The sequence below is a fragment of the Massilia sp. GER05 genome (genome assembly GCF_052056005.1).
Lineage (GTDB): Bacteria > Pseudomonadota > Gammaproteobacteria > Burkholderiales > Burkholderiaceae_D > Telluria > Telluria orientalis.
Window position 1 is genome coordinate 1,089,111 of sequence record NZ_CP178858.1, and the last position, 112,837, is coordinate 1,201,947.

At 65.4% G+C, this 112,837-nt stretch carries 107 protein-coding genes, 1 tRNA gene and 1 pseudogene (2 of these 109 only partly in view); 53 read left to right on the forward strand and 56 right to left on the reverse strand.

Annotated features, from left to right (window positions below):
• Together modB and modC are read left to right on the forward strand one after the other, a co-directional pair.
• Positions 1-267, forward strand: the end of a protein-coding gene (gene modB, locus ACL58G_RS04815; RefSeq protein ID WP_440965475.1) for a molybdate ABC transporter permease subunit. 420 nt of this gene lie to the left of the window's left edge; only the last 267 of its 687 coding nucleotides appear in the window; its start codon lies beyond the left edge, outside the window; its stop codon occupies positions 265-267.
• Positions 264-1,343: a molybdenum ABC transporter ATP-binding protein gene (gene modC / locus ACL58G_RS04820; RefSeq protein ID WP_440965477.1), complete on the forward strand. Its 1,080-nt coding sequence runs from the start codon at positions 264-266 to the stop codon at positions 1,341-1,343. Before modB ends, modC begins: the two co-directional genes overlap by 4 nt.
• 69 nt (positions 1,344-1,412) lie before the next feature.
• Here modC and ACL58G_RS04825 read toward each other — a convergent pair whose 3' ends face one another.
• From ACL58G_RS04825 to ACL58G_RS04835, 3 genes are all read right to left on the reverse strand, one after another.
• Entirely contained in the window at positions 1,413-2,042 is a 630-nt protein-coding gene (locus ACL58G_RS04825) for a beta/gamma crystallin-related protein (RefSeq protein WP_440965479.1), read from the reverse strand.
• Between the two features lie 91 nt (positions 2,043-2,133).
• Positions 2,134-2,547 (reverse strand): hypothetical protein, encoded by a 414-nt coding sequence (locus ACL58G_RS04830; RefSeq protein ID WP_440965481.1) that lies wholly within the window; start codon positions 2,545-2,547, stop codon positions 2,134-2,136.
• Positions 2,548-2,557: 10 nt separating this feature from the next.
• Positions 2,558-2,932: a MerR family transcriptional regulator gene (locus ACL58G_RS04835; protein ID WP_440965483.1), complete on the reverse strand. Its 375-nt coding sequence runs from the start codon at positions 2,930-2,932 to the stop codon at positions 2,558-2,560.
• Positions 2,933-3,011: 79 nt separating this feature from the next.
• Here ACL58G_RS04835 and ACL58G_RS04840 point away from each other — a divergent pair, with 79 nt between their 5' ends.
• Positions 3,012-3,476, forward strand: coding sequence for a hypothetical protein (locus ACL58G_RS04840; protein WP_440965485.1), 465 nt, complete (start codon positions 3,012-3,014; stop codon positions 3,474-3,476).
• Here the strand turns inward: ACL58G_RS04840 and ACL58G_RS04845 are convergent.
• On the reverse strand, positions 3,401-4,294 hold the full coding sequence (locus ACL58G_RS04845) for a LysR family transcriptional regulator ArgP (protein WP_440965487.1): 894 nt from the start codon (positions 4,292-4,294) through the stop codon (positions 3,401-3,403). The genes ACL58G_RS04840 and ACL58G_RS04845 overlap by 76 nt on opposite strands.
• A gap of 98 nt (positions 4,295-4,392) precedes the next feature.
• On the opposite strand from ACL58G_RS04845, the gene ACL58G_RS04850 reads away from it, so the two are divergent.
• Complete coding sequence (locus tag ACL58G_RS04850; protein ID WP_440965489.1) at positions 4,393-5,010, forward strand: LysE/ArgO family amino acid transporter; 618 nt, start codon at positions 4,393-4,395, stop codon at positions 5,008-5,010.
• Here ACL58G_RS04850 and ACL58G_RS04855 read toward each other — a convergent pair.
• Positions 5,007-5,996, reverse strand: a complete 990-nt coding sequence (locus ACL58G_RS04855; RefSeq protein WP_413380935.1) for an XdhC family protein — start codon at positions 5,994-5,996, stop codon at positions 5,007-5,009. The two genes, ACL58G_RS04850 and ACL58G_RS04855, sit on opposite strands and share 4 nt — an antisense overlap.
• 182 nt (positions 5,997-6,178) lie before the next feature.
• Here ACL58G_RS04855 and ACL58G_RS04860 point away from each other — a divergent pair, with 182 nt between their 5' ends.
• A complete protein-coding gene (locus ACL58G_RS04860; RefSeq protein ID WP_413380937.1) occupies positions 6,179-7,243 on the forward strand; it encodes an NAD(P)H-dependent flavin oxidoreductase in 1,065 nt (354 codons plus the stop codon).
• On the opposite strand, the gene ACL58G_RS04865 is transcribed toward ACL58G_RS04860, so the two are convergent.
• The gene (locus ACL58G_RS04865) at positions 7,228-7,659 is read right to left on the reverse strand and encodes a DUF7684 family protein (protein WP_413341001.1); all 432 of its coding nucleotides are present in this window, start codon (positions 7,657-7,659) and stop codon (positions 7,228-7,230) included. The genes ACL58G_RS04860 and ACL58G_RS04865 overlap by 16 nt on opposite strands.
• A 71-nt stretch (positions 7,660-7,730) precedes the next feature.
• Between ACL58G_RS04865 and ACL58G_RS04870 the strand changes: the two genes are divergently transcribed.
• A complete protein-coding gene (locus ACL58G_RS04870) occupies positions 7,731-8,501 on the forward strand; it encodes a glutaminyl-peptide cyclotransferase (RefSeq protein ID WP_440965492.1) in 771 nt (256 codons plus the stop codon).
• A gap of 223 nt (positions 8,502-8,724) precedes the next feature.
• Here the strand turns inward: ACL58G_RS04870 and ACL58G_RS04875 are convergent, their stop codons facing one another.
• From ACL58G_RS04875 to ACL58G_RS04890, 4 genes are all read right to left on the reverse strand, one after another.
• Complete coding sequence (locus ACL58G_RS04875) at positions 8,725-9,741, reverse strand: zinc-dependent alcohol dehydrogenase family protein (RefSeq protein ID WP_413380943.1); 1,017 nt, start codon at positions 9,739-9,741, stop codon at positions 8,725-8,727.
• A gap of 104 nt (positions 9,742-9,845) precedes the next feature.
• Entirely contained in the window at positions 9,846-11,600 is a 1,755-nt protein-coding gene (locus ACL58G_RS04880) for a DUF885 domain-containing protein (RefSeq protein ID WP_440965494.1), read from the reverse strand.
• A 37-nt stretch (positions 11,601-11,637) separates the two neighbouring features.
• The gene (locus tag ACL58G_RS04885; RefSeq protein WP_413385936.1) at positions 11,638-12,102 is read right to left on the reverse strand and encodes a DUF2269 family protein; all 465 of its coding nucleotides are present in this window, start codon (positions 12,100-12,102) and stop codon (positions 11,638-11,640) included.
• The gene (locus ACL58G_RS04890; protein WP_440965496.1) at positions 12,102-13,403 is read right to left on the reverse strand and encodes an SDR family oxidoreductase; all 1,302 of its coding nucleotides are present in this window, start codon (positions 13,401-13,403) and stop codon (positions 12,102-12,104) included. Before ACL58G_RS04890 ends, ACL58G_RS04885 begins: the two co-directional genes overlap by 1 nt.
• 33 nt (positions 13,404-13,436) lie before the next feature.
• On the opposite strand from ACL58G_RS04890, the gene ACL58G_RS04895 reads away from it, so the two are divergent.
• Positions 13,437-13,904, forward strand: coding sequence for a hypothetical protein (locus ACL58G_RS04895; RefSeq protein ID WP_440965498.1), 468 nt, complete (start codon positions 13,437-13,439; stop codon positions 13,902-13,904).
• Positions 13,905-13,942: 38 nt separating this feature from the next.
• On the opposite strand, the gene ACL58G_RS04900 is transcribed toward ACL58G_RS04895, so the two are convergent.
• The 3 genes from ACL58G_RS04900 to ACL58G_RS04910 all read right to left on the reverse strand — a co-directional run bounded on the left by ACL58G_RS04900 (position 13,943) and on the right by ACL58G_RS04910 (position 18,302).
• Positions 13,943-14,581 (reverse strand): glutathione S-transferase family protein, encoded by a 639-nt coding sequence (locus tag ACL58G_RS04900; RefSeq protein ID WP_413673183.1) that lies wholly within the window; start codon positions 14,579-14,581, stop codon positions 13,943-13,945.
• 96 nt (positions 14,582-14,677) lie between these two features.
• A complete protein-coding gene (locus tag ACL58G_RS04905) occupies positions 14,678-17,158 on the reverse strand; it encodes a TonB-dependent receptor plug domain-containing protein (RefSeq protein ID WP_440965500.1) in 2,481 nt (826 codons plus the stop codon).
• Between the two features lie 214 nt (positions 17,159-17,372).
• A complete protein-coding gene (locus tag ACL58G_RS04910; protein ID WP_440965502.1) occupies positions 17,373-18,302 on the reverse strand; it encodes a DUF808 domain-containing protein in 930 nt (309 codons plus the stop codon).
• Between the two features lie 200 nt (positions 18,303-18,502).
• On the opposite strand from ACL58G_RS04910, the gene ACL58G_RS04915 reads away from it, so the two are divergent.
• The 8 genes from ACL58G_RS04915 to ACL58G_RS04950 all read left to right on the forward strand — a co-directional run bounded on the left by ACL58G_RS04915 (position 18,503) and on the right by ACL58G_RS04950 (position 26,275).
• A complete protein-coding gene (locus ACL58G_RS04915; protein WP_036239616.1) occupies positions 18,503-18,712 on the forward strand; it encodes a BrnA antitoxin family protein in 210 nt (69 codons plus the stop codon).
• Between the two features lie 107 nt (positions 18,713-18,819).
• Positions 18,820-19,104, forward strand: coding sequence for an HU family DNA-binding protein (locus tag ACL58G_RS04920; RefSeq protein WP_036239618.1), 285 nt, complete (start codon positions 18,820-18,822; stop codon positions 19,102-19,104).
• Between the two features lie 93 nt (positions 19,105-19,197).
• A complete protein-coding gene (locus ACL58G_RS04925) occupies positions 19,198-19,833 on the forward strand; it encodes a LysE family transporter (protein ID WP_440965504.1) in 636 nt (211 codons plus the stop codon).
• A gap of 130 nt (positions 19,834-19,963) precedes the next feature.
• Positions 19,964-21,991, forward strand: coding sequence for a DUF6600 domain-containing protein (locus tag ACL58G_RS04930; protein WP_440965505.1), 2,028 nt, complete (start codon positions 19,964-19,966; stop codon positions 21,989-21,991).
• Between the two features lie 55 nt (positions 21,992-22,046).
• Positions 22,047-22,313: a DUF493 family protein gene (locus ACL58G_RS04935; RefSeq protein ID WP_056125976.1), complete on the forward strand. Its 267-nt coding sequence runs from the start codon at positions 22,047-22,049 to the stop codon at positions 22,311-22,313.
• 100 nt (positions 22,314-22,413) lie between these two features.
• The gene (lipB, locus tag ACL58G_RS04940) at positions 22,414-23,109 is read left to right on the forward strand and encodes a lipoyl(octanoyl) transferase LipB (RefSeq protein ID WP_413341350.1); all 696 of its coding nucleotides are present in this window, start codon (positions 22,414-22,416) and stop codon (positions 23,107-23,109) included.
• An 8-nt stretch (positions 23,110-23,117) separates the two neighbouring features.
• Positions 23,118-24,122: a lipoyl synthase gene (gene lipA / locus ACL58G_RS04945; protein WP_036239623.1), complete on the forward strand. Its 1,005-nt coding sequence runs from the start codon at positions 23,118-23,120 to the stop codon at positions 24,120-24,122.
• Positions 24,123-24,286: 164 nt separating this feature from the next.
• Positions 24,287-26,275, forward strand: coding sequence for a helicase-related protein (locus ACL58G_RS04950; protein ID WP_440965507.1), 1,989 nt, complete (start codon positions 24,287-24,289; stop codon positions 26,273-26,275).
• Between the two features lie 9 nt (positions 26,276-26,284).
• Here the strand turns inward: ACL58G_RS04950 and ACL58G_RS04955 are convergent, their stop codons facing one another.
• The 10 genes from ACL58G_RS04955 to ACL58G_RS05000 all read right to left on the reverse strand — a co-directional run bounded on the left by ACL58G_RS04955 (position 26,285) and on the right by ACL58G_RS05000 (position 33,140).
• On the reverse strand, positions 26,285-26,491 hold the full coding sequence (locus ACL58G_RS04955) for a hypothetical protein (RefSeq protein WP_413341355.1): 207 nt from the start codon (positions 26,489-26,491) through the stop codon (positions 26,285-26,287).
• A 9-nt stretch (positions 26,492-26,500) separates the two neighbouring features.
• Entirely contained in the window at positions 26,501-27,853 is a 1,353-nt protein-coding gene (locus ACL58G_RS04960) for an RNA-guided endonuclease InsQ/TnpB family protein (RefSeq protein WP_413380964.1), read from the reverse strand.
• Positions 27,825-28,064, reverse strand: coding sequence for a hypothetical protein (locus ACL58G_RS04965; RefSeq protein ID WP_440965509.1), 240 nt, complete (start codon positions 28,062-28,064; stop codon positions 27,825-27,827). The genes ACL58G_RS04960 and ACL58G_RS04965 overlap by 29 nt, the downstream gene beginning before the upstream one ends.
• A gap of 63 nt (positions 28,065-28,127) precedes the next feature.
• Positions 28,128-28,829, reverse strand: a complete 702-nt coding sequence (locus ACL58G_RS04970) for an MgtC/SapB family protein (RefSeq protein ID WP_413385937.1) — start codon at positions 28,827-28,829, stop codon at positions 28,128-28,130.
• A 66-nt stretch (positions 28,830-28,895) separates the two neighbouring features.
• Entirely contained in the window at positions 28,896-29,528 is a 633-nt protein-coding gene (locus tag ACL58G_RS04975; RefSeq protein WP_440965511.1) for a hypothetical protein, read from the reverse strand.
• A gap of 138 nt (positions 29,529-29,666) precedes the next feature.
• The gene (locus tag ACL58G_RS04980) at positions 29,667-30,179 is read right to left on the reverse strand and encodes a peroxiredoxin family protein (protein ID WP_413341360.1); all 513 of its coding nucleotides are present in this window, start codon (positions 30,177-30,179) and stop codon (positions 29,667-29,669) included.
• Between the two features lie 25 nt (positions 30,180-30,204).
• The gene (locus ACL58G_RS04985; RefSeq protein ID WP_413341362.1) at positions 30,205-30,861 is read right to left on the reverse strand and encodes a BON domain-containing protein; all 657 of its coding nucleotides are present in this window, start codon (positions 30,859-30,861) and stop codon (positions 30,205-30,207) included.
• On the reverse strand, positions 30,851-31,447 hold the full coding sequence (locus ACL58G_RS04990; protein WP_056125992.1) for a phosphoheptose isomerase: 597 nt from the start codon (positions 31,445-31,447) through the stop codon (positions 30,851-30,853). Before ACL58G_RS04990 ends, ACL58G_RS04985 begins: the two co-directional genes overlap by 11 nt.
• Positions 31,448-31,549: 102 nt before the next feature.
• A complete protein-coding gene (locus ACL58G_RS04995) occupies positions 31,550-31,915 on the reverse strand; it encodes a YraN family protein (protein WP_413380970.1) in 366 nt (121 codons plus the stop codon).
• Position 31,916: 1 nt separating this feature from the next.
• Complete coding sequence (locus ACL58G_RS05000) at positions 31,917-33,140, reverse strand: penicillin-binding protein activator (RefSeq protein WP_440965514.1); 1,224 nt, start codon at positions 33,138-33,140, stop codon at positions 31,917-31,919.
• Between the two features lie 13 nt (positions 33,141-33,153).
• On the opposite strand from ACL58G_RS05000, the gene rsmI reads away from it, so the two are divergent.
• Positions 33,154-34,056 (forward strand): 16S rRNA (cytidine(1402)-2'-O)-methyltransferase, encoded by a 903-nt coding sequence (gene rsmI, locus ACL58G_RS05005; RefSeq protein WP_440965515.1) that lies wholly within the window; start codon positions 33,154-33,156, stop codon positions 34,054-34,056.
• A gap of 166 nt (positions 34,057-34,222) precedes the next feature.
• On the opposite strand, the gene ACL58G_RS05010 is transcribed toward rsmI, so the two are convergent.
• Entirely contained in the window at positions 34,223-34,855 is a 633-nt protein-coding gene (locus ACL58G_RS05010; protein WP_440965517.1) for a hypothetical protein, read from the reverse strand.
• Positions 34,856-34,935: 80 nt separating this feature from the next.
• Between ACL58G_RS05010 and ACL58G_RS05015 the strand changes: the two genes are divergently transcribed.
• Positions 34,936-35,012, forward strand: a tRNA-Pro gene (locus tag ACL58G_RS05015).
• A 44-nt stretch (positions 35,013-35,056) separates the two neighbouring features.
• Here the strand turns inward: ACL58G_RS05015 and ACL58G_RS05020 are convergent.
• The 10 genes from ACL58G_RS05020 to ACL58G_RS05065 all read right to left on the reverse strand — a co-directional run bounded on the left by ACL58G_RS05020 (position 35,057) and on the right by ACL58G_RS05065 (position 46,509).
• A complete protein-coding gene (locus ACL58G_RS05020; RefSeq protein WP_440965518.1) occupies positions 35,057-35,971 on the reverse strand; it encodes a hydroxymethylglutaryl-CoA lyase in 915 nt (304 codons plus the stop codon).
• Positions 35,972-35,980: 9 nt separating this feature from the next.
• Positions 35,981-36,922: a 2-hydroxyacid dehydrogenase gene (locus ACL58G_RS05025; RefSeq protein ID WP_440965520.1), complete on the reverse strand. Its 942-nt coding sequence runs from the start codon at positions 36,920-36,922 to the stop codon at positions 35,981-35,983.
• A gap of 128 nt (positions 36,923-37,050) precedes the next feature.
• Positions 37,051-39,060 (reverse strand): acetyl-CoA carboxylase biotin carboxylase subunit, encoded by a 2,010-nt coding sequence (locus ACL58G_RS05030; RefSeq protein WP_440965522.1) that lies wholly within the window; start codon positions 39,058-39,060, stop codon positions 37,051-37,053.
• Between the two features lie 165 nt (positions 39,061-39,225).
• Positions 39,226-40,254 (reverse strand): biotin synthase BioB, encoded by a 1,029-nt coding sequence (gene bioB, locus ACL58G_RS05035; RefSeq protein WP_440965524.1) that lies wholly within the window; start codon positions 40,252-40,254, stop codon positions 39,226-39,228.
• A gap of 19 nt (positions 40,255-40,273) precedes the next feature.
• On the reverse strand, positions 40,274-41,068 hold the full coding sequence (gene bioD, locus ACL58G_RS05040; RefSeq protein WP_440965526.1) for a dethiobiotin synthase: 795 nt from the start codon (positions 41,066-41,068) through the stop codon (positions 40,274-40,276).
• Positions 41,065-42,255 (reverse strand): 8-amino-7-oxononanoate synthase, encoded by a 1,191-nt coding sequence (gene bioF / locus ACL58G_RS05045; protein ID WP_440967964.1) that lies wholly within the window; start codon positions 42,253-42,255, stop codon positions 41,065-41,067. The genes bioD and bioF overlap by 4 nt, the downstream gene beginning before the upstream one ends.
• Positions 42,255-43,598, reverse strand: coding sequence for an adenosylmethionine--8-amino-7-oxononanoate transaminase (gene bioA, locus ACL58G_RS05050; protein ID WP_413380984.1), 1,344 nt, complete (start codon positions 43,596-43,598; stop codon positions 42,255-42,257). The genes bioF and bioA overlap by 1 nt, the downstream gene beginning before the upstream one ends.
• Positions 43,599-43,619: 21 nt before the next feature.
• Positions 43,620-44,405: an enoyl-CoA hydratase/isomerase family protein gene (locus ACL58G_RS05055; RefSeq protein WP_413380986.1), complete on the reverse strand. Its 786-nt coding sequence runs from the start codon at positions 44,403-44,405 to the stop codon at positions 43,620-43,622.
• Between the two features lie 11 nt (positions 44,406-44,416).
• Positions 44,417-46,024 carry a carboxyl transferase domain-containing protein gene (locus ACL58G_RS05060; protein WP_440965528.1) on the reverse strand — a complete coding sequence of 536 codons (1,608 nt, stop codon included), beginning with the start codon at positions 46,022-46,024 and terminating at the stop codon, positions 44,417-44,419.
• A 41-nt stretch (positions 46,025-46,065) separates the two neighbouring features.
• Positions 46,066-46,509 (reverse strand): YchJ family protein, encoded by a 444-nt coding sequence (locus tag ACL58G_RS05065; RefSeq protein WP_413380990.1) that lies wholly within the window; start codon positions 46,507-46,509, stop codon positions 46,066-46,068.
• 450 nt (positions 46,510-46,959) lie between these two features.
• Here ACL58G_RS05065 and ACL58G_RS05070 point away from each other — a divergent pair, with 450 nt between their 5' ends.
• From ACL58G_RS05070 to ACL58G_RS05095, 6 genes are all read left to right on the forward strand, one after another.
• Entirely contained in the window at positions 46,960-49,497 is a 2,538-nt protein-coding gene (locus ACL58G_RS05070; RefSeq protein WP_440965530.1) for a type VI secretion system Vgr family protein, read from the forward strand.
• Positions 49,494-50,408 (forward strand): DUF4123 domain-containing protein, encoded by a 915-nt coding sequence (locus tag ACL58G_RS05075; RefSeq protein WP_440965532.1) that lies wholly within the window; start codon positions 49,494-49,496, stop codon positions 50,406-50,408. The genes ACL58G_RS05070 and ACL58G_RS05075 overlap by 4 nt, the downstream gene beginning before the upstream one ends.
• Before the next feature lie 82 nt (positions 50,409-50,490).
• Positions 50,491-50,970, forward strand: a complete 480-nt coding sequence (locus ACL58G_RS05080; protein WP_413380996.1) for a hypothetical protein — start codon at positions 50,491-50,493, stop codon at positions 50,968-50,970.
• A gap of 1 nt (position 50,971) precedes the next feature.
• A complete protein-coding gene (locus ACL58G_RS05085) occupies positions 50,972-53,017 on the forward strand; it encodes a T6SS phospholipase effector Tle1-like catalytic domain-containing protein (protein ID WP_413380998.1) in 2,046 nt (681 codons plus the stop codon).
• Between the two features lies 1 nt (position 53,018).
• Positions 53,019-53,285 carry a PAAR domain-containing protein gene (locus ACL58G_RS05090; RefSeq protein ID WP_413381000.1) on the forward strand — a complete coding sequence of 89 codons (267 nt, stop codon included), beginning with the start codon at positions 53,019-53,021 and terminating at the stop codon, positions 53,283-53,285.
• Between the two features lie 95 nt (positions 53,286-53,380).
• On the forward strand, positions 53,381-53,728 hold the full coding sequence (locus ACL58G_RS05095) for a hypothetical protein (RefSeq protein WP_440965535.1): 348 nt from the start codon (positions 53,381-53,383) through the stop codon (positions 53,726-53,728).
• 19 nt (positions 53,729-53,747) lie between these two features.
• Here the strand turns inward: ACL58G_RS05095 and ACL58G_RS05100 are convergent, their stop codons facing one another.
• Positions 53,748-54,980 (reverse strand): D-amino acid dehydrogenase, encoded by a 1,233-nt coding sequence (locus ACL58G_RS05100; RefSeq protein ID WP_440965537.1) that lies wholly within the window; start codon positions 54,978-54,980, stop codon positions 53,748-53,750.
• 94 nt (positions 54,981-55,074) lie between these two features.
• The gene (locus ACL58G_RS05105) at positions 55,075-56,337 is read right to left on the reverse strand and encodes a serine hydrolase domain-containing protein (protein ID WP_440965539.1); all 1,263 of its coding nucleotides are present in this window, start codon (positions 56,335-56,337) and stop codon (positions 55,075-55,077) included.
• Positions 56,338-56,518: 181 nt separating this feature from the next.
• Between ACL58G_RS05105 and murQ the strand changes: the two genes are divergently transcribed.
• The 9 genes and pseudogenes from murQ (at position 56,519) to ACL58G_RS05150 (ending at position 65,767) form a co-directional block, all read left to right on the forward strand.
• A complete protein-coding gene (murQ, locus tag ACL58G_RS05110) occupies positions 56,519-57,400 on the forward strand; it encodes an N-acetylmuramic acid 6-phosphate etherase (RefSeq protein ID WP_440965541.1) in 882 nt (293 codons plus the stop codon).
• 48 nt (positions 57,401-57,448) lie between these two features.
• Positions 57,449-58,726, forward strand: a complete 1,278-nt coding sequence (locus tag ACL58G_RS05115; protein ID WP_413381010.1) for an MFS transporter — start codon at positions 57,449-57,451, stop codon at positions 58,724-58,726.
• The gene (locus tag ACL58G_RS05120) at positions 58,723-59,859 is read left to right on the forward strand and encodes an acyltransferase family protein (protein WP_440965543.1); all 1,137 of its coding nucleotides are present in this window, start codon (positions 58,723-58,725) and stop codon (positions 59,857-59,859) included. The genes ACL58G_RS05115 and ACL58G_RS05120 overlap by 4 nt, the downstream gene beginning before the upstream one ends.
• Positions 59,860-59,868: 9 nt before the next feature.
• Positions 59,869-61,461 (forward strand): glycoside hydrolase family 10 protein, encoded by a 1,593-nt coding sequence (locus tag ACL58G_RS05125; protein WP_440965545.1) that lies wholly within the window; start codon positions 59,869-59,871, stop codon positions 61,459-61,461.
• A gap of 73 nt (positions 61,462-61,534) precedes the next feature.
• Positions 61,535-62,491, forward strand: a complete 957-nt coding sequence (locus tag ACL58G_RS05130) for an N-acetylglucosamine kinase (RefSeq protein ID WP_440965547.1) — start codon at positions 61,535-61,537, stop codon at positions 62,489-62,491.
• Positions 62,488-63,264: pseudogene (locus tag ACL58G_RS05135) on the forward strand (N-acetylmuramoyl-L-alanine amidase); the annotation flags it as partial. The gene ACL58G_RS05130 and the pseudogene ACL58G_RS05135, both read left to right, overlap by 4 nt.
• A 206-nt stretch (positions 63,265-63,470) precedes the next feature.
• Positions 63,471-64,376: a LysR family transcriptional regulator gene (locus tag ACL58G_RS05140; RefSeq protein ID WP_440965548.1), complete on the forward strand. Its 906-nt coding sequence runs from the start codon at positions 63,471-63,473 to the stop codon at positions 64,374-64,376.
• A complete protein-coding gene (locus ACL58G_RS05145) occupies positions 64,373-64,981 on the forward strand; it encodes a M15 family metallopeptidase (RefSeq protein ID WP_440965549.1) in 609 nt (202 codons plus the stop codon). Before ACL58G_RS05140 ends, ACL58G_RS05145 begins: the two co-directional genes overlap by 4 nt.
• A gap of 126 nt (positions 64,982-65,107) precedes the next feature.
• A complete protein-coding gene (locus tag ACL58G_RS05150) occupies positions 65,108-65,767 on the forward strand; it encodes a hypothetical protein (RefSeq protein WP_413339374.1) in 660 nt (219 codons plus the stop codon).
• A gap of 140 nt (positions 65,768-65,907) precedes the next feature.
• Here ACL58G_RS05150 and dacB read toward each other — a convergent pair whose 3' ends face one another.
• Together dacB and ACL58G_RS05160 are read right to left on the reverse strand one after the other, a co-directional pair.
• Positions 65,908-67,476, reverse strand: a complete 1,569-nt coding sequence (dacB, locus tag ACL58G_RS05155; protein ID WP_440965551.1) for a D-alanyl-D-alanine carboxypeptidase/D-alanyl-D-alanine endopeptidase — start codon at positions 67,474-67,476, stop codon at positions 65,908-65,910.
• Positions 67,477-67,505: 29 nt separating this feature from the next.
• A complete protein-coding gene (locus ACL58G_RS05160) occupies positions 67,506-68,744 on the reverse strand; it encodes a nucleoside recognition domain-containing protein (protein WP_440965553.1) in 1,239 nt (412 codons plus the stop codon).
• Positions 68,745-68,962: 218 nt separating this feature from the next.
• On the opposite strand from ACL58G_RS05160, the gene ACL58G_RS05165 reads away from it, so the two are divergent.
• Positions 68,963-70,768, forward strand: a complete 1,806-nt coding sequence (locus ACL58G_RS05165) for an ABC transporter substrate-binding protein (RefSeq protein ID WP_440965555.1) — start codon at positions 68,963-68,965, stop codon at positions 70,766-70,768.
• 142 nt (positions 70,769-70,910) lie between these two features.
• Positions 70,911-73,673 (forward strand): TonB-dependent receptor, encoded by a 2,763-nt coding sequence (locus ACL58G_RS05170; protein WP_413381030.1) that lies wholly within the window; start codon positions 70,911-70,913, stop codon positions 73,671-73,673.
• Here the strand turns inward: ACL58G_RS05170 and ACL58G_RS05175 are convergent.
• Positions 73,654-73,824, reverse strand: coding sequence for a hypothetical protein (locus tag ACL58G_RS05175; RefSeq protein ID WP_413381032.1), 171 nt, complete (start codon positions 73,822-73,824; stop codon positions 73,654-73,656). The genes ACL58G_RS05170 and ACL58G_RS05175 overlap by 20 nt on opposite strands.
• Positions 73,825-73,861: 37 nt before the next feature.
• On the opposite strand from ACL58G_RS05175, the gene ACL58G_RS05180 reads away from it, so the two are divergent.
• Positions 73,862-74,818, forward strand: a complete 957-nt coding sequence (locus ACL58G_RS05180) for a S66 peptidase family protein (RefSeq protein ID WP_413381034.1) — start codon at positions 73,862-73,864, stop codon at positions 74,816-74,818.
• 110 nt (positions 74,819-74,928) lie between these two features.
• On the opposite strand, the gene ACL58G_RS05185 is transcribed toward ACL58G_RS05180, so the two are convergent.
• Positions 74,929-75,831 carry a LysR family transcriptional regulator gene (locus tag ACL58G_RS05185; protein ID WP_413381036.1) on the reverse strand — a complete coding sequence of 301 codons (903 nt, stop codon included), beginning with the start codon at positions 75,829-75,831 and terminating at the stop codon, positions 74,929-74,931.
• A gap of 32 nt (positions 75,832-75,863) precedes the next feature.
• On the opposite strand from ACL58G_RS05185, the gene ACL58G_RS05190 reads away from it, so the two are divergent.
• Positions 75,864-76,448, forward strand: a complete 585-nt coding sequence (locus tag ACL58G_RS05190) for an ester cyclase (RefSeq protein WP_413385939.1) — start codon at positions 75,864-75,866, stop codon at positions 76,446-76,448.
• A gap of 11 nt (positions 76,449-76,459) precedes the next feature.
• Complete coding sequence (locus tag ACL58G_RS05195) at positions 76,460-77,254, forward strand: SDR family NAD(P)-dependent oxidoreductase (RefSeq protein ID WP_413381038.1); 795 nt, start codon at positions 76,460-76,462, stop codon at positions 77,252-77,254.
• 16 nt (positions 77,255-77,270) lie between these two features.
• Here ACL58G_RS05195 and ACL58G_RS05200 read toward each other — a convergent pair whose 3' ends face one another.
• The gene (locus ACL58G_RS05200) at positions 77,271-77,870 is read right to left on the reverse strand and encodes an FMN-dependent NADH-azoreductase (protein ID WP_440965558.1); all 600 of its coding nucleotides are present in this window, start codon (positions 77,868-77,870) and stop codon (positions 77,271-77,273) included.
• Positions 77,871-77,983: 113 nt separating this feature from the next.
• Between ACL58G_RS05200 and ACL58G_RS05205 the strand changes: the two genes are divergently transcribed.
• Complete coding sequence (locus tag ACL58G_RS05205; RefSeq protein WP_440965560.1) at positions 77,984-78,892, forward strand: LysR substrate-binding domain-containing protein; 909 nt, start codon at positions 77,984-77,986, stop codon at positions 78,890-78,892.
• Positions 78,893-78,940: 48 nt separating this feature from the next.
• Complete coding sequence (locus ACL58G_RS05210) at positions 78,941-79,363, forward strand: MarR family winged helix-turn-helix transcriptional regulator (protein WP_440965562.1); 423 nt, start codon at positions 78,941-78,943, stop codon at positions 79,361-79,363.
• Positions 79,364-79,543: 180 nt separating this feature from the next.
• On the opposite strand, the gene ACL58G_RS05215 is transcribed toward ACL58G_RS05210, so the two are convergent.
• Positions 79,544-80,086, reverse strand: a complete 543-nt coding sequence (locus ACL58G_RS05215) for a PaaI family thioesterase (RefSeq protein ID WP_440965564.1) — start codon at positions 80,084-80,086, stop codon at positions 79,544-79,546.
• A 130-nt stretch (positions 80,087-80,216) separates the two neighbouring features.
• On the opposite strand from ACL58G_RS05215, the gene ACL58G_RS05220 reads away from it, so the two are divergent.
• Both ACL58G_RS05220 and ACL58G_RS05225 read left to right on the forward strand, forming a co-directional pair.
• Positions 80,217-80,660 (forward strand): MarR family winged helix-turn-helix transcriptional regulator, encoded by a 444-nt coding sequence (locus tag ACL58G_RS05220; protein ID WP_036233287.1) that lies wholly within the window; start codon positions 80,217-80,219, stop codon positions 80,658-80,660.
• A gap of 97 nt (positions 80,661-80,757) precedes the next feature.
• Complete coding sequence (locus tag ACL58G_RS05225; RefSeq protein WP_413381048.1) at positions 80,758-81,945, forward strand: thiolase family protein; 1,188 nt, start codon at positions 80,758-80,760, stop codon at positions 81,943-81,945.
• 126 nt (positions 81,946-82,071) lie between these two features.
• Here the strand turns inward: ACL58G_RS05225 and ACL58G_RS05230 are convergent, their stop codons facing one another.
• The gene (locus tag ACL58G_RS05230; RefSeq protein WP_413381050.1) at positions 82,072-82,971 is read right to left on the reverse strand and encodes a LysR family transcriptional regulator; all 900 of its coding nucleotides are present in this window, start codon (positions 82,969-82,971) and stop codon (positions 82,072-82,074) included.
• Positions 82,972-83,068: 97 nt separating this feature from the next.
• Here ACL58G_RS05230 and ACL58G_RS05235 point away from each other — a divergent pair, with 97 nt between their 5' ends.
• The gene (locus ACL58G_RS05235; protein ID WP_440965566.1) at positions 83,069-84,082 is read left to right on the forward strand and encodes a zinc-binding alcohol dehydrogenase family protein; all 1,014 of its coding nucleotides are present in this window, start codon (positions 83,069-83,071) and stop codon (positions 84,080-84,082) included.
• Here the strand turns inward: ACL58G_RS05235 and ACL58G_RS05240 are convergent, their stop codons facing one another.
• The 9 genes from ACL58G_RS05240 to ACL58G_RS05280 form a co-directional block, all read right to left on the reverse strand.
• Complete coding sequence (locus ACL58G_RS05240) at positions 84,083-85,111, reverse strand: hypothetical protein (RefSeq protein ID WP_440965568.1); 1,029 nt, start codon at positions 85,109-85,111, stop codon at positions 84,083-84,085.
• Positions 85,112-85,156: 45 nt separating this feature from the next.
• Positions 85,157-85,729 (reverse strand): GNAT family N-acetyltransferase, encoded by a 573-nt coding sequence (locus ACL58G_RS05245; RefSeq protein WP_413340634.1) that lies wholly within the window; start codon positions 85,727-85,729, stop codon positions 85,157-85,159.
• Positions 85,726-86,853, reverse strand: a complete 1,128-nt coding sequence (locus tag ACL58G_RS05250; RefSeq protein WP_440965570.1) for an acyl-CoA dehydrogenase family protein — start codon at positions 86,851-86,853, stop codon at positions 85,726-85,728. The genes ACL58G_RS05245 and ACL58G_RS05250 overlap by 4 nt, the downstream gene beginning before the upstream one ends.
• A 93-nt stretch (positions 86,854-86,946) precedes the next feature.
• Positions 86,947-87,615, reverse strand: coding sequence for an SDR family oxidoreductase (locus ACL58G_RS05255; protein ID WP_413381058.1), 669 nt, complete (start codon positions 87,613-87,615; stop codon positions 86,947-86,949).
• A gap of 208 nt (positions 87,616-87,823) precedes the next feature.
• Positions 87,824-89,023: an acetyl-CoA C-acyltransferase gene (locus ACL58G_RS05260; RefSeq protein WP_413381060.1), complete on the reverse strand. Its 1,200-nt coding sequence runs from the start codon at positions 89,021-89,023 to the stop codon at positions 87,824-87,826.
• Positions 89,016-90,845, reverse strand: a complete 1,830-nt coding sequence (aceK, locus tag ACL58G_RS05265; protein WP_413381062.1) for a bifunctional isocitrate dehydrogenase kinase/phosphatase — start codon at positions 90,843-90,845, stop codon at positions 89,016-89,018. The genes ACL58G_RS05260 and aceK overlap by 8 nt, the downstream gene beginning before the upstream one ends.
• A 165-nt stretch (positions 90,846-91,010) precedes the next feature.
• Positions 91,011-92,195: an isovaleryl-CoA dehydrogenase gene (locus tag ACL58G_RS05270; protein ID WP_440965572.1), complete on the reverse strand. Its 1,185-nt coding sequence runs from the start codon at positions 92,193-92,195 to the stop codon at positions 91,011-91,013.
• Between the two features lie 96 nt (positions 92,196-92,291).
• Positions 92,292-93,077, reverse strand: a complete 786-nt coding sequence (locus tag ACL58G_RS05275; protein WP_440965574.1) for a DUF4349 domain-containing protein — start codon at positions 93,075-93,077, stop codon at positions 92,292-92,294.
• Positions 93,078-93,154: 77 nt separating this feature from the next.
• On the reverse strand, positions 93,155-93,589 hold the full coding sequence (locus tag ACL58G_RS05280; protein WP_371770724.1) for a MerR family transcriptional regulator: 435 nt from the start codon (positions 93,587-93,589) through the stop codon (positions 93,155-93,157).
• Positions 93,590-93,725: 136 nt separating this feature from the next.
• Between ACL58G_RS05280 and ACL58G_RS05285 the strand changes: the two genes are divergently transcribed.
• The 3 genes from ACL58G_RS05285 to ACL58G_RS05295 all read left to right on the forward strand — a co-directional run bounded on the left by ACL58G_RS05285 (position 93,726) and on the right by ACL58G_RS05295 (position 95,979).
• Positions 93,726-94,778: an MBL fold metallo-hydrolase gene (locus ACL58G_RS05285; RefSeq protein WP_440965576.1), complete on the forward strand. Its 1,053-nt coding sequence runs from the start codon at positions 93,726-93,728 to the stop codon at positions 94,776-94,778.
• Positions 94,779-95,114: 336 nt separating this feature from the next.
• Positions 95,115-95,528 (forward strand): transcriptional regulator, encoded by a 414-nt coding sequence (locus ACL58G_RS05290; protein WP_036233319.1) that lies wholly within the window; start codon positions 95,115-95,117, stop codon positions 95,526-95,528.
• 277 nt (positions 95,529-95,805) lie between these two features.
• A complete protein-coding gene (locus ACL58G_RS05295; protein ID WP_371763166.1) occupies positions 95,806-95,979 on the forward strand; it encodes a hypothetical protein in 174 nt (57 codons plus the stop codon).
• On the opposite strand, the gene ACL58G_RS05300 is transcribed toward ACL58G_RS05295, so the two are convergent.
• The 3 genes from ACL58G_RS05300 to ACL58G_RS05310 all read right to left on the reverse strand — a co-directional run bounded on the left by ACL58G_RS05300 (position 95,980) and on the right by ACL58G_RS05310 (position 99,322).
• The gene (locus ACL58G_RS05300) at positions 95,980-96,573 is read right to left on the reverse strand and encodes a UbiX family flavin prenyltransferase (RefSeq protein ID WP_440965578.1); all 594 of its coding nucleotides are present in this window, start codon (positions 96,571-96,573) and stop codon (positions 95,980-95,982) included.
• Positions 96,566-96,883 carry a Grx4 family monothiol glutaredoxin gene (grxD, locus tag ACL58G_RS05305; RefSeq protein WP_036233322.1) on the reverse strand — a complete coding sequence of 106 codons (318 nt, stop codon included), beginning with the start codon at positions 96,881-96,883 and terminating at the stop codon, positions 96,566-96,568. Before grxD ends, ACL58G_RS05300 begins: the two co-directional genes overlap by 8 nt.
• Before the next feature lie 78 nt (positions 96,884-96,961).
• Complete coding sequence (locus tag ACL58G_RS05310) at positions 96,962-99,322, reverse strand: Tex family protein (protein WP_413339497.1); 2,361 nt, start codon at positions 99,320-99,322, stop codon at positions 96,962-96,964.
• A 138-nt stretch (positions 99,323-99,460) separates the two neighbouring features.
• On the opposite strand from ACL58G_RS05310, the gene ACL58G_RS05315 reads away from it, so the two are divergent.
• A complete protein-coding gene (locus tag ACL58G_RS05315) occupies positions 99,461-99,643 on the forward strand; it encodes a hypothetical protein (protein WP_440965580.1) in 183 nt (60 codons plus the stop codon).
• A gap of 11 nt (positions 99,644-99,654) precedes the next feature.
• Here ACL58G_RS05315 and ACL58G_RS05320 read toward each other — a convergent pair whose 3' ends face one another.
• Entirely contained in the window at positions 99,655-100,410 is a 756-nt protein-coding gene (locus ACL58G_RS05320; protein ID WP_413381078.1) for an SDR family oxidoreductase, read from the reverse strand.
• A 196-nt stretch (positions 100,411-100,606) separates the two neighbouring features.
• Here ACL58G_RS05320 and ACL58G_RS05325 point away from each other — a divergent pair, with 196 nt between their 5' ends.
• From ACL58G_RS05325 to ACL58G_RS05355, 7 genes are all read left to right on the forward strand, one after another.
• Positions 100,607-101,524 (forward strand): LysR family transcriptional regulator, encoded by a 918-nt coding sequence (locus ACL58G_RS05325; RefSeq protein WP_413381080.1) that lies wholly within the window; start codon positions 100,607-100,609, stop codon positions 101,522-101,524.
• A gap of 177 nt (positions 101,525-101,701) precedes the next feature.
• The gene (locus tag ACL58G_RS05330; RefSeq protein ID WP_413381082.1) at positions 101,702-104,812 is read left to right on the forward strand and encodes a DEAD/DEAH box helicase; all 3,111 of its coding nucleotides are present in this window, start codon (positions 101,702-101,704) and stop codon (positions 104,810-104,812) included.
• Between the two features lie 171 nt (positions 104,813-104,983).
• Entirely contained in the window at positions 104,984-106,129 is a 1,146-nt protein-coding gene (locus tag ACL58G_RS05335) for an ATP-binding protein (RefSeq protein WP_440965582.1), read from the forward strand.
• 49 nt (positions 106,130-106,178) lie between these two features.
• On the forward strand, positions 106,179-106,862 hold the full coding sequence (locus tag ACL58G_RS05340) for a response regulator transcription factor (protein WP_036233341.1): 684 nt from the start codon (positions 106,179-106,181) through the stop codon (positions 106,860-106,862).
• Positions 106,863-106,904: 42 nt separating this feature from the next.
• Entirely contained in the window at positions 106,905-107,603 is a 699-nt protein-coding gene (locus ACL58G_RS05345; RefSeq protein ID WP_413340211.1) for a transposase, read from the forward strand.
• 338 nt (positions 107,604-107,941) lie between these two features.
• Positions 107,942-112,657, forward strand: coding sequence for a glutamate synthase-related protein (locus ACL58G_RS05350; RefSeq protein WP_440965585.1), 4,716 nt, complete (start codon positions 107,942-107,944; stop codon positions 112,655-112,657).
• Between the two features lie 70 nt (positions 112,658-112,727).
• Positions 112,728-112,837 carry the start of a glutamate synthase subunit beta gene (locus ACL58G_RS05355; RefSeq protein ID WP_440965587.1) on the forward strand. Its footprint extends 1,354 nt past the window's final position, so only the first 110 of its 1,464 coding nucleotides appear in the window; its start codon is at positions 112,728-112,730; the stop codon falls past the right edge of the window.

Sequence of the window (112,837 nt, forward strand, 5' to 3'; positions counted from 1 at the left end):
GCGGTGCCGCTGGCGCGGCCCGGTTTCCTGTCCGGCGCCGTGCTCGGGTTCGCGCACACGGTAGGCGAATTCGGCGTCGTGCTCATGATCGGCGGGAATATCCCGGACAAGACGCGCGTCGTCTCCGTGCAGATCTACGATCATGTCGAGGCGCTCGAATATGCGCAGGCGCACTGGCTCGCGGGCGGCATGCTGGCATTCAGCTTCATCGTGCTGCTGGCGCTGTACACCTTCTACCCGCAAGCGATGAAAGGACGGCGCCGATGACGGACGGATTGCGCGTACGCCTGCGCATGGACCGCGGCGCGTTCCAGCTGGACGTCGACCTCGACCTGCCGCTGCACGGCATCAGCGCCCTGTTCGGCCATTCCGGCTCGGGCAAGACGACGGTCCTGCGCGCCATCGCCGGCCTGGAACGCGCGCCCGGCGGTGTCGTCGCGCGCGGCGGCGAGGTGTGGCAGGACGATGCGCGCGGCGTGTTCGTCCCCGTGCACCAGCGGGCCGTCGGCTATGTATTCCAGGAAGCGAGCCTGTTCCCGCACCTGTCCGTGCGCGCCAACCTGGAGTTCGGCCGCAAGCGCGTGCCCGTGCACGAGCGCCGCTTCGCGCTGGAGCCCGTGACGGCCCTGCTGGGCATCGAAAACCTGCTCGAGCGCCGGCCGGACGGTCTGTCGGGCGGCGAGCGCCAGCGCGTGGCGATCGCGCGCGCCCTGCTCGCGTCGCCGCGGCTGCTGCTGATGGACGAACCGCTGGCCGCGCTCGACCTGCGCCGCAAGCTGGAAATCCTGCCCTACCTGGAACGGATGCATGGGGAACTGGCGATCCCGATCGTCTATGTGAGCCATGCGCCGGACGAGGTCGCGCGGCTCGCGGACCACCTCGTGCTGCTGGACGCCGGCAAGGCGGTCGCCAGCGGGCCGCTGTCGGAGACGCTGGCGCGCGTGGACCTGCCGCCAAGCTTCGCCGACGATGCCGGCGTCGTGCTGGACTCGATCCTGGCCGGGCACGAGGAAGACGCGTTATCCCGCCTGGAATTCGCGGGCGGCGCGCTGTTCGTCGGGCGCCGCCGCGAAGCCATCGGCACGCACCTGCGCTGCCGCATCCACGCGCGCGACGTCAGCCTGGCGCTGGACCGCCCGCAAGGCACGAGCATCGTCAACCAGCTGCCGGCCGTGGTGACGGCAGTGGCGGCCACGGACACGCCGGGCCACGTGCTCGTGCAATTGCGGATGGGAGAATCGCCGCTGCTGGCCCGCATCACCGAACGCTCGCGCCGCGAGCTGGGCATCGCGCCCGGACTGCCGCTGTGGGTCCAGATCAAAGGCGTGGCATTGTTAAATTGAAATTACCTAGAACCGGGGTCAGAGCCCGGTTTTGGGAAATTTCCAAAATTCGGGCTCTGACCCCGGTGGTCAGCGCACCCGGCGCATCGACGAGATGCGGTTGTTCATGCGGTCGAGCACGTCGTAGCGGCCCGGCCCCAGGACGACGCATTCGCCGCGGAAGTCGGCGTGTTCGCAGAATTCCCAGCGGCCTTCGCGGATGATGAGCGACGTGGCGCGGTCGTTGAAGCCGACGTCGCTCAGCGCGCGCACGTCCTGCGACAGTTCCACTTGCTGGCCTTCGAAGCGCTGGCCGGCGAACATCACGACGTCGGGACCGCCCCGGTCGCCGCGCCAGCCGCCGCGGTCGCCGCGGTCGCCACGATCGTCACCGCGCGAGCCGCCACGGCCGCCGCGGTCGAGCTGGCGTGCGGACGAGATGGCGTCATTGAAACCCGGAAGCTCGCGGTATTCGCCCGGCCCGAATTCCTGGCAGCGGCCGCCGAAATTGGCGTGCTCGCACAGCAGCCACGTGCCCGAGCGGATGACGGCGCTCGAAGCGCGGTCGTTGAAATTGACATCGCCCAGGCTGGCGGCGTCGCGGTCGATGGTCACGCGTTGGCCGCGGAAATTGCTGTCCGAGAACAGCGTCAGTTCTCCGGCAAAGGCGGCGTGGGTGAAGGTGGCCAGCACGGCGGCGGCGGCAAGCAGGCGTTTCATGATTTCTCCATGGGTGTGCGCCATCCGTCGGCGCCTGTGCTGTTAACGCGGGCGCCGTACGGACGGCTGACAGTTTCCTTGTAACAAAATTTTACGCGATCGGCGGCACGTGCATGGCGTCGATGTGTTCGGCCCTCAGCAGGTCGACGATGTGCCGGCCCAGGTTTTCCAGCGCCGTATGGTTCGACAGGTTGTGCAGGCGCTGCTCCAGGCCGCGCTGTTCGCGGATCGACACCGCCCAGCCGATCGGCCGCCCGTCATAGCCCGCGTCGGCCTTGCACAGGCTGGCGCAGGCGATCGTCAGCCGCAGGTCGTCCGTCGGCGCGTAGTCGAAGCACCACCCCCAGTCTTCCGCGCTCGGGTAGCCGGTGACGACGCCCTGGCGGTTCAGCGCCTGCGCCAGCCACAGGGCCAGTTCGAAGCCGTAGACGCCCGGGTTGGCCTGGCAGTCTTCCGGCAAGGTCGGCAGGAATCGGGCGGATGAAAATTCGATACACCAGGCCATCGGGACCTCCTCACGCGGCCGCTTGTTCCTCCAGCACGGGGCAACCGAACCCCGGCCGCGCCAGTTCGCGCGTCAGATCGGCACGCAGGGCGGACAGGCCGGCGATGCGCGCATCGATGTCTTCCAGCTTGCGCATCAACGCGTCGCGCAGCAGGGGCGCGGCGGCGGCCGGATCGTCCAGCAGCGGCAGTCCGGTCTCGATCTCGGCCAGCGTAAAACCGAGCGCCTGGGCGGCGCGCAGGTAGCACAGCCATTGCACGGCTTCGGGCGGATAGTCGCGGTAGCCGTTGGCGAGACGGCGCGACAGCAGCAGCCCGCGTTTCTCGTAGAAGCGCAGGGTGTCCCGGGTGAGGCCGGTGGCGGCAGCGAGTTCTCCGATCTGCATGGCGATAGCGATAAATACCTTGACCTTGGAGTGTACTCCAGGGGGCATGATCCCGGAACCTTCACCCCAGGAGATTTCGATGCGACTCAGCCGATCCGCCTTTCTCACCGTCGTGCGCGCCAGCGCCGTGTACGACCTGCTGCTCACGGCGCCGTTCGCCACGCCGTGGACGTTCGCCCTCGCGCACGCGCAGCTCTCAAGCCTCAACCGCAGCCTGGGCGGCGATGCGTTGCCTGACTTCGGCCCGTTCCACGTGCTGTTCGCCTGCCTGATGGGCAGCATCGTGCTCGTGTGGTCCGTGCTGCGCCTGCGCGCCGCCAGCGTCACCCTGGGCCGCTACGATGGCGTGGGCCGATTCCTGTTCTCGACGTGGATGGCATGGACACTCGCCACCAGCGGCGCGCCCTTGCTGTGGCTGTTCCTGGTGCCGGAATTCTGCTGGGGCGTCGCGCAATGGCTGCCGGTTGCTCAGGGAGACGGCAGCAGCGCCGCCCGCGCACCTTTTACGAGCGCCGCACCCATGCGTTCCAGCCGCGGCGGCTGAATGCGCCAGGCGTGCCAGTACAGCGCCACGTCGACGAACAGATCCGGCGTCAGGTCGACGAGGGCGCCGCTGGCGAGCATGTCCGCGCACTGCTCCAGCGGCAGCAGGCCATAGCCGAGGCCGAGCCGGATCGCCTGCACGTACGGATCGCTGGACGGCACGTAATGAAACGGGTACGCGCCTTCCGGCAGGCCGAAGTGCTGCAGCAGGAACGCGGTCTGCAGGCGGTCGTTGCGGTCGAAGACCATCACCGGCGCCCGCCGCGCGGCCTCTCGCGTGATCCCGCCGGGGAACCAGCGCGCGGCGAAGGCGGGCGCCGCCACCATCCGGTAGCGCATCACGCCGAGCGGACTCACCGTGCAGCCGCGCATCGGCTCCGTTTCGCCCGACACGCAGGCGAGCGCGAGCCCCTGTTCCAGCAGCGCGAACGTGTGTCTCTGGTCGCCCGTGACGAATTCGACGAGCAGCCCTTCCTCGATCAGCACCGGCGCCAGCACGGGCAGCAGCCACGTCGCCAGGGTGTCGTTGTTGACGGCCAGCGCCGCGCGCACCGGACCCGGATCGGCCTGCTGCTCGGCGAAGAATTCGTCTTCGAGCAGCGCGCGGCGACGCAGGAATTGCAGCAACCGCATGCCGGGCGCCGTCGGCCGGCAGGGACGGGCGCGCACGAGCAGGGGCGTGCCCAGGTCGTGTTCCAGCGCGGCGATGCGCTGGGAGATGGCGGACGGCGTCACGTTGAGGAGCGCCGCTGCCTGCTCCAGGCTGCCGCTGTCGACGGCGGCGACGAACGCCTCGCTGCGGCGCGGATCGATGGTCATTGGATTAGCCCAGCTTAATGAACTTTAGAAGTCATTAATATAATTGATGTGCCTGCACATACAAGGCATGCTGCTCCGCAATAACAACAGGAGGGAGCATGTTTTCACAACCGGTTTTCTGGCAAGGCCTCGGCATGGGCGCGAGCCTGATCATGCCGATCGGCGCCCAGAACGCGCATGTGATCCGCACGGGCGTCGCCGGCCGCCACGTCGTGCTGACGGTGCTCACGTGCGTGCTGATCGACGTCACCCTCATCGCGCTGGGCATGTCCGGCTTCGGCGCGCTGATCGAGCATTCCCCGGCGCTGCTGCTGGCGGCCCGCTGGGGCGGCGCCGCGTTCCTGCTGTGGTACGGACTGCGGTGCCTGAGAAGCTGCTGGCAGGGCGCGGCGGCCCCGCATGCGGGTGAAGGGCAGGCGGCGGCGACGGCTTCGCGCGCGCTGGGCATCGTATTGGCGATGTCGCTGCTGAATCCGCACGTGTACCTGGATACCGTCGTGCTGCTGGGCGCCGTCGGCAGCAGCCTCGCGGCGAATCACCGCGTGTCGTTCGCGGCCGGCGCGATGACGGCGTCGCTGCTGTGGTTTTCCGCGCTGGGCCTGGGCGCGCGCCGCTGCGCGTTCGTGCTGGCGCGGCCCGCCGTCTGGCGCAGCATCGAAGGTGTTACGGGGACGACGATGCTCGTGCTGGCCGCCTTGCTGCTGCTCGAGAACTAGGCCGCGAGCGCCTTGCCGTGCTCGACCGACATCTGCGCCGGCAGTGCGACACCGTTCTTCACCGCGGTCAGTTCGGCGAGGATGGAGACGGCGATCTCGTACGGCGTCTTGCTGCCGATGTACAGGCCGATGGGGCCGTGCAGCTTCGCGATCTGGTCCTCGGTGAGGTCGAATTCGCGTAGGCGCTCGCGCCGCCGCGCATTGTTGGCGCGCGAGCCGATGGCGCCGACGTAGAAGGCGTCCGTCCTGAGCGCCTCCATCAGCGCGAGGTCGTCCAGTTTCGGATCGTGGGTGAGGGCGATGACGGCGCTGCGGCTGTCCAGCTTCATCTCCAGCACGAGGTCGTCCGGCATCGCATGCACGACGTCGACGCCCGGCAGGCTCCAGCTGGCGCGGTATTCTTCCCGCGGGTCGCACACGGTCACCTGGTATTCCAGGCCGACGGCGATCTGCGCCAGAAATTGCGACAGCTGGCCGGCGCCGATGATCAGCATGCGCAGGCGCGGACCGTGGATCGTGACGAGCGCCTGGCCGTCCATGCGCAGCTGCTCGTCGGCCTTGCCCTGCGCCAGTTCGACCGCGCCCGTCGTCAGGTCCAGCGTGCGCCGGGTCAGCATGCGGCGCTGGGCCAGCGCGAGCAGTTCGTCCATGCGGCTGTGCGCACCGAGCGGCTCGACGACCAGCTGGATCGTGCCGCCGCAGGGCAAGCCAAAACGGTGCGCCTCGTCGGCCGAGATGCCGTACGTGATGACTTCGGGCGCGGTACGTACGATGCCTTTTTCGCGCACGGCGGCGATCAGGTCGTCCTCGATGCAGCCGCCCGACACCGAGCCGACGACGACGCCGTCGGCGCGGATCGCCATCGTGGCGCCTTCCGGCCGCGGGCTCGATCCCCACGTCCGGACGACGGTCACGTACTCGCAGCGCCAGCCGGCGCGCAGCCACTGGTCGCAGGCGTGCAGCACTTCGAGGTCGATACTGTCCATTGCCTTCCTTTGTTGCCAATCGATAATTCTTAAGCCCACGGGGCAGCGTGAATCGTAACGCAAAAACACGAACCGCGACGGGCTGCAGCACCCGGCAAGAGTACAGGGGAAAAAATGGTATAAATCGTTTTCGCGCCGGCGGCGCTATACTCGTCGGATCGCGACCCGTGTTGGAGACCATCATGAAGCCAGACCTGCTGTCCCTGCTGCGCATCGATCTTCCCATCATCCAGGCCCCGATGGCCGGCGTCTCGACGGCGGCGCTGGCGGCGGCCGTGTCGCAGGCGGGCGCGCTCGGCTCGATCTCCGTCGGCGCCGGCGACGCCGCGCAGGGCCGCGCCGCCATCGCCGACGTGCGCCGCCTGACCGACCGGCCGTTCAACGTCAACGTGTTCTGCCACCGTCCCGCGCAGGCCGACGCCGCGCGCGAAGCGGCCTGGCTCGACTACCTGTCTCCGCATTTCGCCGCCAGCGGCGCGCAGCCGCCGGCGTCCTTACGCGAAATCTACAAAAGCTTCCTCGACGACGATCCGATGCTGGACGTGCTGCTGGAGACGCGTCCCGCCGTCGTCAGTTTCCACTTCGGCCTGCCGGACGCGCGCCGCATCCAGGCGCTGAAGGACGCGGGCATCGTGCTGCTGGCCAGCGCGACGTCGGTCGATGAAGCGCGCCAAGTGGAAGCGGCCGGCATCGACGCCGTCGTCGCCCAGGGCTACGAGGCGGGCGGCCACCGCGGGCTGTTCGATCCGGAGCGGGGCGATCCCGCCATCGGCACGTTCGCGCTCACGCAAGGGGTGGCGCACGCCGTCCGCATTCCGGTGATCGCGGCCGGCGGCATCATGGACGGGAACGGCATCGCCGCCGCGCTGCGTCTCGGCGCCAGTGCCGCCCAGATGGGCACTGCGTTCATCCTGTGCCCGGAGTCGTCCGCGACACCGCACCACCGCGCGCTGATGCAGGCCGGGGAGGGCGTCATCACGGCCGTGACGGACGTCGTCTCCGGCCGGCCCGCGCGCGGACTCGTGAACCGGCTGTTCAGCGAGATCGGCGCGCCCGGCCACCCGCCGCTGCCGGATTATCCGATCGCCTACGATGCCGTGAAGGCGCTGAACGCGGCGGCCACGAAGGCGGGCAACAACGATTTCACGGTCAACTGGGCAGGGCAGGGGTTTGCGCTCGCACGGGCGCTGCCGGCGGGAGAATTGGTGCGCCTGCTCGGCGGGGAACTGGCTCAGGCGTCGGCGTAAGCCGTCTCGATGGCTTCCTTGCGCGGCCTGGACGCGATGTGCACGACCAGCACCGCGTCGAGCGGCAGGGCAGGGTGCGCGGCGCGGTGCTTCGTGAACCAGAACACCTCGTCCACGTCCTCGTCGCCGGCATCGTGCGCGGTCGCGAGCACGTGCTGGTCCTCGGGCGCGTCCTCGTAGTCGACGGCTTCCAGCGCCGCGTCGTCCACGGCTTCGATCCAGGCCTCGGCATCCTTGCCCCAGGCCTGCACATAGCGCGCGCCGGACGCGACGAGCCAGCGCGCGACGTCCCACAGCCACATTTCCGCGACCTCGTCCTCGGCCAGCACGATGGCGAGGAAGGGCGGGCGCGCGCCCAGGTCGGGCAGGTCGGCGTCGGGCGGCAGGTGCAGATATGTAAGAGTCTTTCGTTGCATGGCGCTAGCTTACCATCCTGCGTTACTATCTTGCTCGCGCCGGGACGGTCCGGCCCGATCCGTGGAGTCCCATGAAAATCCTTGCATCCCTCGCGCTCGCCGCCGTTTCAGTCACGTCCGCCCACGCCGCCATTCCCGTGTACGGCTTCTTCGTCAAGAACACCTATCCGCACGACTCGCAGGCGTTCACGCAGGGGCTGTTCTTCAGGGACGGCCAGCTGTACGAATCCACGGGCCAGAAAGGGCACTCGTCGCTGCGCAAGGTCGACCTGAAAACCGGCAAGGTGCTGCAGAAGAAGGACCTGGCGGACGAATACTTCGGCGAAGGCTCCACGGCCGTCGGCGACACCATCGTCGGCCTGACGTGGCAGTCGAACGTGGGCTTCCTGTTCGACGCGAAGACGTTCGCGCTGAAGGGCCGCTTCAACTACAAGGGCGAGGGCTGGGGCCTGGCCAGCGACGCGAAGCACGTCTACATGAGCGACGGCACCAGCGAGATCCGCATCCTCGACCCGAAGACGCTCGACGAGCAGCGCCGCATCCGCGTGACGGCCGAGGGCAAGCCGATCACCCGGCTCAACGAACTCGAAATCGTCGACGGCCAGATCTTCGCCAACGTATGGGGGACCGATGTCATCGCCCGCATCGATCCGGAGACCGGCAACGTCGTCGGCTGGATCGACTGCACGGGCCTGCTGCCGCCGGACCAGCGCGGGACGACGAATCCGGACGCGGTCCTGAACGGCATCGCGTACGAGCCGAAGCAGCACCGCCTGTACGTGACGGGCAAGCTGTGGCCGAAGCTTTTTGAAATCGAACTTGTCCCTATTCGGAAGCCGTAGGGTGGGCTCCCCGAGCCCACGCGTGACGTCTGCGTATCGCCGGCGTTGCGCGTGGGCGGAGGGCCGCCCACCCTACTGCACCGCGATCACGACCTTCCCGAAGTGCGAGCCGGACTCCATGTGCCGGTTTGTCCCTATTCGGAAGCCGTAGGGTGGGCTCCCCGAGCCCACGCGTGACGTCTGCGTATCGCCGGCGTTGCGCGTGGGCGGAGGGCCGCCCACCCTACTGCACCGCGATCACGACCTTGCCGAAGTGCGAGCCGGACTCCATGTGCCGGTACGCTTCGCGCGCCTGGTCGAACGTGAACACGCGGTCGACGACGGGCTGCAGCCCGGTCGCCTCGGCGAAGCGCACGACCTTTTCCAGCATCGCGCGGCTGCCGACGTAGACGCCCACGAGCCGCTTGGCGGTCGCCAGCAGGGTGGCCGGGTTGACTTCGCCGCCGAAGCCGCTGACGCCGCCGATGATGGCGATGCTGCCGCCCATCGCGGTGGACGCGATCGAGCGGTTCACGGTGCCCTGGCCGCCCACTTCCAGCACCACCTGTGCGCCCGCGCCGCCTGTCGCCTGCAGCACCTCTTCCTGCCATTCCGGCGTCGTGCGGTAGTTGATGACGTGGCGCGCGCCGAGCTCTTTCGCCCGCTGCAGCTTGGTGTCGCTGGACGACGTGATGATCGCGTTCAGCCCGGCCGCCCGGGCCAGCTGCAGGCCGAGGATGCTGACGCCGCCCGTCCCCAGCAGCAGGACGGTGTCGCCCGGGCGGACGGCGTTGCTGGATTCGAAGATGGCATTCCACGCCGTCACGCCCGCGCAGGGCAGGGTGGCCGCGTCGACGAAGCTCATCCCGTCCGGGATTTTCACCAGCGCGTCCTCGTCCAGCACCACTTCCTCCGCGAGCATGCCGTCGACGTCGCCGCCGAGCGCGTGACGGACTTTCTCGGGGCTGGTCGGACCGTCCTGCCAGTACGGGAAGAACGAGGCCGCGACGCGGTCGCCGGGCTGCACGCGCGTGACGCCGGGACCGGTGGCGACGACTTCGCCGGCGCCGTCCGAGCAGGGGATGATGGGGTCGTCGACGGTGACGAGGTAGTTGCCGCTGGCGACCATCAGGTCGCGGTAGTTCAGCGAGACGGCGTGCACGCGGATGCGCACTTCGCCATTGCCCAGTTCACGGTGAGGAAAATCCACGCATTGCAGCCCGTCGATGCCATCGCCGGGTAAGATCTGGTAAGCCCGCATCGCTGTCCTCCATCGGTTGGTCGGCCGCCCACACTGGGCGGGACGATATTGTCGCCGCAAGCCCGGCGCTCGTGGCGCACGCTTATTTGGCGCTTATTTGGCGCTTATCTGGCCGCCGCCTTGCCCCGCTGGCTCGGGATGAACTCTTCCAGCACCGCCTGTTTCATCAGCGCCGGCGGCAGGATGCCCTGCGCGATGATGAAGTCATTGAAGGCCTTCAGGCTGAAGCGGTCGCCCAGCGCGATCTCGGCCTGCGTCTTCAGCGCGCGCAGTTTGACGTAGCCGTAGTAGTACGCGGTGGCCTGGCCCGGCATGCGGTACGAATAGCGGTCGACTTCCGACTGCGCGAACGGCTCGGACAGCACGACTTCGCGCATCAGGAACTGCTTCGCCTGTTCCGGCGTCATGCGGCCCAGGTTGATCTGCGGGTCGAGCAGGGCGCGCGCCATGCGCAGCAAACGGGCCTGCAGCGAGACGAGCTGGCCTTCCGGCGGCATGTACGGCAGGATCATCGCTTCCGAATACAGCCCCCAGCCTTCGACGTTCGTGCTGTTGAAGGCGAAGCGGGCGCGCGCCACCGACATGCCTTGCTCCACCATCGACGCGAACTGCAGCTCGTGGCCCGGGCGCGCCTCGTGTGCCGTCAGCGTCCAGGCCATCGCGGTAAAGTCGAAGTCGTTCATCTTCTCCTTCGACTTCGCGTTCGGGTTCGCCAGCGGGATCACGAACTCGCCATACTCTCCCGTGTTGCCGATCATGCGCGGTGGGCTCATGAACGGCGCCGGCGAGCGGGCCGCCTCGGCGGGCGTCGCAGTGCGGATGTTCGCCTCGCGCGACGGCAGGGTCACGAGATCGTGGGCGCGCACCATGCCTTCGATATCTTTTAAACGCTCGCGGTAGTACGGCATCAGCTGGTCGGGGGCGATCGAGGATTTTTTGAGCTCGCGGATCACGTCGCGGTAGTCGGACGACGGCAGCTGGTTGCGCGCGGCGATGATGCCCGCCACGACCTGCATCTCGTCGCGCACTTCCTGGAAGTCGAAGCCGGCGCGCTCGATCATCTGCTCCGGCGCGATGTCGACGCCGACGTTGGCGAGGCGGTTCACGTAGATCGCTTCCGGCAGGCGCACTTCCTTGCGCGTGCGCGGCATCAGGCGATCGCGCACCCAGTCGTCGTAGTCCTTCACCTGGGCCTTCAGCGCCGCGAAGTCGCTTTCCCAGCCGGTGATGTTCGCTTTCTTGAACAACTCCTCGATGCCGTCCATGTAGGTCGCGTTGTTGTTCAGGCCTTCCTCGACCTCGCCCACGTACGGGCCGATCAGCGTCTTGCTGGCAAGGCGTTCCTCGCCGCGGGCGCGCGCCAGCGTGGCGATCGGCGCGTAGCCGGCTTCCTTGCCGGCGTAGCGCTTCAGGCGTACCAGCGCGAGCTTCTGGCGTTCCGGCTTGTTGCGCGGGTCGAGCAGGGCGCGCAGGCCGCCGTACACGACTTCGCCCACGTTGACGTACTCGAGCAGGTATTTGTGCTCCAGCTTCATCGTCGCGATCTTCTTCTCGCGCGAGTCGATCAGGATGTCGAGGTCCTGGCGCACCTTCACGTCCTTTTCCTGGGCGCGCTGGCGGCGCAGTTCCGCGAGGCGTTTTTCGGTGTCGGCCAGTTCGCGCTCGTACACGCGCGGTTTCAGGTCGGCGACCTGGGTGTCGTAGTTTTCGTCGCCCAGTTCCGTGGATTCCTCGGGCACGTATTTACCGGTGTCCTGCAGGACCGGCTGGGTGTAGGCGTCGCTGCGCGCGACCCATGCGGGGGCGGCTGCGCAGGCGGCGCCGGATGCAAACAGGAGGGCGAGGCCGAGACGGATCATGATGCTGCCTTGTCGTGGTAAAGCAGGCATTCTAGAGCTAGATCGGCTTCGCCACCATGAACCAGAAGATGAAGACGAACGCGATGAACGCCGGCACGCCGAGCGCCACCCACGTGCGGAAGTATTTCCAGTACAGGGCGGGAAGCGGCGTGCCGTCACGCGCGGCGTCCGCCGCCATGTCGCGCAGGCGCATCTGCAGCCACACGACGGGCAGCCAGCAGGCGCCCGCCAGCACGTACAGCATCAGCGACCACATGATCCAGCGGCTGCTCATCGGATAGCCGGCCAGGTGCACCATGGCGAACCCCGTGGCCGGCTGGACGACGGCCGTCGTGGCCGTGAACAGCCAGTCCGCGATCACGACGTATTTGCTGACGACGGCGATCGCGCGCACGTCGCGGCTCAAATTCGCGAACAGCATGTACCAGGCCGACCCGATGCCTGTGCCGAACAGGAAGGTCGACGACAGGATGTGCAGCCATTTCACGACGACGTAGTCCATCATGTGTCCTCTTTCTCGAGTTCGTAGAGCAGCCAGATCGCGGCCAGCATCGGCAGGTTCTTCGTCAGCGGGCCGTAGGGGTGGATCAGGAATTCCGGCAGCCGGACCGCGATCACGACCGAATAAAAGCCGATCAGCGCCAGTTGCATGAGCCACAGCCAGCGGCGCCGGCGCAAGAACAGCGTGCCGGCGCCCAGCAGCACGTCGAACACGGACGCGCCGTACAGCATCAGCGGGCGCAGGGGCTCGGGGATGCCCGCGCGTGCCAGCAATTCGTAGCTGGCGGCCGCCGGATACATGAACGCCGAGACGATGGCGGTGGCGATCCAGACGATGGCGATGGCCAGCCGCAGCACGGGCAACAGCCAGTCCAGCTTCGCGCGCGCCCGCTCGGCGCCGGGATCGACGACGAACGACGCGATGTCGCGCGGCGGGCGTCCCAGCAGGCGCAGCGTGGGGCCGGGGTCGGCCGCGTTACCGCGGTCGAGCATGCGCAGCGCGTCCGGGTCGAGCAGCGCGCCGGGCAGCCAGGCGCCCACGCGCGCAAGCAGCCGCGCGACACCCCCCGGCAGCGGCAGCACGCGCAGCCTGCCCATCCCCATCGCGCGGCGCAACGTGGCCAGGTAATCGACGAACGGCAGCGCCCGCGGACCGACGAGGGCGATGCGGCGCACAGGGCCACTCTCGGCCTTGTCCGCATACAGCCGCTGGCGCAGCAGCGTCACGATGGCGGCGACGACGTCGTCCACGTGGATCGGCTGCACGAGTTGCGGGGAATCTCCCAGGCGCACGGCGCACGGCAGCGATGCCATCGCCTTGAAGACGCGCGCGCTGGCACCGTCCGCGCCGTAGACGAGCGACGGCTGCACGATGGCGGCGCGGATCGGGAGCGTGGCGAGATAGTCGTCGGCGGCCTTCTTCGACAGGTGGTACGCGGTGTCGGCCTGCTCGTCGGCCCCCAGCGCGGACAGTTGCACGACCATGTGCACGGCGTCGGACTCCGCGCAGGCGGCGAACAGGGCGCGCGGCGTTGTCGTGTGCAGGTTCGCGAACGTCTGCGTGCCGCGCTCGCGGAAAATGCCGACGGTGTTGATGACGGCTTCCACCCCGGAAAGGCGCGCCAGCCACGTGGATTTGTCGGTATCGTTGGCGAAGTCGGCGCGGATCGCGGACAGGTGCGGGTGGCTCGGCAATGTGCCGGGATGGCGCACCGCGCACACGACGTCATGGCCTTCCGCCAGCAGCGCGCGCAACAGGTGCTGTCCGATGAATCCCGTTGCCCCCGTGAGCAGGATCCGCATGCTTTTCCTTTCTCTACTCTCCAAGAGGACTTCATGGAATCATGGAACACGGCATTCAGGCGCGGCCTCGTCGGCGGCGCCACGTCCAGCCTGCTGTCGACCGCGGCGCTGGCCCTGCTCGGCCGGCGCGAAGCCGGCAGCGCCTACGCACCGACCAATGCGGTCAGCCACTGGATTTATGGCGACGAGGCATTGCATGAACACACGCCCACGCTGCGCCACACCGTCCCCGGCTACCTGATCCACCACGGCAGCGCGATGTTCTGGTCGGTGCTGCTCGAGCGCGTGTGCGGCCGCCTGTTCGACCGCAAGAAGCCCGCCCTGACGCTCGGCGTGGCGGCCGCCGCCTCGGCCGTGGCCTGCTTTGCCGACTACCAGCTGACGCCCAGGCGTTTCCAGCCGGGCTACGAGGCCCATTTGTCGAAGCCGTCGCTGGCCGTCGTCTACGGCGTGTTCGGCGTCGGGCTGGCGCTCGGTGCGATGCTCAGCCGCCGTTCCTGATTTCCTTCGAGTGTAAGCGAGGCGGCGATATCGTGGCGTCAGGGTGCATTGACGGCCAGCTGCGCCGCGAAAGCACGCTGGTACGCGGGCCGCGCTTCGCCGCGCGCGACGTAGGCGGCCAGCACGGGGAATTCGTCGAGGATGCCGGACGGCCGCAGCCGGAGCAGCACCGACACCATCATGAGGTCGCCCGCGCTGAAGTCGCCGTCGAGCCAGTCGGCATCGCCCAGGCGCGCCGACAGCTGCTTCATGCGGTCGCGCACACGCTCCTCGACGAGCGGGATGCGTTCCTTGCTCCAGGGCTTGTCGCCTTCGAAGATGCGGGCCGTGACCAGTTCCAGGATGGGCGGTTCCACGGTGTTGAGCGCGGCAAACAGCCACGTGATGGCGCGGGCCCGCGCATGGTCGCCGGCCGGCAGCAGGGCGCCGTGGTGCGTGGCGATATGAAAGACGATGGCGCCCGTCTCGAACAGCACGAGGCCGTCTTCTTCATACGTCGGGATCTGGCCGAACGGGTGCAGGGCCAGGTGCGCCGGTTCCTTCATGGCGCGGAACGACACGAGGCGGACGTCGTACGGCAGGCCCGCTTCTTCCAGCGCCCAGCGCACGCGCGTGTCGCGCGCGAGGCCCTTGCCGCCGTCGGGCGAACGTTCGAAAGCGGTGATCGTGATCGTCATGGCGCGGCTCCTGGCAGGGTGGGCACCCCCGTGCCCACGCGTAACGCCAACATACCACGAACGTCACGCGTGGGCACAGGGTGCCCACCCGACGCATCAGAAGCTGTAGTTCGCGCGCGCATACACGTAGCGGCCATTGTTGCCGAACGGCGTGTAGTTCGAGAACGGCGTGTTGCTGGTCGTGTTGAGCGCCGGCGGCAGGGTTTCCGAGTACTGGTCGAACAGGTTGTCCGCGCCGACCGCCAGGCTGAACTGGCGAGTGAAGGCGTAGCGGGCTTCCAGGTCGACGATCGTCTTCGCCTTCAGCGTGAAGTCGAACGCTTCCGTCGTGCCCGGCGACAGCACTTCGCCGTAGCGCGTGGCGCGGGCCGTCATGCCCCACTGGTTCAGCTTCCAGTTGGCGCTCGCCGTGATCTTGTTCTTCGGCTGGCCCTTTTCCAGCGTCAGCACGTTCACGCGGTCGAACAGCACCGGCGCCGGATCCAGCGCGGCCAGCTGGGCGGTGGTCGGGACCTTGGTCACGTCCGTGTGGTTGAAGTTGCCGGCCAGCGTGAAGTCGAAGTGGCCGGCGGCGCCCGCGTTCCACGGCATGCTCGCGACGATGTCGACGCCTTCCGTCTTCGTGTCGACGCCGTTGATGAAGAAGCGGCCGCCGCCGACGCCGATGAAGCCTTGCGACACGATGTAGTTGCGCACGGCCGTGGACAGCAGGTTCTCCGACAGCACGATGCGGTCGCGCACGTTGATGCGGTAGGCGTCCACCGTCAGGCTGACGGGGGCGAAGCGCATGACGGCGCCCAGCGAAAAGTTGGTCGACTTCTCGGCCTTCAGCGGCTTGGCGCCCAGCGCGACGGCGACCGGATCGTTCGGCGTGAACGTCGTGATCTCGTACGGGATGCCGTTGACGAAGTTGGTCGACGTCGACGTGAAGCTCTGCTGCTGCAGCGACGGCGCGCGGAAGCCGTTCTGCACGGCGCCGCGCAGCGCGAAGTTCTTCGTGAAGTCGTAGCGGCCCGCCAGCTTGCCGGACAGGTTGTTGCCGAAGTCGTTGTAGTGCTCTTCGCGGATGGCGGCGGACGCGAGCAGCTTGTCGGTGACGTTCGCTTCGACGTCGACGAACACGCCGATCGCGGTGCGCGACTTGTGCGACGCATTGGCCGGACGGAAGCCCGGGAATACCTGCGCGCCCGATGCGGCCGGGATGCCGCTCGGCAGGATCACGCCGCCGTTGCGCCAGGAATCCGGCTCGCCCGCGTGCAGCTCGTAGCCTTCGCGGCGCGCCTCGGTGCCGACCGCCACGTTCAGCGGCGACGCGAGACCGCCCACGTCGAACTTGCGCACGCCGGTGAGGTTGTACACGAGCTGGTTGTACGAGAAGCCGCCCGCATCGAAGTTCGTCTTGCTGGTCGGGCCGATCGACGCGTTCAGCGTGTTCTGCACGTCGTAGTTCATGCCGTTCTGGCCGTACACGAGCGACGTGTCCAGGTCCCAGTCACCGAGGGCCCAGGTCATGCCGGCGGCGGCGCTGAAGTCTTCGACGGTCGGGGCGATGATCGGCAGGAAGCCGTCCGGGTAGATCGATTGCACGTTGCGGCTGTCCTGCGGCATGCGGAAGTAGCCGGCCGAGCGCGCGTCGCGCAGCTGGTAGCTGCTCCAGCCGTAGACCTTCACGTCCGGGGACAGGTTGTTGCCCACGTTGACGAACACGGTCTTCTGCTGCATCTCCGGGTCGCCGTACCAGGCGTCGAAGCGGTTGATGGTCAGCTCGCGCGGATCGTAGGCGCCGTTCACTTTCGCGTACAGCTGGCGCATGTCGTAGCCGCTGCGCTCCGTGTGGTTCTGGTCCTTGTATTCGGCCGCGATGGTGATGTAGCCCGTCTCGCCCAGCGGCAGGCCTTTCCAGGCGCTGACGGTCGTGGTCTGGCCGTCCGTGCGCTTGCGCGAATTGGGTCCGGTCCACGTGGCGCCGGCCGGCGCCGCGGCGTTCAGCAGGTCGTATTCCGAGATGTGCGCGCCGTACGTGATCGTGCCTTCGCCGCCCGTGCGGTCCGTGCGCAGGCGGACGTTGACGACGCCCGAGATTGCGTCGGAACCGTATTGCGCGGCCGCGCCGTCGCGCAGCACCTCGATGCTTTTCACGATGGCGGACGGCACCGTGTTCAGGTCGACGGCGGCCGAGCCGCGGCCGATGGAACCGTTCAGGTTCACGAGCGACGACGTGTGGCGGCGCTTGGAGTTCACCAGCACGAGGCTCTGGTCCGGCGCCATGCCGCGCAGGGTGGCGGGGCGGACGGTGTCCGTGCCGTCCGTCAGCGTGGGACGCGGGAAGTTCAGCGACGGCAGCGCCACCGACAGGGCCTGGTTCAGTTCGGTCGAACCCGTCGTCTTGAGGGTGTCGGCCGAGATGATGTCGACGGGAGAGGCCGTGTCGAGCGCCGTGCGGTTGGCGACGCGGGTACCGGTCACGACGACGGTGGCGGTGCTGTCCTGGGACTGGGCCAGCAGCGGCGTGCCGGCGAACAGCGTTGCGATGGAGAGGGCGAGTACGGATTTTTGCGGCACAAATCGTTGTTGCATTCTCTTGTCCTTATTCTTGATCTACGTGGATACAACGGCAAGCTCGACTTGATAGTGGAGCTTGATTGTTATCGTTGTCAATTGTGCTAACCCGCAATAGATGTAAGGACGCAACAGATGTGCATGCACGGTGCATGGATGCACCGTGCTGGACCGGGTTTGCTTCGGGGAGGGGCGATTCGTCGCCCCCGTGGAGGCGGGGACGACGGTAGATTTATTTCCCGCGGATCTTCTGCACCAGCGTCACCACCGCCAGCACGACCGCGCCGACGACGACACCCGCCGCGGCATCGACGACGGCCGGTGCCACGGCCGCCAGCAGCCTGCCCACGGCCGGGACGCCGGCCACCGCCGCGGCGGCGCTCTCGGCCAGATGGTGCAGCGGCTCGAACGCGTGGCCGATGATGCCGCCGCCGACCATGAACATGGCCACCGTGCCGATCACGGACAGCGACTTCATCAGGCGCGGCGCGGCCGCCAGCAGCAGGTTGCCGATGGCGCGCGCGGCGCTGCTGGCGCGCCGGCTCAGGTACAACCCGAGGTCGTCGATCTTGACGATGCCCGCGACGATGCCGTAGACGCCGATCGTCATCGCGACCGCCACCGCGACGAGGGCCGCCACCTGCGCGCCGAACGACGCGCCCTGTTCGTTGACGACGCCCAGCGAGATCACGATGATTTCCGCCGACAAAATAAAATCGGTGCGGATCGCGCCCTTGATCTTGTCCTTCTCGACCGCGCGCAGGTCGGCATTGGCCGCCAGCGCCGTCGCCAGTTCTTCTTCGTGCGCCGCATCCTCGGCGGCGCTGTGCAGCAGTTTATGGGCGACTTTTTCGAAGCCCTCGAAGCACAGGTAGGCGCCGCCCACCATCAGCATCGGCGTGATCGCCTGCGGCAGGAAGGCGGAGATGGCGAGCGCGGCCGGAACGAGGATCGCCTTGTTGCGCAGCGAGCCCATCGCCACCGCCCACACGACGGGCAGCTCGCGGTCGGCGGTCACGCCCGTCACCTGCTGGGCGTTGAGGGCGAGATCGTCGCCCAGCACGCCCGCCGTCTTCTTGGCGGCGACCTTGCTCATCAGGGCCACGTCGTCGAGCACGGTGGCAATGTCGTCGATAAGTGCCAATAAACTTCCTGCAGCCATGTACCGCTCCCCAATATCAATATGCTCACATCTTAACCGACGCAGCCAGTCGGTCCGGTACACGGTTCAGGCGCGTTTTCTGCGTTTCAAACCCGAAAATCTGCATCTCGTCGCTTTCCCGTGCAGCTCATCGCGGGCGATACGTATAGTGACAACATTGGCTGCGGTGCAGCAGCCTTTCCGACCTGAAGGAGATGTCCATGAACCAGAACCTCGACCTGCCGTCCGTTCCGCGCCGCCGTGCCCGTCCTCCGAAGCGCAAGACCCGTATCACCATCTACCTCGACGACGAGGTCCTGGACGAATTCCGCTCGCGCGCCGAGCGCACCGGCACCGGTTACCAGACGCTGATCAACGCGGCGCTGCGCCTGCGCCTGGCCAGCGGCGACGCGAATCCGGCCGCGGCCTGAGCAAAAAATCGCAGAAACCCCGCCAATACAGGGTGTATGACGTGTAAGAAGATTACGCGTAGCAATTAATTATGCTAATCTTCCGGCTCTTTCAACCCGGAGGATTTATGAAAAAAGGCGAACTGATCGCTGAATTTGCGAAGCGTACCGAGATGTCGGGCGCCGCTGCGAACGACGCAGTGAACACCATCATCGACATCATCACCGAGCGTCTGAAAAAAGGCGACACGGTGGGTATCACCGGCTTCGGCACGTTCTCGGTCACCAAGCGCGCTGCCCGCAAGGGCCGCAACCCGGCAACCGGCGAAGTGATCAAGATCGCTGCGTCGAAGACGCCGCGCTTCGCTGCCGGCGCGACCCTGAAGGCCGCCGTCAACCCGAAGAAGAAGTAAGCAGTACCCCGCGGCTGGCCGCGGCCGTCCGGCAATCGCCGGCGCCGTGCGCCATGCCCGCGTATCCTTTCTTTCCCCTTCCGCTTCCCTCCCATGAGCTTCGCCACCTGGATCACCTTCGTCATCGCAGGTTCGCTGATCGCCATTTCGCCCGGCTCCGGCGCCATCCTGTCGATGTCGCACGGCCTCGCCTACGGCGTGAAAAAGGCCAGCGCCACCGTGCTGGGCCTGCAACTGGGCCTCGTGCTCGTGCTGGTGATCGCCGGCGCCGGCGTCGGCTCGCTGCTGGTCGCGTCGGAGACAGCGTTCACCATCGTGAAGATTGTCGGCGCCCTGTACCTGATCTGGCTCGGCATCGCCCAGTGGCGCGCGAAGGCGGAAGCGTCGAACGTCTCGACGGCCGGCCTCGCGGCGCACCCGTCGTTCGGCCGCCGCGTATTGACCGGCTTCCTCACCAACGCGACGAATCCGAAGGGCATCATCTTCATGGTCGCCGTGCTGCCGCAATTCATCTCGAACGCGGCGCCCGTGCTGCCGCAACTGGCGATCCTGGGCGTCACGATGGTCACCATCGATACCACGGTGATGCACGGCTACGCCCTGCTGGCATCGACGATGCAGCGCTGGTTCCGCGACCCGCGCGCCGTCAAGGTCCAGAACCGCTTCTTCGGCGCCGTGCTGATGGCGGTCGGTGCGTTGATGTTCTTCGTCAAGCCTGCCCACGCCTGAACGCGGAAACATTTCGCAACCATTTGTAATTCGTGTCGTCGTTTCGTACGCTCGTGCGTTGTAATGCAGGAGACGCAATCCGTCGCGTCTACCAACAAGAATACGAGTTTATTCCCGCCCTGGAGACATCATGCCGAACCGCGTCGCGCAAACCGCCGTCCTCCTTGCTTTCTCCACCCTGGCGGCGCTCGCCGTGGCGGCCGATCCGCCCGCGCGCGTGGGCCGCGTCGCGCTGGCCCAGGGCCAGGTCACCATCGGCAGCGACGTCGGCGCGGAAATGATGGCCGCGCAGGTCAACTGGCCCGTCACGTCGGGCAACACGATCAGCACGGCGGCCGGCAGCCGCACGGAGCTGCGCGTCGGTTCGACGTCGATCCGCCTGGACGGCGATTCGTCGCTGGAAGTGCTGCAGATGGACGACAACGGCCTGCGCCTGCGCCTGCACTACGGCAGCGCCAGCGTGCGGGTGCTGAATGCGGACGTGCTGGCCGGCTTCGAACTCGAGACCCCGCAGGCGCGCGTGCGCCTGCAGCAGCCCGGCCGCATGCGCGTGGACGCTGAGCGCGTGCGCGACACCAGCTTCGTCACCGTGTTCGACGGCACGGCGCTCGTCGAGGACGGCGATTCGCAGCTGACCCTGCGCGCCGGCCGCCGCGCCGAGGTGGGCGATGCCGACGTCCGCACCATGGCCGCCGTGCGCGACGATTTCGACGAATGGGCCCTCGTGCGCGACCGCTACGAGGACAATGCTGCGTCGTCCCGCTACGTGACGACCGAGATGACGGGCTACGAAGACCTCGACCGCTACGGCAGCTGGCGCGAGGATCCCGAATACGGCCCGCTGTGGACCCCGACCGTGGCCTCCACCTGGGTGCCGTACCGCGACGGCAGCTGGACCTGGCTCGATCCATGGGGCTGGACCTGGGTCGACAACGCGCCGTGGGGCTATGCGCCGTTCCATTACGGCCGCTGGGTGCACGTGCACAACCGCTGGGCCTGGGCGCCGGGCCGCCGTCACGAGCACCTGGTCTGGGCACCGGCGCTCGTCGGCTGGGTCGGCGGCGCCGGCTGGAACCTCACGTTCCGTGACCGCAACCGGCCGCTGCCGGCTGCCGGCTGGTATCCGCTGACGCCGCACGACCGCTACGTGCCCACGTGGCGCGCGCCGGACCACCACCTGCGCTGGCTGAACGAACACGTGCGCGACAACCCGCGCCGCCCGCGCGACTACCGCCCGCAAGGCCTCACGGTCCTCCCGCAGGACCGCTTCGGCCGGCCGGGCCGGGTCAACGTCCCGCGCACGCCCATCACGACCGTGCCGCCCGTGCTGGTACATAACGTCCCGACCGGCGCGCCGCCGGCCGCCCCGGTGATGCCGAACCGGCCGAACCGCCCGGACCGTCCGGATCGTCCCGATCGTCCCGATCGTCCGGATCGTCCGGATCGCGACGGGGACGGCATCCGCGGCCCGGTCGCCATCGGCCGCATGGAGGGCCGCCACGCGGACCCGGGCCGCGAGCGCCGCATCGAGACGGCACGCGCCGGGCGCGACGGTTTTATCGCCCAGCGCCCGCAAGGCCAGGTCATCACGGCGCCGCCGGTCAATTCGGCACCAGCACAGGGTTTGCCCGTCACGAGTCCGACGCCACACCTGCCGCCGCAACCGCTGAGCACCGTGACGAGCCCGACGCCGCACTTGCCGCCGCAACCGCTGTCGACGTCCAGCCCGACGATCCAGCAGCCGCAGGCGATGCCGCCGGCGGGCGTCCCCCTCGCCTGGCAGCGCGACCGCATCGACCGCGAGCGCGACCGGATGGAGCGCGACGCGCGCCGTGACGAACGCCGCGAACAACTGGAAGAATGGCGCCGCAGCCGCCAGCCGGTGCAGCAGGCCCAGCCGCAGCCGCAGCCGCAGCCACGCATCGAGCGTCCGGCCCCGCCGCCTGTGCAGATGGCGCCGCGTCCGGCACCCGCCGCCGCGCCCACCCCTGCGCCGGCCCCGCCGCCCGTGCAGATGGCCCCACGTCCGGCCCCACCGCCCGTGCAGATGGCCCCACGTCCGGCACCCGTCGCGGCACCGGCCCCGGCGCCCGCGCCGGCCAGGTCCGAGGAACGGCGCCACGTCGACCAGCGCGGCCGGGACCAGAAAGAGCGTTGATCCGGGCGGAAATGGGGCGGTTTGGCTACAATGCTGTTTTACAAAAGGAGTGGCCATGGACCCGAAAGATTCCCTCATCGAATACCCGAGCGATTTCCCGATCAAGGTCATGGGCCCGACGCACGACGAGTTCGCCAACACGATCGTCGAAGTGGTCACCATCCACGATCCGACTTTTCATGCCGGCAAGATGGAAGTGCGGCCGTCGGCCAAGGGCGCCTACACGGGCCTGACCGTGATCGTGCGCGCCACCAGCCGCGAAATGCTCGACAACCTGTACCGCGAACTGTCGTCGCACCCGATGGTCAAGATCGTTCTATAAACCTGGTGTTGCTTCCGGCCCGTCGGCCGGAAGGGGTTTATAACGACAGCCATCAGGCTGGCTTATAATGACGGGTACTCTCTCTTCACAGACCCTATCCATGCAAGCGAACCAGCCGGCTATCCGTGAGCTTGGCCGCGCCGACTACGAACCCGTTTTTGCCGCGATGCGCGCCTTCACGGATGCGCGCACGCCCGACACGCCCGACGAGTTGTGGATCGTCGAGCATCCGCCCGTGTTCACGCTCGGGCTGGGCGCCGACCGCGGCCACCTGCTGAGCGTCACGGCCCACGACGTCCCCGTCGTGCAGACCGACCGCGGCGGCGAAGTCACGTACCACGGCCCCGGCCAGGTCGTGATCTACCTGCTGATGGACCTGCGCCGCAACAAGCCCGGCGGCAAATTGTATGCGCGCCAATTTGTCCACAAGATCGAGCAGGCCGTGATCGATGTGCTGGCGGCGTATAATCTTGCCGGTGAACGCGTCGAAGGCGCCCCCGGCATCTATATCGCCGACGGTCCGCGCAAGGGCGCCAAGATCGCCGCGCTGGGCCTGAAGGTGCGCGGCAACGGCTGCACCTACCACGGCGTCTCGCTGAACGTGGCGATGGACCTGGCGCCGTTCACCTGGATCAACCCGTGCGGCTATTCCGGCCTGGCCACGGTGGACATGAAAACGATGGGCGTCGACGCGCCGCTGGCCGACGTACAGCAAGCCCTCGCCGCCGCGCTGATCGACCATCTGTCCACGGCACCCTCTTCAACCGCAGCGGTCGCGCAGGCCGCAACCAACTGACTACGCACATGACTTCTCCAATCGACACCGGCACCGCAGCAGCAGAATCCGCAGCAAATGCGTATAACGCGAGCGAAAAGCAGAAAGGCGCGAGCAAGACGTCGCGCATCCCGATCAAGATCGTGCCGCTCGAACAACACGAGCGCCTCAAGAAGCCGGACTGGATCCGCGTAAAAGCCGCGAGCCCGTCGTCGCGCTTCTACGAGATCAAGGACATCCTGCGCGCCAACAACCTCGTCACCGTGTGCGAGGAAGCCAGCTGCCCGAACATCGGCGAATGCTTCGGCAAGGGCACCGCGACCTTCATGATCATGGGCGACAAGTGCACGCGCCGCTGCCCGTTCTGCGACGTCGGCCACGGCCGTCCGGACCCGCTCGACGTCAACGAGCCGGGGAATCTCGCCAAGACGATCGCCGACCTGCGCCTGTCGTACGTCGTGATCACGTCGGTCGACCGCGACGACCTGCGTGACGGTGGCGCCGGCCACTTCGTCGAGTGCATCCAGAAGACGCGCGCGCTGTCGCCGAACACGAAGATCGAAGTGCTCGTGCCGGACTTCCGCGGCCGCCTGGAAAAAGCGCTGAACATCTTCGCCGACGGCCTGCCGGACGTGATGAACCACAACCTGGAAACCGTGCCGCGCCTGTACAAGGAAGCGCGTCCGGGCGCCGACTACCAGCATTCGCTGGTGCTGCTGCGCGACTTCAAGAAAATGTACCCGAACGCCGTCACGAAATCCGGCCTGATGGTCGGCCTGGGCGAGACCGACGAGGAAATCCTGGAAGTCATGCGCGACATGCGCGCGCACGACATCGACATGCTGACCATCGGCCAGTACCTGGCCCCGTCGAACTCGCACCTGCCGGTGCGCCGCTACGTGCACCCCGACACTTTTAAAATGTTCGAAGAGAAGGCGTACGAGATGGGCTTCGTGCACGCGGCCGTCGGCGCGATGGTGCGCTCGTCGTATCACGCGGACCAGCAGGCGCACGAAGCGGGCGTCGCAGCGTAAGCCGAAGTCCGCAGCAGTAACCCGTCGTCCCCGCGAAGGCGGGGATCCAAGTTTTTAGCGTTTCGTCAGCGCTAGCAATATTGGGTCCCCGCCTGCGCGGGGACGACGTCGTTTTAGTGGCTTCCCGAACGGTGCGCCCGCACCGCTCGCGTTATATTGGACACATGAGCGAACACCACTCCCGTTTCACCCCTTCCGACGACAACACCCAGGACGACGACGCGTTCCTCGAACGCGAGCTCGGGCTGCACGCTCGCGGCGTCGAACTGGTCCGCATGGAAGGCCGTGTCTTCCTGCGCTTCGCCGGCGCCGTGCGCGTGGACGGCCTGCACGTCGAGTACCGCCTCGTGCCGTCGCGCGGCGTGCTGGCCAAGCCCAGCAAATGGCGCAAGATGGATCTGCTCGCGCGGCGCGAGCTCGTCGAGGAGCGGGCCACGCGCGACGCAGTCGACGACCTGAACCAGGAGGTCGAAGAATTCGTGCGCGAAATTGCCGACCAGGCCGACGAGTTCGGCTTCGACCCGATGCTGTTCCTGCACGTGCTGGAAGAGCTGGAGACGTCCGAGCCGGCCGAGTTCGTGTTCGACCGCATCCGCCAGCGCCTGCTGCACGCCGGCGAACGCGAGCAGGAAGAGCGCCACGCCGCGCGCACCAAGGAAAGCATCAACCTCGCCGAGTATCCGGCGTCGTTCGAGGTCGCGAGCAAGATGGCGCGCCGCTTCATCGCGCTGCTGGGCCCGACCAACTCCGGCAAGACGCACCGCGCGATGGAGCACCTGGCGCAAGCCGACAGCGGTGTCTACCTCGCGCCGCTGCGTCTGCTGGCGCTGGAAAACTACGAGCGCCTGCAGAACGCCGTCGGTCCCGATGGCGAACCCATCAAGGTCAGCCTGATCACGGGCGAGGAACGCCGCCTGGCCGAAGGCGCGACGCACGTCGCCAGCACCGTCGAGATGCTCGACACGAAGACGCCTGTGCAGGTCGCCGTCATCGACGAGATCCAGATGCTGGCCGACCGCGACCGCGGCGCCGCGTGGACGGCCGCCGTATGCGGTGCGCCGGCGTCGACTGTGTACCTCGTCGGCGCGCCGGAAGCGCGGCGCGCGATCGAGGCGCTGGCCGAGCGCCTGGAGTGTCCGCTCGAAGTCCACGTGCTGAAACGCAAGGCACCGCTGTCGATGGAACCCGGCGCCGTGCGCAAGCTGAGGAACCTGAAGCGGGGCGACGCCGTCATCGCGTTCTCGCGGCGCGAGGTCCTGATGTGGCGCGACATGATCACGGAAATGGGCCTGTCCGTCGCGACCGTCTACGGCAATTTATCTCCGGAAGTCCGGCGCGCGCAGGCCGAGCGGTTCCGCGAAGGGCAGGCCGACATCGTCGTCGGCACGGACGCCCTCGCGATGGGCTTGAACATGCCGATCCAGCGCATCGTGATGACGACGGCCGTCAAGTACAACGGCGTCGAGGAAGAAGAAATCTCGGCCGCGCTCGCCAAGCAGATCGCCGGCCGCGCGGGCCGCTACGGCGTGCACGAGGAAGGATTCGTGGCCGGCTACGACGACGACACGCACGAGGTCATGCGCTCGTTGATGAAGGAAAAGGTCCCGCCCGTGCCGGCCAGCGGTTTCGCGGTCGCCCCGTCGCTGGAGCAATTGCACCGCATCTCGTCGGTGACGGGCGAGACGTCGCTGGTGAAATTGCTGAAGCGCTTCGTGCACAACATCGACGTGCCGGACGGCTTTTTCTATCCGCGCATCACGGAAGAACAGAACGAGCGCGCGGAATGGCTCGATACGCTGGACCTGAGCGTGGCGGAGAAATTCACGATGTCGCTCGTGCCCATTTCGACCAGGGTGCCGACACTGGAAAGCGCATGGTCGCACTGGGCGCAATCGCTCGCGAAACGGAAAGTCTGCAAGCTCCAGCCCCATCCGCAGGAATTGTTTTGGCAAAACCTGCAGGAAGTCGAGGACACGTGCCGCATGTACTCGGCCTATGCCTGGCTCGGCTACCGCATGCCGGAATTCTTCCCCAGCATCGAGGAAGCGCAGACCTTGGCGCGCGAAGCGTCCGAGCGCGTCGATGCGCTGTTGCAGCAGCAGAATGCGGCGACGCGCAAGCGGCAGGCCAAAAAGGAACGGGGGCGCTGGTAAGCAGCCGCTTCACGGCAGCTGCCGGGCCCGCCCGACGGCTTCCAGCCACTCTTCCCACACGGCTGGATCGCTCGTCCGGCCGTCTTCATCCAGCCGGTAGCCGGCCAGCAGGTCGGCCAGGTCGCTCGATTCCGTCAGGTCGACTTCGCGTTCGAGAAAGGCGAGCATGGCGCGGTAGGCCTGCTCGACCGTCAAGGGTTGATTGCTCGCATCCATGATCGCCTGCTATCGATTACGTGTGCAAATGTGCACAGCATACTCTTCCTGCCCCGAGCCATCTCGCTGACCGTGCTCGTACCTGACAGGCGTGACTTCCCCGCCTCCCGCCGGCATCAGGCCGGCGGGAGTGCCACGCGTTACCGCCTGGCTCGCCTCGGGTAGCGCCGTGCGCGCCGCGAAGGCGCCGGTGGCGAGCCGTTGCAGGTTGATGGCCGCGTTCACGTCGCGGTCGTGCCGCGCGCCGCAACCGGCGCAGGTCCACGCCCGGTCGCCCAGCGCCAGCATCCCGTTGTGGGCACCACATTCCGAGCACAGTTTGCTGGACGGGTACCAGCGGTCGGCCAGCACGATTTGCGTACCGTATCGCTCAGACTTGTACGTCAGCTGGCGTCGGAATTCGTAAAAGCCGACATCGGCGATCGCGCGTGCCAGTCGCGCGTTGGCCAGCATGCCGCGCACGTTCAGGTCTTCGATCGCCAGCGCCTGGTTCTCGCGGCACAGCCGGGTCGTGAGCTTATGGGTGAAATCCCTGCGCACGCGCGCGATGCGCGCCTGCAGCCGCGCCAGCGCCAGCGCGCCCTTGGTCCGGTTCTTCGACGCCGACAGGCGCGTGTCCATGCCGATACGGCCGACGATCCCGGCCGCGGCCTTGGCCGCCTCGAGCTTGCGCGACTGCCGGCGTGAGCGGATGCGCAGGCGCCGCAGCGCCGCCTTCAATGGCCGTGGCGCCGCGATCTTCTCGCCACTGGACAGCGTGGCCGCGCTGGTCACGCCCAGGTCGACGCCGGTGACGGCGTCACCTGTGCGAGGCCGCCGGGCCAGGTGGTCCGGCACGTCGACCTGAACCGCCAGGTACCAGTGACCGGCTTCGCGCGAGACACTCGCGCCCATGATCTTGCCGGCCCAGCGCAGCGCTTCGCACAGCGCGACGCGGCCCACCTTCGGCAGCACGGCGCTGCGTCCCTCGAGGCGGAACTTGTCATTTGCGATGTAAAAACTCTCGGCCGAGCGACCCTTTTTCTTGAAGCGCGGCGCGTGCGCCGGCTGGCCGGCGCGGCGCTGCTCGACGTAACGGCTCCACGCCTTTGCGAGGTTGGCGAACGGCTGGGCGTGCGCGTCGCGGTGGATCGTGCGCAGCCACGGCTTGCCGTCGGCGTCGAGCCAGTCGGGATCCGAATATTTGATGCGATTGAACACCTTCTTGAGCTCCATCGCGTTTGGCCGCAGGCCGCGGGCCGCCTGACGGTTCCACTCGGCGAGGGCCCAGTTCCAGACCCGGCGGGCGGTGCCGGCCGCGCGCGCAAAATAGTCGCGCTGGGGCGCTGTCGCGTCAATCCTGATCCGGTGTGCCAGCAGCATGGCTGCTCTCCGGGGGCGCGCGCAGCTGGCGGCGGTAGTTGTGCAGGCCGCACGGCCTGCTTGAAAAGCAATGCACGTCGCGGCGCCGGGCGTTGGTGGTGCGGACGGCCGGGACAAACCGGTCGTGGCGCTCGCACCGCTGCAGCGAATTGACCGTGATTCCCAGCAGCTTGGCAGCCCCGCCTGTGCCCATTGTGTTTTCCATGATCACGATTGGACACGCTCACTCATGTTTAGTTCGACTTGAGTCGTATTCGGTGTCGATGACGCCAGCTTACGCCGATGTGCGCCGGTCGGGGCGACTCTTCACTTCGACCCGGTGCACGCCCGGGATGGCGCGCAGGCGGTCGAGCAATGCGTTGAATTCCGACTCGGACAGGCGCGAGAACGCGATGAGGACGTCATCGAGGTTTCCCGTTTCCTCGCTCTGCTGGACGATGAACGTGCCGATGCGGTTCGTCACCGGACCGAGTTCCTTCTCCAGCACGGGCAGCGTGAGCCGGCCCCGCTCGGCCGACAGCACCAGTTCGCGTTTTTGCCTGGACGAGAAATAGCGTTGTTCCAGCGGTTTCATCGCGGCCAGGATGAACAGGATGATGGCCGTGCCCGCCACCGCCGCCACGTACAGGCCACCGCCCACCGCCAGGCCGACGGCCGCCACCGACCACAGGCTGGCCGCCGTCGTCAGGCCGCGCACGACGTCGCCGCGCAGCAGGATCGATCCCGCGCCCAGGAAGCCGATGCCGGACACCACCTGGGCCGCCACGCGCGACGGGTCGAGTGAAATATGCTCGTGGTTCAATACGTCGTTGAAGCCATAGGCCGAAACGATCATGATCAGGCAGGAACTGACGCAGACCAGCATGTGGGTCCGCAACCCCGCCGCCCAAGACAGGCGCTCGCGCTCGAACCCGATGGCCCCGCCCAGCAGGGCCGCAAGGCACAGGCGCGCAACGAGTTCGGCTTCCGGCAGCATGATGGATGTGTTGATGAGCTCCAAAAAGCCATCTTAGCACCGGGCCCGGCTGGCCGGCGCACACTGTCACGGCAGGCAGTGCGCGGCAATGCCCGGACCGCCGGGACCGGCGTTTGCGATGTCGGCGGGCGGATAGCCATTGCCCAGTGCCAGTGTCTGTCCGCCTTCGTAGCGCAGGCGTAACTGGTCGCCGGAATAGTCGGGCAGCGCGCGCGGCACGTAGACGGCGAAGCGGTAATGCAGCTGGGCGTAATAGCCGTGCCGGAAGACCTGGCTCGAAGGCCCGCGCTGGAGTTCGGCCGCGATCGCATCCGCGAGGACGCCGGTGTCGAAGCGGCTGTTGATGTCGGCCGTGTCTTCCAGCCGCAGCGTGTAGGGCCGCAGTGGCCCGTAGCGCTGGTCGCCGTATTGCACGCGCAGGCGGTCGGCGTCGAAATAAAAACTCGGAATGTTGGCACCCGTGACGTCCAGGGCGCACAGCAGGAACACGGCCCAGAATCCGTGCGAATCCAGCGGCAGCACGAACTGGACGGGCGCGCGGTTCGGCAGCGCGACGGGATTGGAGAAATCGATCCGGTGGACGTTGGCGACGTGCTGGTAATGCAACACGACGGTGTTGCGCAGGCCGGTGTCCACGCTGCTGCAGCCTGCTGCCGTCAGCAGGCCCGCAACGAGCACGTACTTGATCAGCTTGCGCATCGCCTTCTCCTTTGCCGGCATCAAGCTTGGGCCGAACAGGACCTCGGCGTTTGCGGGAAGTCAGCGGTGCGCGGGGAACGTCAGGCGTAGCGACGTATGCAGTTTGTTGGCGTTACGCGTGGGCGGGGGCCGCCCACCCTACGATTTCAACGATTTTTGTAGCAGCGCATGTAAGGATGCAAAATCCGGCTCGCCCAGGTAGCGCTTGAGGATCTTGCCATCCTTGCCGATGACGAAGGTGGTCGGCGTCATGTTGACGTCACCAAACTGCTTGGCCAGGTCGCCGCCGGAATCGAGGGCCACCTTGAACGGCAGCTTGCGCGTCTCGGCGTAGTTCAAGACATAGTTCGGCGGATCGTAGCTCATCGCCACGGCGACGAATTCCAGGCCGTCCTGCTTGAACTTGTTGTACGTCTCGACCATCTGCGGCATTTCTTTCACGCAGGTGGCGCACGACGTTGCCCAGAAATTGACCATGACGACCTTGCCGCGCAAGTCCTGCGAGCTGATCTTCTGGCCGGCGATGGTGATGAACGTGACGTCGGGCGCCTGCTGCTGCTGGCTGAACGTGGCGTAACCGATCCCGGCGATCGCCAGCACGGCCGCGCCGATGGCGGCCGGCTTGATCCAGGTGCGTTGTGAGGTGGTCATGGTCTCATCCCCATCATCCGATGTGTTACGACGTGCCCCGCGGCTCGGGTTGCTGCTGTTGCGGTGGCGACATCGAGCGCAGGTCTTCTTCGCTGATGTACTCGAACATTTTAACCACGCGCATGACGCCCGACACGCCCTGGGCAACATCGGCGGCGATATTGCCTTCGCGCTGGGTCACGAGACCCATCAGGTACACGGTGCCGCCTTCCGTCACGACCTGGAACGAGGTGGCCGACACGGTCTTCTTGTCCGCGAGGCTGAGCTTGACCTTGCTGGTGATGAGGGCATCGCTGGCGCGCGACGTGTAGCTGGACGGGCCGGCGATCTGCAGTTCGTTGATGACGTTATCGACATTGGTGATGCCGCGCACTTCGTTCTCGACCGCACGCTTCATCGCCTCGTCCTTCACCTCGCCGGTCAGCAGCACCTTGCGGTTGTAGCTGTTGATGTTGACGTGGCCGGCATCGCCGACGATGTTGCCCATCCGGGCAGCGGCTTTCAGTTCGATGCCCTTGTCCTCGGTCTGCGCGCCCAGCGTGCGGCGGTCGGCCGTCGCGACGGCACCGCCGACGGCGCCGGCAGCCACGACGGCGACGCAGCCTTGCAGGGACGACAGCAGGGCCACGCACAGCACGGCCTTCGACAGGGGACGCAGCACGGCGTCGGCGTTAATTTGCATCTTCTTCTCCGAACAGGGCGACGTCGAGACCGTCGCAGATACTGTGGATCGCGACCAGGTGCACTTCCTGGATGCGGGCGGTGCGGGAATGCGGCACGTTGATGTGGACGTCGGCGTCGGTCAGCATTTGCGCGATCTTGCCGCCGTCCTTGCCGGTCAGGGCGACGACGCGCATCTCGCGTTCCAGCGCGGCCTCGACGGCGGCCAGCACGTTGCCCGAATTGCCCGACGTGGAAATCGCCAGCAGGATGTCGCCGGCCTGGCCGAACGCCTGTACCTGCTTGCTGAAGATTTCGTTGAAACTGTAGTCGTTGCCGACGGCCGTGATGATCGACGTATCGGTGGTGAGCGCGATCGCCGGCAGCGGGAAGCGCTCGCGCTCGAAGCGGCCGACCAGTTCGGCGGCGAAGTGCTGCGAGTCGCCGGCCGAGCCGCCGTTGCCGCAAGAGAGGATTTTGTTGCCGTTGGAAAGCGCATTGAACATCAGCTCAATCGCTTGAGAAATCGGTTGTGCAAGGAGATTCGCCGACTTCATCTTGAGTTCGGCGCTTTCCTGGAAGTGGGCGAGGATGCGTTGAGTATTCATGGTCAAAGATTATAGTGCAGTGGCAATGCCCGGCGATCAAGGCCAGCAAAAAATGCTTACACTTCCAGGCCTTTCAAAACCGTCGCGAGCGGCAGCAGGTTTTTAAACGCTTGTCTCAACGGCGTTCCTTATCCATTCGACATGGTTGCCATCGATGGCGACGACGTCGATGCGGCAGGGCGGCAGGCGATTGAAGCGTTGTAGATAAAACTGGGCAGCGCGGATGATGCGGCGGATTTTCGCCGGACTGATGCTTTCCGCCGCGCTGACCGGGGCCCCGGCCGCGCGCTGGCGCACTTCGACGAACACGAGCGTGGCACCGTCGCGCAGGATCAGGTCGATTTCTCCCAGCTTGCACTGGAAATTCGCTTCCACCAGCACGAGGCCGTGGCGTTCGAGATGGGCCAGGGCCACGTTTTCCCACGCGCGTCCCTGCTCCTGCTTGCGCGACAGCCGGGTCGGCCACATGTCAGCGGCCCTTGACGGGGTCGAATGCGCCGCCGCGGACGACGACGGCCGCCTCGACCCGCTGCAGCTGCAATTGCCCGCCGGGGCCGGCGACCACGTCGAGCCGACCCGTGACGCCATCGATGTTGAACGGCGCGCCGTCCCGCAGTGCCAGTTCGCGCGCGACGCGGAAGGCGTCGATGCCGAGGGCATATAAACGGTCCATGTCGAGCGGCTGTTCCGTATCCAGCGGGCGCGGGTAGACCATCACGGCCGGGTGGTCGGGCAGCACGATCCACGGCAGGTCGAGGAGGCGTACGCCGTCGAGGCCCGGCGCATCCGGCACCGTCGACCGCCCCGGATTCGCCGGGCCGCCGCCATAGCAGGGGATCGCGGCGGCCAGCGCGCGCACGGGGCGCAGCGCCGCGCTGTCGAGTGCGGCGAACAGCAGGTCGGGCGGGTCGATCTCCAGTTTCTGCTTCAGTTCCCCGATGGCCGCCTTGCCTCCTTCGCCGGACGGCACCGCGAAGCGCTGGTTCGTGTGGCCCAGCTGGATCCAGCGCGCCTCGAACGCGCCGGCCGCCCGCTGCGCCCAGGCCGCGCCGCCCGTGAGGATCAGCGCGCGGCCGTGCGGATGCTCGCGCGCGGCCCATTCCGCCACCTGGCGCGCCTCGTCCTCGATCGACAGCCCCGCCACGAGCATCCCGCGCGGCACACTCGCCCGGCCTTCCGGCACGCTCAGTACGACGGTCGGCCGCGTGACGGCATCGCTGTCGGCCAGTGCCGCCACGGCGGAACGCGCGAGCGGACCGACGATGATGTCGCTGGCCACCGCCGCGCGCGCGTACGCGTCGAGCACGTCGCGCGGCGCGTCGCCCGTCGAGACGACCTCGGCCTTGAAGCCGGTGCCGTCCCGTTCCATGCTCGCCATGAAGCCGGCGCGAACCGCCTCGGCGGCCGTTGCCAGCGTGCTGGATCGCATCGGCAGCAGCAGGGCGATGCGGATGGGCGGGCTTGATGCCGGCGGCGGCGGCGCCGGTTCGTTCGGTGGCGGCCGGGCAGGACGCGGCTGGATGGCGGGATCCAGCATCGCGAGAAGGGGCGCGTGCGCACTTGTGTTAGTGTCCACGGACGCGCACAATCGCTGCGGCCCGGCACATGGCGTGCCGGCAAGGGCGTGGCCACCGACACTCATCATGATGAGCAGCCAGGCCAGCCGGGCGCACAGTGCCTCGAGAATCTTCATCCGTATCCCCAACATGACAGAAACCCAGTCCAGCCAGATCGCCCAACTGCCCGTCATGGGCGAGGCCGCCCAGCAGTCCTATCCTACCGCAACGCTTTACGTGGTGGCCACACCCATCGGCAACGTCACCGATATCACGCTGCGCGCGCTGCACGTGCTGCTGCTGGCCGACGTCGTCGCCTGCGAGGACACGCGCAAGACCGGCGCATTGCTCATGCGCTTCGGCCTGAACAAGCCGATGATCGCCGCGCACCAGCACAACGAACGCGAGGTCGCCGAGAAGATCGCCACGCGCCTGCGCGCGGGCGAGCGCGTGGCGCTCGTGTCGGATGCGGGCACGCCGGCCGTGTCCGACCCGGGCGCGCGCATCGTCGACGCGGTGCGCGACGCCGGCCTGCACGTCGTGCCCGTGCCCGGCTCGTCGGCGGCCATCGCGGCGCTGTCGGCGAGTGGCCTCGTGAACGACCGCTTCTATTTTGTCGGCTTCCTGCCCGCGAAGACGAAGCAGCGCGAAGCGGAACTGGCCACGCTCAAGGCCGTGCCGGCGACGCTCGTGTTCTATGAGGCACCGCATCGCATCACGGACTGTGTGGAATCTCTCGTCGCCGCATTCGAGCCGACGCGCCAGGTGGTCTTTGCGCGCGAGCTCACCAAGCTGTTCGAGGAAATCCACCGCTGCCCGCTGAGCGCGGCACTCGCGTGGGTGAAGGCCGACGCCAACCGCGAGCGCGGCGAATTCGTCGTGCTGGTCGAAGGCGCGCGGACGGAGGACGATGAAGGCGACGTCGAAGCGGAGCGCGTGCTGCGCATCCTGCTGGAAGAGTGTTCCGTGAAACAGGCTGCCGCGCTGGCGGCGCAGATTACCGGGAAGAAGAAGAACGCGTTGTACGAGCGGGCGTTGCAGATCAAGGGCTAACAAACGTCGTTCCCGAGAAAGCGGGAACCCATGCGGACTATCCGAAGTCAGACTTCAAAGATGCCGCAGTAATTTCAACGTCACGGCTTTGGTGGTTCAGTATGGATTCCCGCCTGCGCGGGAATGACGTGCCTGGTTTAGCGATGCTGTCACTTGTGCGGTTCGCCTACCATTTACACCCACTATCCTTCTTGTCCATCGCGAGGAAGATCGGCGCCAGCAGGCCCCCGGGCACGCCATCCTTGCAATCCGGCCGCTTGGCCTGCTTGATCGCCCGCTCGAACTTGCTTTCCGTTTGCAGCGCCGGTTTCGGCAGGCGTTCGAGCGCCGTGCCCACCTTGTCCGGATCGGGTTCGTTGGCCAGCTTCGTGGCCATGCCGCGCGCCAGGCTGCGCGCCGCGTCGATGTCGAAATGCCGCGTCGTCGTCGCGGGTTCCGGTGGCGGCGCGGGCGTGTCCGGTGCCGGTTTCACGGCATAGGTTTCCTCGGTGGACTGGCGTTTTTCCACCGGCACGGCGATCACAGGGCGGGTTTTCCTTGCGGGCGGCTGCGCGCGCGGGATCGGTTTCGGCGGCTCCTCGGCCGGTTTCACTTGCACGGGCGGCGGTGGCGGTGGCGCGGCTTGCAGGCGGATCGTGAGCCGTTCCGGCGGCGCGGCGGGCAAGGTCGTGGCAGGCTGGCGATAGAACGCGAGCAGCAGCGCGTGCGCGAGTACCGACAGCGCAATGCCGGCCGCGACGCGGTTGACCTGTTTGCGGTCGGGGAGGGCGCCGTCGATGTTGTCGATTGCAAACGTCACGTCTTCACCTGTACGGAAAACCACGGATTCACGGGCTTTCCTTGACCTGGACAGTACCCGGACGGTATGATGGCTGTCTTCGGAGTGTAGCGCAGCCCGGTAGCGCATCTGGTTTGGGACCAGAGGGTCCAAGGTTCGAATCCTTGTACTCCGACCAGTATAGCAAGAGGCCGACGAGAGATCGTCGGCCTTTTTCATTTGTTACAAGGTTCTCTTAGCCAACAATGCATTGCCGGCCCGGCTCGCGCCCTTGCGGCCGAGATGCTGCGAAATGAACGCGCCCGCCTCCACGACGACATCGAGGGCTATGCCCGTCTCGATCCCCAGCCCGTTCAGCATGTAGACCACGTCCTCGGTCGCCACGTTGCCCGTCGCGCCCTTCGCATACGGGCAGCCGCCCAGGCCCGACACGGACGAGTGGAAGATCGTGACGCCCAGTTCCAGGCTGGCGTAGATGTTGGCGAGCGCCTGGCCGTAGGTGTCGTGGAAGTGGCCGGAGATGCGGTCGAGCGCGAAGGCGCGCGCCGCCGTCTCCATCACGGCCTGCGTCTTGCGCGGGGTCGAGACGCCGATCGTGTCGGCGATGTCGATCTCGTCGCAGCCCAGGTCGCGCATGCGGCCCACGACGTCCGCGACCGCATCCAGCGGCACTTCTCCCTGGTACGGGCAGCCGAACGCGCAGCTGATGCTCCCGCGCAGGCGCAGGCCGTTGTCCTTCGCCGCCTTGGCGACAGGCTCGAAGCGCGCGATGGATTCCGCGATCGAGCAGTTGATGTTCCGCTGCGAGAACGCTTCCGACGCGGAACCGAAGATCACGACTTCGTCGGCCTGCGCCGCCAGCGCGGCCTCGAAGCCCTGCATGTTCGGCGTCAGCGCGGAATACAGCGTGCCGGGACGGCGCGCGATGCCGGCCATGACCTCGCCACTCGTCGCCATCTGCGGCACCCACTTGGGCGAGACGAACGACGCCGCCTCGATATTGGCGAAACCGGCGCGCGACAGGCGGTCGACCAGTTCGATCTTGACCGCGGCGGACACCGCTTCCTTTTCGTTCTGCAGCCCGTCGCGCGGGCCGACTTCGACGATCTTGACGTGCTTCGGCAGTTGGTTGTGCATGGTGGTTTCCTAATAGCCGCGGGCGCGGTCGACGATGTCGTCGATGGCCTCGCCCCGTTCCAGCTTGCCGATCTTGGCGGCGATCTGGCGTACGGCTTCCTCGCGCAGGGTGAGCGCGGAGATGTGCGGCGTGATGGTGATGCGCGGTTCGTTCCAGAACGGATGCGGGGCCGGCAGCGGTTCGTTGCGGAACACGTCCAGCGTGGCGCCCGCGATGTGGCCGGCGCGGATCAGCGCCAGCAGGTCCGGCTCGGCCAGCAGCGCGCCGCGCGCCACGTTGATCACGTAGGCGCCTTCGGGCAGTTGCGACAGGTGCGCGCGGTCGAGCAGGTTCGTCGTCTCGGGCGTGAGCGGCAGCATGCAGACGAGGACCTGCGTGCCGGACATGAAGTCGCCCAGTTCGTCCATGCCGGCAAAGCATGGCACGCCCGGCACGTCCTTCGGCGACCGGCTCCAGCCGCGCACGGGAAAGCCGAGCTGGCGCAAGGTGCGCAGCACGGGCATCCCGAGCTTGCCGAGGCCCAGTACGCCGACCGTGAAGTCGGCCTTGCGGCGGCGCGTTTCCAGCGGGTTCCAGATGCCCTGGCGCGCCTGCTGTTCGTAGTCGTCGAAGCGGCGGAAGTAGCGCAAGGTTGCATACGCGACGTACTCCGCCATCTGCTCGGCCATGCCCGCATCGCCGAGGCGGACGATGGGGACGTGCGGCAGCGCGTCGCCGAACTTCAGCAGCGCGTCCACGCCGGCACCCATCAGGAAGATCGCCTTGACGTGGGCCAGCTGGTCGAGCAGCTGCGGCGTCGGCGCCCACACGACGGCGTAGTCGCAAGGCGGTTGCGACGCCAGCGACATGTTCTCGCGCCACACGACGGTCTCCGCGTGTGGCAATGCATCGGCAAAATCACGGGCCCACGGTTCGATGACGCCGTCGCCCCGGTACAGCAGTATCCGCATGTCTTGTCTCCTGATAATTGTTATGGATTGCGTGTGCTGTCTCGTTGGTCGTTGGTACATGGTGGGCACGGGGTGCCCACCCTACGGTCGTGCTGCCGTAGGGTGGGCGGCCTCCGCCCACCAAAACGTCACGCTGCCGCTTTAAACGCCAGCAGCGGTGCCCCATCCGCGACCTGGTCGCCGACCTGGTACAGCACTTCCTCGACCAGGCCGTCGCTCGGTGCGGCAATCGTGTGTTCCATCTTCATCGCTTCCATGATCACGAGCGGCTCGCCCTTCTTGACGAGCTGTCCGCTGGACGCGATCACGGCCACCACCTTGCCCGGCATCGGCGCCGTGAGGCGGCCGTCCGCCGTCTCGTGCTCGCCGGCATGCGCGAGCGGGTCGTGCCAATCCAGCACGTGGTGCAGGCCGCCCGTGAACACGTGCAGCGTTTCGCCGTCGCGCCGCACCGTGCCCTGGATGGCCTGGCCGTCCAGGCGGATCGCGTAGCGGCCGTCATGCTGCGAGACAAGCGCCAGCGGATGGGCCTTGCCGTCCGCTTCGAGCGTCCAGCCATGCGCATGATAGGCCATGTCGATGGCATAGACCTTGGCCTGGGTCGTGGCCGCGTACTCGTCGCCGAATGCCAGCCGGCGGCGATACGTGCCGTTCATGCGCCAGCCGTGGGTGCTGGTCCACGGGTCGGCCGGGTTGCTGCTGGTCGATGTTTCCGCCGCGACGAGGGCCACGGCCGCCAGCGCCAGCGCGGACAACGGCGCCGGACCCGCCGGCGGGAACAGCGTCGCCGTGTTTCGCTCGATCAGGCCCGTGTCCAGGTCGGCGTGCGCAAAGGCATCGCCTTCGACGAGGCGTTTCAGGAAGGCGATATTGGTCGCGAGGCCGACGATGTGGAATTCGGACAGCGCCCGCGCCATGCGCGCCAGCGCCTGCGCGCGGTCCGCGCCCCACACGATCAGCTTCGCGATCATCGGATCGTAGAACGGAGAGATGGCATCGCCCGCGCGCACGCCGGAATCGATGCGCACGTCGCCCAGTTCGAACGCGACGTGGCCTGGGGTGTCCATGCAGAGGAGTGTCCCGATCGAGGGCAGGAAGCCCTTTTCCGGATTCTCCGCGTACACGCGCGCCTCGATCGCGTGGCCGTGGATCGCGAGTTCATGCTGCTGCTTCGGCAGCGGCTGGCCGGCGGCCACGCGCAGCTGCCATTCGACGAGGTCCGTCCCCGTGATCATCTCGGTGACGGGGTGCTCGACCTGCAGGCGCGTGTTCATCTCCATGAAGTAGAACGAGCCGTCCTGGTTGGCGATGAATTCGACGGTGCCCGCGCCCACATAGCCCACGGCACGTGCCGCCGCGACGGCCGCTTCGCCCATCGCGGCGCGGCGCTCGGGCGGCATGCCAGGCGCCGGCGCTTCTTCCAGCACCTTCTGGTGACGCCGCTGCACGGAGCAGTCGCGCTCGTGCAGATAGACGCAGTTACCGTGCGTGTCCGCGAACACCTGGATCTCGATGTGGCGCGGGCGCGTAAGGTATTTTTCGACGAGCACCTTGTCGTCGCCGAACGACGAAATGGCTTCGCGCTTGCACGACGCGAGCGCGGCCTGGAAATCCTCCGACCGTTCGACGACGCGCATGCCCTTGCCGCCGCCGCCCGCGCTGGCTTTCAGCAGCACCGGGTAGCCGATGCGGTTCGCTTCCGATTGCAGCAGTTCCGGGTCCTGCGCATCGCCGTGGTAGCCCGGCACGAGCGGCACGCCCGCGCCTTCCATCAACTGCTTGGCGGCGGATTTCGATCCCATCGCGCGCATCGACGATCCCGGCGGGCCGATGAACACGAGACCCGCTGCCGCGCAGGCTTCCGCGAATTCGGCGTTCTCGGACAGGAAGCCGTAGCCCGGGTGGATCGCCTGCGCGCCGGTGGCCAGCGCCGCGGCGATGATCTTGTCGCCGCGCAGATAGCTGTCCCTGGCGGCGGCGGGGCCGAGCAGGATCGCTTCATCGCAGACCGCCACGTGTTTCGCGCCGGCGTCGGCTTCCGAATAGACGGCAACGGTCTTGATGCCGAGGCGGCGCGCGGTGGCGGCGACCCGGCAGGCGATTTCGCCACGGTTGGCGATGAGGATCTTCGTGAACATGGTGTCTCGTCTGTTTTATGTGTTGTGGGATCGGCTTGTGGCCGGATTACGTTCGATAAAACCTGGCTCGTGGCCGACAGCGTTTGCGGGGCGTGGGCACGGGGTGCCCACCCTACGAATTCGGCGCGTACGTAGGGTGGGCGCCCCCGTGCCCACGTGGAAGCTTCAGCAGCCGCAGCTTTCCTTCTGCACCGATTCCAGCATCGCCGAGCGCGTTTTCAGGCCCAGCTTTTCCAGCAACTTGCGGTCGTCGTCCGCTTCCGGATTGTCCGTGGTGAGCAGCTTGTCGCCGTAGAAGATCGAGTTCGCACCGGCCATGAAGCACATCGCCTGCACGGCTTCGCCCAGCTCGCGCCGGCCGGCCGACAGACGCACGCGCGCCTTCGGCATCGTGATGCGCGCGACGGCGATCGTGCGCACGAATTCGATCGGGTCCAGCGGCGGCAGCCCGTGCATCGGCGTGCCTTCCACCTGCACCAGGTGGTTGATGGGCACCGATTCCGGATACGGGTTCATGTTGGCCAGCTGCGCGATCAGGCCAGCGCGCTGGGCACGCGTCTCGCCCATGCCCACGATGCCGCCGCAGCAGATCTTCAAACCGGCCGTACGGACGCGGCCCAGCGTGTCGAGGCGGTCGCGGTATTCGCGCGTGGAGATCACGTCGCCGTAGAAGTCCGGCGAGGTGTCGATGTTGTGGTTGTAGTAGTCCAGGCCCGCCTGCTTCAGTTGCTCGGCCTGGCCTTCTTCCAGCATGCCGAGGGTCGCGCAGGTTTCCATGCCCAGCGCTTTCACGCCGCGCACCATGGCTTCCACTTTCTCCATGTCGCGCTCTTTCGGGCTGCGCCACGCGGCGCCCATGCAGAAGCGGGTCGCGCCCTTGGCCTTCGCTTCACGCGCGGCGTCCAGCACGGTGTCGAGGTCGAGGATCTTCTTCGCCTCGACGCCGGTGTCGTAGCGTGCGGCCTGCGGGCAGTAGCCGCAGTCTTCCTCGCAGCCGCCGGTCTTGATCGACAGCAGGGTCGCGAGTTCGACGTCGCCGTCGGGGAAGTTGGCGCGGTGCGCCTGCTGCGCGCGGAACATCAGTTCCGGCAGCGGCAGTTCGAACAGCGCGAGCACGTCGGCGAGCGGCCAGGTGGCGTCTTTCGGCAGGGAGGCCGGCGTGACCGGCGGGTGGAGAGTAACGACTTGGGTCATTTCGGATTCCTTGTTTTGGTCAGGCTCGCTTGGCCGGCCATCCGGGCAGGCTCGCGAGTTCGAGGTAAGTGGAGGCCTTGGCGGCCGTCGGTTCGTCCAGGCGCGGCACGTGGCCGAGCAGCGGGGCGGGCAGGCGGCGTTCGAGCTCCGCGATGTTGTCGATCGCGAAGCGCATGTCCGGGTCCACCTGGTTGGCGACCCAGCCCGCGAGCACGAGGCCGCGCGCGACGATCGCCTCGGCCGTCAGTAAAGCATGATTGATGCAGCCCAGGCGCATGCCGACGACGAGAACGACGGGCAGCCCCAATTGTACGGCCAGATCGGCGCTGTCGAAGTCTTCCGAGAACGGCACGCAGAAACCGCCCACGCCTTCGACGACGGTCGCGTCGGACGCGCCGAGGATTTCGGCATACGCCGTCAGGATGGGCACCGGTTCGATGGTCACGCCTTCCAGCGCGGCCGCGATGTGCGGGGCGCACGGTTCGCGCAGCATGTAGGGCGTCGTGATCGACTGCGGCAGCTGCACGTTGCCGGCCGCGCGCAGCATGGCCGCGTCGTCGTTGTGCAGTTCGCCGTCGCGTTCCTCGGCACCGGCCGCGATGGGCTTCATGCCGCATGCGCGCACGCCATGGCGCACGAGTTTATGGAGGATGGCGCTGGAGATCAGCGTCTTGCCGATCTCCGTGTCGGTGCCCGTCACGAAGCAGGCGAAGCGCGTCGGCACGCCTTCCGCGGCCAGTGGCGCGGGGACGGCGATCGGCATCGCGACCGGTTCGGCCATGCCGACGGATTGTTCGGGCTCGTTCAGACTCATGCCGAGGTCCTTTCCAGCTGGTTGAGCGCAGTAATCAACTGCGCGACGTCTTGTTCGGTATGCGCGGCGGACAGCGTGACGCGCAGGCGCGCCGTCCCCACCGCCACGGTCGGCGGACGGATCGCCGGCACCCACAGCCCCTGCTCGTGCAGGCGGGCCGCGGCGGCCATCGCCTCGTCGTTGGCGCCGATGATGATGGGCTGGATCGCCGTCGTCGAGACGGGGCGCTGCCAGCGCTCCAGGCGCAGGCCGGCGTCCAGTTGCGCGATGCGCGCACGCAGGTCGGCGCGGCGTTGTTCACCTTCATCGCCCTCGATGATATCCACGCTCGCGAGCAGCGCGTGCGCGAGCGCGGGCGCGGCGGCCGTCGTGTAGATGTACGGGCGCGCGCGCTGGATCATCAGCTCGATCACGTCCTCGTGCGCGGCGATGAACGCGCCGCCGACGCCAGCCGCCTTGCCCAGCGTGCCGATGTAGACGAGGTGCGGCGAACGCAGGCCAAAATGTTCCAGCGCGCCGCAGCCGTTATCTCCCAGCACGCCGAAGCCGTGCGCATCGTCGACGACGAGCCACGCGCCGTGGCGCTCGCACAGCGCGAGCAGTTGCGGCAGCGGGGCGAGGTCGCCATCCATGCTGAACACGCTGTCCGTCACGACGATTTTGGTGGGCGCAGCGCTGGCCGCGAGCTTCTCTTCCAGTGCGGCCACGTCGCCGTGCGGGTACACGGTCACGCCCGCGCGCGCGAGGCGGGCGCCGTCGATCAGCGAGGCGTGGTTCAGCGCTTCCGAAAAGATCATCGCATCGGGCGTGCTGCCGAGCCCCGTCAGCACGGCGAGGTTCGCCATGTAGCCGGTGCAGAAATACAGCGCGCGTGCGGATTCCAGATGCGGCGCTTCGAACGCGGCCAGTCGCTCTTCCAGCAGCGCGTGCGCGCGGCTGTGGCCCGATACGAGGTGCGACGCGCCGCTGCCGGCGCCATACAGGCGCGCGCCCTCGCGCAGCGCTTCCACGACGCGCGGGTGCGCGGCGAGGCCCAGGTAATCGTTGCTGCAGAACGCGAGCATGTCCCGGCCGTCGACGACCTGGCGCGGCGCGCAGGGCGTCTCCGCCGTGCGCCGGTGGCGGGTCAGGCTGCGGCTTGCCAGCTCGTCCAGTTGGGCGCGGACGTTGTCGATCAGGTTCGTCATCATTCCGCGATCACTTCTTCGAACACCTTGCGCGTGCGCGCGGCGAGGCCCACGATTTCTTCTTCGTCCAGCACGTACGGCGGCATCAGGTACACGGTGCGGCCGATGGGACGCAATAAAAGCTCGTTTTCCACGGCGCTCGTGAAGAAGCGGCGCGCGAAGGTCGACGCGCGCTGCGTGTCCGGCTCGACCGCATCGAACGCGAGGATCATGCCGCGCTGGCGGAAGTTCGTCACGCGCTTGTGGTCCAGCAGCGGCGCCAGTTCCAGCATCAGGCGCGTGGCCGTTTCGCGGTTCTTGTTCAACACGTCGTCGTCCTGGAAGATCTGCAGCGTGGCCAGCGCGGCGCGGCAGGCCAGCGCATTGCCCGTGTACGAGTGCGAGTGCAGGAAGCCGCGCGTGATGTCCTCGCTGTAGAACGCCTCATAGACCTTGTCGGTAGTGAGGACGAGCGACAGCGGCAGATAGCCGCCGCTGATGCCCTTCGACAGGCACATGAAGTCCGGCCAGATCGCCGCCTGTTCGCATGCGAAGAACGTGCCGGTGCGGCCGCAGCCGACCGCGATCTCGTCGGCGATCAGGTGCACGTGGTACTTGTCGCACAGCTCGCGCAGGCGCTGCAAATACAGCGGATCGTGCATCGCCATGCCGGTCGCGCACTGCACGAGCGGTTCGACGATGATGGCGGCGATGTGGTCGGCCCGTTCCGCGAACAGCGCCTCGACATCCTTCGCCGCACGCAGCGCGACGTCCTGCGCGGACTCGCCGTCGACGGCGTTGCGCGCATCGGGCGACGACACGGTCCGCGCGGCGCGCAGCAGCGGGCCGTACGCATCCTTGAACAGCGCGACGTCCGTCACGCCCAGTGCGCCGACGGTCTCGCCGTGGTAGGAGCCCTGCAGGCAGACGAATTCCTGCTTGTCCACATAGCCCGCGTTGCGCCAGTAATGGAAGCTCATTTTCAGCGCGATCTCGACGGCCGATGCGCCATCGGATGCGTAGAACGCGTGACCCAGCTGCTGGCCCGTCAGTGCGGCCAGTTGTTCGGACAGCTCGATCACCGGTTCATGCGTAAAGCCTGCGAGCATCGCGTGTTCCAGCTTGTCCAGCTGGTCCTTCAACGCGGCGTTGATGCGCGGGTTGGCGTGGCCGAACAGGTTGACCCACCACGAACTGATGCCGTCCAGGTAGCGCCGGCCTTCATGGTCGACCAGCCACGGCCCCTTGGCGTGGCTGACGGCGATCAGCGGCACCTCTTCGTGGTGCTGCATTTGCGTGCATGGATGCCAGACGCTGCGCAGGCTGCGCGCGATCCAGTCGGAGGAGGTGGTGGTGGGTTTCAATCTACGTCCTGTTTGGTCTAGCTAGTCCAGCCATGAAGGCCGGCGTTTTTCGAGAAATGAGGCGACGCCCTCGCGCCCTTCGAGCGACGCGCGGATGCCCGCGATGCGGTTCGCCGTGTCTTCCAGCAGCGCTTCCGTGACCGGTTCGCCCGCGATCTCGCGCACGAGCGTCTTCGCTTCGCGCACGGCGTTCGGGCTGTTGTTGGCCAGTGCCTGCACGATGCCGGCCACCTTCGTGTCGAGGTCCGCGGCGGGGACGATCTCGTGCACGAAGCCGATGCGGTGGGCTTCCTTCGCATCGAAGCGTTCGGCGGTGAGGAAGTAACGGCGTGCGGCCTGCTCGCCCATCGCCTTGATCACGTACGGCGAGATCGTCGCCGGGATCAGTCCGAGTTTGACTTCGGACAGGCAGAAATTGGCCGTGTCGACGCTGATGGCGATATCGCACGCGGCCACGAGGCCCATGCCGCCGGCGTAGCAATCGCCCTGGACTTTCGCCACGACGGGCTTCGGGCAGACATAAATGGTGCGCAGCATGTCGGCGAGGCGCATGGCGTCGGCGCGGTTTTCGCTGTCCGAATAACCGGCCATCTTCTTCATCCAGTTCAGATCCGCGCCGGCGCAGAATGCGGCGCCGGTCGCGCCGAGCACGATGGCGCGCACGAGCTCATTGCGTCCCAGCTCGTCGAACGCGAGGGCCAGCTCCGCGATGCTTTGTTCGTTGAACGCGTTGCGCAGGTCGGGGCGGTTCAGCGTGACGTGGCCGATGCGGTCGGTAATGGTGACGGTGAGGGTCTGGTAGTCCATGTCTCGTCTCCTCACATGCGGAACACGCCGAACTTCGTGTCCGGGATCGGCGCGTTCAGCGCGCTTGACAAGCCCAGGCCCAGCACCATGCGCGTATCGGCCGGGTCGATCACGCCGTCGTCCCACAGGCGCGCGGTGGCGTAATACGGGTGGCCCTGGTGCTCGTACTGTTCCTTGATCGGCTGCTTGAACGCGGCTTCCTCGTCCGCACTCCACTGCCCGCCGCGGGCCTCGATGCCGTCGCGCTTGACGGTCGCCAGCACCGACGCCGCCTGGTCGCCGCCCATCACGGAGATGCGCGCATTGGGCCACATCCACAGGAAGCGCGGCGAGAACGCGCGGCCGCACATGCCGTAGTTGCCGGCGCCGAACGAGCCGCCGATGATCACGGTGAACTTGGGCACCGACGCCGTCGCGACCGCGGTGACCATCTTCGCGCCGTTGCGGGCAATGCCTTCGTTTTCGTATTTGCGGCCGACCATGAAGCCGGTGATGTTCTGCAGGAAGACGAGCGGGATTTTTCTCTGGCAGCACAGCTCGATGAAGTGCGTGCCCTTCAGTGCGGATTCCGAGAACAGGATGCCGTTGTTGGCGATGATTCCAACCTTCATGCCGAAGATGTGGGCGAAGCCGCAGACGAGCGTCGTGCCGTAGCGGGCCTTGAACTCGTCGAACTCGCTGCCGTCGACGATGCGCGCGATGACTTCGCGCACGTCGAACGGTTTGCGGGTGTCGACAGGAATGACGCCGTACAGCTCTTCCGGCGCGTACTTGGGCTCCACCGCTTCGCGCAGCGCGCCCTGCTGGGGCTTGGTGCGGTTCAGGTTCGAGACGATCGTGCGCGCGAGCGCCAGCGCGTGCGTGTCGTCCTGCGCGAGGTGGTCGGCCACGCCGGACAAACGCGTGTGCACGTCGCCGCCGCCGAGGTCCTCGGCCGTGACGACTTCACCCGTCGCCGCCTTCACGAGCGGCGGGCCGCCCAGGAAGATCGTGCCCTGTTCCTTGACGATGATGGATTCGTCGCTCATCGCCGGCACGTACGCGCCGCCCGCCGTGCAGGAGCCCATCACGACGGCGATCTGCGGGATGCCTTTCGCGGACAGGTTGGCCTGGTTATAGAAGATGCGGCCGAAGTGGTCGCGGTCGGGGAACACGTCGTCCTGGTTCGGCAGGTTGGCGCCGCCCGAGTCGACGAGGTAGATGCAGGGCAGGTTGTTCTGCTCGGCGATCTCCTGCGCGCGCAGGTGTTTTTTGACCGTCATCGGGTAGTACGTGCCGCCCTTGACGGTGGCGTCGTTACAGACGATCACGCATTCCTGGCCTGCCACGCGGCCGATGCCCGTGATGATGCCGGCGGCGGGCGCAGCATCGTCGTACATGGCGTACGCGGCCATCTGGGAGAATTCGAGGAACGGGGTGCCCGGATCGAGCAGCATCTGCACGCGCTCGCGCGGCAGCAGCTTGCCGCGCGCGACATGCTTGGCGCACGCGGCCTCGCCGCCCCCCTTGGCGACCTGCGCCACCTTGGCGCGCAAGTCGTCGACGAGGGTTTGCATGGCGGCGGCGTTGGCTTTGAAATCTTCGCTGCGCGGGTTGAGTTTCGTGTCGATCTGGGGCATCGGATCCTGTCTCCTGCTGGGTCGCGGCTTGTGGCGCGGTTTTATTCAGGGAAACTGCCGTCCACATAGAACCACCGCATCTTGCCACCCACGGCAGGGTCCGGCTCGCGCAGGAACCGGCTGACTTCATGCAACCGGTGGGCGCGGCCATGGACCTTGAAGCGGGCGACGAATTCGACGGTGTCTTCGTTGGGTTGTTCCGGCAGGTCTGCTTTACGTTGACGTAAACGTAAAGCAGATTTTATCTCAAGTCCGAGCCACTGCACCTTCTGGTTTTGGTCGATGATGGGTTCCGCCGGCAACGTGCTGGGGTGCCAGGTCGCGCGCAGGTAGGCTTCGTCCCGCATGACGAAGGCCGTGTAGCGGGAACGCATCAATGCCTCGGCCGTCGGCGGCAGTTCCGCGCCGGCGATGAAGGGGCCGCAGCAGCGCATGATCGATGGGCCGCCGCAAGGACAGGGGAGAGGCTTCGCAGGAGTAGGCATGGCGGCAATTATCCGCCATTTCCGCGGGCTGGGTGAGCCGCGCTTTTATGCGGGATAACAGCAGATGCGTGGGCGTTAAAGCATCTGTGCAGATCTTTTGCCGAAAATAAATGAACTGCTCATTAAATGGGCGGAGAAATTTTTTGTTTCTTCTTGGCTCCGATGGCTGTTCAACAAGTTTTCCCTGCGATCGGGTCGAAAACTGATGCAAGAATGGCACAATGTGGACGAACGTTTATATATTTACAATGTTCTGATGCTAACCGAGATGCGCCTGTGGACGTCAAGCCAAGTAAATGGATCGCCGTTAAGGTCGCGCGGGCGTGAAAATTTGTGAATATTCGAAAAATATTGTTACTAAAAGACACGTTTCTTTCTGAAAGTATTAAGCGAAAGGGTATCATTGTCGACCATGTGTTAACGCATTGAGCAGGAGTGGGGGCGGATCCGATGAGTGAAATCAATCAGCTGACAGGTGCCTTGTTTGGGAAAATTGGTCAGGAAAGACGGCTGCTGAAGCTGGACACTTCACTTGGATCGGATACCTTGCTGCCACAGCGAGCACATGGGATCGACCGCATCAGCGAAGGATTCGACTACACGGTTGACCTGTGCTCGCTGGAGGCCGACATCGAACTCAAGCAGTTGATCGCTCAAGAAGTCACCCTCTGGATACTGCAGACCGACGCCAGTTATTTACCCGTACATGGATATGTACACACGGCCAAAAAATTGGGCAGTGATGGGGAACTGACTGCGTATCAAATCGGATTTGCGGGCTGCATTCACTTTCTTAAATTCCGCAAGGACGCGCGCATTTGGCAGGACAAAAATGCCGAGGACATCATCGCCGACGTCTTGAATGGCCATCCTCAGTGCCAAGGCCGATTCCGGTTCGAACTGACCCAGCCGCCGCGCCCCCATTCTTATTGCACGCAGTATGAAACCGACTGGCACTTCGTCATGCGCATGATGGAGAGCGAAGGCTGGTATGCGTACGCCGAGCAGGCGTCTGACGGTAGTGGCCACCAATGGGTTATCACCGATTCCGTGGGAAATCTGAAGCCGCGCCAGCCTGAAGAGATGGCCTTCCATCGCGCCGGTCCGACCGACGAAATCGACAAAATTGTTCAGTGGGGCACGACCCGAACGCTGCTGAACAGCCAGCTTTTAACGAAAACCTTCGATTACAAGGCGCCGCGCAACATCAGCGAAACCGGCATGCAGATTCTCCCGGATCAAGGAGGCATTCCATCGCAGTTGGAAGTCTATGAATATACCGGCGCCTATACGAACTCGGGTGTCGAGCATGGGACTGACCAGTCCCGCGTGCGCGTGCAGGAATGGGAGTCGCGCGCCAAGCGGTTTTTCGGCACATCAGGCGTTCGCCATTTGCCGGTGGGGCGCTGGTTCACGCTCACCGACCACCCGGCCCACGATGAGGTCGCCGATGAAGCGCGTCAGTTCGTTGTCCTGAACGTCGAATGGGCTATCGAAAACAATCTGCCTCTCTCGAAAACACAGAAAGCGTTTTCGGGCAGCCTGAAAGGCCAGTTGCTCAAGTTTGCGGCAGATGCGGGGCTGCCTGGCCCCGAGGACGACGGCATTGGCGCAGAAAATAGCCGCACCGGCCACTGTTTCAATCGTTTCGAGGTGCAACGGCGCACCGTCGAATACCGTAGTCCTTTTGCCCACGCCAAGCCGTCGATGCACGCGCAGACGGCGACCGTCGTCGGTCCAGCCGATGAAGAAATTTATACCGATAACCTGAACCGGGTGAAAGTTCGCTTTCACTGGGACCGACTCAATCCCGGTGATGAAAAGGCATCCTGCTGGGTACGTGTCAGTTATCCCAACGCGGGTGAAGGGTGGGGCGCCGTCCACGTTCCGCGCATCGGCCAGGAAGTGATCATTACCTTTCTTGATGGCGACGCAGACCGGCCGATCATCACGGGGCGTATCTATAACGGCGAGCAGACACCGCACTGGCATAGCGACGGTCGCTTGTCCGGCTACAAATCCAAGGAATACAAAGGCGCCGGCTTCAATCAGCTGGTCATGGATGACACATCCGAACAAAACCGGGTTCAGCTGTTCAGTAGCAGCACGAATGCGCAGCTCAGTCTCGGCTATCTGATCGGTCAACAGGGGAACAACCGTGCTGGTTTTTATGGCTCCGGTTTTGCGCTCAATTCGGACGCCTATGGCGCTATTACGGCACAACAGGGCCTGTACATCAGCACGTACGGCCGGCCAGGTCCAAAAGGTTCGCAACTGGACGTCCGCGAGGCGCGCGACCAGCTGAAAGAAGCGCAGGAGCTGACGAAGCATTTGTCGGACGTCGCCGGGAAGTCCAGTGCCGAGGCGCTGCCAGGACAAGAGGCACTCCAGGAATTCGTCGACGCCACCCAGGCGCAGTACAGTGGGCCGGGCCAAGAGGAGGCCAACCGGTTTGCCGATCCTCTGCTGCTGATCGCCTCTCCCGCCGGCATCGGGTTAAGTACGCCTAAAAGCACGCATATCCACAGCAGCGACCAGATGACGATGTCGTCCGGTGCCGACACCAATCTGGCCGTAGGTAAGAGTCTGATCGCCAGCATCAAGGAAAAAATCAGCCTGTTCGCCTACAACGCCGGTATCAAGCTGTTTGCAGCCAAGGGAAAAGTCGAAGTGCAAGCCCAGAACGGCGACATCGACATCATTGCGGAGAAGGTGTTACGGCTGTTGTCGGCCAACGATCGGATCGAAATCTTCGCCAAGAAAGAGGTGGTGATCGGCGCCGACGGCTCCGCGATCAAGATCAATGGTTCGGGAATCACCGACATGACGAGTGGCAAGCGCATCATCCACACGTCCGACCTTTCCGTACCGGGCCCGCAGACGACGGCGTATTCGCTGCCCACACTTCCCAAGGAAGTCTGTCTTGAATGCCTGAAGAAACGCGCGAAGCAGCGTAGCGCGTTCGTGAACAAAGGAGCGCAGCAATGAAGATTGCTCCATTGGAAGTCTCCACTTTCGAATCGAACCTGGCGAGTGCTTTCGATAACCAGAACCTTACCTGCTACGCGATCATCGACAAGGCACAGGACAAGACGCTGCTTGAGAAGTTCGAAAAAGGTGGGATCGGTGTGAGTAGCAAGTGCATGCTGCCGGCAGCGCTGGATTCTGAAGCAGAAGACTATGCGCCGCATCTGCTGGAACTGTCCCCGCTTGCAGCGGATTCGGAAATCTGGCCTTCCATTCTTCGCGCAGGCGCTGAGCATCCAGCAAGCTTTACCTTACTGGCGAGCCGATTTTCCTTCGATACGCTGTGGTACCACCTCGCTGCGTTTACCGAAATCCTGCTGCCCGACGATACCGACATGATCTTCGCGTTCTGGGATCCTGCCGTGCTCGGAACCTTGACCGGACAGGCAAGCGATCTCACTTTGCATGTCCCCGCACCGGTGCTGAGCGAGCGCCAGCGCGCGCGTCTTCTGCAGGGCATCTCGGCGTGGTGGTATTGGGACCGGGACGGAAATCCTCAACAGATTCTGCCGAAGACCAATGCCGAGGCTGCTGCTGCACATCTGGTCAGTTTGCCGCTCAAGCTTACTCAGGTGCAGGTGGACATGCTGGTGGAGGCTGGCGTGCCTGATCAGTTGTTATCTATGGTCAAAGAAAATCAGCCGCAGCTGCTTTTAGATATTCCGTCTTCATCGCATTACATAACGATCAGGAAGCATCTTCTCGAAGCCAGGAAACTTAAGCTATTTGGGATGCGGGACATTTTGAACTACACATGCGCGGCTCTGATTTATAGGGACGCGCTCTACATCGATGCATCCATCGTTGCGGTGTTAGAACAAGTCAAGTCAGGGAAAATCAGTTTTGATGACGCGATGGAAAAATTTCCATAGAAAGAGCGGACTTGAATAAGCAGTACGAGTTATCAGGAATGGCAATAAGACATATTCGTGAGTGACTAAGGAAAATATTGTTATGAAGACCGAAGTGATTCGATCAACTCGTAGGCGCAGTATATTGGGCTTGGCTGGCTTTGGGTTGTTGATACCGCTTTCGGCGTGCGGTCAAGGAGGGAAGATTATGAATAATTATATTGTGTTAAATGTTGAGATGTTCTCAAATCTTGATCGATCCATTGGTGACATAATGTTCAACGGCGAAGATCTTGGAGTTATGAACAAATATGGTGCTACTGGACTAATAACGGGTGTGCGTATTCCTTTTGGCGTTCAGAGTTTAACTTGGATGTTAGATGGCCCTCCAGGTACTCCGCGCAATGGCGAGCACGTAAAAATTAAGAATGAGCTAGTAATTTTACCTGAGCAGATCCCGCCTGGAACTAAGTATTTGGGCCTCCACCTTTATCCAGATTTTACGGCCGAGGTCACGTTTTCTGAATCGTTGCCGGAGAGGACCTCTCGTGGGAAAAAAATAAAGGCGGAAGCCAGAAAATAAAATGGCAAATGGTGACAAACTGATAGCCGCGCAGAGCGCTAATCGCGACGTGGCCAATGCGAAACCTGCTCCTAAGCAAAACTGTGCGGATGTAGTTAATATTAGTATTTTCTTCGATGGCACAGGAAACAACAAATCCGTTGACGAGCCGTTGAAAAAATGGAGTAATCCTGCCCGCTTGTGGCGCTCAGCACAGTATCTCGTCGATGATGACGATACTTCGAACTATGCCATTTATGTTTCTGGCGTCGGCACACCTTTTAATGGTACGGCAACAGATTGGATAGATCAGGAATTAATCGAGTTTCAGGACGGGAGCAAACCAGGAGGTGGGCTGGGTGCTGGTGGAACTCGGCGAATAGATTATGGCGAGGCTAGTGTCAACGACCGTCTGCGTGCGGTACTGATACAAAGCGCTGCGAAGTTAAACCTTTCATTAGCCCCTTACATCGAGAAAGGAAAACCTGCCAACATTAGGGAGTTGGCTAGCGCGCTCGAGGCACATGGTCTCATTACTATAATCAACCTTTCGATTTTTGGTTTCTCTCGAGGAGCTGCGCTGGCTCGAGCATTCAGTAATGAAATGCTGAGGCAAACTGTACGTGGGCCGGATGGGGTTCGGCGTTATAACGGTGTGCCCATTCGCTTTAATTTCATGGGATTGTTCGACACGGTTGCTTCGTTTGGTGTGCCGTCAAAAAATGTCGATATACCATTCGACGAAAAAAATTTGGTCGTTTCTCCAGTTGTAGAGCGCTGTGTGCACTATATCGCTGGGCAAGAATTGCGTTTTTCCTTTCCCGTTGATCTTATCCGAAAAGAGGGAAAGCTCATGCCAAATTGGGTGGAAAAAGTTTATCCTGGAGCCCACTCTGATGTAGGTGGGGGATACGAGCCTATGGCACAGGGTATCTCAAACAATTATGCTCGCGTACCTATGCGAAATATGATGCGAGAAGCTGTCAAAAGCGGAGTTCGTCTTGTCGACTATGATGACCTCATAGGATTTGGGGAATCTGTGTTCAAAATGGTTTTTGAAATCCATCCGGAAACGCTTGCGGCTTATGAAAAATATGTAGGAGCGATCGGGTCCCATGAAACCGTTGAGCAAGCTGTGACGGCTCATATGAAGGCGCTATATTCTGCATGGGGTACGATGACTCGGCGGAAGATAAAAACACCAGATCTTATGCAGAGGCAAAGTGAGGATGCCGAACATAAAAATTCTGGGCATCCAGGTATAGCTTTCGAAGCTGCACTTCATATGGCCCAAGAGCGAGACGTCAAACCAGGTGATCCCCAACTTGCCCCAGACAGTCCATGTCGAGCAGTTATCATAAAGGGAAAAATATATGGCATTCAGGTGCGTCCCGCAAAATGGCGACTTGATGCTTGGAATGCGACTGCGCCAGAGCCAGTACTCAATTTTATACAACATAACATACATGATTCGAAAGCTGGATTTTTACATGCTTTCGAGCCATTTAGCTATTTTACTGCACGTGGTATGGCGGAATCCTCACGAAACATATTGGCGCGCGGATTAGACTGGATGGATAATGCTATTACTTATGTTAAAAATGGCGTGATTAAAGTATATCAGCGTGCCGAGGGTGTTGTAGTCGAGACTTGGGAGGAGGGTAAGCTGATTGCTACACATACTTATCGGGTTGGCGAGAAGTTTGTCGTCGATACCGTTCGTGCCGGCGTCAATTACACGGTTGAGGTTTATCAGACCAGTAAGCAGGTAATCATTTCAACAGTCAAGCGGGGCCAGCAAATGGTGATCACGTCGATCGACATGGCCAAGAAACAGGCCAGTGCTGCAGCAGATGCGACTCAGAAAAAAGCGGCCGAGTTGGCGGATGCCACCCAGCGGAAGGTTGGGGAGTTTGCCGATGCAACGCAAAAAATCGCCAACGAAGTCGGTAATCAGATACACAACGGCGCGGCGGGAGCAGCCAAAAGCGTGGGACAGGCTGTAGATACGGGCATGCAAGCAGTTGAAGAAGGCTGGCATTCCGTCCGTTCGGCGATTGGTATCTAGAATGGCGTTTGCAATTGTCCGGCTTGGAGACAAGACGACACATGGCGGTGTTGTGATTACCGCATCGCCGGTGCATACGTTGCGCGGTATTGGCATCGCTCGCAAGGGAGACATGGTTTCGTGTCCGCTACCGGGGCACGGGATAAACGAGATCGTAGAAGGTTGTCTTGTGTTCAGTGTCGGTGGCCGCAGCGTGGCGCTGCACGGCCACAAAACCGCGTGCGGCTGCTCGCTGATTGCCAGCGCTATCGATGCAACCCAAGGGTAATGTAGCGTTTTCCGTGCTCCAGTCGGCCAACGTGGTGTCCCGGTATAAATCGCTGAGCATGCCGTGAAAAGCAGGTTTCCCTTGGTGATAAATCTATGCTCCTCTACCAAGTCATGTGGTTGGCCGTTCCACTTCTCTGGGCGCTGCTGCTGTTGTTATATTTCAGTCGCAAGGTGTATTACCGGGACCGATCGATGATCTTTGAGGCTTCGATTTCCCTGTTGTCTTCATTGATGCTGTTTTTCGCCTGGTGGCTGATACTTCCGATCCTGGTGCTCTTGCCGCTATCGCTCTATTTCGCGTTCCGCTGCTATAGAAAGACCGTCGCACGCTTTCACGGTTTCCCCATTCTTGCGCGTGTCGCGGGCTTGATGCCGATGGCGGTGGTAATTGCGACTTTGCCAGCAATAAATTACTTCTTTGCAGATTCGTATCGGGCATAACCGCCTGCGTTTCGGCATGCTAGCCCAGCATCAACCCATCCAACCCAAACGGCGGCGCCTTCCCCCGCATGAGGTCCGCCAGCAGGCTGGCAGTGCCGCAAGCAAACGTGAACCCAAGCGGCCCGTGCCCCACGTTCAGCCATAGGTTCGAATACGGGGTGGCCCCGATGATCGGCGCACTGTTCGGCGTCGCCGGCCGCAGCCCGGCCCACGGCGTGATCCGCGTATAGTCCGCCGCACGCGGCATCGTTTCCTTCACCTGGCGCGTGAGACTGTCCAGCCGATGAGCGTTCAGGCTCAGGTCTTCACCGACCATGTCGACCATCGCCGCCACCCGAAGTTTGTCGCCAATGCGCGCATACAGCACCTTGCGTTCGAAGTCGGTGACGCTGATCTCGGGCGCCACGTCGTCCTGGCGGATCGGCGCCGTCAGGCTGTAGCCCTTCAGCGGGTAGATCGGCAACGACAGACCCGCCGATTCCCCAAGCATGCGGCTCTGCATGCCGGCCGCCAGCACGTACGCGTCGGCCGACAGCACCCCGGCCGACGTCTGCACGCCGGCGATCCGGCCGCCGCCAGTGACGAAGCGCAAAGCCTCGCCATGCACGAAGCCCGAGAAGCGCGGATGTGCGCCGATGCGTTCAGCCAGCGCCACGCAGAACGCGTAGCAGTCGGCCACCGCTTCGCCACTGTTGTAGATGCCGCCCGCGAGCTTGTTTTCCATCGCGGCCAGCGCGGGTTCGTGCGCCACGCATTCGGAAGCATCCCACACGGCGCCGGCATTCGGCTTCGCGGCCGCCGCGTCGAACGCGGCGCGCGTGCGGTACACGACCAGCTTGCCCGCGTCGCGCCATTCGAATGCGTCCAGCGGCACGACCGGTTCCAGAGATGCCATCGCGCGGCGCGACAGCTCGCCCAGTTGCAACAGCTTGTTCGTCGTCTTGCGGTTCAGGTCGGCGCGGCAGTTGGCGAGGAAGGCGGCCAGCCAGCGCCACTGGTGCGCGTCGAATTGCGGGCGGAAGCGCAGCGGGCCATGTTCCTGGAACAGCCACTTCAGGGCCTTCAGCGGCACGCCAGCGTCCGCCAGCGGCGACACGTAGCGGTAGCTCAGTTGCCCGCCATTGCTGTAGCTCGTGCCCGTGCCCACGCCCGGTACGCGTTCCAGCAGCGTGACCCGGTAGCCGGCTTCGAGAAGCCACCACGCCGAGGTCAGGCCGACGACGCCGCCGCCGATGACGATTACTTGTTGCATCCGTGCACGCTTTTGATCATGGACATGCGAAGAAGCTTAGGGGCTGGCCCTGCGCTCGGCTAATGAATGTAGAGCGGCCGGGCATAACCGGGGTTCATGTTATCGCGTGTTGATATAACGCCGTCAGGATGCGCTCCTGGAACCGCGCCAGCGACGAATACTTGCCCTTGTTGGCGGGCGCGAACGGATCCGTCGACGTGCCGCCCACCAGCACGATCATCCCGTTCCGGCGCTTCGGATCGAATGCGAACACGGACATCAGCCCATACGCATCGCCCAGGTGCCCGACGGCCGGGAAGCCGCCACCTTCGACGAGACGTATCCCTGTTTCGTCAGGGAACTGTTCATTGCCGAGACCCCAGCAGTGAAACAGCCCGTCCGATGTGTCGCCGTTGCGGCCGTCATACGTCCATTGCCGGCTGAACATCAGCGACAGCGTGGCTGGCTTCAACAGCTGCGGGCCTTGCCCCATCAGCATGCGCATCACGACCCCCATGTCGCGCGCGCTGATGCGCAGGCCGCCCGTCGGACTGAACGGCGTGGCATTCGTACCGATGACGTAACGGTCGATGGCAACAGGCGGTTTGACGCTGTAGTCGTCGGCCTGGGCGATCCATGGGCCGGCCGGATCCCACACCTCCGTGTCGACCGTGCGCTTGCGGTACAGCGTGGCCAGATTGGCCAGCGCATTTGGCGGCAGTTCTGAGGGGAGATAGCCCGCCTGCAAGCCCAGCGGCTCGATCAGCAGGCGCCGCATCAGGCGATCGAAGCGTTCGCCGGTCACGCGTTCCATCACCGTACCGATCACGCCCCACCCGAGGTTGCAGTACGTGAAGTAGGCGCCCGGACCCGCGTTGGCTGCGAACATCCGGGCGTCGATGACATCCTTCAGCGCGACGTCCGCAGCCCACGAATAGCCGGCATCGTCGCGCAGTGAGGATGTGTGCGTGAGCAGGTGGCGCAGGGAAATTAACTGGTCAGGGAAATGCGGATTGCGCAACGTAAAACCGAGGTAGCCGGAAACGTCGGCGTCGAGGTCGACCTTGCCGCTCTCATACAGACGCATCAGCCCGAGCGTCGTCATCATCTTCGAGATCGACGCGATGCGGAACAGCGTATCCGGCCCGACGGGCTTGTCCGGCAGACCATCGTGTCCGATGAAGCGCCGGCCGAATTGATACGAATAGCTGACCTGCCCGGCACGGACCGTCAGCACGGACAGGCTCGCCAGCTCGCAGGCCGGATCTGCGGCGATGGCGGCGAGTTCCCTGTCCAGCCGGCGCGGCGGCGCTGCCAGCAACGGTCCGGCCGCCCCCAGCAAGGCCATGCCCAGCATATTCCGTCGCGCTCTGTTCATCGTCATCCCCATATGATGGCCATGCAGGCGAGAATACGGACTGATCCCGCGCCGGGCAAATACAGCGATGTCAATCCCGCATAACTTTTCGGAATGACAACGGCCGATCCTTTCATGACAGCCCCGGCGGCATCGGTATTACACTGGTCATGTCCGCACATCCAGGTCGAACAAAAACGCGATGCTGAACACCGAAACCCCCGCCCCGCAACACGCGTCCCTCGATCAATATCCCACCGCCGAGCTGGTCAACGTGCTCGTCGACGACCAGTTCAAGGCCGTCGAGGCCGTGCGTGCCGCCGCGCCGCGCATCGCCGCGGCCGTGACCGCCGCGCTGCCCCGGATGGAGCGGGGTGGGCGCCTCGTGTACGTGGGCGCCGGGACGTCCGGCCGGCTGGGCGTGCTGGACAGCGTCGAGCTGTACCCGACCTTCTCCTGGCCGCACGACCGGGCCGTCGCGCTGCTGGCCGGCGGGACGGATGCGATGTTCGTCGCCGTCGAAGGTGCCGAGGACGATGTGGACCAGGGCGCGGCCGATATCCGCAACGCGAACGTGGGGCCGGACGACGTCGTGCTGGCCGTCGCCGCATCGGGCGCGACGCCGTACGTGCTGGGCGCCCTGCGGGCCGCGCGGACGGCCGGGGCGCTGACGATCGGTTTCGCGAACAATCCGGAGGCGCCCGTCGCCGGCGAAGCCGAGATCGGCGTCACCCTGGACACGGGGCCGGAAGCCATCTCCGGCAGCACGCGTTTAAAAGCGGGCACGTCGCAGAAGATCGCGCTGAATACCTTCTCAAGCGCTTTGATGGTGCGTTTGAACAAGGTTTATGGCAACCTGATGGTAGACTTGAAGGCGACCAATGCCAAGCTGGTCCGCCGTGCCATCCGCCTGACGTCGTTCGCGACCGGGGCCGACGAGGCGGCGGCCCGCGCGGTGCTGGCGCAGTGCGACTTCCATGTCAAGGTCGCGATCGTGGCCTTGTCCAAGAACATCCCTGTCGAGCAGGCGCGTGCCCTGCTGGAGAGCGCGCGCGGCAGCGTGCGCGCCGCCCTGGCCGGCTGACGCGGCGCGGGGGCCCCAGCAACGCCCGCCGGCCGACGACGAAAGAACATGCAGACTACGCAATCCAAGAACCCGTGGCTGTGGGTGCCCTCGTTGTATTTCGGCCAGGCCATCCCCTACATCGTCGCCAACAGCCTGTCCGTCATCATGTACAAGGACATGGGGCTGTCCAACACCGACATCGCCTTTTATACGAGCCTGCTGTACCTGCCCTGGGTGATCAAGCCGCTGTGGTCGCCGGTGGTCGACCTGTTCGGCACCAAGCGCGGCTGGACGGTGTCTCTGCAACTGGTGCTGGCCGCCGCGCTGGGGGCCGTCGGCGGGACACTCCACTTGCCGTCGTTCTTCATGATCAGCCTGGCGGTCATGTGGGTGATGGCCTTCGCGTCCGCCACGCACGACATTTCCGCCGACGGCTTTTATATGCTGGGCCTGCGCCAGCAGCAGCAGGCCGCCTATGTCGGCGTGCGCTCCACGTTTTATCGGCTTGCGACGCTGGCCGCGCAGGGACCGCTCGTGATCCTGGCCGGCCATCTCTCGACATCGTTGGGCGACGTGCACCAGGCGTGGAGCATCGTGTTCTTCGTGCTGTGCGGGCTGTTCTTCGCCTTGTGCGCGTGGCACCAGGCCGTGCTGCCGCGACCCGACACCGACCACCGGGCGACCGAGGGCAAGGAGGGAATCACTAAGCCCCTTGCCAGCTTCTTCGCCACCTTCGCCAGCTTTTTCCGCAAGCGCGACATCTGGCTGATCCTCGGTTTTATTTTGACGTTCCGCCTGGGCGAGTCGCAGCTGTTGAAACTCGTCGCGCCATTCCTCAAGGACCCGGTCAGCGCGGGCGGGCTGGGTCTCACGACCGAGCAGTACGGCACCGCCTACGGCACCATCGGCATCATCGCGCTGACCATCGGCGGCCTGTTCGGCGGTTACCTGATCTCGCGCCTGGGCCTGAAACGCTGCCTGTGGCTGATGGTCCTGGCCGTGCACCTGCCCGACCTCGTGTTCGTGTACCTGTCGTCCGCGCAGCCGCAGAATTTCGGCGTCATCTGCGGCTTCCTCGCGATCGAGCAGTTCGGTTACGGCTTTGGTTTCACCGCCATGATGATGTACATGATCATGGTGTCGGAAGGCCCGTACAAGACGGCCCATTACGCGATCTGCACGGGCCTGATGGCGCTCGGCATGATGGTGCCCGGCATGTGGAGCGGCAAGCTGCAGGAGATGATCGGCTACCAGCATTTCTTCGTCTGGACGTGCCTCGCGACGATCCCCGCCTTCGCGATGGCGGCATTGGTAAAAATCGATCCGGAGTTCGGGAAGAAGTGAACAATAACCGCCTCGTGTCGCTCGACGCCTTCCGCGGTTTTACCATTGCCGCGATGGTGCTGGTCAATAATCCGGGCGACTGGGGCCATCTGTACGGCCCGCTGGAACACGCGAAGTGGAACGGCTGGACTTTTACGGACTGCATCTTCCCGTTCTTCCTGTTCATTGGCGGCGTGGCGATGGCCTTGTCGCTGGGACGCCTCGCTGCGGCCGGGGCCGACAGGCCCCGTTTGCTCGCCAAGCTGGCGAAGCGCGCGCTGCTGATCTTCCTGATCGGCTTTCTGCTGAACTTCATGCCGTATTTCAATATCGACAAAGTGCGCATCCCCGGCGTGTTGCAGCGGATTGCGCTGTGCACGTTGCTGGCCGCGCCCATCGTCGTGTATTGCGGCTGGCGCGCGCAACTGGCCGTCATCGCGGGCGTGCTGGCGCTGTACAGCGTGCTGATGCTGTACGTGCCCGTGCCCGGCATCGGCGCCGGCGTGCTGGAGCCCGGGCAGGACTTCGGCGCGTGGGTCGACCGCACGCTGCTGGGCAATCACCTGTGGGTGCAATCGAAAACGTGGGATCCCGAAGGCATCGTGTCCACGTTGCCCGCGCTGTGCAGCCAGCTGTTCGGCGTGCTGGCCGGCCGCTGGCTCGCGTCGAGCGTGGACCGCACGCGGCAGGTGGTCGGACTGGTGGTCGCCGGCATCGCGTGCGTCGCGATTGGGATGTTTCTCGATATCATTCTCATGCCGATCAACAAGAGCCTGTGGACACCGTCGTACTGCTTCCTGATGACCGGCCTGGCCTGCCTGGCATTTTCCGCATTCTATTGGCCGCTGGACGTGAGCCCCTCTTCCCGCGTACGTACGCGGGCGGCGCGCTGGACTCTTCCGTTCGTTATCTACGGCATGAACGCATTGTTCATCTTTGCGTTTTCCGGATTTGTCGCGAAAATGCTGGGCTATGTAAAATTCGCGCAGCCGGACGGCAGCCCGCATACGCTGGGGCAGGTGTTGTACGCGCCCATCGCCGCGTTGCCGGTCGGTGCCGTCAATACGTCGCTGCTGCATGCCGTGTTGTTCGATGCGTGCATGTTCCTCGTCGCGTGGGGCATGTGGCGCAAACGGTGGTTCGTCAAAGTCTAGGAGTTGGTGTTGCAACCTGATCAAAAACGACGCGCATTCGCGTTCGCGGGAGTCGCCAGTGCGCTGGCGATGGGCGGCCTCATGTCGGGCTGCAGTTCGACGCCTCCGCTGGTGAGCAACGTCCCCGCCGGCGACGAGCCGCCGCCCGCCCCGCGTGAATTCCGGGCCGCCTGGGTGTCGACCGTCGCCAACATCGACTGGCCCAGCAAACCGAACCTCTCCGCCGACAAGCAGCAGGCCGAAGCCATCGCCATCCTCGACCGCGCCAAGGCGCTGAACCTGAATGCCATCGTGCTGCAGGTGCGCCCGTCCGCGGACGCCATCTATCCGTCCAGGCTGGAACCGTGGTCGGAATACCTGACTGGCTTGCAGGGCCAGGCGCCGCAGCCATGGTACGACCCGCTGAAATTCTGGGTCACGCAGGCGCACGCGCGCGGGCTCGAGCTGCACGCGTGGTTCAACCCGTACCGCGCCCGCCACAACGGCGCCCGCTCGCCGGCCGCGCCGAACCACATCACGCGCACGAATCCGTCCGCCGTCAAGACCTACGGCAAATACCAGTGGATGGATCCGGGCGAGGAAGCCGCCGTCAAGCAGACGCTGGACGTCGTGCTGGACGTCGTGCGCCGCTACGACATCGACGGCGTCCACATCGACGATTATTTTTATCCGTACCCGATCGAGGCCCCGACGGCGACCGGTGCGGAAGGCGCGGCGCTGGAAGGCCGCACCGCGAAGGCCGAGCTGGATTTTCCCGACGAACCCGCGTGGCAGCGCTACGTGGCCGGCGGCGGGCGGCTCGATCGCGCGTCGTGGCGGCGCCAGAACGTCAACCGCCTGATCGAGGCGATGTACGAGGGCATCCACCGCGAGAAGAGCTGGGTGCGCTTCGGCATCAGCCCGTTCGGCCTGGGCCGGCCGGACCGCCGCCCGCGCGGCATCGTCGGCTTTTCGCAGTACGACAAGCTGTATGCGGACGCCGAGACGTGGCTTCAAAATGGCTGGCTCGATTATTTCTCGCCGCAGTTGTACTGGGGCATCCGCCAGCCGGGCCAGGCGTACGACGTGCTGCTCGATTACTGGCTGACGCAGAACCCGAAAGGCCGTCACGTGTGGCCGGGCCTGTTCACGAGCCGCGTCGGCGCGCCGACGAAGGAGTATCCACCGCAGGAAATCCTCGACCAGATCGACCACACGCGGGCGCGTCCGAACGCGAACGGCCACTTGCACTTCAGCATGGCGCCGCTGATGGAAAACCGCAAGGGCATCAGCGACCAGCTGCGCACCGTGTCGTATCCTGGTCCCGCACTCGTGCCCGCGACGCCGTGGCTCGGCAACGAAGCGCCCGGCGCGCCGTCCGTCGCGGCCGTGCGCAAGGGCCCGTCCGTGTATTTGAAACTCGTGGCCGGCAAGGCCAATGCGATGTACGCGATCTGGTCGCGCTTCGGCAACCAGTGGCGCTTCGCCGTGGCGCCCGCATCGCGCGTGGACTGGGCCGTGCCCGACGATGCGAAGCTGGGCGCGGCGGATGCCATCGTCGTCAGTGCCGTCGACCGTCTCGGCAACGAAAGCCCCAGGATCGAAGCCTGGCGCAAGGCATAACCTTGGGTCATGCATTGCACGCCACCATTCATTCGCCCGTTGAGCGCCTGACGGCGTACACTGGCGGGTGATCATGATCGATTCGCAACCCGAACCTATACCGCCGAGCCCGGCTGGCAGCCTGGGGCTCGGCATCGACGCCGGCGGCACCGAGACGCGCTGGGCCCTTGCCGCGCCCGGCGGCGCCATCGTGGCCGAGGGCCGCGTCGCCGGCCTGTCGGCACTGCAGATGGGCACGCCGCACGGCCGCGACGCCGTCCGCGCCACCTTCGCCGAACTGGCAACGCAAGCTCTCGTGCACGGCGTGCCGGGCCGGGTGGAAGCGGGCCTGACGGGCTTCGGCGGCGACAGCGAACTGCTGCAGCGCTGGCTCGCGGAAGAACTGCATCTCGACCCGGGCCGCATCCACTTCTGCAGCGACATGGAAATTGCCTACCGCGCCAGCTTCGCGCCGGGCGAAGGCTATCTCGTGTACGCGGGCACGGGCTCCATCGGCGCTTTCGTCGACGCGCACGGCCAGTTCCACCGCGCGGGCGGACGCGGCGTCGTGCTGGACGATGGCGGCGGCGGCTTCTGGATCGCGAAGGAGGCGCTGCGCCACATCTGGCGCCTCGAAGACGAGCGGCCCGGCAGCTGGGAACAATCGCCGCTGGCGCAAGCCGTGTTCGACTACGTCGGCGGCGCCGACTGGGCATATTCGCGCCAGTTCATCTATGGCCAGGAACGGGGCGCCGTCGGCAAGCTGGCGCTCGCGGTGGCGGCGACGGCCGATAAGGATCCCGTCGCGGCCGACATCCTGCGCGCGGCCGGCCGCGAACTCGCGCGCCTCGCGCTGGCGCTGACGGGGCGCTTCGGACCGCGTCCGGTCGCCGTGTCCGGGCGGGCGGCGGAGCTGCATCCGCTGATCGTCGACACGATGCGGACAAACGTGCCCGGCATCGCCTTGACGCAGACACCGGGCCAGGCCCATCACGCGGCGGCGCGCATGGCGCTCGCCGCCGATCCATCCAACACCACGACATCGACATGAAGACACTCGTCGCGACCCTGCTCCTCGCCCTGCTGGCCGGCTGCGCCACGCCGCCGCCCACCGGACCGCAATACGACCACACGTACACGGCCCGCGGCCAGAGCAGCCGCGCGCGCTTCCTCGTGCTGCACTACACCGTCAGCAACCGTGCGGATTCGATCAAGATCCTGACCCAGCAGGAAGTCAGCGCGCATTACCTCGTCACGGACGATCCCGTCCCCGTCATCTACAACCTCGTCGACGAAAAGAACGCGGCCTGGCATGCCGGTAACTCGAGCTGGAAGAATTTCACGCAGCTGAACAACAGCTCGATCGGCATCGAGATCGTCAACCCGGGCTGGCAGGACACGCCGGGTGGCCGCGTCTACGCGCCGTTCCCGCAAGCGCAGATCGACGCGCTGATCCCGCTCGTGCGCGACATCGTCACGCGCCACCACATCGCGCCGGAAAACGTGCTGGGCCACTCCGACATCGCCCCGCTGCGCAAGCAGGACCCGGGCCCGATGTTCCCCTGGCGCCAGCTGGCGGCTGCGGGCCTCGTCGCGTGGCCGGATGCGAACCGCGTCGCGATGCTCGTGCCGATCTTCCAGGTCCAGCTGCCGGACATCGCCTGGTACCAGAAGAAACTGGCGACGTGGGGCTATGGCCTCGTCCAGTCGGGCGTGCTCGACGAGCAGACGCGCACCGTGCTGTCGGCATTCCAGATGAAATACCGTCCGGCCAACATCGACGGCAATCCGGACGTCGAGACGGCAGCGCTGCTGGAAGCGCTGACGAACCCGACCGGTCCGCTGCCGCAGCCGTTGCCGGCGCCGGTCATCACGGCGCCTGTCATCATTCCGGATGCGACGCCGGTGCCGCCCGCGCCGCCGGTACCTCCCGCGCCGCCCGCGTCGCCGGTACCGCCGGTACCGCCGACACCGGAGGCTGTTCCTCCGACGCCGCCGGTCCCGGCGCAGCAGTGATCGGGAACTGAGCGATGCGCCTGCGCCATATCGAAGTCTTCCACGCCATCATGCAGGTCGGTACCATCAGCGGCGCCGCGCAGGTCCTGCACATCTCGCAGCCGGCCGTGACGAAAGTCCTGCAGCACGCCGAACTGCAACTGGGCATGCCGCTGTTCGAGCGCGTGCGCGGCAAGTTGATTCCGAAGCCGGAGGCGCACCGCCTGTTCGCCGAGACGGAAAAACTGAACCGCGACCTGCAAGGTATCCGCCGCCTGGCCGCGAGCCTGAAAAACCGCGCCGAGGAAACCGTGCGGCTCGTCTCCACGCCGACGATCGCCGTTTCCGTGCTGCCCGCCGCGCTGACCGTGTGGCGCCGCGACTTCGCGCAGACCCGCTGTGAGCTCGCCACGTTCCACACGAACGAGATCGTGAACGCGTTGCGCCTCGGCGAGGCCGACCTGGCGCTGTCGCTGCAGGACCCGCGCCACCCCGGCATCGAAGCGGAGCCGATCGCGCAGGGCGCGCTGATGGTGATGGCGCCGGCCGGCACGTGGACCGCCGCGGAGTGCGCGCAACCGATCACGCCGTCCGGCCTCAGCGGCGAGTTGATCGGCCTGGCCGACCGCGACCCGCTCGGCGAAATGGTCGTGGCCGCATGCGAGGCGCAGGACGTGCACCCGGTGTTTCGCACCGTCGTGCAGACGTACCAGATCGCGAGATCTCTCGTCGAGGCGGGTGCGGGCACGGCGGTGCTCGATCCGTTCACGGCCGCGTCCGCCGCGCCGGGCAAGGTGCAGTGCCGCCCGTGGGCGCCGACGATCCCCGTCCAGCTCTACCTGCTGACGGCCAGCCACGCGCCGCTGTCGCACGGCGCGCGTGAACTGGCCATGTGCATCGGCGCCACGGCGCGCAATTTGTTGGATCAAGGATGTGCATGAATACCATCGCCAGCGAGCACATCGCCCGCCACCCCGAGTTCCGCCACCTGTCGACCATCGCCGGCATCGCCGTCGACCTGCGCTACGCGACCCCGGACAACTTCGTCGGCCGTGATTTGTACTCTCCCTACGATTGCGCCTGGCTGCACCGCGACGCGGCGTTTGCGCTGGAGCGCGTCGTCGCGTGGCTGAAGGCCCGACGTCCCGGCTGCACGCCGCTCGTCCTCGATGCGCTGCGTCCGCAGCGCGTGCAGCAGCAACTGTGGGATGCGCTGGCCGGTACCGATCTGCAGATGTATCTCGCGCATCCGCAGCGGGGTTCGATCCACTCGTTCGGGATGGCGCTGGACATCACGATCCTCGATGAGCAGGGCCGTGAGCTCGACATGGGCACGGGCTTCGACGACATGACGGAACTGTCCCATCCCGCGCTGGAAGCCCGCTTCCTGGCCAGCGGTGACCTGTCGGCGGAGCAGGTGGCCAACCGGCAATTGCTGCGCGACGCCATGTGCCAGGCCGGTTTCGTCGGCATCAACACGGAGTGGTGGCATTTCGATTGCGGCGACCGCAACCTCGTGCGCCAGACTTTCCGCCGCGTGCTCTGACCCCGTCGCACGGTGCTGTCGCGCCACGCTGACGGCACCCGTGCACGCTTGAGCAAGCTCATTCTCCTGAATTTCTCCGCCGGGACAATCGGTCCACTGACCCACGCCCACGCGAAGGAGAAAGAGATGAAGAGCTCGTTGTTGTCCGGTTTTATCCTGCTGATCATGACCGCGCTGGCCGGTTGCAGCACCGACGCCGGCAGCCGGTTCGCCGCGCGCGACACGACGGTCGAGTACTACCGCGTATTCGACATCAAGACCGACGCCGCACGCGAGGCCGTGGCCGGGGCGGCCACCGCAGGCCTCAACCGCAATGTGAAGGAAGCCTCCGTCGCGACGCCGGCCGCCGAGGCCACCGAGCTGCCGGGCCACTTCAGGATGGCCGACCCGACGAGCGCGGCGCCCGGCACCGCCGTCGACAAGAGCCCGAGCTGCGAAGGCGCCGCCTGGACCGCCAAGGCCGCCCCGCAAGTACGCGGCGGCGACAACATGAACATGGTCGCCTGCCTGTTCCCGTACAAGAACGGCTACCACCTCGACATGTACGCCGTGTTCACGAAGCCCGAAGGCGGCTGGCTGTCCTGGCCGCGCCGGGTCGGCGGCATGATGCTCGGCACACCGGAAAAATTCACCGAGACCACGATGCTGGACATCGTGCGCTCGATCCGCGCGAACACGAAGGCGCAAGTGTCGCTGGTGGAAGCGAAGCCCAATCTGCCGGGAACGCCGTGGCTGGAGGGTGGTGACGCGCCGCTCGCCGCAGCCGGACAGGTCAGCAAGCCGTAGGGTGGGCGGCTATACCCGGTGGCGGGCACCGCGTTGGCGTCACCGCCGCCCACGCGGTGATACGCGACGGCGGCTCCGTCGAGACCGCGAGCGGCACCATTCACGCGACGGCGGCTCCGTCGAGACCGCGAGCGGCACCATTACGGTGTAGCGGTACCGTTCGCAACACCCGTCGCCGACGGTGTCCCATCCAGCCGCGCGACCCAATCGACGAGCGCATCGAGCACGGCCCGGCCGCGCCCGTTGCCGACCCGGTCGCTGTTGACGAAGGCGACGAGCACACACTGCCTGCCGTCCGCATCCGGCACGTAGCCGGCCAGCGCGACGACGTTGGACAGCGTGCCCGTCTTCAGGCGCGCGCGGCTGGCGGCGGGGCTGTCGTGCAGGCGGCGGCGCATCGTGCCGTCCACGGCCGCGATCGGCATGCTGGTCTGGAGTTCCGGCGCCCAGTTGCTGCGCAGGCCCGCTTGCAGCAGGCCCGCCATCTGGATGGGCGTGATGCTTTCGATGCGCGACAGGCCGGAGCCGTTTTCCACGACGAAGCCGGTGTCGTCGATGCCGTGCGTGCGCATCCAGGCGCGCACGACGGCCTCGCTGCGGGCAAGCGTCGTCAGGGTCGTGCCGGATGTGTTGGGCTGCGGATGGCTGCCCAGCACGGGGTCCGGTTCGAGCGCGCCCAGGCTCAGGAAGAGCAGGCGGGCGAGGGCGTTGTCGGAGGGCTTGTTGATGTCGCGGATGACTTCCGGCAGCGGGCGCGACACGTGTTCGGCCAGCAGGCGCGTACCCGGCGGCGTGGCGCCTTCGACGGCCGTGCCCGTGATGGTGCCGCCCAGCGTCTTCCACTGGCGGCGCACGAGGCGGGCGACGTATTCCTGGCGGTCGATCACGTTGATCGACTCGCTGGCCACGCAGTTTTTCGGGAAGGTGCCGTGCAGCACGACCTTGATGCCGCCGCCCGGACGCGGCACGGCTTCCGGCAGCTTCCACCCGTGTTCCCAGGTGGCGCAGTCGGCATCGATGAGCTTCATGTCCGTGTCGACGGTGACGCCGTCGAGCTCGGGCTGCATCGCGACGCGCACGCGCGTGGCCGGTTTGCCGTCCGGGCGCGGCGTCGAGCGGATGTCCAGTTGCAGCATGTTGCGGTTGACGAACAGCGCGTCCGGGATGGCGTTGTAATAGGCCTCCGGCGATTCGTCGAACGGCGGCACGCCGACGTTTGCGCGGGCCGGATTGAACAGCGTGCGGTCGACGACCAGGTTGCCGTCGATCCGGCGGATGCCCTGGTAGCGCAGGGCGCGCAGCATGGTCGTCAACGTCTCGGTGGACAGGTCGACGTCGGCGCCGCCGCGCAGCACGAGGTCGCCGCGCAGCACGCCGCCCTTGACCTCGCCCGTCGTGCGCATCTCGGTGCGGCCGCGGAACACGGGGCCCAGCTGCTCGAGGGCGACCAGGGTCGTGACGAGTTTCATCGTCGATGCGGGGTGCAGCGGATGGTCGGCCAGGTGCGACAGCACCGTCTTGTCGCCGCGCAGGACGAGCGCGCTCACGGCATCCTCGGGAATCCCCGCCGTGCGCAGGGCGTCCGTGACGGGGATCGGCAGCGGCGTCGTCATCGACGCCGGCGGTGACGGTTGCAGCTGGGCCGCGGCCGGCATGCCGATGCCCAGCAGCGCGGCGGCGAGAAGAGTCAGTGCGTGACGACGAAGCATGCCTGTCCTTTTTGTTGTTGCTATAGTCATTATCCGAAGAACACGTAAGCCACGGAGATGGCCGCGATGATGCCGGCAAAGTCGGCGATCAGCCCGCAGGAAATCGCATAGCGCGTCTTGCGCACGCCGACGGAGCCGAAGTACAGCGCGACGATGTAGAACGTGGTATCCGCCGAGCCCTGGAAGATGCACGCGAGGCGGCCGACGAACGAATCGACACCATACGTCTTCATGGCGTCGATCATCAGCGCGCGCGACCCGCTGCCGGAAAGCGGCTTCATCAGTGCGGTGGGCAGCGCGGGGGTGAACGCGGTGTCGAGGCCGGCCATGCGGATGAGCCATTCCAGGCCCTGCACGACGAAGCCGAGCACGCCGGCATTGCGGATCACGGAGATGGCGACGAGCATGCCGACGAGGTAGGGGATGATCGTGAGCGACGTCTGGATGCCGCCCTTGGCGCCCTCGATGAACGCCTCGTACACGTTCACGCGCCGAATCATCGCGCCGACGATGAACACGACGATGATGGAGAACAGGATCAAATTGCTCGCGACCTTGGAGACGGTCTCGATTTCCGGCTTCGTCAGGTATTGCGTGAAATACCAGATCAGCGTGGCGATGGCGGCCGTCATGCCGCCCAGCCAGCCCAGCACGACGCCGTTCAGCAGATTGATGCGCTGGCGGATCGACACGGCGATGATGCCGGCGACCGTGGCGACATAGGTCGCGATCATGCATGGGATGAAGATGTCGGACGGGTCTTTCGCACCGAGGATCGCGCGCTGCGCCATGATCGCGAGCGGGATCAGGGTGAGGCCCGACGTGTGCAGCACGAGGAACATGATCTGCGCGTTGCTGGCCGTGTCCTTGTTCGGATTCAGCGTCTGCAGGCTTTCCATCGCCTTCAGGCCGAACGGCGTCGCGGCATTGTCCAGGCCGAGCAGGTTCGCGGAAAAATTCATCACCATGTGGCCCGTGGCCGGGTGGTCCTTCGGCACTTCCGGGAAGATGCGCGAAAAGAAGGGAGAAATGATTTTCGCCAGCCAGCCGACGGCGCCGGCCTTCTCGCCGATGTTCATGATGCCGAGCCATAAGGTCATCACGCCGGCCAGCGGCAGGGCGATGTCCATCACGCCCATCTTGGCCGCGTCGAAGGTGCCGTCGATGATGCGCTTGAAAATCTCGGTATCCCCGAGAAAGATCCATTGGGCCAAAGCCGCGACGAAGCCGACGAGGAAGAAGCCGATCCAGATGTAATTTAATGCCATGGTGTCGTAGATGCAGGCAATGCCGGGCCGCGTAGGCCTGAGCTCGATTGTGCAGCGGAGAGTATAGGCGCTGAGCAAGCTGCACTGATGAAAGTATGGGCCGGGGATATGTAAAAAAGTTATGCGCCGCTGGGAAGCTTGGCGTTCTCTCATCACGTACCGTATTGCTTGCGCCCAAGGCCTGAGCCTATGATACGCAACGCTTCCAGGACCTCGCCATGCCGACTCGCCGCACCATCCTCGCTTCCCTGCTGTTCACCGCGCTCGCCCCATTCGCCGCCGCGCAAGGCCCGGCACCCAAGGTTCTGCACATGTTCCTGTCGACCAGCGAGACGGGCATGGACCCGGCCGTCGCCTCCGACATCGCCACGTTGTCCCTGCTGGAAAACCTGTTCGATCCGCTGCTGCGCTACGACTACCTCGCGCGCCCCGTCAAACTGCAGGGCAATGGCGCGAAGGACCTGCCCGAGACCTCGGCCGACGGCCTGACGTACACCTTCCACATCCGCCCCGGCATGCGGTTCACGCCCGACCCGGCCTTCAAAGGTCCGCCGCGCGAGGTGACGGCGGCCGACTACGTCTACAGCATCCAGCGCCTGTATGACCCGACGTTGAAATCGCCGTGGTCGTTCATGTTCGAGGGAAAACTGCTGGGCGACGCGGCGTGGAAGGACCGCTTCAGCTACGCGACGAGCATCCCCGGCCTGCAGGCCGTCGACCGGTACACGCTGCGCATCCGTCTTTCCGAGCCGGATAACAATTTCCTGTTTTACCTGGCCACGCCGGCGACGGGTGTCGTCGCGCGCGAAGTGATCGAGGCGTATCCGGGCCAGGCCGGCAATCACCCTGTCGGCACGGGGCCGTTCATGCTGGGGGACTGGAAGCGCAGCGACCGGATCGTCCTTGTGGCGAATCCGACGTCGACGTCCGTGTTTCACTCCAGCGTGGCAACGGACCCGGCGGCCGATCCCGGCGACCGCGCCATCGCGCGTGCGCTCGAAGGGCAAAAGCTGCCGCGCGTGGACAAGGTCGACATCAAGATCGCCGAAGAATTCCAGGGCCGCATGCTGGGCTTCCTGAACGGCGAATATGACTACCTGGAGCAGGTGCCGGAATCGATGACGGACATGGTCATCAAAAACGGCAAGCTGAAACCCGAGCTCACCGCGCGCGGCATGCAGCTGTATCGCTTCCCCGTGCTGCAGACCTACTACATGTGGATGAACATGGAGGATCCGGTGCTGGGGGGCTATTCGAAGGAAAGGGTGGCGCTGCGCCGTGCGATCTCGCTCAGCTACAACAGCGCCGAGGACATCGCGCTGCTGAAACAAGGGTTCGCGATCAAGGCCGAATCGCCGCTGCCGCCCGGCGTGCTGGGCTATGACCCGAACTACCGCAGCCCCGTCCCGTACGATCCGGCGATGGCGAATGCCTTACTCGACCGCTTCGGTTACGACAAGCGCGACTCCGACGGATTCAGACGGCAGCCGAAGCCGAACGGCGGCGGCACCGAGCCATTGACGCTGCAGATGAGCAGCGAAGCCACGGTCGGCGGCCGCCTGCGCGACGAACTGTGGCGCAAATGCCTGAATGCCGTCGGCCTGCGCGTCGTGTTCAAGTCCGATAAAAAGACGGAGATCATCAAGGCGTCGCGCCTCGGCAAGGTGCAGATGTTCGAGAGTAACTGGATCGCCGACTTCCCCGACGGCGACAATTTTTACCAGCTGCTGTACGGCCCCAACGCCGGCCGCGCCAACTACGCCCGTTTCAACCTGCCGGCCTACAACGAACGCTACGAGCAGGCGCACGCGCTCAAGGATGGTCCCGAGCGCCAGAAGCTGTATTTCGAGATGAACCAGCTGATCCACGCCTATAACCCGTGGGTGCCGCTGACGCATGTACTCTCGGCGGATATCCGACAACCGTGGCTCAAAAACTACAAACGCCACCCCGTCGAATTCACGCAATGGCGTTATCTGGATGTCGATGTTGCGGAAAGGACACGTGCTGCAAGAGGGAAGTGATACTTTTTGCTAGATTGACTGTGTGAAATATTCCCTGCAGTTATAGTCAGCGCCGGAATTTTCATTGGCTGGGCGCGCGTCAGTGCGCTTACCTTTGAATCAACAATTCATGCCAACGTCATCGTGCACCAAGGAGAGCCACGTGAAGTTAAAGAAGCTAGCGACCATGATCGCCGTGATCGGTACCGCAGCCCCGGCCGTCGCGCAGCAAGCGCAAACGGACAAGCCGATCGCGCGCGTCGAGATCACGGGTTCCAGCATCAAGCGCATCGCCACCGAAGGCGCGCTGCCGGTGCAGACGATCACGATGGACCAGCTGGACAAGCAGGGCGTCACGAACGCGGAACAGCTGATGCGCCTGATTTCGGCCAACGGCACGGGCGCGGACAATATGACTTCAGGTAATAACGTGTTCGGCGCGGATGCCGACCGCGTCAGCGGCGGCGGCTCGTTCGCATCGCTGCGCGGCCTGGGCCCGACCGGCACCCTCGTGCTGATCAACGGCCGCCGCATTTCCGGCTACGGCCTGTCCGGCAAGGCGGTCGACCTGAACACGATCCCGCTGGCGGCCGTCGCCCGTATCGAAGTGCTGAAGGATGGCGCATCCGCGATCTATGGCACGGACGCCGTCGGCGGCGTCATCAACTTCATCCTCAAGACGAATTTCGAAGGCCTGCAGGCGAATGCCACCGGCAACTGGACGGAGCACGGCGGCGGCGCCACCCGCCGGCTGCAGGTCGTGGCCGGTCACGGCAACCTGGACACCGACCGCTTCAACGTCATGGTGGCCGTCGGCTACGACCGGAACAACGAACTCGATTCGCACCAGCGCTCGTTCGCCAACGGCTACCAGCCGGCGCGCGGCCTGTCGCCGGACACCACCGGCACCCCGGTCGCCAACCAGCTGACGGGCGCCGGCACCGCGCTGGGCTCGAACTTCCAGATGCCGGGCGATCCGAACAAATACCTGCAGGCGGGTCTCCTCTCCCTGCAGGGCAAGTGCGACAGCGTGCAGGGCATGAACCAGTACGCGACGGCGCTGTGGAAGGACGTGACGTCGCCGCTGCGCTCGACCTATTCCTGCGCCTACGACTACGGCGGCGACTACGTGATGCAGTTGCCGACGGAGCGCACGAACGGCGTCGCCCGCGCCACGTTCCAGGTCAACCCGGACCACCGCGTGTTCGCCGAAGCCGTCGCCGCGCATACGAATTCGCTGGCGATCCTGACGCCGGCGCAGATCTCCACGTCGCTCGCGAACGGCAACGCGTATCCGGTGGGGGGGCCGTACTACCAGGACCTGTCGCCGTACATCGCTTCGTTCGACAAGACCAAGCCGATCATCTACAAATGGCGCGCCTGGCCGCTGGGTAACCGCACGCAGAACTACACGACCGACACCGTGCGCCTGATGACGGGCGCCGAGGGTCTCCTGGCCGGCAAGTGGGACTACAAGATCGACTTGTCGCACAGCGAGAGCCACACCAAGACGGACCTCGTCGACGGCTATGCCTACACGAGCGCGCTGTACCAAGTGCTGGGCAGCGGCGTCGTGAACCCGTTCGCCGCGCCGTCGCAGGGCCAGAGCGCCGCCGCGATGCAGGCGCTGGAAGGCACCAAATTCTACGGCCGCCTCCAGCACGGCAAGACGACGCTCACGCAGTTCAACGCCTCCATCTCGGGCGAGATCTGGCAACTGCCGGCCGGCCCGCTGCAGGGCGCGATCGGCACCGACCTGCGCCGCGAGGGCTATGGCTTCGCGCAGGACGTCGACGCGACCAAGATCCTGCTGGCGCCGGGTAACGCGAACCAGGACACGGTCAACCGCAACGTCAAGGCGATCTACACCGAGCTCGTGGTTCCGGTCATGAAGAACCTGGAACTGCAGCTGGCGCTGCGCCGCGACGACTACAGCCTGATCGGCGCAACGACGAATCCGAAGATCGCGTTCAGCTACCGTCCCACGAGCTGGCTGATGCTGCGCGGTTCGGCCAACAAGGGTTTCCTGGCGCCGAGCTTCGCCCAGCTGTATTCGGGCCGCCTGGACCAGGAACTGCCGAACGGCGTGTCCGACCCGGTCGGCTGCGCGTCCCACCAGGGCGACCCGCGCTACTGCGCGATCGAGCGCCTGAACTACTTCAGCGGCGGCAACCCGAACCTGCGTCCGGAGACGTCCAAGCAGGGCACCCTGGGCTTCATCGTCGAGCCGAACGCGAACTTCTCGATGTCAGTTGACTACTGGGCGATCAACGTCAAGGACCGCATCCTGAACCGCACGCCGCAAGTGGTGCTGGCCAATGCGGCTGCGCTGGGCGAGTACATCCACCGCAATGCGGACGGTACCATCGATTACGTCGACGCGGGCTGGATCAACGCGGCCGGCCTCAAGACGCGCGGCGCCGACGTGGGCCTGCGCGGCCGCGGCAACCTGCCGGACGGCTGGCGCTGGAACGCGACCCTCGACGGCACCTGGACGCAGAGCTACCAGTTCGCCGAGTTCGAAGGCCAGCCGTACGTCGAATACGTCGGCAATTTTTATACGCGCGACATTTACCTGCGCTGGAAGCACAACGCCACGTTCAGTGTGAACAAGGGCGCATGGAGCTTCCTGCTCAGTAACCTGTACCGCGACGGCTACAAGGACCAGGTGCCGAACGGCGGCAAGGGCACGCCGCCGGCGGGCTTCAATCCGCACGTCGCCAGCTACACGACGTGGGGCCTGTCCACGACGTACACGGGCTTGAAAAACACGACGATCACCGTCGGCATCCAGAACCTGTTCGACCGCGACCCGCCGTTCACGGCGCACAACGTGGACGAAGTCGTGGGCGCCGGCTGGGATCCGCGCGTGGCCGACCCGCGCGGCCGCTCGCTGAGCTTCGACGTCAAGTACCGCTTCTTCTAACCGGTAGCGCCAGTATCCTTGGCACGACCTGCGGCCCGCGACCATGGAAGCCACAAGCTTCCGCGGCGCGGGCCGTTTTACTTGAACCCACCATGAACGGCAGGCGCAGATTCAACCAGATGATGGCGGCGGCATTGTTGCTGCGCTTCACGTCTCTTCCTGCGCCTGCGTGGTCCGCATCGAAAACCATGACACCACTGATCAAACCACCGCGCCTGCGCCGCGGCGACGTCGTCGGCCTCGTCGCGCCGGGCGGCTACACGAGCGACGCCGCCATCGAGAAGGCGGTCCAGCACATTGAGGCGCTGGGCTTCCGCGTCAAGCTGGGCACGTACCTGCGCGACGTGTGGGGCAATTACGGCGGCACGGTCGCGGCGCGCATCGCCGACCTGCACGCGATGTTCCGCGATTCCGACGTGAAAGCCATCTGGGCGATCCGCGGCGGGTCCGGCTGCATCTCGCTGCTGCGGCACCTGGACTACCGCCTGATCCGCACCCATCCGAAGGTCCTGCTGGGCTACTCCGATATCACCGCGCTGCACCTCGCCATCCACCGCCACGCGGGCCTCGTGACGTTCCACGGCCCGGTCGCATCGAGCACGCCGTCGGCCTATTCGACGGAGCACCTGCTGGCCGTGCTGACGGAGCCGAGAGACGCCTACACGATCCCGATGTCGGCGGAGAACGACCGCCGCGCGCTGGAAGAGCCGTGGTATGCGACGCGCACCGTGCACGAAGGCGTCGCCGAGGGCCCGCTCATCGGGGGCAATCTGTCGCTCGCGAGCGCGCTCGCGGGCACGCCGTACGCGGCGGATTTCACGGGCGGCCTGCTGTTCCTCGAAGAGGTGAACGAGGAGCCGTACCGCATCGACCGCTGGATGACGCAGCTCGACCTCGCCGTCGGTTTTGATAAAGCTGCCGGCGTCATGATCGGCATCTGCGAGAACTGCGGACCGCAGGGCGACGGGCCGTCGCTGACCTTGGACGAGACCCTCGACGTGCACCTGCAGCCGCTGCGCGTGCCGGCGGTGACGGGGTATTCGTTCGGGCATATCCGCAACCAGTTCACGATGCCGGTCGGGATCCGGGGCCGGCTGGATACGGAGGCGCGGACGGTGACGTTGCTGGAGGCAGCCGTTAGCTGAAGCCCGTCGCCCCGCGGAGGCGGGGGCCCAATCTTGTATGCGTTATCGCAGCGCCAGCAACTTGGGTTCCCGCCTTCGCGGGAACGACGTTTCAACGTAGCGGCTCGTGCTTACCACCGCCACGCCTCCTGCAACCGCTCCTTCAGATACTCCACGAACACCCGCACCCTTGGCGCCAGATTCCGCTGGTGCGGATACACCGCATGCAGCGGCGCCGCCGCCATCGCGTGGTTCGGAAGCACACGCCGCAAACGCCCGGCTGCCAGGTCATCCCCCACGTCCCAGATCGATTTCAGCGCGATGCCGCTGCCGGCCAGCGCCAGCTGCTGCGCGGCGCCGCCGTCGTTCGTGAGGAAGGCGGCATCCACGCGCACGGGCGCCGTCTCGTCGCCGTCGAATTTCCAGTCCGTGCGGCGTTGATCGCCGATCACGATGCAGCGGTGGCCCGCCAGTTCGGCCGGCGTGCGCGGTTCGCCGTGGCGCTGCAGGTACGCCGGCGACGCGCACAGCACGCGGTAGTTCGGCGCCAGCGCGCGCGCGACGAGCGAGGATGCTTCCAGCGCGCCGTAGCGGATGCCGAGGTCATGACCGCTGTCCAGCAGGTCGACGACGGCGTCAGTCAGCTCGAGCTGGATGGTCACCTGTGGATGCAGCTCCTGGAACGCGGCCGCGATCGGCGCCAGCCAGCGCCGCCCGAATTCGCCCGGCGCCGTGATGCGCAACAGGCCGTGCACGCCGTCGCGGCGCTGCGCGAGCAGGGCTTCGGCCTGCTCGACTTCGTCCAGGATGCGCAGCACGCGCGCGTGGAACAGCCGACCTTCGTCCGTCAGCGTCTGGCGCCGCGTCGTGCGCTGCAGGAGGCGCGTGCCCAGGCTCGCTTCCAGCAAGGACAGGCGCTTGCTGACGACGGACACGGGCACGTCCAGCTCGCGCGCGGCGGCGGACAGGCTGCCGGCCGAGACGATTCGCGCGAATGCGACGAGGGCAGGGAAGTTGTTGGCGAGCGTGTCCATCTTGCGCTTTTTGGAAACAATGATTTCGTATTCTGCCGCTATTTTTCGATCAGCGTGAAATCTATGATGGGCTCATCGACACCAGGAGCATCACCATGAAAGCTTTTACTATCCTCGCCGCCGTGCTGGTGGCGCTGCCGGCCTGCGCGGACGAACAACTCGTCAGCGCCCGGCAAGTCATCGTCGACCGGTCGCTGCCGCCGGCGCAGCGTGACGCGGACATGCGGGCGGCGCGCCATTACGCCACGTTCTGGCACACTGGCGACGAACGCTTTGCCCGCGCCGCGCTCGCAGCCGATTTCACGGACCGCACACTGCCGCCGGGCCGCGCGCAAGGCGTGCCGGGGCCGCTGGCCGCCTCCAGGTTCGTGCGCACGGCGATACCCGATCTGCAGGCCGACCTGCTACAACTGATCGTTGCGGGCGACCGCGTCACCGTGCACTATCGCTTCCACGGCCATTTCACGGGACGGTGGGCTGACAGACAGGGGCAGGGGCAAGCGATCGACTTCATTGCCACCGACATCTATCGCATCGCGGACGGGAAGATCGCCGACAACTGGCACATCGAAGACAACCTCACACTGATGCAGCAACTGGGCCTCGTCGCCCGTTGAAAGGGACCATCATGCACATCGATTTGACCGGCAAGACCGCACTCGTTTCCGCCTCCACCGCAGGCATCGGCCTGGCGACCGCCATCGGGCTCGCCGACGCGGGCGCCACCGTCATCCTCAATGGGCGCTCCGTGGATGCGCTCGAACGTGCCCGCGCGGCCGTGCTGGCGCGGGTGCCGGGCGCGCAATTGCGTGGCGTCGCCGCCGACCTTGCGACGGCGGAAGGCGCCGCGGCGCTATTCAACGCCGAGCCGCACGTGGACATCCTCGTCAACAACGCGGGCACGTACGGGCCGCAGGATTTCTTCGAGATCGACGACGCCACGTGGGAGCATTTTTTCCAGCTGAACGTGATGTCGGGCGTGCGCCTCGCGCGGCACTACCTGAAGGGGATGCTGGAACGGGACTGGGGCCGCGTCGTGTTCATCTCGTCGGAATCGGGGCTGAACATCCCGGCCGACATGATTCACTACGGGATGACGAAGACGGCGCAGCTGGCGATATCGCGCGGGCTGGCGAAGCTGGCGGCCGGCAGCGGCGTCACCGTCAACGCGGTGCTGCCGGGGCCGACCCTGTCGGAAGGCGTGCGCGCCATGCTGGAAGGGGCGGCGAAAGAAGCCGATACGTCGGTCGAGCAGGCGGCGACGGACTTCGTGCGCACGCACCGCCCCAGCTCCATCCTGCGCCGCGCGGCGAGCGTGGACGAGGTGGCGAACATGATCGTCTACGTGTGCTCGCCGCAGGCCTCGGCCACGACGGGCGCGGCGCTGCGGGTGGATGGCGGGGTGGTCGACACGATCGCTTAGTCTCGCGCCCCGACCTTTACGCGACCACGTCGTCGATCTGCGTGGCGACTTCGTCGAAGGCGGCGCTGGCGCGGTCCTCGCCCATGTTCACGCCTTCGGCGTAGATGAACTCGACGTCCGTCATGCCCATCAGGCCCAGCACGCCCTTCAGGTACGGCACCTGCGAGTCGCGCTCCGTATCGCGGTAGATGCCGCCTCTGGCCAGGCCCACGTAGACCTTCTTGCCGGTGACAAGGCCTTCCGGACCGTTCGCCGTGTAGCGGAAGGTCTGGCCGGCGCGGGCAACGGCGTCGATCCACGATTTAATTTGCACGGACACGCTGAAGTTATACATCGGCACGCCCAGCACGATCACGTCGGCGTTTTTCAGCTGTGCGATCAGCGCATCGTCCAGCGCCACGCGGGCGCTTTGCTCCGGCGTGCGTTGTTCGGCGGGCGTGAACAGCGCGGACAGCGCGGCTTCGTCCAGCACGGGGTGCGGGTCGCGCGCCAGGTCGCGCAGCTCGACCGTCGCTTCCGGATGACGTGCTTTCAGGCGCGCCGTGATCGCGTCGGCGACGCGGGTGGAGTTCGAACCGTTGGCACGGGCGCTACCGTTGATTTGCAGGATGTTCATCGTGTTCTCCAGAAGTGTTGGGTCGATGGAGAACATTCTATTGAGACTCTTCGACGGGATTAAGCCGGGTTTCCGGATATCATTGTTCCATTTATGGGACGGGAGTCTGGGCCATGGTGGATGCAAACGATCTGATCCTGTTCGTGCGGGTCGTCGACGCGGGCAGTTTTTCGCAGGCGGCCGAACGGGCCGACCTGCCGAAGTCGACGCTGTCGCGCCGCCTGACCCTGCTGGAAGAAGCGCTGGGCGAAAAGCTGTTCGTGCGCAGCACGCGGCGCGTGGCGATCACGGCGTTCGGCGAGCGCATCCTGGAGCATGCGCGCCGCCTCGTCGACGAAACGGAAGAAGTCGCGGCGCTGGCCCAGCACCGGCAGGAAACGCCGCGCGGCGAATTGCGCGTGTCGATGCCGGCCGACCTCATCGAATCCGACTTCGCCGCCTTCTGCCAGGCGTTCCAGGCGCGCTATCCGGACGTCCGGCTGCGCATCGACCTGTCCCCGCGCCGCGTGGACCTCCTGAGCGAACGTTTCGACGTGGCCGTGCGCGCCGCCCAGCACCTGCCCGACGATGCGACGCTCGTCGCGCGCAAGCTGTTCGACGTGGGCCAGGGTTTGTTTGCCAGCCCGGATTACCTGGCCGAACACGGCACACCGGCGACGCCCGATGACCTTGTCGAGCATGCCTGTCTTGCCTACACCGGACACGACGGTACGACGCTGCCGTGGGTGCTGGCGCGCGGCGACGAGCGCTGGGAGCACGTCGTGCAGGGACCGCTGGTATGCAATTCGCCCCGGTTGCAACGCGAAATGGCGTACCGCGGCGCGGGCATCGCCGCGCTGCCGGCCGACGCCGCCCTGCGCGACTGGATCGGCAACGGCCGCCTGCGCCGCGTCCTGCCCGACTGGTCGCTGCCGACGGCCAGCCTCTGGTGCGTGATGCCGGGACGGCGCCTGATGCCGGCGCGCACGCGTGTGTTCGTCGACATGCTGAAGGCGCACATGGATGCCGTCATGAGCGGATAATTTTTGAAAACGCTTGACACATGTGCGTACGCACATAACACTATGACCATGACTGCTTCCGAACGACTCATTGCCTGCAACTGCTTCGCCTCCCGCAAGGCGGCGCGTCTGGTGACGAAGATGTATGAAGACCACCTGTCGCGCGTGAACCTGACGAGCACGCAGTTCTCGATCCTGGTCTACATCGACGAGGTCAAAGAGGGCTCGATGAAGGATCTCGCCGAGGCGATGGTGATGGAGCGCACGAGCGTGATCCGCGCGCTGCAGCCTTTGGCCCGCGACGGCCTCGTGGCCATCGGACCGCATGAGGGCGACGCGCGCCGCAACGTCGTGCGCCTCACCGATGCGGGCCGCGCCAGGCTGGCGCAAGCGATGCCCGTGTGGCAGACGGCGCAGGCGGAGTTCGAGAGCAAGTTCGGCGCAGGGCCGGCCGGGGAGTTGCGTCAATCGCTGTCGACGCTGGCACCGTAGCAAAACATTTTGCACCGATATGTGCGTATGCTCGCCGCTGATCCGACCCGCGACGCCGTCGAGAAATCGACGGCATGAATCGTAGGGTGGGGTATGTGAGGCCGGGGGCCTCGCATACGAACGTGCCCACGCGGACGCCGGCATGGCGCACACGTCACGCGCGGGCACGGCGAGCCCACCCTACCGGGCTTCGAATACCAAACAGGTCGTCGTCGCATGCGCATACAGCCGGCCCTGCGCATCGACGATCCGCCCTTCTGCCGTCGCGAGCTGGCGGCCGCAATGGAGCACCGTGCCGATCGCGCGCAGCGGCCCGCCGTCGAGCCGCGCGCCGCGCACGAGGTTCACGCTCAGCTCCGCTGTCGTGTAGGCGTATCCCGGTTCGAGCGCCGTCTGCACGGCGCAGCCGACGGCCGAGTCGAGCAGGGTCGCGTACCAGCCACCGTGCACGGTCCCCATCGGATTCAGGTGTATTGCCTGCGGCGTGCCCTGGAACGTGGCCTTGCCCTTCTCGACCTCGACGAGGAAGAAGTCGAGCGTCTCGGCGATGTGCGCATACGGGAAGCGGCCGTCGAGCAGCGCTTCCATGATGGCCAGGCCCGTCATCCCGCGCGCTTCCTGCGCCGGCACCACGCCCGGACGTCCGCCGCCCTGCTCGATGCGCGCACGCACCGCGCGCAGCTGTTCTTCCCATTGTTGTGCCACCGTCGGCTGCGTCTCCATGCGATCCTCCTGTCGTGTGATTGGGTGTATATGCAAGGCTCCGGTGGATTATGCACGGGTTCCGGCGTCCCCGGGGTTATACTCGCTAGAGGGACGGCACTAACGCCATCCCGGCAATGGAATACCGTACATGACATCGAACGACCCCCTGTGCAACTGCCTCGCCCTGCGCCAGGCGTCGCGTTACATCACCGGCGTGTACGACCAGGTGCTGAGCGAGGCCGGCCTGCGCGTCACGCAGTTCTCCATCCTGTACAAGCTGCTGGGGCTCGGGCCGATGACGGTCAACCAGATGTCCGCCGAACTGGTCATGGACCGCACGACCCTCACCCGCAACCTCAAGCCGCTCGAGCGCGATGCCCTCGTGACGACCGGTCCCAGCGAGCACGACAAGCGTGAGCGCGTGATCGTCCTCACGCCGGCCGGCAAGGCCAAGGTGAAAGCCGTGCTGCCGCTGTGGCGCCGCGCCCAGCAGACCTTCGAACAGAACTTCGGCAGCGAACGCGCACTCGAACTGCGCATGCTGCTGCGCGCCGTCGTCGAGACGGGCATACACGAGCCCGAAGTCAAATAAATCCGCTCGCCGGCAGGCCGCGCGTCATGCGTCTTTCAAAATACGTGTATATACTCCTATTTGCACGATCCCGCCATCCAACCCGAAAGGAGTCATCATGTCTGCCCGCGACATCGTCCTGTGTGCCCCCGTGCGTACCGCCATCGGCGCGTTCAACGGTTCCCTGAAATCCATCCCCGCCGTCGAACTGGGCGCGGCCGCCGTGCGCGCCGCCGTCGAGCGCGCGGGCATCGCTCCGGACGCCATCGACGCCGTCCTGATGGGCAACGTGGTCCAGGCGGGCAACCGCATGAACCCGGCGCGCCAGGCCGCGGTCCACGGCGGCATTCCCGTGAGCGTGCCCGCAATGACGCTGAACCGCGTGTGCGGCTCGGGCGCGCAGGCCATCGCGTCGGCCGCGCACGAGATCCTCGCCGGCGAATCCAGCGTCGTGCTGGCCGGCGGCATGGAAAACATGGACCAGGCGCCATACCTGATGCCGCAGGCCCGCTGGGGGGCGCGCATGGGCCACGCGCAGATCTACGACAGCCTGCTGCATGACGGCCTGAACGACGCGTTCTCCGCCCAGCACTCGGGCTGGCACACGGAGGATCTCGTGAAGGATGTGGACCTCACCCGCGCCGCGCAGGACCGCTGGGCCGAGCGTTCGCAGCGCCGCTTCTCGGAAGCCCAGGCGGCCGGTGCGTTCAAGGATGAAATCGTGGCGATCGAGATCGCGGGCAAGCGCGGCGTGCAGCTGTTCGACACGGACGAAGCGAACCGCCCGGACACCACCTTGGAGACGCTGGCGAAACTGAAGCCGGCGTTCCGCCCGAACGGCACGATCACGGCCGGTAACGCGCCGGGCCTGAACAGCGGCGCGGCCGCCGTCATCGTCGCCAACCGCGCGACGGCCGAGCGCCTGGGCCTGCAGCCTATCGCGCGCCTCGTCGCCTCGGGCGTGGCGGCCGTGGAGCCGGGCATGTTCGGCCTCGGTCCCGTACCGGCCGTGCAGAAAGCCCTTGCGCGCGCGGGGTGGAACGTCGGCGACGTCGACCGCTACGAAATCAACGAGGCGTTCGCCGCCGTGCCGCTGGCGGTGGCGAGAAAGCTGTCGCTGGCGGAAGACGTCATCAATGTCGAAGGGGGCGCGGTGGCGCACGGTCACCCGATCGGCGCAACGGGGGCCGTGCTGACGGTGCGGCTGCTGCATGCGATGCGGCGCGGGCTGGCGCGGCGTGGCGTCGTCACGCTGTGCATCGGGGGCGGGCAGGGGATTGCGCTGGCGCTGGAGCAGATCGCATGAACACGCGGACGCTAAACAATACGCGAACGTAAAACGACGTCGTCTCCGCGCAGGCGGGGATCCAATTTTCAAGCGTTACGTTGACGCATGCAGAACCTGGGCCCCCGCCCGCGCGGGGGCGACGGATTACGCCGCCACCATCTCCCGCATCCGCTCCACCAGAAACTCCCTGAGCACCCTGACGGCCGGCGACACCTGCCGCCGGTTCGCCAGCACCATGTACAGCGGCTGGTTGTTGCCCTCCCAGTCCGCGCACACGGTATGTAGCGCACCGCTTGCGAGATCGGCCTGCACGTCGATGCGCGAGCGGTAGCACAGCCCCAGGCCAGCCAGTGCCCAGCGCCGCACGATCTCGGAATCGTCGGCCACGCGGTCGCCGCGCACCGTCACCTCGATCTCGGCACCGTCCTTGTAGAAGCGCCAGCGGTCGTTGACCGACTCCTCCAGCATGAAGCACAGGCAGTTGTGCGCGGATAGGTCATGCGGCGACGCCGGCGCGCCGTGCCGCGCCAGATATGCAGGCGACGCGCACAGCACGCGGCGGTTCGTTTCCAGCAGCGGCAGCGCCACCATGCTGGACTCTCTCGGCTTGCCGAAGCGGAGCGCGATGTCGACGGGCTCGCGATAAATATCGGCCAGCCGGTCCGTCAGCTGCAGCCGCAGGCGCACGGCCGGATGCCGTTCCTGGAACGCGTTCAGCCACGGCAGCACGACGTGGCGGCCGAGGTCGGACGGCATCGAGATCTGCAATTGTCCCTCGATCGTGTTTTCTCCCGCACGTACCTCCGCCTCGGCGTCGCGCAGGCCGTCGAGCAGCGGGCGGCAGCGGGCCAGCAGGCGTTCGCCGGCCACCGTCAGGCGCATGCTGCGCGTCGTGCGCACGAACAGCGCCATACCGAGATCCGCCTCCAGCCGCTTCAGGCTCGCGCTGGCGACGGCAGGCGATACATCCAGCACGCGCGCGGCCGCGGAGAGGCCGCCTTGCTCGGCCGTGGTGACGAACAGTTCGAGGTCGCGCAGATTCATTTTTCAAATAAATTTTGAAAGTGATTTCTTGATTGCGCAGTTTATCAAAAAGATCGAAGCGCCCAGAATGACAACCATCGATCACCAAGGAGCCACCATGAAAGCCATCGCCTACCAGGACAACCTGCCCATCGCTCACGCCGATGCCCTCGTCGACATCACCCTGCCGGACCCGGTCGCGACCGGCCATGACCTGCTCGTCGAGGTGCGGGCCGTGTCCGTGAACCCCGTCGACGTGAAGGTGCGCGCCGGCGCCAAACCGGCCGACGGCGAGTGGAAAGTGCTGGGCTGGGATGCCGCCGGCATCGTGAAGGCCGTCGGGCCGGACGTGACGCTGTTCCGTCCGGGCGACCGCGTCTGGTACGCCGGCTCCATCGCCCGCGCCGGCAGCAACAGCGAGCTGCAACTGGTCGACGAGCGCATCGCCGGCAGGATGCCGCAGTCGCTGGACTTCGGCGCCGCCGCCGCGCTGCCGCTGACGAGCCTCACGGCGTGGGAACTGCTGTTCGACCGTCTCGACGTGCCGACCGACGAGCGCGGCGAAGGCAAGACGTTATTGGTGATCGGCGCGGCGGGCGGCGTCGGCTCGATCCTCGTGCAGCTGGCACGCCAGCTGACCCGCCTGACGGTCGTCGGCACGGCGTCGCGTGCGGAGACGCGCGACTGGGTGTTGAAGCACGGCGCCCACCACGTGATCGACCACGGCAGGCCGCTCACCGACGAGATCCAGCGTGCGGGCCTGGGCGCGCCGCACTACGTGATCAGCCTCACGCACACGGAGCAGCACTTCGACCAGATCGTCGAGATCATCGCGCCGCAGGGTAAATTCGGGCTGATCGACGACCCGGCCCCGATCGACGTCCGCAAGTTCAAGCGCAAGGCCGTGTCGCTGCATTGGGAACTGATGTTCACGCGCGCGCTGTTCTCGACGCCGGACATGATCCGCCAGCACGAGATCTTGAATCGCGTGGCGGACCTGATCGACGCGGGCACGATCCGCTCGACGGCCAACGAGAATTTTGGACGCATCGATGCGGCGAACCTCAAGCGAGCGCACGCGCTGATCGAGTCGAACCGCGCGCAGGGCAAGATCGTGCTGGCGGGATTCTGATTACAAGCGCCGCGTAAATTCCATCGAAATCGGATAGACCATCTCGCACGGCTGCCCGTGGCACACGGCGGGCTTGTAGCGCATGGCCATCGCGGCGCTGGCGATGTAGCGGATCACGTCGTCGTCGAAGCTGCCCACCTTGCGCACCTCCTTCGCCTTGCCGTCCGCGCCGACCAGCACGTGCAGGCGCAGCAGGCCGCGGGCGCCGTACTTGCCGGCGACAGCCACCGCGAGCCGGTTGAATTCGACGGTGCCGTTCAGCGGATACGGCGGATCGTCGCCAGGTTCCAGTGCCGGATAACCATTGCGGACGATATCCTTCTGTTCGGGGGTGAGACCATCCCAGCCGACGTTGGTCGGCAGCGGCGAGCGCACGTCCGTCTTCGCCAGCAGCGTGCCCGTGTCCGGCTCGGCCTGGCGCTGCTGGAACGTGTTCTCGGGCTTGGGACGGGCCAGCGCCCCGTTGCGGGCGCCAACATCGAGCGTGCCGACGCGGCCGCTGCCCGCATACGTGATGCGGTCGCCGTCGACCGGATGGCCGTCGCGGAACTCCCCTTCGACCATGCCGCCGAGGGCATACGTGAGGCGTCCCTGGCCGTTCGGCCGGTCGGCGTGGAATTCGCCCTGGTAGGTATCGCCGTTCGGATAGATCTGCACGCCCTTGCCCTCGCGCCGCATCATCTTGAGGCCGCCTTCGTAGCGCAGCTCGCTGGCAAAGTGCAGGTAACCCTCGCCATCCGGCACGCCGTCGGTCAGCGAGCCGATGTATGTGAATTTGTCGCCTGCCTTCAGCTTCGCTTCGCCGCTGACGGCGCCGTGTGCGAGCGTGCCTTCGATGCGGCGCGTGGTGCCGTCCTTCGTCGTCCATTCGAGCACGCCCTTGCCTTCCGCATAGCCGTTGTTGCAGGGGCCCGTCCAGTGTACGGACTGGTCGTTGGGTGCCGGGAGAAGTTTGCCGACCTGGCAGTCGTCGGCGTGGGCCGCCTGTGCAAGGCAGGCAGCCAGGAGGAGAGGCAGGGCGGTTTTCATCAACCCACTCTAGCATGCGGACCGGGACCGCATGCTCACCGATTCTCACCGCTGGCGCAGCCTGAGCGACATGTAGCTCAAGTCATGGCCGACCCCCGCGATCCGGAGCATGTCCGCCACGCGCGCGACGGTCGTGAAGCCGGCGCGCGCATACAGTTCGACCGCCGGCCGGTTGTCGGACAGGACCTCGAGATCGATCCACTCGATGTCCGTTTCGGCCCGCGCCCAGGCGGCCGCCGTTTCGAGCAGGCGTCGCCCGAGTCCGCGCCGCCGCCATACGCGGTGCACGCCCATGCCGAGCATGGCGCGGTGCGTCGCGGCCGGTTCGGGGCGGCCGCGCAGGTCGATGTGGCCGGCGATGTCGCCGTAGGCGTCGATGGCGAGCCACAGGCGGCGCCAGCCCGGCTGGCCGGCGGGGATGTCGATGCCTTTGATGAATGCGATGCGCAGCCCGGCCGGCAGGCGCGGCTGGCCCGGCGCGATGGGCTGGAACAGCGGCGTGCCGTCGGCGCCGTTGTCGCGCAGGTGGTCGTCCAGGTAGGCGAAGAATGGCGCCAGGTCGGCTTCATTGGCCGGGCGGATCGTCAACGCCTCCGTGTTGTCCATCAATGCGGTCACAAAGCCCTTGCAATCAAAATCTTCTGGATGTCGCTCGTGCCTTCGTAGATCTGGCACACGCGCACGTCGCGGTAGATGCGTTCGACGGGGAAGTCGGCCACGTAGCCGTAGCCGCCGAACACCTGCATCGCCGACGATACCACGCGCTCGGCCATTTCGGATGCGAACAGCTTGGCCATCGCGGCTTCCTTCAGGCAGGGCAGGCCCGCATCCTTCATCGCCGCGGCGTGCAGGATCAGCTGGCGCGCGGCCTCGATCTGCATCGCCATCTCGGCCAGGCGGAACTGCACCGCCTGGTGGTCGAAGATCGGCGCGCCGAAGCTTTCGCGCTCCTTCGCATACGCCAGCGCGGCCTCGAACGCGGCGCGCGCCATGCCGACCGATTGCGACGCGATGCCGATGCGTCCGCCCTCCAGTCCCGACAGCGCGATCTTGTAGCCTTGTCCTTCTTCGCCGATCAGGTTTTCAACCGGGACGCGGCAGTTGTCGAACACGATCTGCGCCGTGTCCGACGAATGCTGGCCCATCTTCTGTTCGATGCCGGCGACGATGTAGCCGGGCGTATCGGTCGGCACCCAGAACGCGCTGATGCCCTTCTTGCCGGCCGCCTTGCTTGTCACGGCCATGACGATCGCGACGTCGCCGTTCTTGCCGCTCGTGATGAACTGCTTGGTGCCGTTCAGGACGTAGTGGTCGCCGTCGCGCACGGCCGTCGTGCGCAGGGCGGCGGCGTCGCTGCCCGTGTGCGGTTCCGTCAGCGCGAAGGCGCCCAGTAAATCGCCCTGCGCGAGCGGGCGCAGCCAGCGTTCCTTCTGCGCGGCGTTCGCGTACGTCATCGCGATCGAGCACACGGGGCAGTTATTGACCGAAATGATGGTGGAGGTGCCGCCATCGCCGGCCGCGATCTCTTCCAGCACCAGCGCCAGCGCGACGTAGTCGAGGCCCGCGCCGCCGTACTGCTCGGGCACGGCCACGCCGAACGCGCCCAGCTGGGCCAGTTCCTTCAGCTCGTCCTTCGGAAAATGGTGCTCGCGGTCCCAGCGTGCCGCATTGGGCGCCAGGCGTTCCTGCGCGAAGGTGCGCAGGGCGTCGCGGATCATCTGGTGTTCTTCGGTCAGTATCATTTTTTGGTGGGGCCTTCCCAAACCTACTGCGCGTTGCCGCTCGCTACGGTTTGGGAAGGCCCTTTAGCATGAGTGGGTGATTAAAAAAATCTCTTACCACGGGATAGGTGTCCCGTCGTAATTGAGGAAGGCGCCGTTCTGCGCCGGCGTCGCGTTGGCCAGGGTGGCGCGTAGCCCGGCCGCGCTCTGCTCGACGGTGAGCGTGGCGCTCGCGCCGCCCATGTCGGTCTGCACCCAGCCCGGATGGAACGTCAGGCACGTCGCGCCCTGCGGGCCGTACGTCAGCGCGGCGTCGGCCAGCACGGAATTCAGCGCGGCCTTGCTGGCGCGGTACAGCGAGCCCTGGTTGCTCGTGCGCGCGCCGATGGAACCCATGCGCGACGAGATCACGGCCACCTTGCCGCGCGTGGCAGTCACCAGCGGCGCGACGATCGGCAGCAGGCGCATCGCGGCCAGCACGTTCGTGTGCATGACGTCGTCGAACTCCTTCTCCGTCGGGAAACCGGCGTGATCGGGGCCGTACACGCCCGCGACGAGCCAGGCGGCGTCGACCTTTTCGTCGTCCAGCTTCCAGCCCAGGCCACCGATCGATTCGGCATTCGTGACGTCGACCTGGTGCGCTTCCGCGCCCAGCCGGCGCAGCGCATCGCAATCCGCGGGCTTGCGCGCGGTGGCGATGACGCGCCAGCCGTCGGCGCGGTATTGACGGGCCAGTTCGAGGCCGATGCCGCGCGAGGCGCCGATGATGAGGGCTGTGGACATGGGGTCTCCTGAAGGGGCCTCGCAAACCTACTGCGCGTTGCAGGTTCGGCCTGCGATGCTCGCTGTACCGTAAGTACAGCTGCGCTTCTCGGCCAAACCTGCGGCCGCTCGCTACGGTTTTCGAGGCCCCGGTAAGCTAACAGTTGATCGGAAATTCGTTAGCCTAACGTCAAAAGCACAGGTGCGTCGGACGAGAGGCGACGGCAATTTATACCATCTCGATCGCCATCGCGGTCGCTTCGCCGCCGCCGATGCACAGCGACGCCACGCCGCGCTTGCCGCCCGTCTTCTTCAGCGCGCCCAGCAGGGTGACGATGATGCGCGCGCCCGACGCGCCGATCGGGTGGCCCAGCGCGCACGCGCCGCCGTGGACGTTGACCTTGCTGTGCGGGATGTCCAGCTCGTGCATCGCGGCCATCGGCACGGCGGCGAACGCTTCGTTGATCTCGAAGAGGTCGACGTCTTTCGGCGTCCAGCCAGTCTTCTTGAACAGCTTCCGCAGCGAGCCGATCGGCGCGGTCGAGAACTGGTCCGGTTCCTGCGCGTGCGTCGTGTGCGCGACGATGCGGGCGAGCGGCGTCACGCCCAGTTCCTTCGCCGTCGATTCGCGCATCATGACGAGGGCCGCGGCGCCGTCGTTGATCGACGACGAAGACGCCGCCGTGATCACGCCATCCTTCTTGAACGCCGGGCGCAGCGTCGGGATCTTGTCGACCTTCGCCTTGACGGGGCCTTCGTCCTTCTCGACGATCGTTTCGCCCAGGCGGTTCGCGACGGTCACCGGTGCGATCTCCCACTGGAAATCGCCGGACTCGGTGGCGTTCTGCGCGCGCTTGACGGATTCGATCGCGAACGCATCCAGCTGCTCGCGCGAAAAACCGTACCTGGCCACGCACTCCTCGGCGAACGTGCCCATCGAGCGGCCTTCGCCCGTCTTCTCGTTGCGCGAATACGCGTCTTCCAGGCCGTCCATCATCATGTGGTCGAACATGACGCCATGGCCGAGGCGGTAGCCGCCGCGCGCCTTCGGGATCAGGTACGGGGCATTGGTCATCGACTCCATGCCGCCCGCCACGACGACGTCCGCGCTGCCGGCCTTGAGCACGTCGTGCGCGAAGATCGCGGCCTGCATCGCGGAGCCGCACATCTTCGACAGCGTGACGGCGCCGGTCGACAGCGGCAGGCCCGCCTTGATCAGCGCCTGGCGCGCCGGCGCCTGGCCCTGGCCGGCCATCAGGCAGTTGCCGAAGTAGACGTGTTCGACGAGGCTCGCGTCGACGCCGGCGCGCTCGACGGCCGCCTTGATCGCCACGGCGCCCAGGTCGCTCGCGGATTTCGAAGAGAAGTCGCCCTGGAAGGCGCCCATCGGGGTACGGGCGGCGCCGACGATAACGATTGGATCATTCATTGTGTAAGGTCTCCAAGTAATGGGGTTGCGGCGACGGTGTCGCCGGGTTCGTTGGGTCCGCGAGATGGAACCGGATGTGCTGCGGATACGGAAAAATGTCTTCGAGCTCGCCTGCGAGGATGCGGTCCTTGTGAGACTGCCACCAGACGCGCGTCAATAGTGCGGCATGGTGTTTCATGAACGCGGCGCGTATCTTTGGGTTCGCGAGCAGGAAGCGCGCGAATTGTTCGGGAAAGACGTCGTGCTTGCCGATGGGATACCAGGGCTCGGCGGCCATCTCGTCTTCCTCGTTCCGCGGCTGCGGGATGTCGCGGAAGTTGCAATCGGTGAGGTACTCGATCTCGTCGTAGTCGTAGAACACGACGCGGCCATGTCGGGTCACGCCGAAGTTCTTGTACAGCATATCGCCCGGAAAAATATTCGCGGCGACGAGGTCGCGGATCGCATTGCCGTACTCGAACACGCCATGTTCGATGAGGTCGTCGTCGTCGCTGCGCTGTGCACGGTCCAGGTAGATATTCAGTGGCACCATGCGCCGCTCGATGTACAGGTGCTTGATGACGATGTGGTCGCCTTCGATGTCGACGAGCGAAGGGGCGAACCGGCGCAGTTCGGCCAGCAGTTCCTCGTCGAAGCGGGACAGCGGAAAGGCCACGTCCGAGTACTCCAGCGTGTCCGCCATGCGGCCCACGCGGTCGTGGTGTTTCACCAGCAGGTATTTTTCCTTGATGCGGGCCCGCGTCGTCTCTTTCGGCGGCGGATAGAAATCCTTGATCACCTTGAACACGTACGGAAAGGAGGGCAGTTCGAACACGAGCATCACGAGTCCGCGGATGCCGGGCGCGATACGGAAGGCGTCGGAGCTGTGCTTCAGGTGCTGCAGGAAGTCGCGGTAGAACAGCGTCTTGCCCTGCTTTTGCAGGCCGAGGATCGTGTAGATTTCGCTGCGCGGCTTTTTCGGCATCAGGCTGCGCAGGAATTGCACGAACGCCGACGGCACCTCCATGTCGACCATGAAATAGGCGCGCGTGAACGAGAACAGCAGGATCACCTGCTCGGGGTCGGTCAGCACCGCATCGAGGACGAGCCGGCCGGCGCGGTCGTGCAGGATCGGCACGACGAACGGATGCTCGCGGGCGCCGTTGATGACGCGGCCGACGATGTAAGCGGCCTTGTTGCGGAAGAACAGGCTCGACAGCACGTGCAGCTGCTGGTTCGGCTCGCGCTCGTGCAGGCCGAAATGCTCGACCATGCGTGCCTCCACGAGCGCGATGTCGCGGTCGAGGTCGGCGAACGGACAGTCGAGCTGGAAATTCGTCACCATGCGCCGCAACGAGAAGCGCAGGCCGTCCGCCGCCGGGTAGTACACGCGGTAGGTCGGGGCCGGCTCGTCCGTCTCGATGTATTCCGTCGAAACGGCCGGGCGCACGAAGATGAAATCGTTGCGGTAATAGCTGCGGTGCAGGATGTGGCAGCAGACGGAATTGAAGAAGCTCTCCGCCAGTTCCGGGCGCTTGTGGTCCGTCAGCAGGCCGATGTAATGCAGCTTGGTCTCGCGCCAGGTGTCGTCGTCGAGGTCTTCCGGCGCGTATTCGTCTTCCAGCGCATGTACGCATTCCTGCACGCGCTTGTCGTAGAAATCGATGCGCTTGCGCGCGGCCTGCTGGGCCGTCGTCCAGTCGGCACGCTCGAACCAGGTCTTGGCCGTCTTGCTGGCCTGGCGGAACAGCGTGTAGTGGCGGTCGAAGCCGTCCAGGATGGTGCGCGCGATGTCGAAGGCGATCTGGGACGACAGCAGCTTGGGGAAAGTGGCCTGGGTCATCGGGCGGCTCGCGCGGTGGGAACGTTATTGTTATTGTATTACCCGATCCGTCGTTCCCGCCTGGGGGGCGGGAACGACGTTCGTGGCTTTCGGGCTACGTGGAGTTGTTGTTCAGCCGGCTCTTGCCGATCTTCTTGTTCGCCCGGTCTCCTCTTCTCCACAAACTTACATCGTCTCGCCGAACAGCTCGCGCCCGATCAGCATGCGACGGATTTCGCTCGTACCGGCGCCGATCTCGTACAGCTTGGCGTCGCGCCACAGACGGCCCACCGGATACTCGTTGATATAGCCATTGCCGCCCAGCGTCTGGATCGCCTCGCCGGCCATCCACGTCGCCTTTTCCGCGCTGTACAGGATGGCGCCAGCCGCGTCCTTGCGCAGGGCGCGGACCTGTTCCGGCGACTGTGCACGGTCGCAGGCTTGACCTACCGCATAAACATACGCGCGACAAGCCATCATCGTCGAATACATATCGGCCACTTTGCCCTGCATCAATTGAAACTCACCAATTGCTTGACCGAACTGCTTGCGCTCGTGGATATAAGGCACTACCGCGTCCATACACGCCGACATGATGCCCAGCGGGCCGCCGGAGAGCACGGTGCGTTCGAAATCCAGGCCCGACATCAGCACGTTTACGCCCTTGCCCACGCCGCCCAGCACGTTTTCGACGGGCACTTCGCAATCCTGGAACACCAGCTCGCCCGTGTGCGAACCGCGCATGCCCAGCTTGTCCAGTTTTTGGGCGATCGAGAAACCTTTAAAACCCTTCTCGACGAGGAAGGCGGTCATGCCGCGCGGGCCGGCCTCGATGTCGGTCTTGGCGTAGACGACGAGCGTGTCGGCGTCCGGACCGTTCGTGATCCACATCTTGGTGCCGTTCAGAACGTAGCGGTCGCCCTTCAGCTCGGCGCGCAGCTTCATGCTGACGACGTCGGAGCCGGCGTTCGGCTCGGACATGGCCAATGCACCGACGTGCTCGCCCGAGATCAGCTTCGGCAGGTATTTGCGCTTCTGCTCTTCGTTGCCGTTGCGCTTGATCTGGTTCACGCACAGATTCGAGTGGGCACCGTACGACAGGCCGACGGAGGCCGAGGCGCGCGAAATTTCTTCCATGGCGACGATGTGCGCCAGGTACCCCATATTGGCGCCGCCGTATTCCTCGCCGACGGTGATGCCGAGCAGGCCCAGTTCGCCCATCTTTTTCCACAGGTCCATCGGGAACTGGTCGGTGCGGTCGATCTCGGCCGCGCGGGGGGCGATTTCGCTCGCGGCGAACTGTTGTACAGCTTCGCGCAGGGCGGCGATGTCTTCGCCGTGGTCAAAGGTCAAGCCAGGGAGATGCAGCATGTCGTCCTCGTTCTCGTCGTCTAGTGGATGGCTGGTGGCCAGGCTAGATGATAGCGCGGAGTGACGTTAACGTAAACGTCAAGCGACTGCCCGTACTCAGCGGCGGCGCCTGCGCCACATCCTGCGTACCGCCCAGGCCGCGAGCAGGATGATGAACAGCCACGGCAGCAGATATGCGATGCCCGACACGGCGAACGCGATTCCCTGCGACAGGTTGCTGCCGAACTGTTCCAGTGAACGGCGGATCGGCGCCCAGAACGGCCGTTGCCGGTCCGAGCGGATGGACACGTTCAGGATGTCGGTGTCGACGCGCTGGGCGAGCTGGGCGCGCTTGCCGTCCGCCGTTTCATACTTCGACTGGATCTCGGCCAGTTCGCGGTTGACCTTGATCAGTGCGTCGACGTCGTTGCCGGCGCGGTTACGCAAGGCTTCGAGACGGCTGCGATAGTCGTCCAGCATGGCCAGTTCGCGTGCCGTATCCGCGATCGGGCCGGACAGGTCTTCGACGTGCGTCGACTGGCGGGCAAGCTCGGCTTGTTTCCCCATTGCCGCGATCAGTGCCGGGACGACGTCCGGCCTGGCACGGAATTTCAGCGATGCCGCGGCGTCGGGCTCGCTGTCGATGCGCGACTCCAGCAGGGTGCACGCGGCGGCGGCTGCACGGCAGGCGCGCAGGCCGTCCGCATACAGGGTTGCCACCTTGTCCGGTGCAGCGTCGACGTCGACGAAGTGCTCGTAGGCGAGTTGCCGCGCCGCGTTTGCGCGGTCATGTTGTGCGATGGCCGCCTGCTCGCGCATCGGCATCTGCTGCACCTTCGAGCAGCCGGCGAGCGTGGCAAGCAGAAGCGCGAGCGATAGGTAGGAAAAGAAATTACGACGCATGCCTGATTGCTTCCTGGATTGGTTCGTCTGGAACCCCAAGATAGCAAATCGCCCCCGGGAAAAAGACGCGCTTTATATCAGGCCGCGTCCTTTTCGCCGGCATCCTCGCCCAGCAGAGTGCCGGCAGCACCCGATTCCGCCAGCAGCCGCCGGCATTCTTCTTCGTGAACAGAAATTTCCGCCAGCGACATCTCGATATCCGCCCGCTGCTGCTCCAGCGTCTCGCGCTGGTGCGCCAGCACGCCCAGGAAACGGTTGATCTGGGCCACGGTATCCTTCGGCGTCTCGTACATGTCGATGATGCTTTTGATCTCGGACAAGGTCAGGCCCAGGCGCTTGCCGCGCAGCGTCAGTTTCAGCCGGGTGCGGTCGCGCGGCGTGTAGACACGGTTGCGTCCGCCCTGGCCCTCGCGCATCGGGCTCAGCAGCCCCTGGTCTTCGTAGAAGCGGATCGCACGCGCGGTGATGTCGAATTCGCGTGCCAGTTCGGCGATGGTATAGGTGGTGGCCATGGTGTTCTGCGGGTCAAAAGTGGCGCGGTCCGGAATCGCTTAGAATCACAGCCTGCGCCTTCCGTTTACGTTTACGTCAAAGCGTTTGCGGCATTGTAACGCGCCTGCGCCCTGCATCCATACGAAAGTCCATTGCATGAATCCCCTCGAAGCCCAGCTCAGCTATCCATTCGGCGATGTCATTCCCCCTCTCGGCACGGTCACGGACGTGGCGCCCGGCCTGTCGTGGCTGCGCATGCCGCTGCCGTTCGCCCTCGACCATATCAATCTGTGGCTGCTCGACGATGCCGCGGAAGGCAAGCGCGGCTGGTCCCTCGTCGACTGCGGCGCCGGCACCGATGCGACCCGGGCCGCCTGGGAACAGCTGTTCACGGACGCGATGGAAAACCGGCCGTTGCTGCGCGTGTTCGCCACGCACTGTCACCCCGACCACGTCGGTTTGTCCGGCTGGCTGTGCGACCGGTTCGACGCCCCGTTCTGGATCAGTACGGGCGAGTTCGGCTTCGCGCGCATGATGGCCGCCGCGCTGCCGGGCGTCGACGGCCCGTCGGCGATCCCGCATTTCCAGCGTCACGGCCTCGTCGACCCCGGCATGCTCGAGCAGATGCAGAGCCGCAAGAATTACTACCCGTCGCTCGTGCCGGCCGTGCCGGCGGCATACACCCGCCTGCAGGATGGCCAGCGGGTCGTCATTGGCGCGCGGGAATGGCGCCTGATCACCGGTTTCGGTCACTCGCCGGAACACGTCTCCCTGTACGACGAACAAGACCGCATCCTGATCTCGGGCGACATGGTGCTGCCGCGCATTTCGACGAATGTTTCCGTGTTCGCCGTCGAGCCGGAAGGCAACCCACTGCAGCTGTACCTGGATTCGCTGGACAAGTTCGCCGACCTGCCCGACGACACCCTCGTCCTGCCCGCGCACGGCAAACCGTTCCGCGGCTTGCACACCCGCATCGCGCAGTTGCGCGCGCACCATGCGGCACGGCTGGACGAAGTCCGCGCCGTCTGCGCCGAGCCGAAATCCGCAGTTGACATTGTCCCGTTGATGTTCAGGCGACAACTCGATGCGCACCAGCTCAGTTTTGCGATCGGCGAGGCCTTGGCCCATCTTCATTATCTTTGGTACAACGGTAACCTCGTGCGTGTAACCGGCGACGATGGCATCGTCCGTTTTAAGTTGACTTAAAACAACATATCGAGGCTAACGGGTGTCGCAAAAATCACGACAATCTAACCGGACTTCTCATCACTTTGTTGACTCTTGGCATCATTTGTCGTGCTAAAAGGAAGAAATGTTCCAATTTTCAGTAAGAAATTGAACGAGCAAACGTTTTCCTTTTCCTGTAGGATATTTTTCACACATATCTCACAGAATGCTGGATACAACGGGAATTGCTGGACAGCACTGTGAGAATTGATCAATACTCACTTGTTTGTTACCTACAGCCTCTCCTGCCGTCACAGACGGTCTGGTCAACGGAGCGACCTAATGACGGCTTTGCATGAACCCTTAGTGCCACCCATGAATTCGACTAACGAACGGGAGAGCTTCAGCGAGCGCCTGCAGCAAGCCCTGAAAAACGCCCATTATTCTCCGGACAGTCCCACCCGGCTCGCGCGGGAATTTAACATTCGCTTCGAGGGCCGTCCGATTACGGTCCACGCGGCACGTAAATGGCTGGTCGGAGAGGCGATCCCGACCCAGGAAAAACTGCGCATGATCGCGCAGTGGCTGGGTGTGCCGGCCGACTGGCTGCGCTTCGGCGGTTCGGAAAATGCCGCCGCCAATGGCGACGGCGCCGACGGCAGCACCCGGTTCGAATCGGCCGACGTCAAGCTGATCGCGGACCTGCAACGCCTGGACGAGCACCACAAGCAGCTGGCGCGCGAATTCATCCGCATGCTCGTGCGCATGAATCACCAGCAGCAGAAATAATCCTTCCTGATCGCCATCGGATTCACGATGGCCGAATCTCATGACGCGGCGTCCGCAAGTTCCGGGCGCCGCGTCACGCACTTCTGTACTGCAATTTTTTTCTGCGATTAGTCCGCACAAACCGCCGAGTCTCGCGCATAATCGGTAACGCTAACGGAACGTCGCAACCGTCGAGTTCGCGTTCCTGCCTGGCGCCCGCCAGCGGCACTTCGAAAAACCGTCGGAGGTTTATCGACCTGCCTTAGTGTTATCGGTCATATAAGGATGCAGTCGCCTCATGATTAATAACTACAGCAACACCGCGCAGTTGAAGGATCTCATGACAGCACCGCCGATGACGGCGGCCCAGCACGCAGAAATCATGCGCAAGCGTAACGAGCAGCGCAGAAAAATCGAAGACGCAAGAGAACAGAGACGGGCCGAACGCGACCCGTACGGCGACAACGCCTGATCAGGGCGTCGCGTCGTTCATGCCGCCCCAGCGCGGGGCGAGATCGTTCGTCACGCCCAGCAGGTCCATGACGCGCGCCACCGTGTGGTCGACCATCTCGTCGATGGTGGCGGGGCGGTGATAAAAGCTCGGCAGCGGCGGGAAGACGATGCCGCCCATTTCCGTGACCGCCGTCATGTTGCGCAGGTGCGCCAGGTTGAACGGCGTCTCGCGCACCATTAGGATCAGGCGCCGGCGTTCTTTTAAAACGACGTCAGCGGCGCGCGCGATCAGGTTGTCCGACAAGCCATGCGCGACCGCGGCCAGCGTCTTCATCGAACAGGGCGCGATCACCATGCCGGCCGTCTGGAACGAGCCGCTGGCGATCGAGGCGCCGATCTCGCGGCTGCGGTGCACCACATGGGCGAGCGCTTCCACGTCGCGCCGTTGCAGGCCGACTTCCTGGTGCAGGGTGAGGGTGGCGGCGTCGGAAATGACGAGGTGCGTCTCGACGCCGGGTACGGCGGCCAGCCGCCGCAGCAGCTGCACGCCATAGATCGCGCCGGTCGCGCCGGTGATGGCGACGACGATCCGGCGCGGGCCGGGATCAGCCATTCTTCTTGAGCAGGGCCTGCAGTTCGCCGGACTCGTACATTTCCGTCATGATGTCCGAACCGCCGACGAATTCGCCGTTCACGTACAGCTGCGGAATGGTCGGCCAGTTCGAGTATTCCTTGATGCCCTGGCGGACTTCCGCGTCTTCCAGCACGTTGACGGTGGCGATGTTGTCGACGCCGCAAGCCTTCAGGATTTGGATCGCGCGGCCCGAAAAACCGCATTGCGGGAACTGGGCGGTGCCCTTCATGAACAGCACGACAGGCGTGGCGGTCACGGTCTCTTTGATCCAGGTTTGTACGTCGCTCATTTGGTTCTGCCTTTGGTGAGAATTAGATAGATGACGGCATTTTATAAGAAAACCGGGACGGGCGTCCCGGCCGTCGCTTCAACGCTTCAACTTGGCAAACGCCGCCGCCATCGCGCCGCCGCCTGGCGCCGAACGCTCCTGTTTCTGGTGCTTATTCTGGTGATCCGCCATGCGCTTGCGGTCATCGCGATCCGCACGCTGCTGGGGTTGCGACCCCGCCTGCGGCGCGCTGTCCGACAAACGCATCGTGAGCGCGATGCGCTTGCGCTTGACGTCCACTTCCAGCACTTTCACCTTCACGACCTGGCCCGCCTTGACGACCGTGTGCGGATCCTTCACGAACGTGTTCGACAGCGCCGAGATGTGCACGAGGCCATCCTGGTGCACGCCGATGTCGACGAATGCGCCGAACGCCGCCACGTTGGTCACGACGCCTTCCAGGATCATGTCCGGACGCAGGTCCGAGATCTCCTCGACGCCTTCCTTGAACGTGGCCGTCGTGAATTCCGGACGCGGATCGCGGCCCGGCTTTTCCAGCTCCTTCAAAATATCGGTCACGGTCGGCACGCCGAATTTGTCATCCGCATACTTCGCCGGATTCAGGCGTTTGACCAGTGCGCTGTCGCCGATCACCGATTTGATGTCCTTCTGGATATCGGCCAGGATCTTCTCGACGACCGGGTACGATTCCGGGTGCACGGCCGACGCGTCCAGCGGATTGTCGCCGTTCACGATGCGGAGAAAACCCGCCGCCAGTTCGAACGTCTTGTCGCCCAGGCGCGGCACCTTCTTCAGCGCCGCGCGCGACGCGAACGCGCCTTGCTGGTCGCGGTAGTTGACGATGCTCTGTGCGACGCTGCTCGACAGGCCCGACACGCGCGCGAGCAGCGGCGCCGATGCCGTGTTGACGTCCACGCCGACCGCGTTCACGCAATCCTCGACGACGGCGTCGAGCTGGCGCGCGAGCTGCGTCTGCGACACGTCGTGCTGGTACTGGCCCACGCCGATCGATTTCGGATCGATCTTCACCAGTTCCGCGAGCGGATCCTGCAGGCGGCGCGCGATCGAGACGGCGCCGCGCAGCGACACGTCCAGTTCCGGCAGTTCGCGCGACGCGAATTCCGACGCCGAGTACACCGACGCGCCGGCTTCCGACACGACGATCTTCGTCAGCTTCAGCTCCGGGTTCTGCTTGATCAGGTCCTGCGCGAGTTTATCGGTCTCGCGCGATGCCGTGCCGTTGCCGATCGAGATCAGGGACACGTTGTGCTTCGCGGCGAGCCTGGCCAGCGTGTGTAGCGAACCGTCCCAGTCGTTGCGCGGCGCGTGCGGGTAGATGGTCGACGTGTCGACCACCTTGCCGGTCGCGTCGACGACGGCGACTTTCACGCCCGTGCGCAGGCCCGGGTCGAGGCCCATCGTCGCGCGCGGACCCGCGGGTGCCGCGAGCAGCAGGTCCTTCAGGTTGCGCGCGAAGACCTGGATCGCATCGCCTTCCGCCTTTTCGCGCAGAAGCCCCATCAGCTCCGTCTCGATGTACATGAAGCTTTTTACACGCCACGTCCAGCGCGCCGTGTCGAGCAGCCATTTGTCGGCTGGGCGGCCCGCGCCCTTGATGCCGAAGCGCGCGGCGATGCGGCTTTCGCACGGGTTGTGCGGCGCGTCCCATTTTGGTTTTTCCGGCTCGGAATCGAGGCGCAAGGTCACGTCCAATATACCCTCGCGGCGGCCGCGCATCAGCGCCAGCGCGCGGTGCGACGGCACGGTCGCCAGCGTTTCCGAGTAATCGAAATAGTCGGCGAATTTCTCGCCTTCTTCCTGCTTGCCGTCGACGACCTTCGACTCGACGACGCCGTGTTCCTGCACGTATTCGCGCAGCGATTGCAGCAGTTCCGCGTCCTCCGCGAAGCGCTCCATCAGGATCTGGCGCGCGCCGTCCAGCGCGGCCTTCGTGTCCGCCACGCCGGGGTTCGCGACGCCGTCCGCGTTGGTGAATCCTTCACGCAGGTATTTCGCGGCTTCGGCCTCCGGATCGCGCGCCGGGTCGTCGAGGAGGTCGTCGGCCAGCGGCTTCAGGCCGGCCTCGATCGCGATCTGGGCCTTCGTGCGGCGCTTCTGCTTGTACGGCAGGTACAGGTCTTCCAGCCGCGTCTTGTCTTCCGCGAGCGAGATCGCCTGCAGCAGCTCCGGCGTCATCTTGTTCTGTTCCGTGATGGACGAGATGATCGCGGCGCGGCGGTCTTCCAGTTCGCGCAGGTAGCGCAGGCGTTCTTCCAGCAGGCGCAGCTGGATGTCGTCGAGGCCGCCCGTGGCTTCCTTGCGGTAGCGGGCGATGAAGGGGACGGTCGCGCCTTCGTCGAGCAGGGCGATGGCGGCAGCCACCTGTGCCGGTTTGGCGGACAGTTCTTGAGCGAGGCGTTGTTCGATCGAAGGGAGCATGAGTTCGGGTCAGTCGGTGAATCGAACGGGCAATGATACTCAATCGCGGGCGATGCGCCAGTCTTGACAGGCATGACGATCTGCAGTGGCGTGGGAAAGCGTGAACTTTCCAGAGAGGAATGCTGGTACGCTGCCGTCATGAAAAAATTCTTACCGACCGCGTTTGGCGTCGCGCTGGGCACGCTGATCTACACGCGCTGGCTGGACAGCGCCCACGTCTTCGACTGGGGGCGTGCCATCTTCGTGGGCGTCGTGTGCGGGATCGGCGCCGCCGTCTGGCCGGACAAGCGTGCCGGCAAGGCCGGCGGCGACGGACGATAGCCGGTCAAGCATCAGATCTGCGCCTGGCCACCATCGACGAACAGCTCGGCGCCGTTGACGAAGCTGGCATCGTCGGACGCGAGGAATACGGCGGCTTTCGCGATCTCGTCCGGCTCGCCGACGCGGCCCAGCGGGATCTGCGCGGCCAGGTAGTCGACGAGGCCCTGTTGCGCGGCGGCGTCGTTGCCGGCCAGTTCGACGAGGCCCGGGGTGCGGGTGGCGCCCGGGCTGATCGTGTTGACGCGGATGCCGCGGTCCTTCAGGTCCAGGATCCAGTTGCGGGCGAAAGCGCGCACGGCGGCCTTGCTGGCGGCATAGACGCTGAACGCCGGGGTGCCGGAGCTGCCGGCCGTCGAGCCGGTCAGGATCACCGAGGCGCCTTTCGACAGCAGCGGCAGCGCTTTCTGCACGGTGAACAGCGTGCCTTTCACGTTGCGGCCGAAGGTGTCGTCGAACTGTTCTTCCGTGATTTCACCCAGCGGGAGCATCGAGCCGCCGCCGGCATTGGCGTACAGGACGTCCAGGCGGCCGAAGCGGGCGCGGATCTCTTCATACAGGCCATCCAGCGCGGTCAGGTCGCTGGAGTCGACGCGTAATCCGATCGCGTCGTGGCCGATGCTGTTTACCGCGGCGTCCAGTTCGGCCTGGCGGCGGCCGGTGACGATCACCTGCGCGCCTTCGAGGGCGAAGCGTCGGGCGGTGGCCAGGCCGATGCCGCTGGTGGCGCCGGTGACGAGAGCGATTTTGTTGGCGAGTTTGGCAGTCATGATGTTCTCCGTTCGGTTGATGTCGAAGTCGACGGAAACCATCGTACCGAGGTAAACTCCACATTAAAATAGCACTGATCGCAAACTATCTTTGCATTTTTGTCGTGCATACTTCGGAAGGCCGATAGGCACCGGCGCCGGGATGCCGTAACATGTCGGGTTCGATAACTCATCGGTTCCCCGCCGACGACGAACGATGTCCCTGTTGCCCGATTTCGAAGGTCTCGCGATGTTCGCCAAGGTGGCCGAGGAACGCTCGTTCGCCGGCGCCGCGCGTGCGCTCGGGGTGTCGGTGGCGACCGTGTCGCGGGCCGTCGCGCGGCTCGAGGAGCGGCTCGGTGCGCGGCTGTTGAACCGGACGTCGCGCCAGCTGGCGCTGACGGAATTCGGCCGCACCATCGCGGACAGCGCATTGAAGATTTATCGCGAAGCCGAAGAGGCGGAACATGCCGCGCGCGAGATGTCGGCGCGGCCGCGCGGGCTCGTGCGGCTGGCCGTGCCGATGTCGTTCGGGGTGCGCTGGGTCGCGCCGCTGATGCCCGCGTTCTTCCGTGAATACCCCGACGTGCAGATCGACCTGCACCTGTCCGACGCCACCGTCGACCTCGTGGGGCAGGGCTTCGATGCCGCCCTGCGCATCGCCGTGCTGCCCGATTCGTCGCTGGTGGCGCGCAAGCTGTGTCCGGTGGCGCAGGTCATCGTCGCCTCGCCCGAGTATCTGGCAACGCGGGGAACGCCGCGGCATCCGTCCGAACTCGTGGACCATCCTTGCCTCGGCTATACCTATCGCGCGCGCGTCGACGTGTGGCGCTTCACCAACGAGGCCGGGGAGGAAGTCGCCATCAAGCCGGAGGGGCCGCTGCGGGTGACGAATTCGGACGCGCTCCTGCCCACCGTATTGGAGGGCCTGGCGATTGCCGAGTTCCCTGAATTTATTGCGGCAGATCATGTGCGCGCCGGGCGGCTTGTCCCCATACTGGAGGGCTGGCAGATGGCGCGAGGTGGCCTGTACTTCGTCACGCCATCGGCACGCACACGGCCGGCCAAGGTGGAAGCCCTGGCCGAGTTCTTCATGAAGCACCTGAGTGCGCCGGACTGGCGCCTCGTGTCATGACGCACCCGCAAAAAAATGCGTGATGGGGGCTGGCAAAGCGAGGCGCCAGAGTGTAACTTCTACTCTTTTCGTCTCGTAAAGTTTTACCCGCTACGTGCGATCCTTAACAAAGCTGTTCGGGTCGCATGACGGATAATAGGAATTGTTGTTTTTTCAAATTAAAGACTCGTGAGACCCATGCACACAGTTGATTTTCATCGCGACGACACCAGCGACGCACCGCCGGCTCGAGCACCTGCACGCGCTCCGGCCCTGCCCGCACCGGTGTTAAGCTGGCTGCAAAGGGTCGAGGCGGCAGCACATCCCCAGCCGAAGCTGACCGCGGAAGTCACTGACCCCAAGGCCGTCCAGTACAAATTCGTTTATGTCATGGCCCCGACCAGCGGCGGCCGTCACGTCGCGGTCTGCCTGTGCAAGGCGCGCCTGCGTCCGAACGGCGACGTGGCCGCGGCCAGCCCGGTGAGCGAAGTGTTCTCGCTGCTGTCGGCGCCGCCCGCGTACCTCGAAGGCGAGGACGAGGACCTGGTGCGTTTCTTCATCGCCATGCGCAGCGGCTCCAACCAGAGCACGAGCGCGACCGAGCCCAAGGGCAAGGTCGGCGCCATCCTGCTGCAGCAATTGCTCGCGCAAGGGAAACTGTTGTGGGCGAACTCGTGGTCCGACATGACCAATGGCCTGCTGTATCCGCTGCAGGCGGGGCCTGTGCGCAAGGCCAATCTCACGTGGCGCGACGAAGGCCGCGCGGCCAAGCTCGGCTGGTCGGTGGAGCCGGCCAAGGGCGCGACGCATCCCGGCGCCGACCTCGTCGACTACATGCTGCCGACGGATCCGCCGTGGTACATCGACAACCTGTCGTGCGGCCCGCTGGACCTGAACCGCGGCGGCATCGACATCTCGCTGGCCGACCTGCAGGCACTCGTGTCGCAGGCGCCGGCGCTGGCCGGCAACGACAAGAAACGCGTGTCGCAACTGCTGCTGGCGCATGGCCTGCAACAGCTGATGCCGCTGCCGCAGCCGCTCACGCAGCGCATCCGCACCGACGTGAAACCGCAGCCGCACCTGCTGCTGGACGCCATCCCGCAGGCCGAGGGTAACGGCCAGCGCTGGCAGGACTTCGCCGTGCTGTCGTTCGACTACGACGGCCAGCGCATCTCGTTCGATCCGGCCCAGCGCGTCGTGCGCCAGATCGGCGACGTCACCGAAGTCATCGAGCGCGACGAAGTGCTGGAAGCGGCCGCACTGGACACCCTGAACAAGCTGGGCTTCCGCAAGCCGGCCACGCCGCCGCTGTCGGCCCTGTCCGGCGCGCTGCTGCTGGATGGCCAGGCGCACTGGCTGCGCTTTGCCGAAAGCGACCTCGACGCGCTGTCCGACCTCGGCTGGCACGTGCAGAAGTCGCCGAAATACCGCTACGACGTCGTGCCGGTCGAAGAGTGGTATGCCGACATCGACGAGCCGCCCGAGGCCGGCAACGCGTGGTTCGAGCTGGAGCTGGGCATCGTCGTCAACCGCAAGCGCGTGCCGCTGCTGCCCGTGCTGGTGCAACTCATTCGCACGGCGCCGCTGGACTTCAATCCGGACGTGCTGGCCGCGCACGCGGAAGCCGACCAGATGCTGGCGACCCTGCCCGATGGCGTGCGCGTGGCGCTGCCGTGGGGCCGCGTGAAGCCCATCCTGTCGACCCTGGGCGAGCTGTATTTCAACGACAAGATCAAGAACAAGGTTCGCCTGTCGACGCTCGATGCGGCGCGCCTGGAAGAACTCGCCAAAGGCACCGAACTGACCTGGACGGGCGGCGAGCGCCTGCGCGAAACGGGCCGCAAGCTGAGCCAGTTCGGCAAGGTCAAAAAAGTCGATGCGCCGAAGGGCCTGCAGGCCACGCTGCGCGATTACCAGCTGGACGGTCTCGCGTGGATGCAATTCCTGCGCGAATACGACCTGGGCGGCATTCTCGCCGACGACATGGGCCTCGGTAAAACCGTGCAGACGATCGCCCACATCCTGACGGAAAAGGAAGCAGGCCGCCTCACGAACCCGGCGCTGGTCATCGCGCCGACGAGCCTCATGACGAACTGGATGGAAGAAGCCGCGCGCTTCGCCCCGGACCTGAAGGTACTGCTGTTGCAGGGCAAGGAGCGCATGGATCTGTTCGACCAGATCGATGGCGCCGACATCGTGCTGACGACGTACGCGCTGCTGCCGCGCGACGAGGAAAAGCTGCGCGAGCACGAGTACCACCTCGTGATCCTGGACGAATCGCACTACATCAAGAACACGCGCTCGAAGGCGGCGCAGACGGCCGGCTCGCTGAACGCGCGCCACCGCCTGTGCCTGTCCGGCACGCCGCTGGAAAACCACCTGGGCGAGCTGTGGTCGCAATTCCACTTCCTGCTGCCGGGCCTGCTCGGCGACGAGAAGACGTTCAACACGCAATTCCGTCACCCGATCGAGCGCCAGGACGACCCGGTGCGCCGCATGCTGCTGAACCGCCGCATCAAGCCGTTCCTGCTGCGCCGCACGAAGGACCACGTGGCGAAAGAGCTGCCGGAAAAGACGGAGATGATCCGCCGCATCGAGATCACGGGCCCGCAGCGCGACCTGTACGAGACCGTGCGCCTGGCGATGGACAAGAAGGTGCGCGAGGAGATCGACCGCAAGGGCGTGGCGCGCAGCCAGATCGTCATCCTGGAGGCGCTGCTGAAACTGCGCCAGGTCTGCTGCGACCCGCGCCTGGTGAAGGCCATGCCGGGCAAGAAGAACACGGCGGCCGTGTCGGCCAAGCTGACGGACCTGATGCAGATGGTCGACGACCTGCTGGGAGAAGGCCGCAAGATCCTCGTGTTCTCGCAGTTCACGAGCATGCTGGGCCTCATCGAAGAGGAACTCGATGCGCGCAAGATCCCGTACGCGATTCTCACCGGCGAGACGCGCGACCGTTCCGCGCAGGTGGCGGCATTCCAGCAGGGCGCCGTGCCGATCTTCCTGATCAGCCTCAAGGCCGGCGGCGTCGGCCTGAACCTGACCGCGGCCGACACGGTCATCCACTACGACCCGTGGTGGAACCCGGCGGCCGAGAACCAGGCGACGGACCGTGCATGGCGCATCGGGCAGGACAAACCCGTGTTCGTCTACAAGCTCATCGCGAAGGGCACGCTGGAAGAAAAGATCCAGCTGCTGCAGCAAAAGAAATCGGAGCTGGCGGCGTCGATCCTGGCCGAAGGCGAATCGCAGAAGATGGCGCTCACGCAGGAAGACCTGCAGGCGATCTTCGCGCCGCTGGACGAGTAAGCGCGGCAGCGTCGTGGTCAAGAGGGCAAGCCAGGGCGGCTTGCCCTTTTTATTTGCGTATGCATATATTCAATATGCGTGTTCGACGCAACGGCCGGGGTCGGTTATCTATGCAAAGCGATATATCGGGCACTATACTTATTGTCCGGAATCATTCTTATTAAGGCCATCATGACGCGCAGCGCATCCGTCTCGGCGGACATCCCCACGGCGGACGCCTTTCGCACGATCGCCGAACTGGGCGGTGACCTGGCCTTCATCCTCGATTGCACCACCGGGCTGCCGGCGTATGTCAGCCCGGGCGTCGACGACATGCTCGGCTATTCCCTCGCCGACATCCGCGCGCAGATGGACAAGGGCGGCGACGGCCCGCTGGCGGCCTTGTGCGCCGGCCTGCCGGAGCGGCTGCGCCGGTTTGCCGCCGGCGACGGGTCGCGCCTGCGCGTGATGCGCGAGTTCGACCTGCGCCGGCCGGACGGGAGCGAGGTGGCCGTCGAGGTGATTTCGACCCTGGCGCTGGACGACGCCGGCCAGCCGCGGGCGCTGCTGGGCCTCGTGCGCGACGTGTCCGCGCGGCGCGAGCGGGAGCGCGAGAGAAAACGGTTTGCCAGCATGCTGAACCATGAATTCCGCACGCCGCTGTCGACGATCGACGGCGCGATCCAGCGGCTGGAGTCCCTGGGCACCAAGGCCGACGAGGCGACGCGCGAGCGCTACCGCAAGATCGCGACCGCGACCGACCGCCTGATCGCGATGCTGGACGACTACCTGTCCCCCGAGCGCATGGCCGCACTCGGCAGCCAGCGCCGCGAGAACAAGGTGGGGCCGAAGCTGCTGCTGGAAGAACTGGTGGCGCAGGCGCGCGCGGCCGGACGTCCCGTGACCCTGGAAGCCAGCGACCTGCCGGCCGCGCTGCGGGGCGAGCCATCCGGCCTGCGCCTGGCGCTCAAGGTGTTATTGGACAATGCCCTGCGCTATACGCCGGCCGGCACCGCGCTGCACGTGGCGGGACGGCGGGTCGACGGCGGCGTCGAACTGGCGCTGCGCGACGAGGGCCATGGCGTGCTGGCGGACGACGTCGCGCGCATCTTCGACAAGGGCTATCGCGGCGCGAATGCCGAGGGTATCGCGGGCAGCGGGCTCGGGCTGTACATGGCGCGCTCCGTGGTGGAAGTGCACGGCGGTAGTTTGACATATGCATGTCCTCCAGAGGGCGGCGCCGAGTTCAGGCTATGGCTGCCGGCACAGGCGAGCGGGGCAAAAAGTCTTGCTTCCGGAATGACCAGCAGTGATAATCGGCATGGCGACCGGGGTTAGCCGCCCGACAACGAAGCCGGGAATACGAAACAAGGAATTGGCAAAACCCATGACGCAAATATTGATTGTTGAAGACAATGGCGAATACGCAGGCGATATGGCCGATTTCCTCAAGGAACTCGGCCATGAGGTCACGATCGCGACCACCGCCAGCGATATGTGGGCCGCGCTGACGCGCACGCCGGCGGCCGTGGTCGTGCTCGACCTGGGCCTGCCCGACGAGGACGGCTTCAACGTGATTCCACGAATGCGCCAGCTGTATCCCGAGATCGGGCTGCTGGTGCTGACGGGCCGCGTGGCCTTCGACAACCGCATCCTCGGCCTGCGCCTCGGCGCCGACCACTATCTCACCAAGCCGATCAAGTTCCCGGAACTGGCTGCCCACATCGAGGCGCTGGACCGCCGCGTGCGGCCGTCGTCCGAGCCGGCGCCCGCGCCGAGCAAGTGGACCCTGCGCGTCTCGGCCCGCCAGCTCGAGCTGATGGGCAAGGTAATCGACCTGACGGAAAAAGAGTGCAACTTCCTGCACCTGCTGACCATCAACACCCGGCCCGTCCCGCGCCAGGTGATCGTGGCCGGCATGGGTGGGGACGATCCGGATGCCAGCCGCCGCGTCGACATGCTCGTCTACCGTCTGCGCAAGAAGGCCCGCACCGGCCTCGGCCAGGATCTGCCGCTGCGCAGCGCCTATGGCGAGGGCTACAGCCTGTCCGCCGGTTTCACGCTGGCGTAATTAATCGGGGACAGAGCGAGGCGGTCGCGTTAGAATGACGCCATGGCCCGCCAACCCCGACTCATCCTGCCGCACGAGCCGCACCTGATCATCCAGCGCGGCAACGACAACCAGCTGATCTTCCGCGACGACGAAGACCACCGCCGCTTCCTGGAATGGCTGCGCGAGAGCGCGAAGTTCTACCGCGTGGCCATCCACGCGTACGTCCTGATGCCGAACCACCTGCATGTGCTGGCGACGCCGTCCGACGAGGACGGCTTGGCGGCCATGATGCAGAAAGTGGGGCGGTTATATGTTCCCTGGTTTAACAACAAGTACGGCCGCTCCGGCACCTTGTTCCAGGGACGTTTCCGCACGTCCGTGATCGACCCGGACGCGTATTTTCTTGCCTGCATCCGCTACATCGAACTGAATCCACTGCGCAGCCAGCTCGCGTTCGAGCCGCTCGACTACCCGTGGTCGAGCTACGCGCATCACGCCGGCGTGCGGCCGGATCCGCTGATCACCGACCACGCCAAGTACTGGGAACTCGGCAACACGCCGTTCCAGCGCGAGGCGGCCTTCATCGAGCTGGCGCAGCAGGGGATGTCGGGGCAGGAACTGGATACGATCAATGCGGCGGTGCTGAAGGGGGCGCCGCTGGGATCGCATGAATTCAAGGTCGCGCTGGAGCACAAGACGAGGCGCCAGATTTTGCCGGCCAAGCGGGGGAGACCGTTCAAGGTGAAGGCTGCGGAATAGATTTGTGCGCGGCGTCATTGCAACAAATGAATGATAAGGAGGCTTCGGCCTCCTTTTTTATTGCCCGTCGCCCCTGCGATGGCGGGGGCTTAAGTTTGTTGGCGGGCACGCGGAATTTGGGTTCCCGCGTGCGCGGGAACGACGGTTTTGCGCATAACTATATGATTTTATTGATGTGGTAGGCGAAATGCAGCACCTCTTCTACTGTGTCCCCATTTAATTTACGACTAAAAAACTCGGCATTTAATTCGACTCCGACCCTAATTATTGCTATTGATGTTTACCGAAGTCTGCTCTATCCTCGGCCTTCAATATCTTCAAAATGCTGCGGAGCCCCCATGATTGCCCAAGGTTTGTACGATCCCGCCAATGAACACGACGCCTGCGGCGTCGGTTTCGTCGCCCATATCAAGGGCAACAAGAGCCACTCCATTATTGAACAGGGTCTGCTGATCCTGAAGAACCTGGACCACCGGGGCGCCGTCGGTGCCGATGCCCTGATGGGCGACGGTGCGGGTATCCTGATCCAGATCCCCGACCAGTTCTACCGCGACGAGATGGCCAAGCAGGGCATCGAACTGCCGCCGCCGGGCGAATATGGCGTCGGCATGATCTTCCTGCCGAAGGAACACGCTTCGCGCATCGCCTGCGAACAGGAAATCGAGCGCGCCGTGCGCGCCGAAGGCCAGGTCGTGCTGGGCTGGCGCAACGTGCCGGTGGACGACACGATGCCGATGTCGCCGACCGTCCGCGCGAAAGAGCCGGTCATCCGCCAGATCTTCATCGGCCGCGGCCCGGACGTGATGGTCACCGACGCGCTCGAGCGCAAGCTGTACGTCATCCGCAAATCGTCGGGCCACGCGATCCAGGCCCTGAAACTCATCCACGGCAAGGAATTCTTCGTGCCGTCGATGTCCGCCCGTACCGTGGTCTACAAGGGCCTGCTGCTGGCGGACCAGGTCGGCGTGTACTACAAGGACCTGCAGGATCCGCGCTGCGTCTCCGCGCTGGCCATGGTGCACCAGCGCTTCTCGACGAACACGTTCCCGGAGTGGCCGCTGGCCCACCCGTACCGCCTGCTGGCGCACAACGGCGAGATCAACACCGTCAAGGGCAACTTCAACTGGACCCGCGCCCGCGAAGGCGTCATGAAGTCGGCCGTGCTGGGCGACGACCTGCAGAAACTGTTCCCGCTGATCTATGAAGGCCAGTCGGACACCGCCTGCTTCGACAACGCGCTCGAACTGCTGGTTATGGCCGGCTACCCGATCGCCCAGGCGATGATGATGATGATCCCGGAAGCCTGGGAAAATCACGCGACGATGGACGAGAACCGCCGCGCGTTCTACGAATACCACGCCGCGATGATGGAACCGTGGGACGGCCCGGCCGCCATGGCCTTCACCGACGGCCGCCACATCGGCGGTACGCTGGACCGCAACGGCCTGCGTCCGGCGCGCTACATCGTCACGGACGACGACCTGGTCGTCATGGCATCGGAATCGGGCACGCTGCCGATCCCCGAATCGCGCATCGTCAAGAAATGGCGTCTGCAGCCGGGCAAGATGTTCCTCATCGACCTGGAAGCCGGCCGCATCATCGACGACAAGGAACTGAAGGACACCTACTCGAATGCCAAGCCCTATAAGGCATGGATCAAGTCGGTGCGCATCAAGCTGAACGAAATCAAGCTGTCGGAAAGCCAGCTGTCGCAGAACCGCGCGAAAGACGCACAGGGCGAGAAAGCCGCCATTTCCCTGCTGGACCGCCAGCAGGCATTCGGCTACACCCAGGAAGACCTGAAGTTCCTGATGGCCCCGATGGCCGTGCTGGGCGAAGAAGCCACCGGCTCGATGGGCAACGACTCGCCGCTGGCCGTCATGTCGAACAAGCTGAAACCGCTGTACTCGTACTTCAAGCAGCTGTTCGCCCAGGTCACGAACCCGCCGATCGACCCGATCCGCGAAGCGATGGTGATGTCGCTCGTGTCGTTCATCGGTCCGAAGCCGAACCTGCTGGACACGAACAACGTCAACCCGCCGATGCGCCTCGAAGTGTCGCAGCCGGTCATCGGTTTCGACGACATGGCCCGCCTGCGCAACATCAGCCTGCACACGGGCGGCAAGTTCAAGTCGTATGAACTGAACATCTGCTACCCGGTCTCGTGGGGCAAGGAAGGCATCGAAGCGTCGCTGGCCTCGCTGTGCGCGGAAGCCGTCGATGCCGTCAAGTCGGGCCACAACATCCTGATCGTCTCGGACCGCAACGTGAACGCCGACCAGGTCGCGATCCCGGCGCTGCTGGCGACGTCCGCGATCCACCAGCACCTCGTCCAGCGCGGCCTGCGCGCATCGACGGGCCTCGTCGTGGAAACCGGCTCGTGCCGCGAGACGCACCACTTCGCCCTGCTGGCCGGCTACGGCGCGGAAGCCGTGCACCCGTACCTGGCGCTGGAAACGCTGGTCGACCTGGCGCACACGCTGCCGCACGAGATGGCTGCCGACAAGGCGATGTACAACTACACCAAGGCGGTCGGCAAGGGCCTCATGAAGGTCATGTCGAAGATGGGCATCTCGACCTACATGTCGTACTGCGGCGCCCAGATCTTCGAAGCCATCGGCCTGAACAAGTCGCTGGTCGACAAGTACTTCCGCGGCACGTCGTCGACGGTGGAAGGCATCGGCCTGTTCGAAGTGGCCGAGGAAGCCCTGCGCCTGCACGGCCTGGCCTTCGGCAAGGATCCGCTGCTGGCCAACGCGCTGGACGTCGGCGGCGAATACGCCTACCGCGTGCGCGGCGAAGACCACCTGTGGACGCCGGACGCCATCGCCAAGCTGCAGCACTCGACCCGTGCCAACAACTTCAGCACCTATAAAGAGTACGCGCAGCTCATCAACGACCAGAGCCGCCGTCACCTGACGCTGCGCGGCCTGTTCGAATTCAAGATCGATCCGACCAAGGCGATCCCGCTGGACGAAGTCGAGCCGGCCAAGGAAATCGTCAAGCGCTTCGCCACCGGTGCGATGTCGCTGGGCTCGATCTCGACCGAAGCCCACGCCACGCTGGCCATCGCCATGAACCGTATCGGCGGCAAGTCGAACACGGGTGAAGGCGGTGAAGACCCGGCCCGCTACATGGGCGAGTTCAAGGGCATCAAGATCGCCAAGGGCGAGACCCTGGCCTCGATCCTGGGCAAGGACCGCGTCGTCGCCGACATCCCGCTGGTCGAAGGCGATTCGCTGCGTTCGAAGATCAAGCAGGTGGCATCGGGCCGCTTCGGTGTGACCGCCGAATACCTGGCGTCCGCCGACCAGATCCAGATCAAGATGGCGCAGGGCGCCAAGCCGGGCGAAGGCGGCCAGCTGCCGGGCCACAAAGTGTCCGAGTACATCGCGTCGCTGCGCTTCTCGGTGCCGGGCGTGGGCCTGATCTCGCCGCCGCCGCACCACGACATCTACTCGATCGAAGACCTGGCGCAGCTGATCCACGACCTCAAGAACGTGAACCCGCACGCGTCGATCTCCGTGAAGCTGGTGTCGGAAGTCGGTATCGGTACGGTCGCCGCCGGTGTGTCGAAGGCGAAGGCCGACCACGTCGTCGTCGCCGGCCATGACGGCGGTACGGGTGCATCGCCGCTGTCGTCGGTCAAGCACGCCGGCACGCCGTGGGAACTGGGCCTCGCCGAGACCCAGCAGACCCTCGTGCTGAACGGCCTGCGCAGCCGTATCCGCGTCCAGGCCGACGGCCAGATGCGTACCGGCCGCGACGTCGTCATCGCCGCCCTGCTGGGCGCGGACGAAGTGGGCTTCGCGACGGCACCGCTGGTCGTCGAAGGCTGCATCATGATGCGTAAGTGCCACCTGAACACCTGCCCGGTGGGCGTGGCCACCCAGGATCCGGAACTGCGCGCCAAGTTCTCGGGCAAGCCGGAACACGTCGTGAACTACTTCTTCTTCGTCGCCGAAGAAGCGCGCCAGATCATGGCCCAGCTGGGCATCCGCACGTTCGACGAGCTGATCGGCCGTTCGGACCTGCTGGACAAGTCGAAGGCCGTCGGCCACTGGAAGGCGCAGGGCCTGGACTTCAGCAACATCTTCTACCAGCCGAAGGTCGACGACAAACGCCAGCTGCTGCACACGGACGGCCAGGACCACGGCCTGGACAAGGCCCTGGACCACAAGCTGATCGCGCAGGCCAAGGCCGCGCTGGAGAAGGGCGAGCGCGTCTCGTTCATCTCGCCGGTGAAGAACGTCAACCGCACGGTCGGCGCGATGCTGTCGGGCGAGGTCGCCAAGCGCTACGGCCATGCCGGCCTGCCGGACGACACGATCCACATCCAGCTGCAGGGCACTGCGGGCCAGTCGGCCGGCGCGTTCCTGGCACACGGCATCACGCTGGACCTGGTCGGCGAAGGCAACGACTATGTCGGTAAGGGCCTGTCGGGCGGCCGCATCATCGTGCGTCCGAACACGGAGTTCCGCGGCTGGGCCGTCGACAACATCATCGTCGGCAACACGGTGCTGTACGGCGCGATCGCCGGCGAAGCGTTCCTGAACGGCGTGGCCGGCGAGCGTTTCGCGGTGCGTAACTCGGGTGCGACGGCCATCGTCGAAGGCGTGGGCGACCACGGCTGCGAATACATGACCGGCGGTACCGTCGTCGTGCTGGGCGACACCGGCCGCAACTTCGCGGCGGGCATGTCGGGCGGCGTGGCATATGTCTACGATCCGAAGGGCGACTTCGAGCAGAAGTGCAACACCGCGATGGTCGCACTGGAGAGCGTGCTGTCGACCAAGGAGCAGAGCGACAAGGCCAGCTGGCACGCACAGACCCGCAACGGCGAGCGCGAGTCGGACGAAGCGATCCTGAAGCGCCTGATCGAGCGTCACTTCAAGCACACCGGTTCGACCCGTGCGCGCAACCTGCTGGACGACTGGGCCAACAGCCGCAGCAAGTTCGTCAAGGTCTTCCCGACCGAGTACAAGCGCGCACTGGAAGAGATGCACAACAGCAGCATGGAAGAAGCCAACGACAAGATCGAACTGGCTGCCTGATGCTCACCGGCGGGCGCCCGACGCGCCCGCCGCATCTCTCTAGACTGAACCGAATACGATAGGAATACAAATGGGTAAGATCACCGGCTTCATGGAATTTCAGCGCCAGGAAGAAGACCACCTGGAACCCGCTGCCCGCCTCAAGAACTACAAGGAATTTTCGATCACCCTGACCGACGC

Bases quoted from the DNA above. Each gene is read 5' to 3' on its own strand.
- modC (WP_440965477.1), top strand. From the start codon at position 264: ATGACGGACGGATTGCGCGTACGCCTGCGCATGGACCGCGGCGCGTTC.
- ACL58G_RS04825 (WP_440965479.1), bottom strand. From the start codon at position 2,042: ATGAAACGCCTGCTTGCCGCCGCCGCCGTGCTGGCCACCTTCACCCAC.
- ACL58G_RS04830 (WP_440965481.1), bottom strand. From the start codon at position 2,547: ATGGCCTGGTGTATCGAATTTTCATCCGCCCGATTCCTGCCGACCTTG.
- ACL58G_RS04835 (WP_440965483.1), bottom strand. From the start codon at position 2,932: ATGCAGATCGGAGAACTCGCTGCCGCCACCGGCCTCACCCGGGACACC.
- ACL58G_RS04840 (WP_440965485.1), top strand. From the start codon at position 3,012: ATGCGACTCAGCCGATCCGCCTTTCTCACCGTCGTGCGCGCCAGCGCC.
- ACL58G_RS04845 (WP_440965487.1), bottom strand. From the start codon at position 4,294: ATGACCATCGATCCGCGCCGCAGCGAGGCGTTCGTCGCCGCCGTCGAC.
- ACL58G_RS04850 (WP_440965489.1), top strand. From the start codon at position 4,393: ATGTTTTCACAACCGGTTTTCTGGCAAGGCCTCGGCATGGGCGCGAGC.
- ACL58G_RS04855 (WP_413380935.1), bottom strand. From the start codon at position 5,996: ATGGACAGTATCGACCTCGAAGTGCTGCACGCCTGCGACCAGTGGCTG.
- ACL58G_RS04860 (WP_413380937.1), top strand. From the start codon at position 6,179: ATGAAGCCAGACCTGCTGTCCCTGCTGCGCATCGATCTTCCCATCATC.
- ACL58G_RS04865 (WP_413341001.1), bottom strand. From the start codon at position 7,659: ATGCAACGAAAGACTCTTACATATCTGCACCTGCCGCCCGACGCCGAC.
- ACL58G_RS04870 (WP_440965492.1), top strand. From the start codon at position 7,731: ATGAAAATCCTTGCATCCCTCGCGCTCGCCGCCGTTTCAGTCACGTCC.
- ACL58G_RS04875 (WP_413380943.1), bottom strand. From the start codon at position 9,741: ATGCGGGCTTACCAGATCTTACCCGGCGATGGCATCGACGGGCTGCAA.
- ACL58G_RS04880 (WP_440965494.1), bottom strand. From the start codon at position 11,600: ATGATCCGTCTCGGCCTCGCCCTCCTGTTTGCATCCGGCGCCGCCTGC.
- ACL58G_RS04885 (WP_413385936.1), bottom strand. From the start codon at position 12,102: ATGGACTACGTCGTCGTGAAATGGCTGCACATCCTGTCGTCGACCTTC.
- ACL58G_RS04890 (WP_440965496.1), bottom strand. From the start codon at position 13,403: ATGCGGATCCTGCTCACGGGGGCAACGGGATTCATCGGACAGCACCTG.
- ACL58G_RS04895 (WP_440965498.1), top strand. From the start codon at position 13,437: ATGGAATCATGGAACACGGCATTCAGGCGCGGCCTCGTCGGCGGCGCC.
- ACL58G_RS04900 (WP_413673183.1), bottom strand. From the start codon at position 14,581: ATGACGATCACGATCACCGCTTTCGAACGTTCGCCCGACGGCGGCAAG.
- ACL58G_RS04905 (WP_440965500.1), bottom strand. From the start codon at position 17,158: ATGCAACAACGATTTGTGCCGCAAAAATCCGTACTCGCCCTCTCCATC.
- ACL58G_RS04910 (WP_440965502.1), bottom strand. From the start codon at position 18,302: ATGGCTGCAGGAAGTTTATTGGCACTTATCGACGACATTGCCACCGTG.
- ACL58G_RS04915 (WP_036239616.1), top strand. From the start codon at position 18,503: ATGAACCAGAACCTCGACCTGCCGTCCGTTCCGCGCCGCCGTGCCCGT.
- ACL58G_RS04920 (WP_036239618.1), top strand. From the start codon at position 18,820: ATGAAAAAAGGCGAACTGATCGCTGAATTTGCGAAGCGTACCGAGATG.
- ACL58G_RS04925 (WP_440965504.1), top strand. From the start codon at position 19,198: ATGAGCTTCGCCACCTGGATCACCTTCGTCATCGCAGGTTCGCTGATC.
- ACL58G_RS04930 (WP_440965505.1), top strand. From the start codon at position 19,964: ATGCCGAACCGCGTCGCGCAAACCGCCGTCCTCCTTGCTTTCTCCACC.
- ACL58G_RS04935 (WP_056125976.1), top strand. From the start codon at position 22,047: ATGGACCCGAAAGATTCCCTCATCGAATACCCGAGCGATTTCCCGATC.
- lipB (WP_413341350.1), top strand. From the start codon at position 22,414: ATGCAAGCGAACCAGCCGGCTATCCGTGAGCTTGGCCGCGCCGACTAC.
- lipA (WP_036239623.1), top strand. From the start codon at position 23,118: ATGACTTCTCCAATCGACACCGGCACCGCAGCAGCAGAATCCGCAGCA.
- ACL58G_RS04950 (WP_440965507.1), top strand. From the start codon at position 24,287: ATGAGCGAACACCACTCCCGTTTCACCCCTTCCGACGACAACACCCAG.
- ACL58G_RS04955 (WP_413341355.1), bottom strand. From the start codon at position 26,491: ATGGATGCGAGCAATCAACCCTTGACGGTCGAGCAGGCCTACCGCGCC.
- ACL58G_RS04960 (WP_413380964.1), bottom strand. From the start codon at position 27,853: ATGCTGCTGGCACACCGGATCAGGATTGACGCGACAGCGCCCCAGCGC.
- ACL58G_RS04970 (WP_413385937.1), bottom strand. From the start codon at position 28,829: ATGCTGCCGGAAGCCGAACTCGTTGCGCGCCTGTGCCTTGCGGCCCTG.
- ACL58G_RS04975 (WP_440965511.1), bottom strand. From the start codon at position 29,528: ATGCGCAAGCTGATCAAGTACGTGCTCGTTGCGGGCCTGCTGACGGCA.
- ACL58G_RS04980 (WP_413341360.1), bottom strand. From the start codon at position 30,179: ATGACCACCTCACAACGCACCTGGATCAAGCCGGCCGCCATCGGCGCG.
- ACL58G_RS04985 (WP_413341362.1), bottom strand. From the start codon at position 30,861: ATGCAAATTAACGCCGACGCCGTGCTGCGTCCCCTGTCGAAGGCCGTG.
- ACL58G_RS04990 (WP_056125992.1), bottom strand. From the start codon at position 31,447: ATGAATACTCAACGCATCCTCGCCCACTTCCAGGAAAGCGCCGAACTC.
- ACL58G_RS04995 (WP_413380970.1), bottom strand. From the start codon at position 31,915: ATGTGGCCGACCCGGCTGTCGCGCAAGCAGGAGCAGGGACGCGCGTGG.
- ACL58G_RS05000 (WP_440965514.1), bottom strand. From the start codon at position 33,140: ATGAAGATTCTCGAGGCACTGTGCGCCCGGCTGGCCTGGCTGCTCATC.
- rsmI (WP_440965515.1), top strand. From the start codon at position 33,154: ATGACAGAAACCCAGTCCAGCCAGATCGCCCAACTGCCCGTCATGGGC.
- ACL58G_RS05020 (WP_440965518.1), bottom strand. From the start codon at position 35,971: ATGCACAACCAACTGCCGAAGCACGTCAAGATCGTCGAAGTCGGCCCG.
- ACL58G_RS05025 (WP_440965520.1), bottom strand. From the start codon at position 36,922: ATGCGGATACTGCTGTACCGGGGCGACGGCGTCATCGAACCGTGGGCC.
- ACL58G_RS05030 (WP_440965522.1), bottom strand. From the start codon at position 39,060: ATGTTCACGAAGATCCTCATCGCCAACCGTGGCGAAATCGCCTGCCGG.
- bioB (WP_440965524.1), bottom strand. From the start codon at position 40,254: ATGACCCAAGTCGTTACTCTCCACCCGCCGGTCACGCCGGCCTCCCTG.
- bioD (WP_440965526.1), bottom strand. From the start codon at position 41,068: ATGAGTCTGAACGAGCCCGAACAATCCGTCGGCATGGCCGAACCGGTC.
- bioF (WP_440967964.1), bottom strand. From the start codon at position 42,255: ATGACGAACCTGATCGACAACGTCCGCGCCCAACTGGACGAGCTGGCA.
- ACL58G_RS05055 (WP_413380986.1), bottom strand. From the start codon at position 44,405: ATGGACTACCAGACCCTCACCGTCACCATTACCGACCGCATCGGCCAC.
- ACL58G_RS05060 (WP_440965528.1), bottom strand. From the start codon at position 46,024: ATGCCCCAGATCGACACGAAACTCAACCCGCGCAGCGAAGATTTCAAA.
- ACL58G_RS05065 (WP_413380990.1), bottom strand. From the start codon at position 46,509: ATGCCTACTCCTGCGAAGCCTCTCCCCTGTCCTTGCGGCGGCCCATCG.
- ACL58G_RS05070 (WP_440965530.1), top strand. From the start codon at position 46,960: ATGAGTGAAATCAATCAGCTGACAGGTGCCTTGTTTGGGAAAATTGGT.
- ACL58G_RS05075 (WP_440965532.1), top strand. From the start codon at position 49,494: ATGAAGATTGCTCCATTGGAAGTCTCCACTTTCGAATCGAACCTGGCG.
- ACL58G_RS05080 (WP_413380996.1), top strand. From the start codon at position 50,491: ATGAAGACCGAAGTGATTCGATCAACTCGTAGGCGCAGTATATTGGGC.
- ACL58G_RS05085 (WP_413380998.1), top strand. From the start codon at position 50,972: ATGGCAAATGGTGACAAACTGATAGCCGCGCAGAGCGCTAATCGCGAC.
- ACL58G_RS05090 (WP_413381000.1), top strand. From the start codon at position 53,019: ATGGCGTTTGCAATTGTCCGGCTTGGAGACAAGACGACACATGGCGGT.
- ACL58G_RS05095 (WP_440965535.1), top strand. From the start codon at position 53,381: ATGCTCCTCTACCAAGTCATGTGGTTGGCCGTTCCACTTCTCTGGGCG.
- ACL58G_RS05100 (WP_440965537.1), bottom strand. From the start codon at position 54,980: ATGCAACAAGTAATCGTCATCGGCGGCGGCGTCGTCGGCCTGACCTCG.
- ACL58G_RS05105 (WP_440965539.1), bottom strand. From the start codon at position 56,337: ATGAACAGAGCGCGACGGAATATGCTGGGCATGGCCTTGCTGGGGGCG.
- murQ (WP_440965541.1), top strand. From the start codon at position 56,519: ATGCTGAACACCGAAACCCCCGCCCCGCAACACGCGTCCCTCGATCAA.
- ACL58G_RS05115 (WP_413381010.1), top strand. From the start codon at position 57,449: ATGCAGACTACGCAATCCAAGAACCCGTGGCTGTGGGTGCCCTCGTTG.
- ACL58G_RS05130 (WP_440965547.1), top strand. From the start codon at position 61,535: ATGATCGATTCGCAACCCGAACCTATACCGCCGAGCCCGGCTGGCAGC.
- ACL58G_RS05140 (WP_440965548.1), top strand. From the start codon at position 63,471: ATGCGCCTGCGCCATATCGAAGTCTTCCACGCCATCATGCAGGTCGGT.
- ACL58G_RS05145 (WP_440965549.1), top strand. From the start codon at position 64,373: ATGAATACCATCGCCAGCGAGCACATCGCCCGCCACCCCGAGTTCCGC.
- ACL58G_RS05150 (WP_413339374.1), top strand. From the start codon at position 65,108: ATGAAGAGCTCGTTGTTGTCCGGTTTTATCCTGCTGATCATGACCGCG.
- dacB (WP_440965551.1), bottom strand. From the start codon at position 67,476: ATGCTTCGTCGTCACGCACTGACTCTTCTCGCCGCCGCGCTGCTGGGC.
- ACL58G_RS05160 (WP_440965553.1), bottom strand. From the start codon at position 68,744: ATGGCATTAAATTACATCTGGATCGGCTTCTTCCTCGTCGGCTTCGTC.
- ACL58G_RS05165 (WP_440965555.1), top strand. From the start codon at position 68,963: ATGCCGACTCGCCGCACCATCCTCGCTTCCCTGCTGTTCACCGCGCTC.
- ACL58G_RS05180 (WP_413381034.1), top strand. From the start codon at position 73,862: ATGACACCACTGATCAAACCACCGCGCCTGCGCCGCGGCGACGTCGTC.
- ACL58G_RS05185 (WP_413381036.1), bottom strand. From the start codon at position 75,831: ATGGACACGCTCGCCAACAACTTCCCTGCCCTCGTCGCATTCGCGCGA.
- ACL58G_RS05195 (WP_413381038.1), top strand. From the start codon at position 76,460: ATGCACATCGATTTGACCGGCAAGACCGCACTCGTTTCCGCCTCCACC.
- ACL58G_RS05200 (WP_440965558.1), bottom strand. From the start codon at position 77,870: ATGAACATCCTGCAAATCAACGGTAGCGCCCGTGCCAACGGTTCGAAC.
- ACL58G_RS05205 (WP_440965560.1), top strand. From the start codon at position 77,984: ATGGTGGATGCAAACGATCTGATCCTGTTCGTGCGGGTCGTCGACGCG.
- ACL58G_RS05210 (WP_440965562.1), top strand. From the start codon at position 78,941: ATGACTGCTTCCGAACGACTCATTGCCTGCAACTGCTTCGCCTCCCGC.
- ACL58G_RS05215 (WP_440965564.1), bottom strand. From the start codon at position 80,086: ATGGAGACGCAGCCGACGGTGGCACAACAATGGGAAGAACAGCTGCGC.
- ACL58G_RS05220 (WP_036233287.1), top strand. From the start codon at position 80,217: ATGACATCGAACGACCCCCTGTGCAACTGCCTCGCCCTGCGCCAGGCG.
- ACL58G_RS05225 (WP_413381048.1), top strand. From the start codon at position 80,758: ATGTCTGCCCGCGACATCGTCCTGTGTGCCCCCGTGCGTACCGCCATC.
- ACL58G_RS05230 (WP_413381050.1), bottom strand. From the start codon at position 82,971: ATGAATCTGCGCGACCTCGAACTGTTCGTCACCACGGCCGAGCAAGGC.
- ACL58G_RS05235 (WP_440965566.1), top strand. From the start codon at position 83,069: ATGAAAGCCATCGCCTACCAGGACAACCTGCCCATCGCTCACGCCGAT.
- ACL58G_RS05240 (WP_440965568.1), bottom strand. From the start codon at position 85,111: ATGAAAACCGCCCTGCCTCTCCTCCTGGCTGCCTGCCTTGCACAGGCG.
- ACL58G_RS05250 (WP_440965570.1), bottom strand. From the start codon at position 86,853: ATGATACTGACCGAAGAACACCAGATGATCCGCGACGCCCTGCGCACC.
- ACL58G_RS05255 (WP_413381058.1), bottom strand. From the start codon at position 87,615: ATGTCCACAGCCCTCATCATCGGCGCCTCGCGCGGCATCGGCCTCGAA.
- ACL58G_RS05260 (WP_413381060.1), bottom strand. From the start codon at position 89,023: ATGAATGATCCAATCGTTATCGTCGGCGCCGCCCGTACCCCGATGGGC.
- aceK (WP_413381062.1), bottom strand. From the start codon at position 90,845: ATGACCCAGGCCACTTTCCCCAAGCTGCTGTCGTCCCAGATCGCCTTC.
- ACL58G_RS05270 (WP_440965572.1), bottom strand. From the start codon at position 92,195: ATGCTGCATCTCCCTGGCTTGACCTTTGACCACGGCGAAGACATCGCC.
- ACL58G_RS05275 (WP_440965574.1), bottom strand. From the start codon at position 93,077: ATGCGTCGTAATTTCTTTTCCTACCTATCGCTCGCGCTTCTGCTTGCC.
- ACL58G_RS05280 (WP_371770724.1), bottom strand. From the start codon at position 93,589: ATGGCCACCACCTATACCATCGCCGAACTGGCACGCGAATTCGACATC.
- ACL58G_RS05285 (WP_440965576.1), top strand. From the start codon at position 93,726: ATGAATCCCCTCGAAGCCCAGCTCAGCTATCCATTCGGCGATGTCATT.
- ACL58G_RS05290 (WP_036233319.1), top strand. From the start codon at position 95,115: ATGAATTCGACTAACGAACGGGAGAGCTTCAGCGAGCGCCTGCAGCAA.
- ACL58G_RS05295 (WP_371763166.1), top strand. From the start codon at position 95,806: ATGATTAATAACTACAGCAACACCGCGCAGTTGAAGGATCTCATGACA.
- ACL58G_RS05300 (WP_440965578.1), bottom strand. From the start codon at position 96,573: ATGGCTGATCCCGGCCCGCGCCGGATCGTCGTCGCCATCACCGGCGCG.
- grxD (WP_036233322.1), bottom strand. From the start codon at position 96,883: ATGAGCGACGTACAAACCTGGATCAAAGAGACCGTGACCGCCACGCCT.
- ACL58G_RS05310 (WP_413339497.1), bottom strand. From the start codon at position 99,322: ATGCTCCCTTCGATCGAACAACGCCTCGCTCAAGAACTGTCCGCCAAA.
- ACL58G_RS05315 (WP_440965580.1), top strand. From the start codon at position 99,461: ATGAAAAAATTCTTACCGACCGCGTTTGGCGTCGCGCTGGGCACGCTG.
- ACL58G_RS05320 (WP_413381078.1), bottom strand. From the start codon at position 100,410: ATGACTGCCAAACTCGCCAACAAAATCGCTCTCGTCACCGGCGCCACC.
- ACL58G_RS05325 (WP_413381080.1), top strand. From the start codon at position 100,607: ATGTCCCTGTTGCCCGATTTCGAAGGTCTCGCGATGTTCGCCAAGGTG.
- ACL58G_RS05330 (WP_413381082.1), top strand. From the start codon at position 101,702: ATGCACACAGTTGATTTTCATCGCGACGACACCAGCGACGCACCGCCG.
- ACL58G_RS05335 (WP_440965582.1), top strand. From the start codon at position 104,984: ATGACGCGCAGCGCATCCGTCTCGGCGGACATCCCCACGGCGGACGCC.
- ACL58G_RS05340 (WP_036233341.1), top strand. From the start codon at position 106,179: ATGACGCAAATATTGATTGTTGAAGACAATGGCGAATACGCAGGCGAT.
- ACL58G_RS05345 (WP_413340211.1), top strand. From the start codon at position 106,905: ATGGCCCGCCAACCCCGACTCATCCTGCCGCACGAGCCGCACCTGATC.
- ACL58G_RS05350 (WP_440965585.1), top strand. From the start codon at position 107,942: ATGATTGCCCAAGGTTTGTACGATCCCGCCAATGAACACGACGCCTGC.